We start from the raw sequence: 111,678 nt of genomic DNA, 5'->3' as shown, positions 1-111,678 counted from the left end.
TATCAAAGCCTTCGGTGAAAAGGCCCTCCAAAGGAAAGATATCTGCCATATCAAGAGCGCCCTTCTAATAAGAAACACATTGCTGCACTCCTCCGGACGCCCTGACATGATGCGCAACGAACAAAATATTTTATCTGTAATAGATAAACACCCTGATCATTACTCCATTCGAAATCAGAGAATCATCATCACAGCTTCAGGGCTAAACTCTTTAATAAAGGCTACGGAAAATCTAGTAAAAGATTTAAGCTCAAAACTTTTTCAGGAGTAGCGGATACGAGACACCCTCTTGAATTTAATCCCTCTCCAAAATTACAGAAATCCATATCATCACTATAAAGAAGATGAATGGCCCCATGTAGAAATGAACGTCATCAATTCTTTCGTAATATCTATTTCTTATTGGGCCGTCTATCAAAACAGGCATGAGCATAAAAACAAAAGAAGACAACCCCATAGCCACATAAATTGAAGGTTTTTCTTTCGTAACCCAGCCTCTGCTTTCTAGCCACCAACTCAAGAAAAGGCTACTCACAACAAAAAGCGCAGCAACCAAGATAAAAGCAAAAGGACTATTCATTGTAGCTCCTGATCCCGTAGTCACGAGGGCCAGGTCTTGTCCCGCCCTCTCGAGCTATCCGACTCACACGCGAATAGTGCAACCTGAAGCAACCCCTCTCTCTAGAAGAAATAGCGCGGAAGAAGGGGACACGCATAACTTACCAGAGTGGCACTCCACAGGAACCAGGCTCTTGCGGACCCCGGCTAGTCTTCCTGATTCATACGTGTTCCCCGCCTGCTCCAGCTGCTAAGGTTCGCTCACCACAACAAGCCCACAGAACAAGAATGCCACCAGCCCCGCGCCTCACCACCCGCTCCCGTGCATGGCTGGCCAGGAGAAAACATCACCTGGCCTTTCGCCTGATCTTGCTATATGTCGCCCTGCGTCTGCGCTGGCTGGCATGGCGCGACCCGGCTTTTCGCAAGGAGCTGCAAAAGCGCAACATCATGATGGTGTGGCGCACCCACGACGGGCGTATCGCTCGCTGGTTCCATTTCGGCCCCAATCGCGTTCGCAGCGGCTCCGGCCTGCGTGACCGCTGCCATATTTCCGTGAGTTTCAAGGATGCCGACTATGGGGTAGCCACCCTGATCCAGCTGCTGGACGATCAGCGCTTGTTTTTTGTCGGCATGCGCCAGGGAAAGATCAGGCTCAACGGCAATATCAAGGGACTACTCTGGTTCAAAACCGTCTCTGAATACCTGGTCCCGGGCGGCGTACAGATATGGCGACCGCGAGCCAAGGCTCGACGGGAAGACAAGGCGCGCAGTAACTAGACAATCACAACGGGGGAAGTGGGAGTATCGCGCGATAGCCGGGAAGCTATCGCGCACCAAAACTCAGTGGCAGTGGTATGGTTTTTTGCCTGCATGGCACCCGTTGGCGTCAGTACCACCGGAGTGGGCCAGTGCGGCACCAGAAACCATCATTACAAGAGCAATTGCAGCCATTACCTTCTTCATAGTCATTCCCTTCCCTTGGTTTTTGTTGTCCAACCATACTGCATCGCACAACCATCAAGGGCAATAACTGACCAGAATGCCAGCCTTTAACCATTTACTAGCGAGAAATCGGCGCCGTCCCACCCTTGTCCAGCCAGACCTTACCCATTCCTCTTTCGTTGCCTCTGCCTGCCAACTAGCAACCGTCAGTGTGTACCACAGGGTCTCGTTTTACTCTCCACCTCCCCCGGCACCACCACCATCGCATCCACCGTCTCCTGCAAAACCATCAATACCAAAAAGGCTGGCCAACGGCCCAACGCCCGCACCGGGCATTGACGCGGCGTCGATATCCTGTGACATATTCGCCACAGCCTGGTCAGTAAATATTTCCGGGTCCAACGCCGCCTTTTCGCAGTACATCAGGTAAGCGTAGTAAATACAGGTTCGATCCAGTCGAAGATGCTCCATGGTTCGTTCGACTTGCGCCATAGTGTATGGCCCCGAACCGCCATAACGCTGAGAAAGGGAAGCAGGCAATAACCGCTGATATTGGTCGATCAATTTCATTTGATTCTTCGCCATGGCGCATCTCCCATGCCGACACTTGAACCTACAGACCGTCTCTTAAAAGAGTCTTGCATAAGGCGCCAAGAAGCAATGAGAACTATTTTTCACACCAGAATAGCGAATAAGGGGCACGCATTAATTACGTCGGGCGGCGTACAGATATGGCGATCGCGAGCCAAGGCTCGACGGGAAGACAGGGGCGGGCAGTAATTAGGCTCTCACAGAGAGAAACCATGGAGGGGACAGAATTGGTTTATCCAGTTATCCATTCTATTTTCCATTGGCGACACAGCATCTGATAGCGTAAGACCAACATCAGGACCCACAAACGTAAATCGCCACGTAAAGATTACCGACAGCAAACAAAACCAGCCATACAACCCATGGCTCATGGCTTCTTCCTGCCACAATCATCCAAGTATAGGAATACATCTTTGCGAACATAGCAGCGAGAAGCACAACAGCAGAAAAAATCTCATAGATAGTGCACAGCATCCCTGCCCCCACGAAAAATCATCAGTGTCAAATAAGCGGACAGCAACCGGAGTCAGACCTTGCCCTGCTCTTCTTATTGTTCTTCCTGCCCCGCCAACAAACTCCCAAGCAACTCATCAATTTCCGATTTGAGCTGCTTATCCTCAATCTTGTTCGCACTCACTTGTGCACTCTCAAGGCTCTTGATTGCAGCCTCTTTCTGCCCCAGGTCTACTTGCAATTTGGCCATGGAAAGACCGATTGATGAGAGATGGTCTTTGGCATTGATAGCAAGCGCCTTCTCCCGGGCTTTTTCGTATACCGTCAGCGCTGCCTCCAGGTCTTCGGTGAAATCCGCCAGTGTTTCCCACTGCTCGGGATGATCTTTATCAGTGTTTTCGTTATCGGTGCAAATGGCCTTCAGTTGCCCATAGAAGGAATCAAACTCCGCTTGATCGTCTTTTCTGGCAGCTTCCATCAGCTTTTCAGCCAAGCTATAAACGGCCTTGTAGATTTTGGTGTTAATCATTTTTTCAACTCAAAATTAAAAACGATAACTCGGGGACACGCATAAACCCTCGGCACTCTCATGGCAAACCCGCCACCGGTATGGTCTGCGCATGACACTCACTCAAGGGAAGACCCGTCATTGTAGCCTTACGCAAGTGCCATTCAGACCTGCCCCCGGGTTTTCGACACCCAAGCTGGTTCAGCCACAATCTCTCCATTCGTCATATTTTACATAAGACCTGCCCAGAACAATTGACCGCCACCTTTACAAACTTTACGTTTTGAAACCTAAACATCGGCCAATGTAACAATATTGGATGATCGTGCCAGTTCATCGGAGAGGGAATTCTCATGAAGGTGTATTTGATTGGCTGGGGGTTAATTGTCGTTGCGGTAGCGCTTTCCCTAGGCACACTGGAAGGTAAAGAGGTGGAAATCGAGACCTATGCAAGCTGGATTCTTTATACCGTCGGACTGGTACTAGTGTCTGCTCCGCGCAAGCACAAGATGTTCGAGAACATCCGCTGAGCACAGCCCTGATAGGGCAAAGAGACCAACTCTGGGAGCTTGCCTGCAAGCGATGCCTGTATAGACAAAGGCTTATCGCCAGCAGGCTGGCTTCTACAAGGAGCACCCCTACTGCCCGTAACGCTCCCGTACCGGCCCCGACAGTTTGCCAGGGTGCCTCGGCGTAGCGCTGGCGAAGTGGGTATAGATCTGCTGCAGGTCGGCGTCCATATCATCGCTGGGGTAAATCACCACCGGGAAGGAAAAGGTTTTCGCCTTGTAGTCCGCCAGCGCCAGGATGATCGGCACGTTGGCCTGTTTGGCGATGTGGTAGAAGCCCAGTTTCCATTGCTCCGCATTGCTACGGGTGCCTTCCGGGGTGACGGCGATGAGCAGTTTGTCGCGCTGGCGGAATTGCGCCACGGTCTGCTCGACCATGCCGCCGGCTTTGCCGCGCTCAATGGGCATGGCGCCAAGCTTGCGCAGCAGCCAGCCCAGCGGGCCCTTGAACAGGCTGTGCTTGATCATCACGTTCACGTCTTGCTGCAAGGCCGAGCGGCTGACCAGGGCCAACACCCCGTCCCAGTTAGAGGTATGCGGGCCGCCGGCGATCACCGCCCGCTGGATATCCGGAAACGGTCCTGCCTGCCAGCCGGTGAGGCGCAGCATGGCCCGGGCGATCCGTTGGCCCAGGGGTGCCCGACGCTTACCGCCTTCCGTTTGCTCACTCATTACTGTGCTCCGCTATGACAAAGCGGGAGTATATCGGATTCCTCCCTTGCCCTGGCGGCTGTGATCCAGACCGAACTGACTGCCGGTAGCAATATTTAGCTGGACAGAGGCGGGCAACCTCTGTAACGTTGCCCATAGCTAAAAAATCACGCTTGAATCAAGTACTACATTTCGCTGTTTTATTCGTATAACTCGTCCTGCAGTCCACAAGTCCAAGTTCCGTTTTTCAGCTACACACGCCCTAACCGGCGATTTACATCATTATTTTCAGGATTAGTATTATGTCTACAGTGAAAGGTACCGTTAAGTGGTTCAACGAAGCTAAAGGTTTTGGTTTTATCGAGCAGGAAGGTGGTCCGGATGTGTTCGCACATTTCAGCGCCATCACCGGCTCTGGCTTCAAGACCCTGGCTGAAGGCCAGCAAGTTGAGTTCACCATGACTCAAGGTCAGAAAGGTCCTCAGGCTGAGAACATCGTCGCTCTGTAAGCGATCGTTCCAGTTATAAAAAAGGGCGCCTCCTTCGGGAGGCGCCCTTTTTTTATGTAACACCCAGTCAGATCAGCCCCCGCCCACCATCATCGCACCTGCCTTACCCCGCCCCGCGCTTTCTCAGAAACTCCTGCAGCATGCTGTAGCTCAAACCCCAAATGCAGTAGCCCTGATAACGGCAACAGGGGAACGTCATTCTTCCCAGTGGCGTACGAATTTGCAGCGTGGAACGGTGTGCCGGATTGCCCAGATACTCCAGCGGAATCCAGATCCCCCTTTGTGCTTCATGGTTCAGCGACATGGCGTTATCGCCCCGCCAGGCGAACACGTGAGGCGTCACCACCATGGGGCTCCAGCGGCTGTGATGGCGGGTGAGCAGATCCGACAGGCGCGCCTGATACTCCCCCTGACGAAACAGATCCAGCCCGGTTTCTTCCAGGGTTTCGCGCATGGCGGTGTGGCGGCTGGAGGTATCACCTGGCTCCAGACGCCCGCCGGGAAACGCCATGTCCCCGGACCAGGGATCCCCATCGCGACGGGCCCGCTGGATAAACAACAGTTCTCCATCGCGCTCACGGGGCCCACGATAAATCAGCGCCACCGACGCGCGGGTGACATGGCGCCGGAACGGTAACTTGTGGGGGCGATATTTCTGTAGCCAGCTCAGGGATGGCATGGCGACTCCCGGTAGTCATACCCCCAAAGAATAACATCAGGAACCCAGGCTTGTTGTAGGAGCGTCGCTGGCGGCGCGATTGCCAACGTCTCGCATCGCGCCGCCAGCGACGCTCCTACCGTTTACCGCACCCCAATGAGAAACCGGGGGATGGCCGTCTTTTCCTGACAAGCAGACACAAAAAAACGGTGCGCTGTTTCCAGCGCACCGTTTTTGGACTGACAGTGATGGATTACTTCTTCAGATCAAAGCGATCCAGCTCCATCACCTTGGTCCAGGCGGCCACGAAATCGTTGACCAGCTTTTCCTGACCATCGGCACAGGCATAGACCTCTGCCAGGGCACGCAGCACCGAGTTGGAACCGAAAACCAGGTCCACCCGGGTACCGGTCCATTTCACCTGGCCGCTGTCGCGATCACGGCCTTCGAACGCTTCTTCATCACTGGAAGTGGCTTTCCATTCCGTGCCCATGTCGAGCAGGTTGACGAAGAAATCGTTGCTCAATGTGCCGGGCTTGTCGGTGAACACACCGTGTTGGCTACCATCGTGATTGGCGCCCAGTACACGCAGGCCACCCACCAGTGCGGTCATCTCCGGCGCCGTCAGCGTGAGCAGTTGCGCCCGGTCCACCAACAGGTGTTCGGCACCGATGCTGAACTTGCCTTTCTGGTAGTTGCGGAAACCATCCGCCGCCGGCTCCAGTGGCTCGAAGGAAGCCACGTCGGTCTGCGCTTCGGTGGCATCGGTCCGTCCCGGATGGAAGGGCACGGTCACATCGTGGCCGGCATCCTTCGCCGCCTTTTCGATACCGACACCACCAGCCAGCACGATCAGGTCCGCCAGCGACACCTTCTTGTTGCCGCTGTTGAAGTCGCTCTGGATGCCTTCCAGGGTCTTCAGCACTTTTGCCAGTTGCTGCGGCTGGTTTACTTCCCAGTCCTTCTGCGGTGCCAGGCGAATGCGGGCACCGTTGGCGCCGCCACGCTTGTCGCCACCACGGAAGGTGGAGGCGGAGGCCCAGGCGGTGGACACCAGCTCGGACACGGACAATCCGCTTTCCAGGATCTTGCTCTTCAGTGCCGCGATGTCCTGGTCGTTGACCAGCTCGTGATCCACCGGCGGCACCGGGTCCTGCCAGATCAGCTCTTCTTTGGGCACTTCCGGGCCCAGGTAACGGACACGGGGGCCCATGTCACGGTGAGTGAGCTTGAACCAGGCGCGGGCAAAGGCGTCGGCGAACTGGTCCGGGTTCTCGTAGAAGCGCCGGGAAATCTTTTCGTAGTCCGGATCAAAGCGCAGGGACAGATCCGTGGTCAGCATCATCGGCTTGCGCTTTTTGCTCTTGTCCTGGGCGTAGGGGATGATTTCGTCCGCGTCCTTGGCCACCCACTGCTTGGCGCCTGCCGGGCTGGTGGTAAGCTCCCACTCGTAGCCAAACAGGTTTTCAAAGAAGTAGTTGCTCCACTGGGTGGGCGTCTGGGTCCAGGTCACTTCCGGGCCGCCGCCCATGGTGTCATCACCTTTACCGGTACCCACCGGGTTGTGCCAGCCCAGACCCTGTTCGGCCAGGCTCGCTGCCTCCGGTTCAGGGCCCACTTTTTCCGGATCACCGGCGCCATGGGCCTTGCCGAAGGTGTGGCCACCGGCGATCAGCGCCACGGTTTCCTCATCATCCATGGCCATGCGCGCAAAGGTTTCGCGGATATCGTGCGCCGCGGCCTTCGGGTCCGGGTTGCCGTCCGGGCCTTCCGGGTTCACATAGATCAGGCCCATCTGTACTGCCGCCAGCGGGTTTTCCAGGTCGCGCTTCCCAGAATAGCGCTTGTCGCCATCCAGCCAGCCTTGCTCGGCACCCCAGTACACATCCAGGTCCGGCTCCCAGGTGTCTTCCCGGCCACCGGCAAAGCCGAAAGTCTTGAAGCCCATGGATTCCAGCGCCACGTTACCGGCGAGAATCATCAGGTCCGCCCAGGAAATATTGCGGCCATACTTTTGCTTGATCGGCCACAGCAGACGGCGGGCCTTGTCCAGGTTCACGTTGTCCGGCCAGCTGTTCAGTGGCGCAAAACGCTGCTGGCCACGACCACCGCCGCCCCGGCCATCACCGATACGGTAGGTGCCGGCACTATGCCAGGCCATGCGAATAAACAGACCGCCATAGTGACCGAAATCCGCCGGCCACCAGTCCTGGGAATCGGTCATCAGTGCATCCAGATCTTTTTTCACTGCATCAAGATCAAGACGGCTGAAAGCTTTGGCGTAATCGAAGTCCTCATCCATGGGATTGGACTTGGAGGAATGCTGATTGAGGAGATCCAGGCGTAGCTGGTTGGGCCACCAGTCCTGGTTCGTGGTGCCGCCACCTGCCGCGTGATTAATCGGGCATTTACTGTCTGTCATAGCGCTCTCCTTCCTTGTGGGTGGGTTCGGCGTCGTTGTTACCTAGTTGTAGTCCTTTAGAGGCTGCCTTGGCCAGTTTAGTTTGCCAACGGCGGCGATAGTTTTTATTAAACACCACCAAAATTTTCACGGGATATTCACTTTCAAAACCCGCCACTTCACTCTGTCCGTGCTTCACCGGGGTATACAAAGATATACCAGCATTTTCTGATTACTGACACAGGGCCCTGGCACCTTTGCTATGCTGCCAATATCGCATTGGCAAGGGATCCCCATGGAATCGACCACGCCCGACCAGCCCCAGACTCTCGGCGAGACCACTCGCATGCTGTGGAACGCCCGTGGCCGCTACAAGCGGGTGCTGGCCACCGCCGCCAGCCTGCAGAAGGTGGTATGGAAACATCGCAAGATACTGGGCAGTAGCGACGAGCAGGCCCTGCAGCCCCTCCACCAGGAAGTGGCCGCCAGCCTCGCCACCCTGTTCCGTGATAACGGCGGCGCCTGGATCAAGTTTGCCCAGTTTCTCAGCTGCCGGCCGGATCTGCTGCCCGCGCCCTATATCGACGCCTTTGCCCATCTGCGAGAGAACGCCCCCAAGGCCCATTTTGATGACATTCAGCCCTGGCTGAAGGCCCAGCTGGGCCACGACTGGGCGGATTCCTTCAGTGCCTTCAACATCATCCCCATGGCCGCCGCTTCCATCGCCCAGGTCCATAACGCCACCCTGAAATCCGGCGCAGAGGTAGCAGTGAAGCTGCAGCAGCCCCGGGTCAGCCAGGAGTTCTCTGAAGATGCCGCCGCCCTGCGATTGCTGGCCAAGGCGCTGAAACCGCTGCTACGCGAAGTGGATGTGGAGCAGATCATCAACCAGTTGATCACCACCACCGAACGGGAGCTGGACTTCCGCCTGGAAATGGCCCACATGCAGGAGTTCAGTGAGCTGCCACACCTGCCGGGCATCAAGGTGCCGCGGGTCTACCCGACCCTGTGCAGTGCACAGATGCTGGTAACGGAGTGGATTGAGGGGAAAAGCCTGTCCACCTTGTTGCGTGAGGATGAAGCGCAGGCCATTCCCCTGCTGGAGCGGTTGCAGGCCAGCATGATGCAACAGGTGCTGGAGTTCGGTCTGTTCCATGCGGACCCGCACCCGGGCAACTTTATCGTTACCCCGGACGGTGATCTGGCGGTGCTGGATTTCGGTGCCGTGGAGCATGTAGCCGCGGAGGATCGCCAGCATTACACCGCGCTGCTGATGCGATTGCTGGGCATGGGCGACGGACCGCTGCTACCGCTGTTCGAAGCCGCCGGTTTTGGCGGGCTCACCGAAGAGCGACTGGAAAAACTGTCCGCGGCACTGGTCTCCGCCCGCCAGGATACCGATACCACCCTGGCGGATAACCTGCGCACCCTGCTGGATGAATTCCGCCGCCTGCGGCTGGTGATGCCGGACTCCTTCGTAGCCATGGTGCGGGTGCTGATCACCGTGGGCGGACTGATGACCCGCTATCAGATTCCGTTTTCCTGGGGCGGCGCTGGCGCCCAGCCTCTAAACAACGCGGAAAAATGACCTGGGAAAAACCATCAGAAAGTGGCAAAAAAAATATTTTTTTGCCACTTTAACAAGCAGCATATGCATGCCCGTTGCCATCTATACCGGATGGTTTTTTCAGGCGCCATGCTTGCAACAACACGAAAGACTACCCCAACCAATACACGATACGATCCATGGCGGTGGTGCAGTTACCACAATACTGGCGCAGGAAATCCTCACCCAGTGATTGCTCTGCTGGCACCGATGCCGCGCCATCGAGAGCGGCCTGACCATCAAAGTCCACAAAGGCCTGCCGCAAGGTCAGCTCCCCAGAAGGACGACCAAAGGCTTCACCGGGCAAAGTGGCCACACCGGTTTCTTCCAGTAGTGCCTCGCACAGGGCGGTGCTGTCGTGAATGCCCCGCTGATGCAAGCGCTCCGTCAGAGGCGTGAAATCCGGGAACAGGTAAAAGCCGCCGTCGGGCATGGCCAGATCCAGCCCGGCCTGTTGGTAGGCATCCACCTGAAACCTGGCCAGCCCCTGGAGAATACGACGGCACTGGAACAGGTAATCGTCCATATCAGCACCACCCTGAAAGGCGCTCACCGCCGCATGCTGAATAGGCGCGGACACCGAGGTGTAGGTTTCACTGGCCACGGTGGCCATGGCATCGCGCAGCCAGGACAGGTTGGGTGGAAAGGCAAAGGCGCCCAGCCGCCAACCACCGGCGCCACACCACTTGCTCATGCCATCGCTGATGATGGTGCCTTCCGGGTAATAGCGGGCAATGGAACGGTGCTGGCCATCGTAGCGGGTGCGTCCGTAGATTTCGTCGCTGAGCAGAATCAGCCGGTGCTTACGGGCCACCTCGGCAATGTCGCGCAGCTCATCGTCAGTGAACGTATAGCCGTGGGGGTTGGCCGGATAGTTGAGAATCACCAGCCGTGGCCGGCCCGGGTCACGCTGGCACAGGGCATCGAGACTGTCCGCACCAAGCTTCCAGTTATTGTGTCGATGGGTCGGTACCCAATGGACACGGCGGCCGATGATGCTGGCCTGGGGCGCATAGGAGACCCAGCTCGGCGTGGGAATCACCAGGTCGCCGTAGTAGACCAGTTGCAGGATAAACATGAGCTCCTTGGAGCCCGGCCCGATCATGATGTCTTCGGCCCGGAAGGGCACATCGTGCTCGCGGTGCAGATGACTGGCGATGGCTTCCTGCAGCGCCGGCAGCCCTTTTACCGGCAGATAATCCTTCTCGCCGGCAAACTCGCGCAATGCACTGACCACGGACGGCGGCACCGGAAAGGGTGACTGCCCCAGCCCCAGCTTGTAGACCTGCCGCCCCTGCTGGCGCAGGGCATTGCTGCGCTCGTTGATGGCCAGGGTAGCGGACACCCCCAGACCACGGACATTGAGGTTGAGGTGGACATCGGGCTGGAACGGCATGGCGATTCTCCCTGCGGATTGGCGCGAGTCTTTTGACCGTGCTGCACGATCATGCTTCGACCATAAAGCACAGCCCGAGGCACAGGCAAAACACACTGTCACACCAGAACGTCAGCCGGTCGCCGCCAGGTCACATCCACAGTACGGCAGTCCTTGTGGTATTTGATTTTGCAGGGCGCCCTGCTGGACGGTGTGCCAGCAAGGCCATCCTTGAGAATCTCAATGGACGAGGGCTATCTGGCACCCGCCGTTGCCCCCACATTGCACCCACGTACCTCATGAAACGCCTTCATGCCGGTTTTTCCACCGTTAAGCAGTCCACCCTGACAAGCGGTTGCTTAATAACCAGTCCATACCTATAACCAAACAAAGCGTCATCTCCGGTTTTCCCGGCTATCCATCGGGCCACGCTTGCGCGCCAATGGAAAGGCCTCGCCCCTGAAGGGACTCCCACACAAAAACAACAGGAACAAGGGGGACACCATGACCACAACCAAACCGCTTGCCGCCCGCCCCGGCGGCGCCGAACGCCATAGCTGGCTATCAAACCCGCTGGACTGGCCGCACATCGATCGCATGGTTCTGCTGGCCTCGCTGGTGATGATCTGCCCGGTGGCGCTGAGCCTGTGGCTAGCCGGTGTTGCCCTGGTTGCTCCGGACTGGGTGAACCCGCCGGTGGTAAAGGCCCTGTTCGGCCTGTTTGCCTTGCACGCTCTACTGCTGGGCAGCTTCCTGCTGGCCGCCCGTTATCGGCGCCAGCGCAAATCCAGCTGGTCACTGATGGAAAGCGTGATCATCTTCTCTTATGCCCTGGTCTGTCTGATCAGTAGCTGGCTTACCGGCACCCAATTCACCGCCGGGCTGCTGCTGTTATTGCTGGGCGTCAACATTGCGTCCCCGCTGGCCAGTATCCACAAGCTCAAGCAGGCCTATGGCCTGGTCTGTATCGCACTGGCCGTGTTTATCTTTTTGTACCTGAACGGCGGCTTTAACCATGCCCCCTTGTTTGCCCGCCCCCCTTACCAGGCAGATGGCAGCCCGGTCATGTTCTGGTTTGTGTTCCAGTCCGTGCTGGCGGTGACTCTGCTACTCATTCTTTACATCGGACTGGTCGCCACCGAGCGCTGGAGCAACCGGGAGGACCTCTATCGGGAAATGTCCACGGTGGACGGCCTGACCCGGCTTACCAACCGACGCTCGTTTATCGAGCGGGGTGAAAGCGAACTCAACCGCACCCGGCGTACACCCACCTCGCAGCTATCGTGCATCATGCTGGATATTGATCACTTCAAGGGTATCAATGACACCCACGGCCACGATGCCGGCGATGCGGTACTGGTTAAGGTGTCGGAAATCATGATGGATAATGCCCGCCAGTATGACGAGGTGGGCCGTTATGGCGGCGAGGAGTTTGCCATTCTGCTACCGGCCACACCGCTGGATAACGCCATCAAGGTAGCCGAGCGCCTGCGTGCCAGAATCGAGGCGCTGGAAATACCCTGCAACGGCACAACCCTGCGTGTCACCGCCAGCTTCGGCGTCGCCTGCTACCCCTACAATGACATCCAGGACATGAACGGCCTGCTCAAGTCTGCCGACACGGCCCTCTATGCCGCCAAGCATGGTGGACGCAACCAGGTGATTGCCGCCCGGGAGCAACGTTTGGCAGCCAACAGCTGACACAGGACATTGCCACGTTCATTGATCGCCAGGGTAGCATCGCGGACATTCAGGTTGAGGTGTACATCGAGCTGGATCGACATAAACGACATTCCCCTGAACGAGACAAGCTTTCTTCGGGCCTGCCGCGGGTTGTCACCGGGCTGCAAAGGGTGCAGGCCCGGTGACGGCAGGAACAACGACAACAAATAAACTGAGGGTCAGACCTTCAGGTATTTCGCCGCCTTGGCATCCGCTTTTTTCGCCAGCGGTTTCAGCTCGGCAATTTTTTCACAGACCGCGTCGCACTCTTCCTTGCTGAGCGCATGGCCATCCACCGCCTTGTGCAGCTGGCGCATGTAGTTATCCAGAATCGTCAGTACCGACAGGTGCACCAGCGGGGCAATGGACGACTTCTTCTGGGTGATGTGCTGTTTGCGGTGGGCCTGCTCCCAACGTTTTTCGAATTCCTTGTGGCTCAATGTCATGACAACCTCCCTGTTCAGAATGTGAGTTTATTAACGCTGATGCTGTTCAGACCCAGCTCACCGCCGCTGATACCTTCCATTGCCACCGGCAGGCTGATGTCATTGAGAGACACCTTGCCCAGAGTGGCACCGAGTTTGGCATCACTGAGCGTCATGCTGCCCACGTTCAGATGCACCGTGGGGGTGACTGCAATGCTCACCTTGAGGATGCCCAGATCCACGCCCAGGGATTTATCCGAGGCAGTGGCGTCCACATTGAACGCCTGGCTGGTGGCCGCCGGCATCGTCACGGACGGGATGCTGATGTTTTCCAGGCTGGCGCCGGGCAGGATGAGCTGTTCGGTGGGAGCCGCCCGATTCACGCGCAGGGCTTCGCCGTTCGCCGCCGGCACCGACAGGGAGCTGAGCGACAACTCACCAATGCCCATGCCGGACACGGACAACCCGGCACTGGGAAGGCCCAACTTGTCCAGGCGCACCCCGGACAGATCCAGGTTGCCCAGGTTGAGCTGGTCGATGGGTTTCATCTGCGCCACCAGGCCGGGAATATCGATGGCCGGAATCTGCAGGTCGATATTGCCCAGGTCCGGCACCGTGATGGTGCCCAGATCCACCGGGATATCCAGGCTGCCCATATCCTCGCTGCCATCCCAGCTGCCGAGCCAGCCCAGGTCAATTTTCCAGTTCAGCCGGAAGCCCAGCTCGACGATGGTGCGCACCTGATTCAGCACCGCTTTGGCGCTATCCACCGAGGCCTGGGTATTTTCCACGTGCAGGTTGCCGATACTGGCGCTACCCAGGGTGACCTTTTCCACGCGCAGATTATTGAGCGTACCGTCTTCTACGGTGACCTGGTCGATGGCGATTTTGCGGGAGACCTGGGCACCGAGTACGCCCAGGCGGGTGAGAAGATCCCGGGAAACCGGGAGAGAATCCAGCAGGTTGTCCGCAGACAACCGTTCTTTTAGTGACATGTTTGCCTCCTGGCAGGGTTGAGTAAGCACACTCCGGTGTGCGCTCACACTCTAACCATTGAGGCATTTATTGCATATGAAGCAAGCGTACCAATTTATCGGCGGCTATCGGCGGCGCACCCCGCAGGGCCCACTCGCGGATCAAAAAAGACTATAATTGCCCCCTTCCTACAACAGAATATGCGTGCGGACTTACCATGCCTTCTTTCGATATCGTCTCTGAAATTGATGAAGTGGCCCTGCGCCACGCGGTGGATAACGCCAACCGCGAACTCGCCAACCGTTTTGACTTCCGTGGCGTCGAGGCCAGCATTGAGCAGAATGGCCTGGACGTGACCCTGAAGACCCAGTCGGACTTTCAGGTGCAGCAGCTGGAAGAGCTGTTTGCCAAGGCAGCAGTCAAACAGGGCATCAGCGTTGCCGGCGCCGACCGCCCGGAAAAGCCCGAGCACAGCGGCAAGACCTTCTCACTGACACTGACCTTCCGCCAGGGCATCGAGCAACCCCTCGGCAAGCAGATCGTCAAGATGATCAAGGACAGCAAACTCAAGGTGCAGGCTTCCATTCAAGGGGACCAGGTGCGCGTGAACGGCAAGAAGCGTGATGACCTGCAAGCGGTGATGGCCCTGCTGCGCGAATCGAAAATCGAAACGCCGCTGCAGTTCAATAATTTCAGAGACTGAAGCAGTGGCGAGCCACTAGCTTCTAGCTGCTAGTTTTAACGCGAGACAGGTCTTGTTCTCTTGAAGCGCCAGAGGCCGCGTCCAAACCTGGGGCGCGGCCTCTGGCGCTTCAGGCCCTAGCGGGCCAGACCCGCGCTTAACTAGAAGCTAGTAGCTCGAAGCTAGTTGTTTAAAATAATAAGGAGACATCATGTCCGTTGCTTCCCACCAGGCAGTGCCACGCCTCAACCTGCTCTGGTTCACCGTGCTCGCCGCCCCCATGATGATCGGTATCGCCATCGCCCTGATGATCTGGTTCGGCCAGTATCAGGCCCCCATGGATCTGCTACCCGAGGATACCTTGCGCATGGGTGCGCTTGGCGCCATGGCACTGATGTTGGTGGTGGCCAGACCGCTCCGCAATCTGCTGCTGGCCCCGACAGCCATCGCGAAGCGCCCCTTGCAAGGCACCACACCGACTAACGCCGATGGGGAGGCCGTCATCAAGGTCCAGACCAGCATGTTCTTGCTGCTGGGTCTTCTCGATGCGGTTGCCATGATCGTGATTGCCTTCTGCCTGATGCAGGCGGATGCGCACCTGGCCATTCTGAACGGCATCTTCAGCCTGGTATTGGCAGTCATCGCCAAACCGGATTTTGCCGCATTGATCGACCAGACCCGGCAACAATTACAGCGATAACGTTGATAAGAAAACAGCGGGCTTGGCCGCTGTTTTCAAAACCCGCCGCAGCGCTGTGTCATCAGGGCTTCTATCTGGCTGTAGGTAAACGCTTTCGGCGCATTGTCATTCAATGTCACCGTGAGCGTTTCAGCACCGGCGTCATAGCTGACCGCTGCCTGGTTGCCGGCATCATCCACCATCGTTAAAGACCCGCTGCTGACTTCGTCTGCTTTATCCAGCAGCCCTTCGTCCTCCGCCACCTGCTTTACGTACAGGTCCTGAACCGTTTCCACATGAAAACTGCCCTGCGGACAGCTCTCCGGCAACACATTGGTGGAGTAGCCATAACGACCTTGATAGCGCTCGATATGCCCTTCCTCAAAGGTCATATCGCCGTCTATGCCATATTCCAGCCAGAACCGCTGTTGTTCACTGTTTCCTAACTGGGTGGTTCCGGTGCCACTGCCGTCACCATCAATAGCCATGGTGCCGACAACGGAATACTGCTCCAGTTCTCCACCTGCACTCCCGTAGTCTTCGTCTGCTGAATCACGGCGCAGATGGATAAAGCCATACCAGTAGCGGGAAAATATCACCGTATCATCATCGAATGATTGCGACACAGAAAAAGGGGAATCCAGTGACATGCCTGAATGCTCAAACCCAATGAAATCGGTTTCAGCAAAAAAATTCCCGCCACCGATTCCGGAAACCGGATAACCAATACGGCGTACACCGTCAGCTCTGCCTGACCCTGCGACTGTGTCGCTGGAAAAACAGTTTCGGTCATCACTTTCGATCACATCATGCAACGCGCCCGAAAAAGGCGAAGCCACATCGTCGTCAGAACGGTCGGTTACCACATGTTCACCACCGCCTTCACAGGCTTGGCTCTGATCATCCCGGTCGGCCCCTGTCATATCCACGTTCAGGGCCTCATTCAGATTGAGAGCCATACGGCTCAGCGGCAAATGGGTTTCATCCATCAAGGACCCGGGGGCCAACAGCACAACATCCTCTTCACTACCAAAACTGGCAGCGGCCACTCTTTCCAGTGCCACTATCTCGTTGTTGCCATTGTCATTGTTGTTATCAGGCGAATTTGACGGGCCTGCCTCACTACTTCCTCCGCCGCCACCACAGGCGGCCATCAGGCTAGTCATCAATACCAGGTAGCTATTCTTTACCGCGCTGCTGCAATCCATCCTTAGTACCCTATCCGTCAATTCATCAGCGGGGGAGGAATGTAGCAGGTTGGCAAAGAACCGCCGTACGTATCCCGGCAATGCCGGGTAAGACAATGACGCCAGTGAACGTAAGACATGGATTACACCGCTATTTACAAAATCCTCACAGGCCTGGCTGCAAGTTACAGATAGCACCGCAATTCCCATCAAAACCACCATCGCCGACACTTTTCATCGCTGCTTTTATAACCACTAATCGGACGATAAACGGTAGCCGTACGTCATACCGGTATCGCATATGCCTGTTTTCATTGCTGAAAACAACTACAAATACAGACTGAACGCCGTTCTATAGAACTCAAAACAAAACCACTCAGTCACTTTGCGCTAGTAAGTGCGGTCAAAAAAGCGCCACCATGAATCATGGAAGGTGTGACGTAGTTCCTTCCGGGAGGAATGATGTTTAAGGCAAAGGCAGCATGGATCGCTGCCCTGATGATGGCAGGAAGTGTCAGTTTCGCTTCCTCGGTCAGTGACTCGGCCAGGGCGACAATCACGCTGATTATCCCGCCGTCGTTCAAGGTAGAAGGCCTGTCACAGTTGCAGGCCACAGAATCACGGCAATACCGGGCAGACCAGCTCTGCCTGCGAGGGCCGCGCAGCATGGATTATTCGTTGCAGGTCCGCGATGGCGCAGGCCGGATCAGCCAGGCACAAGCTGATTTTATCCCCGCCAGCGACACCCCGGATTGTCATGGTGAATCTGCTTCCCTGCTGCTACGCAACGGCAAGCAGGCCGCTCAGGAAGAAGGGGAATTCACCTTGATGATCATTGCGGAATAGCACGGCTCCGGTGATGACCGGAACCGTGCCAGTCGTCATTTCTTCTTGCCTTTACCTCCGCCGTTTCCGCCGCCCTTGCCACCGCCATCATCGACGGCGCACTGACCTGGCTTGTGCAGTTGCAGATTGCCCCGTGACAACAGCCCCGATTCGGCGTATCCACCGGACATGATAGCGAAGTAATCCGCTCTGCCCGGCTCACCCGCGTCGGTAACGGTAACCCGGCACAGACTGTTACCCGTGCCATCGCAGACATAGTCCAGGCGCCGGGTCAGGGCATCCACCAGCACATAATCACTCAACTCGTGAGCACGGATATGCGGGCCGCCGCTGCGATGGTCAACGCCATTGAAATGACCGCTCAGGCCGTTAGCTTTCAGACCACCCACCATACCGAACGACAATCTGCCGCCGGCCACATCCAGCTGACCGCCCCCGGTGACGAAATCCTTCACCGGGCAGACAAACGTATCGCCGCAAGTAATACCGGCGCGAGCGTGGCTGATCACCACATCCGCACTGAGGGCACCGTAAAGCAGATGGTTATCCAGCAAGGTGATATGCAGGGCATTGGTAACAATCGTGTTCTGATCAACGATCTGTTCGTTGATGATCACACTGGCCAGTCCGGGAATCTCCACGGTCTGGTTGGGGTGCCCGGATACCTGAATGTCGTAGCCATTGATGCGTAAGCCCACCAGCCGCGACGACCCGGACGTCACCACGCCCTGATCAGTACAAAGGGTTTGCGCCTGAGCCTCCAGCACCGCGGCCGATACCGTCAACAGCCCAAGTACCGACACATCCAGCCCCACCACCGTGGACTGGGCATGTGTCATGTCACCGCTGCCAACCACTGAAGCAGAAAGAATATCAGCCCCGACATTGACCAGGCCGGTCTCCGCCACCGCACTGATGCCTTTCTCCCGCATGCCGCCACTGGCATCCAGCATGCCGGTATTGTTGAGGACAACCCGGGTCTCCCCGAGCAGAAACGTTTTCAGGGTGATATCCACGGCCGTGGCCTCACCACTGTAGGTGGTGGTGACCGAACCCCCACCACCACCGCCGCCTTTGCCCGGTGGCGGCCCCTTGGCTTCCACGGCGGGTACCAATAGCAAGCAGGCTGTGAGAACAGGAAGAAACCGTCGGCAATAATAGAGCAATAGTGAGCGTCGCATGTTGCACCTCCAGGGACAGGTCAGTTTCCCAAGACGATCGCAACGCGCGAACAAAGCGGACCAGAGTGAGCACAGGGATAAAAGCACCAACGGTCCTGAAGACCCCTATTAAGCGCGCAACATCTGCCGCCTGCATCCCGGTTTTTCACAACCACAACAAATTCGAACCAGACGCAGCAAAGCACACCCTAAAAGCGATAAAACCCTATGAAAAATAGGCCTGTGAAACCGCATCTTGTTGCTGGGCATACCAGGGCACAGGCCAGCATTTCCTATTGAACACCCCGGGACATGAATTGTTAATGAACACCGTTTAACAATTCATGTCCGATGATCTACAACTGTTCCCGTGATCAATAACAAGGAGAACCATCATGGGTTTCAGGAACGGATTCACCCGTTTGTTTGCCGGCCTGGTCCTGCTGCTTGGAAGCATCACCACCCCGGCGTTGGCCGCCGGATTAATGACCCCGGCCAATAGCAGCCTGCCGCCATTACAGATCCGCGAACAGCATGTCACCGTGGATGTGGAAGACGGCTACGCCATCACCGAAGTGGAGCAGGTCTTCCACAATCCCAATGACCAGGACCTGGAAGCCTACTACCGCTTCCCGGTCCCCGAGCGCGGCACCGTGGCCGAGTTCACCGTGTGGATCGACGGCAAGCCAGTGATCGGTGAAGTGCTGGAAAAACAGCAGGCCCGTCAGGTCTACGAAAAGGAAAAGGCCGCCGGCCGCGAGGCGGGCCTCACCGAGAAGGACAGCTACAAGGCCTTTGATGTACTGGTGCAACCGGTACGCGCCGGCCAGGAAACCCGGGTACGGCTGGTCTATATGCAGCCGGCCTTTGTGGACACCGGCATCGGCCGCTATGTGTACCCCCTGGAAGAGGGCGGCGTGGACGAAAAGAAGCTGGCGTTCTGGACCGCCAATGACAGCGTGGAAGAACACTTCAGCTTTACCCTGAACCTGCGCAGTGGCTACCCGGTGGATGCCCTGCGCCTGCCCAAGCACCCCCAGGCACAGATCCAGCAACTGGGCCCACAGCAATGGCAGGTAACACTGGATAACCGCACCGCTACCAGTGAGGAAGACGAAAATAGCGAAAGCGCCAATTTCGCGCCACCGACCACCAATGGCCAGCCGGCCAACGCCTTTACCCTGGACCAGGACATCGTCGTCTACTGGCGCCACCAGCAGGACCTGCCCGGCAGCGTAGACCTGGTGGCCTACAAGGCGCCGGGGAAAGACCGCGGCACCTTCATGCTCAGCATTACCCCCGGTGACGATCTGCCACCGATCACCACCGGCAGCGACTGGGTGTTCGTGCTGGATATTTCCGGCTCCATGAGTGCCAAGCTGGCCACCCTGGCCGACGGCGTCAGCCAGGCCCTGGGCAAACTGCGCGGCGGCGACCGTTTCCGTATCGTGCTGTTTGATGATCGCGCCGAAGAAATCACCAGCGGTTTTGTCGACGCTACCCCGGACAGCATTCGTCACTACACGGAAACACTGATGCAGCTGAAACCCCGCGGCGGCACCAACCTGTTCGGCGGCCTGAGCCTGGCCCTCAATCCCCTTGATGCAGACCGCCCCACCGGCATCGTGCTGGTTACCGATGGCGTGGCCAACGTGGGCAAGACCAAACAGAAGGATTTTATCGATCTGCTGGAAAGCCACGACGTTCGCCTGTTCACCTTTGTCATGGGCAACAGTGCCAACCGCCCCATGCTCAGTGCCATGACCGACGCCAGCAACGGCTTTGCCATCAGCGTTTCCAACAGCGATGACATCGCCGGACAGATTCTCAACGCCACCGCCAAGCTCACCCACCAGGCCATGAACGATGTGGCGATCGATATCGACGGGGTACGCACCGCCGATCTGCAACCGCAGCGCATCGGCAGCATCTACCACGGTCGCCAGATCGTGCTCCTCGGCCATTACTGGGGCGACGGCCCGGCGAAAGTCACCCTGCGCGCCAACGTGGCCGGTCAGGACAAGCAATACAAAACCCGTTTCAACTTTCCCGCCAGTGGCGGCGACAACCCGGAGCTGGAACGACTGTGGGCCTATGCCACCATCCAGGACATGCAGCGGGAAATTAATTATTTCGGTGAGGAAAAGGACCTGCAGCAGGGCATCGTCGACCTGGGCCTGGAATACGGCCTGGTCACCAACTACACCTCCATGGTGGTACTGCGCGATGAAGTCTTCGAGGAATACGGTATCGAACGTCGCAACGCCAAACGCCGGCAAATCGAAAAACTGGCCAAGGAACAACGCCAGGCCAACGCCCCTGCCAGCAACCGCGTGGACACTGCCCAGCCCATGTACACCAGCAACCGGCCGTCTTACAGCGGTGGAGGTGGCGGCGCCTTCAGCATCGGCGCGCTACTGCCCTTCCTGATCCTGCTGGTTGGCGGCGGACTGCGACGCCGCCACTGATTCCCTCAATCACAGCACGCCATCCCGGACGGGAAACGCCTGTCCGGGATTTTTTTATGGCCGCAAATTCCCACGGCTTTCAAAACGTAGGGTGCACTGAGCCTAAGGCGAACTGCACCATCAAACGCCGAATCGGTGCAGTTCGCCTTAGGCTCAGTGCACCCTACGCGGTTGGTGATCGCTTCCGTTCCCTCTAAGCCGCGATGAATCTTTTTACTCCTGCCGCCCTTCAATAGCCGACAACAGCACCCCGGCAGCAATCCCCAGGCGCTTGTCCAGCCGGCCGTCACGGTCGGCGCTGAAATCCACATCCAGTTTCAGGATGAAGGGATTAAACCGCTGACGGTATTCCGCCACCGGCGTGTCGCCCATGGTGACGTGGTAGTGCTGCGGAAAGAAAAACGCCAGCACTTCGATATAACGACGCACCAGCGCCTTGAGCATAGAGTCTTCCTCCAGCGTGCCGATTTCCTGGCCCTCGTTATCCAGAAAGGTCCAGTGGTCGCGTAGAAAAGACGACTTGAATCCCGCCCTGCGCAAGGTGCCCACATGCTCATTATTCTGTGAGTCATGCACGTCATAGGCACCGGCAAAATCGAAAATACTGCGGGTGGAGATACGCAGTAGTTCCTGTTCCTGACTGTCATCCGCATACAGGCGGATATCTTCGCGGATGCGGAAGCGCTTCATGTTGGAATATAACGCCAGCTCGCCGGTATCCGTATAAAGATGAAAGGCATCACCGAAGAGCCGGAAGAATTTTCGTCGAATGGTGTAACGGCGATGCTGAAAACGTATTGCATGAGTCATGGTCTGCCTTCCCTGAGCAAAAGAAGCTACCCTACCAGCGCAAGAAGCGATCACAAGCCTTCCCGCCGTGGAAGGCACAAGTTCACCAACAGGCGGCCCCATGAACCCGGAATTCTGGCATCAGAAATGGCACAACTCGGAGCTGGGCTTTCACCTTCCGCAAGTCCATCCACTACTGCAACGTTACCTCGGCGACCTGCCGTTGAAAGCCGGCCAGACCGTCTTTCTTCCCCTGTGCGGCAAGACGCTGGATATCGGCTATCTGCTGGAACAAGGCTATCGCGTGATCGGTGCGGAGTTATCCGATAAAGCCGTCACCGATCTGTTCGCCTCATTGAATCACCAGCCGATCATCACCGACTGGCAAGGCGGCAAGCGTTACCAGCATGGCGATCTCACCGTCTTTCAAGGCGATATCTTTCTGTTGCAGCCCGATGTTCTGGGAGCAGTGGATGCCATCTACGACCGCGCCGCCCTGATCGCCCTGCCGGATACCATGCGCGAACGTTATGCTCGCCATCTACTGACACTGACCGACAAGGCACCGCAGTTACTTATCACCCTGGAATATGATCAACAGCAGATGGATGGCCCGCCGTTTTCTGTGGGTGAACCGCAGGTAAGAAACCTCTATGAGAACGACTACAGCATAGCGCTACTTTCCAGAAAAATGATTCTCGACCATGAACCGGTCTTCCGGGAACGGGGGCTGACCGCGCTTTATGAGAATACTTTTCTGCTGGGCTGATTTTTTTCCGTAGAACACAGACCACAGAAAAATCCGGTTCTCGAGACCATCAAGCCCGCTCACCCTGTTGGAGCCATGCTTGCATGGCGAACCCTCTCCAACCCTTCGCCATGCGAGCATCGCTCCAACGAAAGCCGGAAACCCTATGCTCTCGTTGATGAAACGTTTTTCTAAATCAAGACGCCAACCGCGATCACCAGGGCAACACGCTGCCATCGGAGTGCCAGAACGTACCGCTGTTTTCCAGGTTCAGTTCATCCATGCGGGCAATCAGGTTGGTAGCCGCTTCGTCCACCGTCAGGTTGCCGCTATGCCCGGTCATGTCGGTCTGCACCCAGCCCGGATGCAGGATGGCCACCGCGATGCCCCGGTCATGCAGGTCCAGCGCCAGGGATTTACCCGCTGCGTTCAAACCGGCCTTACTGATGCGATAACCGTACTTCTTCCCGGAGGTGTTATCCGCGATGGATCCCATCCGCGAGGTCATCAGACCTACCTTGCTGCCCTCATGGAGATTGCCCAGTAATGCCATGGTAACGCGCAGCGGGCCCAGGGTGTTGACCTTGAACTGGTCCAGGAGTTGTTCAAAGTCCATTTCGTCCACCGTCTCACTGAGCATGATGCCAGCGTTGTTGTAGAGAATATCCACGGGCGTATCACCCAGAGCGCTGGTCAGGTTGGTGACCCCGTCAGCGGTGCTCACGTCCACGCCATCAATAATCTCCACACCACTGTCTAGCAATGCGCTGGACGGCTGCCGGCACACCGCCAGCACCCGCTCGCCACGGGCTTTCCAGTGTTTTGCCAGTGCAAGGCCGATGCCCCTATTTGCTCCAGTGATTACAATATTCTGCGTCATTTTGCCTCCTTTTCATTGATATCCCAGCGACTTACCTGCGCACCCATTCAAGCACTCCCAGTGTGCATTACAAAACACTGCAACATCAGATACAAAACGACATTTTTAGCCAACATTGGTTGAGCAATGAGTTTTATATAGTTGCGCGCATGGGTGGATCGCGCTGATACGCCTGTCATACACACTTTTGTGTTCATGGAAGAAAGGGGGAAGTACCCATGCTACATCTTTTGAGAATCCTGCTGATGAGCTCTCTGCTCGTCACTCTGGCCGCCTGCGGTGGCGGCGGCGGCGGTAGCACGCCCGCCAGCAACAACTCCACCAATGAAGAAACCGGCAATAGCGGCGATGACAGCAGCAATACCGGCGATGAGACAGGTGGCGAAACCGATGATGGTGACACCACTGGTGGCGACGACACCCCGCCACTCACCGAAGAAGAGAAGCAGCAGCTTCTGACTCTGGTCGACACCAACAACCACTTCACCGCTTCCGTCTGCCCGCAGGCGCTGCTGGGCACCCAGTTGGGCGGCGTGATTGATGTGTTGGCCTGCGAGAACGAAGCGCTGACCAACATCTCCCTGGGTAACGACAACGTACTCGGCCTGCTCTGCGCCAACACCGTTGCCGCCACCGACACTGACCTGCTTGGCAGCGTCACCGAGCCCACCTTCCTGCCGACCTGTCTGGAAGAGAGCGTCCCCTATCTGGTGGACACCCTGGGTGGAATTCTGGACAACAGCGGTGCCATCGGCCAGCAGCTGTGCCCCAGCTCTGAAAACCCGGTGCAGTGCCTGCTGGAAGTCCTCAACACCGTTCCGGACAGCACCCTGGCCGGCGTGCTGGGCTACCTGGGCTGCGACGACGCGCTCAACCCGCAGGTATGCCTGACCCAGGTGGCTGACAACCTGGCCATGGGCGAACCCCTGATCGGCACCGTGAACAGCCTGTCCATGGCCCTGTGCCCCATTGCCACCGGCGCCGATGCGTTTGACCCGGAGCAGTGCATCACCGAAGTACTGGGCGGCGTGGGTTCCATCCTCAACCTGACCGGCGGTCTCGGCGAACTGTGTCCGGAAGGCTCTGACCCGTTCACCTGCCTGCTGTCTGCCGGCGAGAACCTGGGCCCCATCGGCGAACTGATGGGTGAGAGCCCGCTGGATCCCGCCATCCTGGAAGACCTGCTGGCTGGCCTGGCCAACCCGGGCAACATGGAACTGCTGGGCGAGCTGCCGGCCATGCTGGAACAGATCCCGGTACTGGGCGAGCTGCTGGCCGGCCTGCTGGGTAACGGCGGCGACCTGTTCGGCACCCTCGGCGACCTGCAATCCCTGCCTGAGCTGCTGACACAAATTCCGGTGCTGGGCGACATCCTCAACGGTGTTGCCGGTGGCGACAGCGGTGGCCTGCCCACCGACGCCCTGAGCCTGGAAGCCCTGATGGGCGGCCTGGAAGGCGATCAGCTGACCATGGTCACCGACCTGCTGGCCAACGTGCCGGTACTGGGCGATGTGGTCAACCAGCTGCTGGGCGCGGTGTCCTGTGATGCCGCCAACCCGCTGGACTGCCTGACCGACTCCGCCGGCCAGCTGGAACAGTTCACCGGCCTGCTGGAACAGATCCCGCTGCTGGGTGACCTACTCAATGGCCTGCTGTCCGCTCTCACCGGCGCCGGCACCGGCGGCGAGCTGCTGCCCGGCACTGACATGCTCAACGAGATCCCGGTACTGGGCGACCTGCTCAACCAGATCCTCACCACCCTGCAAGGTGGCGCCGGTGGCGACATCCTCACCCCGGACCTGGCCATGCTGGAACAGCTTCCGGTCCTCGGCGACCTGCTGAGCAGCCTGCTGGGCGGCCTGCTGAGCGGCGACCCCTCCGGTCTGCTGGACGGCATCATGGACCAGGACGGCAACTTGCTGGATACCGTTTCTGCCCTGGTGGAACAGCTGCCGCTGGTAGGCGACCTGGTCGGCAACCTGTTGGTGGCCCTGCTGGGTGAAAGCGAAGCCAGCAGCCTGCTGGCCCCGCTGAGCGACGCCCTGACCACCATCCCGGTACTGGGTCCGATACTGGATGGCCTGCTGGGTCTGCTCGGCTAATCCGCCATCCTCTGAACCACAGAAAGCGCCCCTCTAACGGGGCGCTTTCTGTTTCTGCTCTCCTGTCATTCTCCCCTTTTCTGTCACTGCGTCTTTGTTACAGTGGACATCCACTTCAGAAAGGATGCCAATCATGACCATTGCAGTCGGCGACACCCTTCCCGCTCTCACCATCAAGACCAACGGCGCCAAAGGCCCCGAAGACCTGGACACCGGTGATTTTTTCAAGGGCCGTAAAGTGGTCCTGTTCGCGGTACCCGGCGCCTTTACCCCGGGCTGCTCCAACACCCACATGCCCGGCTTCGTGATCAACGCCGATGCCATTCTGGAAAAGGCTGACGCCATCGCCTGCATGGCGGTCAACGACGCCTTCGTCATGGATGCCTGGCAGAAAGACCAGAATGCCGAGCACATCACCATGCTGGCGGACGGCAACGCAGAATTCGCCAAGGCCCTGGGCCTGGAACTGGATGCCACCGGTGGCGGCATGGGCATCCGCAGCAAACGCTTCGCCCTGATCGCCAACGATGGCGTGGTGGAATACCTGGGTGTGGATGAAAAAGGCGTGGACAAGAGCAGCGCCGAGACCGTACTCGGCCAGCTCTGAGTCGAACAACGCAAGCAAAAAGCAATTAATAATGGATAATTGATAACACGCGGGGCAGCCCCTCTGTCGTCAAACGCAAGAGGCCGCCCCCAACCTCAGGACGCGGTCTTTGCGTTTTCAAATCTCCAGAGCCAGCCCCAGGGTGACAGTAAAATCATCCTTTTTCGGTGTAATCCCGTCACTGTCCGACTGAGGCCTTTCGATTCGCTTCCAGGTCCCGGCTAAACGCAGATCCAGACGCTGGGTCAGATCCACGTCCAGCGCGGAATAGAAACTATGTTTGGCCCGACCGGCCTTGCTCTCGGTCAAGGTCACCTGGTAATCCAGATGGATGTCGATATTGCTGGTGAGTTCCTGCTCGTAGAACGTCCCCATAAGAAAAGCGGGCGTGGACACAGTTCGATCCTCACCCGGCACCACATCCACATATTCCGTTCGCTGGTAACCCGGCCCGGCAGCCACTGACCAGTCAATCTTGGGCGTATCAAAAATCTGATAACCGGCACCGAAACCCACCGTCCATTCCGCCGCCCGGTTTTGAAATGGATCCCTGTAATACTGGGCCTGGATCGGCCTGACAAACCATTTATGACTAATCCGGTAGTCGTGGGTCACCTCTGCCGTATGGTTATTGGCCAGTTGCTCGGACTCGGACTCCGAGTAATTACCGGTATAACTCATGCGAGTGTTGCTCTTCACCGTGCGCCGCTTGAGAACAGCCTTGGTGTTGAGATCTTTTTGCTCCACGTTGCCACTGCGAAAATTCAGACCCACAGACACATCCGCAGACCACAAATCAAATTCCCTGGGAGAAGCAGAAGCAATACCCACCACCTGCTCGAACGGCACCTGCATGCCACCCACCATAAGCCTGCCGTTTTCCGTGGCCAGCTTGCCGAGGATGATGTTGCCGCCATCCAGCAGCACAGCCATGGTTCGGCCCGTCTGGATATAAACGATGTCCTCCCAATCAATGGAAATCAGGTCAAAATGATCGCTATCGAACTCAACCGACTGATTGTGGAGCGTCTTGATCCGGCCCTTTACCCACTCACCGGAATCCACCTGTATCCAGTCCCACTGCTGAACATCAAACGCCGGTGGCTGCCATCGCTGCGCCTCCCTGTTTGCCGCTTCATAGGTCTGGTCCGCATTAACACCATGGCAACTGAATCCGGCAACCAGACTGGCAATAACCACCCGCCTTCCTGCCCTAATCAACGACCCCAAAAATTGACGCAGCCGCGCTGATGCAGGCTGAAAAAATATTGCGTTCTTCATCATTTTTCGTAAGGCATAACCTGGTAAGGGTTTCCGCCCAAAGCAGCGGAAATATCGGCAATGGCTTTCTGGGCACGCACACTGTTGCCCACTTCATCCAGCGGCGGGGAAATGGCAGCAATACCAAACTTTCCCGGCGACACGGCAATAATGCCACCGCCGACGCCACTCTTTGCCGGCAGCCCGGTTTGGTAAAGCCATTTACCGGCATCGTCATACAGTCCGGCCGTCGCCATTACTGCCAGAATTTCCGGCATGTTTTCGGGTTTCACCAGTGCCTTTCCGGTAACCGGGTTAACACCCGCATTGGCCAGGGTGGATGCCATGATGCCCAGGTCCCTGGCATTGACGCCCACTGAGCATTGGCGGGTATAAATATCCGTGGCTTGCAACGGATCCCCTTCAATATGCCCATAGGCATACATCAGGTGGGCGATGGCCTGATTGCGCTGATTGGTCTCGGCTTCAGAGCGGTAAATGTCTTCAAGTACCGTCAGCTCACGTCCGGCGAAATCACTGTAAAAGCCAAGGATCCTGTTCCAGATATCGTTATAGCCCTTACCCTCTACCATGCTGGTGGTAGTAATCGCACCGGCATTCACCAGCGGATTCATTTCATGGCCTTTATGCTGCTCAATCGCATGAATCGAATTGAAAACCTGCCCGGTGGCATCCACACCCACACTCTTTGGCAGCACATCCACCCCTTTTTCTTCCGTCACCAGGGCCATGGTGAACACCTTGGAGATGGACTGGATCGATACCTCTGACTGCGCATCACCCACACTGAACACCCGGCCATCCACCGTCACCAGCACAATGCCGAAAATGTCCGAATCCACCTTGGCCAGGGCCGGGATATAATCCGCGTTGGCACCGTCATCCAGGCCTTTATAGCGCTCATGGGCCTGTTTCAGCGCGGAACGAATGGCTTCGTCCGACGGCAACTCACCGGCCAGCGACAACCCCGACAGCAACAAGCCACTGACCAGCACCACCCAGCCCAGCGCGTTCTTCCCTACAGCACACACCATGATTTCACTCCCTTGCACAATGCCACCCTGAATAGAGATGCTATACGGGTGGCCAGCAACCTGACCAGTCCCCATTCGCCACGGGTTCACAACGTCGCCACAGGTTTTGTGCTAACAATAAAATTGTCAACGGCAAGGACTGAGCACCATGAGCATTCTGCAACTGCCCCACGCAAAACCCGAGGCCATCCTCATCGACTGGCACGCCACCCTGGTGGACACCCACGATGCCATGTACCACGCCGTGGACGATGTACTGCCCCACCTGAAAGAGCTGGACCTGTGGGACCGGCTGCTGGACCCGGAGGATTCCAAAACCATCGAAGACGCCAAGCTGCTGATCTATGTGAAAGACAACCAGCGCCTGCACCCCAAGATCGTGTCGCAACGAAAGATTTCCCGCACCGATATTTTCGAAGTGCTGTTCGGCAGCGACCAGGACGCCAAGGGGCGTGCTCACCAGGCCTTCGACGAGGCCTACAAGAAATACGTGGACGAAGTGTTTCCGCTGGAGGACGACATCCGCGAACAACTGGAACGCATCCGCGCCATCGGCGTAAAGGTCGGCCTGATTTCCAACCGCAAGCGGGACTTTCTCGAACACGAACTGGCACTGGTGGACGGCACCGGCTGGGAAGACCTGTTCGATGTGGTGGTATGCGGCAGCGACGTGAGCAAGCGCAAGCCGTCTCCGGAAATGCTACTGCTGGCCATGGAAAAACTGGGCATTCCGCCATCGGAAAGCTGCTGGTACGTGGGCGACAGCACCACCGACGTGATCGCCGCCAAGGAAGCGGGCATCACCTCCATCTTCTACAACGGCGCCGGCTGGGGCCAGGCCTGGCTGGACAAGATCTTCCCCAACACCGTCAAACACCCCCACCGCCCGGATGCGGTAGTCGGCAGCATCGCCGAACTCACCAACCTGGCCCGCCACCTGCTGGCCCAGCACAAACGGGTCGAACGCGCACGGTAACGGAAGGAGCAAGTTTCAAGTTGCAAGTTTCAACGCGTGTCAGGGTGGTGCCGGCCAACAGCGTTGTCTCTCGCGCTCTCACCGGAGTGGCACGCGGGCAAGGCCATGTCATTCGCGACGCCCTTTACCGCGCCTTGAAACTTGCAACTTGAAACTTGCCCCTTTCAGGTAAGCACCAGGCAAAACAATTGGCCCACTCGCACCAACCAATAATGGTACGATCGTGCATCTTTTTTAGCCGGGAGAGCCCCATGGCCAGCAAACACCTCCACGCCTTCAGTGACGACGCCCTCGGGCACGACGACGCCACCGAACTGGCCGAGCGGCTGCGCCAGGGCCAGGTCAGCACCCGGGAAGTCACCGAGGCGGCTATCGCACGGCTGCAACGGGTGGAACCCACCCTGCAGGGACTCACCGTGGACACCTTTGAGGCCGCCCGCCAGCGTGCCGACAGCAAACGCTTCAACGGCTTCTTCGCCGGCGTACCCAGCCTGATCAAGGACAACCTGGACCTGCGTGGCCTGCCCACCGGCCACGGCAGTCGCGCCCTGGGCCAGGCGCCACTGAAGAAAACCAGCGGCATCGCCAAGCAGTACCTGGCCCAGGGCTTCAACCTGCTGGGCAAAAGCACCCTGCCCGCCTTCGGCTTCACCGCCAGTACCGAACAGGCCGGCGTGCCCGCCACTCGCAACCCCTGGCACACCGACTACTCCGCCGGCGGATCCTCCGGGGGCAGCGCTGCCCTGGTGGCCGCCGGCGCCGTGCCCATCGCCCATGGCAACGACGGCGGTGGCTCCATCCGCATCCCCGCCGCCTGCTGCGGCCTGGTGGGCCTGAAAGGCACCCGCGGCCGCCTGATCGACCAGGACGCCGCCAAGGTGCTGCCGGTGAATATCGTCAACGATGGGGTGCTCACCCGCAGCGTCCGCGACACAGCCCACTTCTTCATGGAAGCGGAACGCTACTACCGCAACCGCAAACTCAAACCCATCGGCCAGGTCACTGGCCCGGGCAAGCAACGGCTGCGCGTGGGCATGATGATCGACTCCGTCACCGGCGATGCCACCTGCCCGCAGACCCGCCGCGCCGTGCAGGACACTGCCCGCCTGCTGGAAAGCCTGGGCCACACCGTGGAAGAGGCCCGCATCGATCTGCCGGCCCGGTTCGTGGAAGACTTTTTGCTCTACTGGGCCATGCTCGGCTTTCTGGTCAGCAAGGGCGGCAAGGCCCTGTTCCCGCAAGGCTTCGATGCCAAGCAACTGGACCCGCTCACCCGCGGCCTGGCCGAGTATTACCAACAACGTTTCCTGAAAACCCCGGGCATGCTCCGCCAGCTACGCCTGGCCCGGCAACGCTACGCCGACACCTTTGAACAATACGACGTGATCCTCAGCCCGGTACTGGCCCACACCACCCCGGAAATCGGCTACCTGGGCGCCGACCTGCCCTTCGACACCCAACTGGAACGGCTGCTGCGCTACACCACCTTCACCCCCGCCAACAACGCCTCTGGCGGCCCCGGCATCTCCCTGCCCCTGGGCCAGACCGACGATGGCCTGCCCATCGGCGTCCAGCTGTCCGCCGCCAACGGTGAAGACGCCCTGCTGCTGGCCCTGGCCTTCGAACTGGAAGACGCACAGCCCTTCAGGAGACTCACGTCATAGAGGCCGACCACCGCCTTTTGTTATTGTCGGTGCGTTGATCTCACAGGGAAGCCGGATCATGGCAACGCAAACCATCAGCGGCGGCGTGGTTCATCCACTGCCCGACGACCTTCGCCAAACCCTCCAGGCGGACAGCGCCATGCTGGCGCAATGGGAAGACATCACCCCATTGGCCCGCAACGAATGGATCTGCTGGATTGAAGATGCCAAAAAAGAGGCCACCCGTCAGGGACGCATCACCCGCGCCCGGGAAAACCTCACCGCCGGCAAACGCCGCCCCTGCTGCTGGCCCGGCTGCCCCCACCGCGAGCGCACCGGCAAGGCGTGACTCGCTGTTGGAGCTATGCTTGCATGGCGAATCCGGCGTTTATCGCTTGCAGGCACGCGCCTCCAAATCGGCGATGACGAGCCGCATCACCGAAACTGACTCGGCGACACCCCGAACCATTTCTTGAACGCCCGGGAAAACGCACTCACTTCAGAAAACCCCAGCAGAAAGGCCATCTGCGTCACCGTCATCCCCGGTGTGCGCAGGTGGCGCTCCACCAGCATCTTGCGGGTGTCTTCCACCAGCTGCTTCCAGCTCAACCCCTCATCAGCCAGCCGCCGCTGCAGGCTGCGTGAGCTCATGCAGCATTCCGCCGCCGCCTCCGTCAGGGACGGCTCGCCGTCGGGCAGGCGTTGTTCGATCCACAGTGTCAGCTTGCTGGCCAGCGAGCCCCGCTCCGAGTCCGCCAGGCGCTGGGCCAGGGTGGCATCCAGCATGGCGGCGAGCTGGGTATCGCTGGCGGCCAGCATCTGCTGGGCGTTGGCCTTGTCGAACGCCAGCGCATAGTGATCTGACTCCGTTACCGGGCAACGGAAATAGCGCCCCATGGCCTGGCGCAGGCCCGGCTCGATCCAGTCCGGGGCGGACACCGCCACCGGGTTGTGGTCCCGGTGAATGCGGATACGCAGCAAGCGCACGATAGTGGCCATGACAAACACGATGGCCTGGGGGTGGGGCTGGTGATCGGTGTTGGAGGAAAACTGCAGGGCCACGGTGGCGTCATCCACGGTCAGCTCGGTGCGCACCAGGTCGCTGATCAGGCGATGAAAACGGGTAATGCGGTTGAGCACACTGTACAGGTCGCCCCCCGCCGCCACTGCCAACCCCAGAGCCCCGAAGGTGTTGTACTGGGCATGGCGGGCAATCTCGATGCCCATGGCCGGGTCGCCCAGCTGGGCCAGGCAATCATCCAGCAGGGCCGTGGACACCGCCGCCCCCAGCCGGGCCTCCGGGTCCCGCACCATCTGCGGGTCCAGCCCGTGGCGGCGCAGGATGGCCTCGCCGTCCAGGCCCCGCTCGTGGAGCAGGTGCAGCAATGGCGCCATCAGCAAGGCTACCGCCTGTTTTTCTTCTTTCATTGGCGTCCCCGGTCAAACGATTGGCGGGCAAGGGCGAGTTTTCCTTGTCGGCCCTGCCTAAAGTAGTCGCCATCGAGAAATGGAGGTTTCCCATGGCAACAGCACCTGCCCGCGGCAAGTCCGCAACAGACAAGACAATTCAACGCGAGATCATCGCGATCAGTGATGATATACGGCAACGGCACGGCTGGCTCAAGCACCAGAACGCCATCGGCTTCACCATCTTCGCCGTGGCCATTGCCGGCTGCACCCTCAACGCGGTGCTGTACCTGCAAGGTATCATGCCCGCCTGGCTGGTCATTGTCCTTACCGCCTTCTGGACCTCGCTGCTCCACGAATTGGAGCACGACCTGATCCACTGGATGTACTTCAAGAACAACAAGGTCGTGCATCATCTGATGATGCTCGGCGTCTACCTGTGGCGCCCCACCACCATCAACCCCTGGGTACGCCGCCACCTGCATTTCCATCACCACAAGCACTCCGGCAGCGAAACCGATCTGGAAGAGCGCGGTATCACCAACGGGGAAAAGTGGGGCCTCAAGCGCCTGATCATGGTGGGCGACAACATGCTGGCCGTGTACCTGCGTGCGGTGAAATACCTGACCGAACCCCTGAAGCTCTACCGCCGTGGCGTCATCACCCGCAAAGACCTGAAGAACTTCCGCCTGATCGGCCTGGTCAGCTACAACCCCCTGGGCGTGATCGTCCACGCCATCTGGCACTTCTTCGTGCTCTACCACCTGCTCAACGGCGCCGCCTGGCTGGCCGGCAGCAGCATCCCGTGGCCGGAAGTGGTCACCGCCCAGTTCAGCTGGATCACCCCGCTGGTAGTGGTGCTGATCGCCCCCAACATGCTGCGTACCTTCTGCCTGCACTTCATCTCGTCCAACATGCATTACTACGGCGACAACGAACCGGGCAAGATCACCGAGCAATGTCAGGTACTCAACGTCTGGTGGCTGTGGCCTCTGCAGGCCTTCTGCTTCAACTTCGGCAGCACCCACGCCATCCACCACTTCGTGGTCCGCGACCCCTTCTACGTACGGCAGATGACCGCCAAGCGGGCCCATGTGTTGCACTCCGGCAGCGAAACCGACCTGGAAGAGCGCGGCATCACCAACGGCGAAAAGTGGGGCGTCAAGCGCCTGATCATGGTGGGCGACAACATGCTGGCCGTGTACCTGCGTGCGGTGAAATACCTGACCGAACCGGCCAAGCTGTACCGCCGTGGCGTTATCGACCGTAAAGATCTGAAGAACTTTCGCCTGATCGGCCTGGTCAGCTACAACCCGCTGGGCGTTATCGTCCACGCCATCTGGCACTTCTTCGTGCTTTATCACCTGCTCAACGGCGCCGCCTGGCTGGCCGGCAGCAGCATCCCGTGGCCGGAAGTGGTTACCGCCCAGTTCAGCTGGATCACCCCGCTGGTGGTAGTGCTGATCGCCCCCAACATGCTGCGCACCTTCTGCCTGCACTTCATCTCGTCCAACATGCACTACTACGGCGACAACGAACCGGGCAAGATCACCGAACAATGCCAGGTGCTCAACGTCTGGTGGCTGTGGCCCCTGCAAGCCTTCTGCTTCAACTTCGGCAGCACCCACGCCATCCACCACTTCGTGGTCCGCGACCCCTTCTACGTACGGCAGATGACCGCCAAGCGGGCCCATGTGGTGTTGAAGGAGAATGGGGTGAGGTTTAATGATCTGGGTACGTTCCGACGGGCCAACCGGATGCACGAGAACCCGCAAGCTGCCTGATACCAACATGAAGCCCGCTGAGTGCGGGCTTTTTTGTTTTCAGCGGAAAGGCTGTAGCTCAACCCTGGATCACTTTACAAGCTCATGATTATCAAGCACTTTGTTTCTATTGTGTCTGAAAAACTCGATCAGGGGTTCAAAGGAACTTTCTAATTAATACGCTGTTAGATGCACGAGCGAGCCATGAAAAGAAAAGAGTTTTTGCAAGAGTTTCTAGGAGCGCTTGGAGCTGGCAAAGCTCTTACGAAAGCAAGACCTTTTCAGCATTGACCAGATTAGAGTGACAAGATCAGAGCTTAAAGACCGTTATAACAAGATGTATGAGCGTACAACTTCAGATAAAAAGTTAGAAAAAATACTTGTGAAGCTAGAATCAATTGAAGTTCCAATGGTGGATAAGGGTCGTGAAACAGATGCGTATTTCATCCACGAATGAAACAGCTAACAAAGCGCTTCTGCGGAACAAAATTTCCGCTACGCTCCAAATTTTCCGCAGAGCGCGGCGCCATGTGTTCTAGGTTGTAAATATGAGCTGGCAATACATAATTCTTCTGCCGTGGGTTCTGGTATTACCTGCAGGGCTTTTTTTGATGCTCAGGCGTAACTACCGCGTGAACTCAGGCTTGTGTTCGTCTTGTGGCTCCCGGCTACGAAAAGATGAAGCCTGCTCTGTATGCTCTGATACTGCGAAGCCTACGGTGTTACGTTCATCGCTGCTAATAGCATTCGTCGTTTGGATGTTTGTTAGCTTTGCGGTTTTGCGGAGATTTGCACTATCGTGAGACAGCAAGCACGCAACAAGCAGCGGGAGGCGGATCAAATTTCTATTCGTTTCTCAATCCAATTTACCCGCTGCGCTGGGCGCCAGCCCAGCCTCTCACACAAACAGACTCAAACCGGCCCGTTACCATGAACATCATCAATATCGCAGACACCGTCATGAACCGCGCTGCCCGCTATCACGAGCATCGCGTTGAAGGCCTGGAGCACATCCCGGCCAGCGGCCCGGCCCTGATTGTGGTGAACCATTCCCTTGCCACCTATGACAGCGGCCTGCTTGCTGCTGCGATCAAGGCCAGACTGGGGCGGGATGTGTGGCTGCTGGGTGATCGCTATATCTTCAAGGTGCCGGTATTACGCGATATGGCCACAGCCTACGGTTTCGTTGAGGGCTCACAGCACAATGCGGAGAGCCTGCTGCGCGATGGCGAGCTGGTGTTGGTGGCGCCGGGTGGCATGCGTGAAGCACTGCGGCCCAGCAGCCAGAAATACCAGCTGGATATCAGTGACAGAAAGGGGTTTGCAAAGCTGGCCTTGCGTACCGGCGCCCCGGTCATTCTCTCCGCCTGCCCGGCAGCGGATGATATTTATCACGTGGTATCGAACCCGGTAACGGACTGGGTGTACAACCGCTACAGGCTGGCCGCCCCGGTTATCCTTGGCAAGTTCGGCACCCCCATTCCCAGGCCGGCCAAACTGGTTCACTATCTGAATGCACCCATGTCACCGCCTGACAATGGCACAGACGAGGACCCTGAAGCCGTCGATGCCTTTCATGCCGCGCTGGAAAGTCGCCTGCAGGAAATGCTCACGGAACATGCGAGCACCTGAAAGACTCAACGTCAGAACCCGGGATAACCATGCAAAAAAACGTTGCCGTTTTCGGCACCCTCCGCTTCCCGCCTGAATCCATGGGCGCCGTCAGGCCGCACCTCAAAACCTTTGTCGATGCCACGCGCAGCCAGGATGACTGCATTGCCTACGATGTGGCGGAAGATCTGTTTGATCCCGGCCTGATTCGCTTTTCCGAGCTGTGGCCAGACAATGCCTCTCTGGATGCCCATCTGGTAGCGCCGCATATCGCGCCATGGCGGGAGGCCGCGAAGCGGCTGGGGCTGATGGAGAGGGCGTTTACGGCTTACGATATTCATGGCTCCCGGCCTGTATAAGCCGGGGAAGACAGTGAAGCATCGCATTTACAGCAAGGACGCTGAAAGATGAAAAGCGCACAACAATTCTGGGACAAGGCGGCGGCCCGTTATGCCAAAAGCCCGGTCAAGGATGAAGCGAGCTACCAGAAGAAGCTGGCGATCACCCGTGACTACTTTCAACCGGACTGGTCCGTGTTCGAATTCGGTTGTGGTACCGGTAGCACAGCCATTCTTCACGCGCCCTACGTCCGGGACATTCTTGCAACGGATGTGTCGGCAAAGATGCTGGAGATAGCGCAAGCCAAAGCTGCTGATGCCGGCATTGATAATATCCGCTTTCAGCAGGGCACGATGGATAGCCTGTCACTGACCCCGGAAAGTTTTGATGCGGTGCTGGGGCTGAATATTCTGCACCTGGTGGAAGAGCCCGAAGCGGCTATTTCCCGGGTGAGCTCCCTGCTGAAGCCCGGCGGTGTTTTTGTTTCCAGCACGGTGCTGGCTGCGGACATGAAGCTGCACTGGCGCCTGCTGATTCCGCTGATGCAGGCGCTGGGTTTGGCACCCCATGTGAGTCGTTTCGGCAGGGACGGGTTGCTGGCCATGCTGGCGCGGGCCGGTTTTGATGTCGACCATGAATGGCAGCCGGACATCCTGTCTGTCTTTATTGTCGCCAGAAAGCGCGCCTGACTGTTTCGTCAGTTTCCATCTTCGAACCAGAAACCAGCGCGCCACGCCGTTCCCGCGCCAGGAGGCCTGGCGGAGCCCAAAAGGAAAACGGCTATTCGATTTCCTGCAAACCGTTCTCCAGATATTGAAGCAGCCGTTGCAGGTGCGGCATGGTTCTCTGACAGCCGATCAATCCGAACTCAAGATTCTTGTCGTAGCTTGTCAGGGTGATATTCAGGGCCACGCCGTCCATGACGATGGATACCGGATAAATCCCTTCTATCTCAGCACCGTTCCAGTAACGCTTGCCGTTGGCACCCGGCACGTTGGAGACAACCAGATTGAACGCTTGCCAGGCCGGGTTTACCCCCAATGCCATATTCGTCCCATGCACTGTCATCATTGCTGATGTGTAGGCAAGACTTTCGGCTTGGTTCATTCTTGCAAACCGATCCTTGCTGTTTTGTACAGATCGCTGGATACAACCCAGCCTTTCTTTTGGGTCCGGCAGATGGGTTCCCAGATCAGCCAGTATCACCGCCACCTGATTCCCACCCTCCGAATCGTCTGTTCTCAACGACATGGGAACCATGGTGACAAGGGGCTTTTCAGGTAACGCATTCATATCTTGCAAATACTGACGTAGGGCAGAGCTGCACATTGCCAGGACAATATCGTTAACCGTTGCCCCATGTTTTTTGCCAGCGGCACGAATGCGATCCAGTGGCCAGGATTGCGCCGCAAAACGGCGGCTTCCCGAAATTCTCTGATTCAGTATTGTTTTGGGTGCCTGAAATACGGACACATAGTCAGCATCTTTCTTCCGTTTCCGGATAGCGCCGACCACTTCCGATACGACCTTGGTCGCGGAGCCGGCCATCTTGCGCATGCCATTGGCCTGCTCCACGATCTGGCGAACAGGGTCCAGCCGGGTTTCCACATCGTCCTGGCGGCTTTTTGGTTTGCGTGGCAGGGCCCATATGGGTTCTATTTCATCCTCGGCCCGGTGGGTTGTGCCTCTTTCAAGAAGACGCATGGCTGACACACCATCTACTAGCGCATGGTGGATTTTGGAGTAAACCGCAATGCGGCCTCCTTCCACCCCTTCGATGACGTAGAACTCCCAGAGCGGTTTATGCCTGTCCAGCAGGGCACTATGCAGCTTTGATACCAGCGCCAGCAATTCCCGCACTCTCCCTGGCTTCGGCAAAGCGAGGTGATAGACATGGGATTCCAGGTCGAATTCGTCGTCTTCCTTCCAGAACTGCACGCCCGCACGGGAAACCAGCTTCTGATTGAAGGGCGGAGAAGGCTGGTTGTATTCCATCGCCTTGCGAATCAATTCCTGAACATAATCCTCACCGGCCCCTTCGGGGGGAGTTGCCAGGAAAAGCCCGCCGACATGCATTGGCTGATTTCTTCTCTCCAATAGGAGAAATATCAGGTCTGTTGGGCTAACAGGCTTCATCGAACTCTCCTGAAAATTCACTTATTATTCTTCGCCCATGATGACTGGGGTCACCATGCATTTCCCAGAGTGTTTCGTTGGAAGTTTGTAGCTGAGCTATAAAAGAATACAGCCACCAATGTCTCTTGGCGCCATGTCATTGAGGAATGGCAAGCCTGATCTCGCTGTGCCAGACTCCTTCCGGGAAGGCTAATCTGCCAAAATCTTCGGTACCAAACCCTACTCTTCCAATCAGTGGGTTGCCTGCCGCCCCACCGAAATTGGCGCCGGCAGACTGGCCAAGATCGATATGATTTTTTACCGCTACCTCAGGGTTGCCACTCGTGGTGTTCTGGCCTGAAACCAGCGAAACACTCCCCTCCCGCCATGCAATCGAACCTTGCACCTGATCAATGAAGAATTGGGATTGGGGGCTGGAAATTTCACCGAACCGCATAAAGGCATTGCCATCGAAATTCAGCAACCCATTGAAGCCGATCGGGGCATCACCATTGGCACCAACGACAAGGGGGTTCAGGACGAAAATAAACTGGTCGGTAGAGAGATTAATGTCCGCCAGTGACAATTTGGTCAGCGCGGTGTAACTGAGATCACTCATGTCACCGCCGCCGAAAATGCCCCGGAAACGATAGTTCATGCGACTGTCTGACTGCAGCCACAACCCTCCCGGCAAGCCGGGGTAGGCGCTGTCTCCATCTGTGACCCGCAGATAAAGATCTCTTGCTGTCCAGATAATGTCTCCATTGACAAACCCGATGCCTTGATTGGTTGAACTATCCATAATCATGACATGGGTATTGCGCTCCCAGCCGGCTCCTGCCGTTTTCCTTACAGCAGGGTCTGCACTGTTCGCACGCCGCCAGGCATCAGGCGACTGCGCCACCAAAGAGATATCGGCCTGCAATCCCGTGGCACTTCCACCCGGCCCTTCGGGCCTTATGAAGATATCCGCGTCCAGCTTTCCATAGGTAAAGGCAACCCCCCAATCCAGCGGTGTCACAACACCTCCCGCCAGCGGGTCAACCACCTGAACCTGGGTGGGATAAGCCCTGAGGTGCGCATCGCGCAACAGCACGGCAAAGGCTGCATCCCCGTCACCGGGCGGATCACTGTCAATCCACTCTCCCCCCGCCGCCGCACAATTCATTAGAATGCCCGCCGTCGCCGCGCCAACACACAGCCCCTGAGGCCCGCTGCCGCCCTGAGCCACATCAAATATCAGGGGGAAGTTCAGCATCGGCCCGGACCCGGGACCCAGTTTTCTCCACCGGGTAAAACTGGCATGGGTTCGATTACCGCCGCCTTCACCCACAATCAGGGCAAAGTCGGAGTCCAGGTCGTTTTGAAAAAGCAAGTTCAAGCCCTGCGTGCGAGTACCCGTTACACTGCCATCGTAATCCTGGTAACTGTTTGCGCCTGATGAGTAGCTGCCATAACTAAAGCCGCCCCCTCCAATCACAACCTCTGGGTTGACCAGCCCACCGAGCCACCCCATATGGATCAGATGGCTCCGGCTACCGCGATCAAAATCTGACGGATTGCCTTTGTACGCTACATCAAAGCCAAGATTCATATTTGCGTAAGGGCTAGCGAACCTGAGGCCATCACTGGAAATACCTACCGTACCAGTTGACGGGTTATGCCCTCCCGCCGCGCCATTGGTAAAACCGTAATCGAACACCATGTTGGCGAGGCTTAATTCCGGGCTACCCGCTCCGCCTTGGCGATAAATCAGATCCCCTTCGCTTTGCAACTGAAAACTGGCGAAGTTTCCGCCTTGATTAAACAGGCCCCCGCGATTTTCCAGCGACAGACTGCCATTGGACAGCACCGCCAGCTGGCCCAGTGAGTTAGCCGTGGCATTCCAGTTAGCGGTATTGAATGTCATCGCGCCCAGTGTCAGCTTTACCGGAGTCGCTGCCGAGCCCCATGAGCTATATAGGCCAAGATAGGGGTTCCCTGACAGATCAGAGCCCACGTCCCACTGTTGCTCAATGCTCAGGGGGCCGCCCTCCCCAGCCAGTGACAGGTCATTGATAAGGGTGCAGGCGTGCTGATCCTCAATACCGCCGCTGCAACTGCCATTGTTGAGTCCGGCATCGTCAGTGATCCACTGGAGCTGGTTCGCTGAGATACCTGCAGGGCTATCCAGCGTCACCGTCAGTCCATCGGCGCCAGATATGCCGGACAGGCTTGCATCATCCAGCGACTCCATGGCTTGCGCTGAAAAAGACACCAGACAAAATAAGCCTGCATATAGACGCATCACCATTCCCTCAACAGAACATGGCACTGCCATGGCAGTTGCCAACCCTTGGCAGATCCACTTTGGGGGTCTCGATCAGCAGCCGGCCCTCTGGGCCCAACAGGCTAATCACGTCTCCCAGACTCAAATTACCAACGTCAAGTCGATTTGGCGGGTTGATGTTCAGAATCTTGGCTCCCGGCGCATTCAACCACCATCCGGTGTTTGCCGTCGGTGAGTACGCACTGCCACAACGGGATGTGGTTTGCCCGTAGGCGGGATTACAAATATCGAAAGGAATATTGGCAGGTGGTGTTGTCTTGCTGTAATTGGGCCAGGCCACTTTCTCCCGCTGCAACGAGATGAAAAAATTCTCAGTGTTCGGGGTCAGCAGGTAGTGCACCTGTTTGAGATCGACGATCAATTGGCCATAGCCTTCATCAACGATAGCATTGGCAACCAATTGTGCGGGACTGCAGACAAGAAAATTCCAGATCGTACAGCCAAGATCGATATTATCGACTTCCAGTCGCGCAGCCGCCACATGCAACTGCTGCATTCGCGTCCCCCCCGCCTCAACCAGAAAAGGAGTGGTGCTTGGATTACAGCCGTATTGGGAAGGATTCATCCGCCCAAAACAGGTATTCAGATCCGCGTTGATAAAGCCGGCCAGGCGAGCCCTGGCACGCATTGCCGCCGAAAGCTCCAGGGAAAGAAAGCCCGAGACACTGTTAATCCCTGAATGGCAGCCCACCACACCTGAACCGACGGTCGCATTGGGATTACAGGCAGCGCCTGTTTCCTGATTGGTCAGATTGCTCTCCAGGCCGGGGCCCACAAAACCCTCTGTCGGCTTTCCCACACCCGTATAGTCACGCCCGATGGACAGGGCACCGTTAATCTTCTGTCCCCCTATCTTTAGCCCAACCACTTCACGCAGGGTAGGACTGTCATCGTTCTTTATTGCCAACTCAATATAGGGTCGAATCAAATCGAAGGTGCTGTCGGGCCCATCCAGTGACGGAAAGTCACCTTCATTGTTGATTCCCATGAAACTCAAATAATCGATATCGATATCACATGCCGGCGATGTGGTGAGAAGATCATTGACCCCCCCACAGCCTAACTGGAATTTGGCCATGTTCAGATTCATGTCCATTTTCACATCAAGGCCCATTCGATAAAAATCGAAATTAGCTGACCCGTCGCCAGGTGCTCCCGTGAGTTCATTCGGCGCAATATGGTCAGAAATAAACAATCCTCCACTCTGCGCCACAACATCGCCTAATTCATTGTCACTAATAGGCTTAAGTGCACCAAGCGCCAACCCCGACACCAAAACGTTCGCGATAATAAATGCCACTTTGAACGGACTAGAAACCAAAGACATAAGCGTCTCCATCAAAGCGCATTCTGGCCGGCGCATTTAAACCCGTGCTATCCGAAAAACGGTAGCCCAGCACACTTCCTGTGGCGGCATCACGCATGTAACCCGGCGTACCCAGGGAATCGAATTCCAGAGCGACACGACCTACATTCATGAAGATGTTGAAATCGTTGTAAACACCAACATCCTTGTTGAGCGGATAAGACAACTTTAACGCGGCCAAACCCGCGGGATTGCAACCCTCCAGCAAGCAATCCGCATCATTACTGGTATCCGTACCATCCACTGACAAGAATCGTTCCGGATCGAAGTAGGCGGTATTGGCATCGCTCAAAGATCCACTTTCTATGCGGATATCATTAACTTCCATGGTGCCGTAATAATCCTTGAGCATCAGCCATACACCGTCATAGCTGGAAAATTCAATGCCCATTCGACAGGGATTGAGAAGGCCATCGCACGAAATGGGGTTATTGGATTCGTCGGTGTTATTACGCAACTTTAGTGTCAGCTGGACACTGTCCTGGCCTGTAACCGCTGATAATTCGCTATCGTCCATCGGCTTAAGCGTATCGGCGTTAGCCTTAAAACTTGACGAGACCATCAAAGCCATGAAAAGCAACACATGGTTTCCCATCAGCAAATCCCCGGCTGACAACTTTCAAGACGAAGCTGATTTATCATTAAGCCTTCAATGCGGGCAGACCCCAGGTTCGCGGTCCGGGTGCTGTAATAGAGGCTGTTATCCCCCCCCTGATTGGAAACCGGCCCCCCCGGCCCCAGCGGAATAGTGTAATAGCTGGTTCCATAGCTTCTGTTCGTGGTACTGACTGAACAGCTTCCACTGCCATTACAGTTATAATTCTGTGTCTTGTGCATGCTTGCCGTAGTGCCACGTTTATCGATGGTCACGGCACGATTCGCGAAGGCATTGAAGGAGCCGCAAGCGTCGCATGCTCGGAAGAAAATGCCATCTTCCGTTGAGTCGACGGCTTCCCTGGTCGCTCCCACAGGTTCACTCCAGCCTGCTGAAGCTGGGTACCAGTCACCATAACGAACATAACCGTGGGTCTGGCGATATTGTTCGCAACGTGCGTCAGTGCAGGGTTGATTCCAGTTCTGCACGGCCCAGCGCGCCGTTTCATAGCCACGGCTGTCGCCATTCAGGAAGCTGTAATGCGTTTGGTAGACATTTGGCTGATCAGGGATGCGTGTCAGTTCAAGGAAGAAATTGCCATTTGTGCCAACAGGCCCCAGCACAAACGCCTGATAATAGAGTTGTCCCAACGGAAGGAAGGCCTCTACATTTCGAAAATGAAGCCCCTCTCCTTGATCAAAAAAGGGTGGTGTACCAATAGTGTCACCACCAGCGTTTTCCTGAGCGACACTGAAGCGAAAGTCCCCTCGCAGATAGCTGTGGTAAAACATCGCGAAAGTTTCACGTGCCGGGTCCGTGAACTGAAACAGACGAAATACACTGCCGGCGGCATTGCCACGGATCAGCGTCTGGGTTTTTAATAGGCCGCCACCATTAGCGACACCGGTTCCCTGAGATAATGTCTGGGTAGCGGCATTGCGAGTAGCGCCAGCCTCAATCTCACCCCAGAAAGAAAAGGTATAATCTGGCTGCCGGGTCGGCGCGAGAAATTCATAGATAGACTTGTCCGGATTGGCGGAATCCGTGTTAACTGTCTCACCGCTGTAGTCTATGCCTTCAGGCGACCATGCCCGCATTGTGTAAGGGTTGTCGAATGGAGAGAACCATTCAATTTTTCCACCACGAGGACAACCTGACGAACCAGCATCGCAGGCAGTGCCATCCCAATGACTCCCAAGGCCGGACGCGCCACTGATATTGAGCCCATACCAACGCAGGTCGCCCCGACGCCAGCAGTTTGTGTTACCGGACACACTGCCATAACCTGAACAGTTTCCTGATGGCGAGCTACCAACCTGCTCAAAATAGCTGGTCGGTGACATCGAAAACATGAAATTGTCCAGAGCCACGGAAATACCCGCACCGCTGACATCAGACATTTCTTCTTCAGAGAGAGGGTGAAGTCCGGCTGTGGCAAAAGTCTGAAAGCATAGTGCAAGGAAAAAGGAAGCAACCCTTTTGCAAATCGGCATCGGCTTTGCCTACGTAACCATTCATTGTTATTTGTATATCTGCCGTAATTGTTATTTTTTTTAGACCATAGGAACATGGTTGATATCGCCACAGAAGCGGCAAAACTGGCAAAACCTGGCTCTGATAAAAAGGTAAGGCGGGAGGAGAAAGGCTAACGCTTAAAGGATTTTCGATATTCGTTTGGTGACACACCACTCCACTTCCGAAACCGACGCTGGAAAGCCCTGACATCAGAAAAACCAATCCGGTGGGCTATATCAGCAATATTTTCTTCGGATTTAGAGAGATACTCATACGCAAGCTGGCTGCGGATAGCATCTATCAACTCTTGCCAGCTATAGCCAGCGCTAGAGAGGCGCCTATCAAGGGTTCTTGGCGAAATACCCAGCCGCTCAGCAACGACCTCCCTGCGTGGTGATGTAGTACCGATAAGATCACGGATTTGAATTTTTATTCTGTCGATAAACGTTTGCTGTATTTTTTGATCTTCAAGCTGCTGGTCGGCCAGCTTGCTTGCTATTTCCATACTATATTTCCCATAGCCATTCACATAACCGGCCATCTTTTTTGCATCAAATCTTGCCCCATTAAAGCTTGCCCCAAATTGAATAGGGCAGCGAAAATATTCAAGCAATGACTTTTCCATATGTTTCGATGTTGGTGCATGCTCAAAGTAGAGGCATTCGGGCGAGAAAGAGGGAAACATGAATTTTGCGGCCTTGATAATCAAGGCGGCTACGGATTCGATCCAGTGCCGCCTTACCACCGCATTTTTGTGCGCGAGAAGACCGATAAAAAGCTTGTCATTGTCATCTTCTCTGATCTCTACACCCCCAGCGTTTCCCACAACCATAGGCGCGTACCTGGCGGCCATTCTAAACCCATCCTCAAGGCTGTCCGCACTTAGAACAACCATTGATAGCGAGCCATAAAGCGCTGGCATAATCTGTTGTCCGATGTGCAACCCCAACAGTTCATCCCCGGAAACCAGAATCAGCTCAAGCATGAAATTTTCAAACGTCGAAAGCGGTATTTTTCTTCCCAGATCCCCCAGACACAAAGGATCAAGATCGCACCGCTTCATAATATCAAGTGAAGGAAGACCCAGCCTCGCGGCACCATGCGCCCATTGAGATAATGCGATTCCGGTGACAAAAGTCTCTTCGGTCATAGCTTTCAAGCACCGCTCAAAGGTATTCAGGTAGCCATCGACACAATCTTTTCCGAATGGCCGATAAACATTGAGATATTCTTGTTTTCACACAGTATACAATGCCAACTTTGGCTCACAATGACATGGTTGCGGCTTTTTGTGTCCCTATTGCGGCAAATATTGCCACCGCAAGTCATTCCTATTCGATTATTAGACATCAAGAGCTAGAATTTGTGACTATTCCTCGTTAATGCATGACTACGCAGAAAAACAAAAAGACTATTCATAATGAAAAAAGCCTCACTGTTCACTGTCGCACCCATGTTGGCGCTGATTGGTTGCACGTCTCTGCCGCAAAAGAATCCCGCCCCGGACTTTTATCTGGCTTACCCTGGTGCCAGTGATACAAAAGTACTCGAAACCCATGATGGCCTGAAACTCTATGGCCAATGGTGGGAACCTGCCGAGACCCAACCTCGTGCAATTGTCCTTCTCCTCCATGGTACGGCCGCTCACACCGGCGTCTATGCTCCATGGGCCAATCACCTTGTTGATCATGGCTACGCCATGTTCGCTTTCGACATGCGAGGCTGGGGTCAGTCTCAAGGGTTTGGTCGTGCCGGCTATACCAGCGCTCCGGACGATTACCTCGGTGATGTGTCACTGGCCTATGAAGAGGTACGCCGACGCTACCCTGATGTTCCAGTATATCTCCAGGGAGAATCGCTTGGCGCAGCCGTCGCCCTGCAATGGGATATTCGTGGCAACGACAGCACCGATGGGTTGATACTCAATGCACCACCGGTAGTGATTAATCTGAAGATAGCCCCTCTCCCCCAGCCTGACTGGTTAGCCAATGGCTTCGCCTGGCATGCAGGTCTTATTGGTCGCCTGTTCCCCAATGCTCCTATCTACTCCATGGGAGGGAGAACAGGAAAATGGATGTGGCGTCGCGCCATCTTTGATGAATGGTCTCGAGAGTGGGTTGCTAACGAAGTCAACATGACACATTCCGCCATTGCGGCAAGCTACGTTACCAATTTACAGAAAATGTCAGCTGAGATCCGAAGCAATTTTGACAAGATCGACAAACCAATGATTGTTCTTCAAGGCGGTGAAGATAACCTGGTTTCTCACAAAGCGGCGAAGAGATTGATTGAAGAAACGCCATCCAGCGAGATGAAAAAGTGGCATTTTTATGAGGATGCCTCTCATTGCGCACTCCACGATAGCAACAAGGAAGACGTCTGGGATGATATTATTGATTGGTTGGATATTATGACCGAGTCAGAATCATCTCGTTTCGTTGAGCCCCAAAAAGTGAGTGCTCTTTAGATAATAAAAAATATTTCGGAATTAATCATGAGAATCTTTCTTTCATCAATATTGTCGATTATAGCTTTCAGTGGCTGCTCATCGTCAGTTCGGCCGCCATACTCAAACACGGATGATGTTACAAATGAAATGATTGATCAGGCACGCTCTCTGAATCTTGCAATCTCTTCCGAAAGCACGCCGGTCTTGGCTAAAAGCCTTTCTCAAGCAAAATCCTTCTGTCAGATGGGCGATAAAGATCTTAAAGTGGAGGTGCGCAGTATGAAGCGGGATGCGATTGAGGTTCCTGTTATTCACTTACGCTGCAAACCTTGAAATCATTCCACCGCTTATAGGATGAATACCTTTCCTGCCGAAATATAAGACATCATTTAATCTATTATCAGAGCGGCAACATGGTCACGATTTTTACTATCTGGCTACGTCGTTATTACGATAAAACGACGGCGCCACACCGGTCCAGCGCTTGAAGGCACGGCGGAAGTTGGCAGTGTCACAATAACCCAATGTATAGGCCAATTCCTGAATGGTTATCTCCTGGCTTTTCAGATATTCCAAGGCCAGTGATTGGCGCACTTCATCCAGAATTTCCTGAAACGAGGTTCCTTCATCAAGCAACCGGCGGTGCAAGGTTCTTGGGGTCATGTGAAGAATGCGAGCAGTAATGGGGAGAGAGGGAAAGTTCACCTGCTTTGCCAGCATTAACCGGCGCACCCGAGCCGACACAGAGGCATCCGACACCAGGTTCTGCAATTCCCGCTCGCAGAGCTTTTCCGCATGCTCGAAGGCGGCCGGGTCCGCGGTTCTCAGTGGCTGGTCCACCACCTCCAGCGGCAAGGACAGGCCAGTCCAGCCCTGGTTATAACGTACCGGACAGCGGAACTGGGACCGCAGCAGCTCCCGGTCGAAGGCTTCGGCAAAGGTAAAGCTGGCCTGGGCCACTTGGCAGTTGCCCAGGGTAATGAAGTCGAGCACGTTCTTTACCGCAACCACTACGGCGCCCAGCAGGAAGGGCCCCACATCACCCAGCGGCAGCAATTCCCGGATCTGCAGGTTCAGGTAGTTGCCTTCCACCTGATGGCTGACCATGACTAGGTTGATGCGCAGAGGAATGAAACGCTCCAGCAATTCCACCACCTGGCGCACAGAGCCACTGTTCATGGCCGCATAGCCAACCATGCCGTGATTGTTGATGCGTAGCCGATCACCCACCATCAGGCCCAGGGCCGGCTCTCCGGTGATCGCTTCCGCTTCCAGAAACAGGGCACGGACCACTTCCCAGGGAACGCTGGCATCGGCTTGCTCAAGATCGGCCAGCGACAGGTCATGGGCCGCCAGCCAGGGGGCAACGTCGATCCCCATCTCGGTCAGCTGGTCTGCCACCTGGCGGAGATAGTTGATGGAGAGTTCCCATTCCATCGGCTGGTTCATGACCGGCAATACCTGAAAATTCGCATTGTCAAAAAATGACCCCCATCTGTCTACAGACAACCTACCCCAGCACCGGACGCATATCTAGCATCGATCTCCACGGTTCGAACCCCGAGTACTACAAACGAACAGGAAGGCAACAAACCACAAAAAAACCTTACTGATGGGTTGCCTTTCACCAGGGAGAGCGTCATGCCATATGCAAAACAATTAATTATTTTTTTCGTAATTTCCATGTCACTGGTTACCAACAGCGCCCATGCCAGCATCAGCAACAAACGCACGCTTTGTGTGTTCGACCTTGTCGGTGCCAACGGCGATTTCTACGGCATCATGAAGGACTTCAAGACCGCCGCTCTCGGCTGGGGCGTGGACATTGAGCTGAAGCCGTATACCGACGAGAAGATCGCCGCCGAAGATCTGAAAGCGAAGCAATGTGATGGCGCTTTGCTTACTGGCATCCGCGGCCGTCAATTCATCAGCTATACCGGCAGCATGGATTCTATCGGTGCCATCCCCGACTACGATGCCATGCGCATGGTGGTGTCGATCCTGGCTAGCGGTAACCCCAAGGTGAACCCGCACCTGGTGTCCGGCCCCTATGAGTTCGGCGGCCTGGTGCCCATGGGCGCGGCGTATCTGTTCGTGAAAGACAACAGCATCGATACGGTGGAAGAGCTGGCGGGCAAATCCATTGCGGTGCTGGAATACGATGTGGCCGAGGCGAATATGGCCAAGCGTGTGGGCATGTCGCCGGTGATGTCGGATATCACCAATTTCTCCACTCGTTTCAACAACGGTTCCGTGGATACCTGCTTCGCACCCATCTTCGGTTATTCCGCCCTGGAACTGTACAAGGGCATGCAGCCGGACGGCGGCATTATTGACCTGGTGCTCGGCCAGTTGAGCGCACAGTTGATTCTTCGCAAGGATCTTTTTCCCACGGATTTTGCCGATCAGTCCCGCAAGTATCTGGCTGGCCAGTTTGATCGCGCCATGCGCATCATCAACAACGCAGACGGCGAAGTGAATGAAAAGTGGTGGATCAATATTTCTGATGCGGAAACCACCCGTTACGACGAGATGTTTCGTCAGGCCCGTATCGATCTGGCCAACCAGGGCGTTTACAACAAGGACATGATGAGCCTGCTGCGCAAAGTGCGCTGCAAGGGCAATCCGTCCCGTGCCGAATGCGTCAATCCCGTCGAGTGATCTGATCGAATATTTCTTTTCTTTCAACGTCATCTTGCAGTGATCTGCACAGCATTATGAGAGGCATTATCATGTTGGAAAAAATCAATCCCGATACCTTGTTGCGTTTGAAAAAGTGGGGCTACCTGGCCTGCTGGATGCTCTTTCTTCCCATGGTGCCGTTTTCCGCGCTGGTGGGTCGTGAGCAGGGCACCCAGAATATATGGGCCTGGATGATCCTGGCGGTGTTCTTCATTCTGGTGCCGGTAGTGGATTACCTGGTCGGCAAGGACCCGGTGAACCCGGATGAAGAAAAACAGGTTCCCGAACTGTCCCAGGACAAGAGCTACCGCGCCCTGCCCCTGCTACTGGCCGTGGCCTGGCTGGGCCTGCTGTTCTATGCTGGCCATGTGTTCGTCAGCAATGACTATTCCTGGGCCGGCATGCTTGGCTGGATCATGTCCATTGGTTTGCTGGGCGGCATGATTGCCATCAACCTGGGCCACGAGTTGATTCACAAGGACCCGAAAGTGGAAAACTGGATGGGCGGCCTGCTGTTGTCGTCGGTGACCTACGGCGGCTTCAAGGTGGAGCATGTGCGTGGCCACCATGTGCATGTGTCCACCCCGGATGATGCCTCTTCCAGCCGCTATAACCAGTCTCTGTATGATTTTCTGCCCAAGGCGTTCGTGCGTAACTTCAAGAATGCGTGGAAACTGGAAAAGCAGTATCTGGAACGCAAGGGCAAGAATAACATCAGCATCCATAACGAGCTGATCTGGTGGTACGGCATCTCCTTCCTGTTCGCCGTGGCCTTCGGTGTACTGTGGGGCTGGCAGGGTGTGCTGTTCTTTGTCGGCCAGAGTTTCTTTGCGGCGCTGGCGCTGGAGATCGTCAACTACATCGAGCACTACGGCCTGCATCGTCGCCAGCTACAAACCGGTCGCTATGAGCGGGTTACCCCGGCACACAGCTGGAACTCGAATTTCCTGGTGACCAATCTGGTGCTGTTCCAGCTGCAACGCCACAGCGACCATCACGCCTACGCCAAGCGTCGTTACCAGGTACTGCGCCACTATGACGAGAGCCCGCAGCTGCCCGCCGGTTATTCCGCCATGATGCTGCTGGCCATGGTACCTCCACTGTGGAAAAGCGTGATGAACCCGCGGGTGGAAGCCTACTATCAGGGTGAGCTGGACCAGTTGTTCCGCGAAGGTCCGCGCATCAACAATATTGCCTGACCATGACACCGGTGAGCGGCCATGTGCTGCTCACCGGATGCCTTTGCAGGCGTGAGGCATGGATAGCGCGATACTGTCCGACCAGATCACCGCCCGCTCTTGAAAATTCACGCCTAATCCTTATCTTCACCGTCGCCGGCGATTCCGCCGGTCACTTGAATAACGGACCTGACCCGACACACCGACAGCCAGTGGCTCTGCCTCTTGGTCTGACGGCGGCTGTGCGCCTGTCTGGTCCATGACTGGAGATGTGTAACGTAGACGGCTTATTGCAGGCTGTTTCTGAACTGTGGATTAGATCGCGGAGGTGATTTGATGTCAGCGCAGAATCTGACTTGCCCGGCCCCGATGCAGGCCGACCCCTACCCCACCCGGCTGCAGCAGCACCCGGAACAACCCTGGCGCGAGCGCCGGGAGCACACGGTAAAAGGCCGCCACCTGCCCGGCCCACTGACCGAACAACAACTTGATCGTTTTGACAAAAATGGCTTTCTTTTCGAACCCGGTTTTCTGGCGCCTGACGAGGTGGCCACGCTGACCGAGGCAATGAGCGAGCTGCTCAATCGAGAGGACTACCGGGACAAACCCTTCACGATCACCGAACCGGGTAGTCAGGATATAAGGTCTGTGTTTGCCGTACATTTTCTGCACCGGGCATTCCAGCGCCTGGCCCGCGATCCACGCCTTACCCAACGGGTGGAGCAGATCCTCGGTGGTGGGCACTATGTGCACCAGTCCCGTATCAATTACAAGCCGGGCTTCAAGGGCAAGGGATTCAACTGGCATTCCGATTTTGAAACCTGGCATGCGGAAGACGGCATGCCGGCTATGCATGCGGTGAGTGCTTCCATTATTCTGACTGACAATCACCCCTTCAACGGACCGCTGATGCTAATCCCCGGGTCCCACAAACACTTTATTCCCTGTGTGGGGCCCACGCCGGACGAGCATCACAAGCAATCACTGAAAACCCAGCAGATCGGTGTGCCGTCAGAACAAGCGCTGACAAAAATGATAGACCGCTATGGCATCGAGGCCCCCACCGGACCGGCGGGCAGCCTACTGCTGTTTGACTGCAACACCCTTCACGGCTCCAACGCCAACATGTCACCGGACCCGCGCAGCAATGTGTTCTTCGTGTTCAATCGGCGTGACAACGCCTGTGTGGAACCTTTTGCGGCGAAGAAACGGCGCCCGCGGTTTCTTGGGCATGAGCCGGATCGGCTTTGGCAAGAAGATGACAGTTAACAGTGAATAGTGAACAGTTAACAGCGAAAACAAAAAAGGCCGCACCCGGATTTGGGCGCGGCCTTTATCATTTCAACTAGAGTGACGCTCTCGCGCGCGCTGTTAACTGTTAACTCTTAACTGCCCTACTCCTTGTGGCGAAAAAATCGCTGGATACTGGAAAAGTCTTTCTCGGAGTAGCCATGGTTTCCATGGGCTGCATAGAGGGATTTGGCCAGATTGCCCATGGGTGCCCATGGGGATTGGGTGCTGAGGGCGGCTTGCAGGCAGGGCCAGGCCCAGGTCCTTGTTCATCAGCTTCACTGCGAAGCCGCCTTCGTAGTCTTTGGATGACGGGACGTTTTCCATGACGCCGGGCCAGGGGTGGAAAAGCGTGATGAACCCGCGGGTGGAAGCCTACTATCAGGGTGAGCTGGACCAGTTGTTCCGCGAAGGTCCGCGCATCAACAATATTGCCTGACCATGACACCGGTGAGCGGCCATGTGCTGCTCACCGGATGCCTTTGCAGGCGTGAGGCATGGATAGCGCGATACTGTCCGACCAGATCACCGCCCGCTCTTGAAAATTCACGCCTAATCCTTATCTTCACCGTCGCCGGCGATTCCGCCGGTCACTTGAATAACGGACCTGACCCGACACACCGACAGCCAGTGGCTCTGCCTCTTGGTCTGACGGCGGCTGTGCGCCTGTCTGGTCCATGACTGGAGATGTGTAACGTAGACGGCTTATTGCAGGCTGTTTCTGAACTGTGGATTAGATCGCGGAGGTGATTTGATGTCAGCGCAGAATCTGACTTGCCCGGCCCCGATGCAGGCCGACCCCTACCCCACCCGGCTGCAGCAGCACCCGGAACAACCCTGGCGCGAGCGCCGGGAGCACACGGTAAAAGGCCGCCACCTGCCCGGCCCACTGACCGAACAACAACTTGATCGTTTTGACAAAAATGGCTTTCTTTTCGAACCCGGTTTTCTGGCGCCTGACGAGGTGGCCACGCTGACCGAGGCAATGAGCGAGCTGCTCAATCGAGAGGACTACCGGGACAAACCCTTCACGATCACCGAACCGGGTAGTCAGGATATAAGGTCTGTGTTTGCCGTACATTTTCTGCACCGGGCATTCCAGCGCCTGGCCCGCGATCCACGCCTTACCCAACGGGTGGAGCAGATCCTCGGTGGTGGGCACTATGTGCACCAGTCCCGTATCAATTACAAGCCGGGCTTCAAGGGCAAGGGATTCAACTGGCATTCCGATTTTGAAACCTGGCATGCGGAAGACGGCATGCCGGCCATGCATGCGGTGAGTGCCTCCATTATTCTGACTGACAATCACCCCTTCAACGGACCACTGATGCTGATCCCCGGGTCCCACAAACACTTTATTCCCTGTGTGGGGCCCACGCCGGACGAGCACCACAAGCAATCACTGAAAACCCAGCAGATCGGTGTGCCGTCAGAACAAGCGCTGACAGAAATGATAGACCGCTATGGCATCGAGGCCCCCACCGGCCCGGCGGGCAGCCTGCTGCTGTTTGACTGCAACACCCTTCACGGCTCCAACGCCAACATGTCACCGGACCCGCGCAGCAATGTGTTCTTCGTGTTCAACCGACGCGACAACACCTGTGTGGAACCTTTCGCGGCGAAGAAACGGCGCCCGCGGTTTCTGGCGCATGAACCGGATCGGCTTTGGCAAGCGGACGATAGTTAACAGTGAATAGTGAACAGTTAACAGCAAAAACAAAAAAAGGCCGCACCCGGATTTGGGCGCGGCCTTTTTCATTTCAGTTGGAGTGACGCTCTCTCGCGCGCTGTTAACTATTCACTGTTAACTGTTAACTGCTTTACTCCTTGTGGCGAAAAAATCGCTGGATACTGGAAAAGTCTTTCTCGGAGTAGCCATGGTTTCCATGGGCCGCATAGAGGCTTTTTGCCAGATTGCCCATGGGGGTAGCGGATTGGGTGCTGAGGGCGGCTTGCAGGGCCAGGCCCAGGTCCTTGTTCATCAGCTTCACTGCGAAGCCGCCTTCGTAGTCTTTGGAAGACGGGACGTTTTCCATGACGCCGGGCCAGGGGTTGTACTTGTCCAGGGACCAATTGTCGCCGGAGCTGGCTTTCATGATCTCGGAGAGGACTGCCGGGGCCAGGCCGTGGTCGGCGCCCATCTGCAGGGCTTCGGCAGTGCCGATCATGTGGATGGCCAGCAGCATGTTGTTGCAGATTTTTGCCAGTTGGCCGGCGCCGTTGTCACCGGCACGGAACACCTGGGCACCCATGCATTCCAGCACCGGGCGGGCCCGGTCGATGGCCTCTTCCTGGCCGCCACAGATAAAGGTGAGCGTGCCGGCCTTGGCACCGCCGACGCCGCCGGAGACCGGCGCATCGATCATCACCCTGCCCTGCTCACGAGCAATGGCGGCCACGTCGCGGGCGGTGTCTGCATCGATGGTGGAGCAGTCGATGATCAGGGCGCTTTTATCAATGTGTGGCAGTACACCGTTGTCGCCGAGATAAAGGCCGCGCACCGCGCCGGCGGAGGGCAGCATGCTGACAACCACTTCAGCGCCCTGCACCGCTTCGCTGGCACTGGCGGCTTCCTTGGCGCCGTCTTTCACGGCGGCCTGCAGTAGTTCCGGCACCAGATCAAAAGCCACCACCTCATGGCCGGCCTTGACCAGATTGGCCGCCATGGGCCCACCCATATGACCGACACCGAAGAATCCGATTTTCATGGTTGTCTCTCCCTGCCGCTTTCCCGAGCGGATATTCTTTTGCGTTTAGAGATGGGCCTGACGTCTGACGTCGGAAGTCTGACGCTAAACCCATTCAAGATTTTCTTGTCGTTCGACGTCAGACCTCCGACGTCCGACCCTTTACAGAAACGACAAATCTTTCAGCACATTGCGCGCGATAATCACGCGCATGATTTCATTGGTGCCTTCCAGAATCTGGTGCACCCGCGCATCGCGCACGTATCGCTCCAGCGGGTACTCAGTGATATAGCCATAGCCGCCATGCAGTTGCAGCGCCTGGTTGCAGACGTTGAAGCACAGGTCCGTGGCCAGGCGCTTGGCCATGGCGCACAGCATGCTCTTGTCGCCGTGATTCTGATCCAGTTTCCAGGCGGCCAGGCGCACCATCTGCTGGGCGGCCACCAGCTCTGTAGCCATGTCCGCCAGGGTGAATTGCACGGTCTGGAAATCACCGATGGCCTGGCCGAACTGTTTGCGTTCCTGCACGTATTGCTGGGCCTGGCGCAGGGCTGCCTGGGCGGCGCCCAGGGAACAGCTGGCGATATTGATGCGGCCACCATCCAGGCCGGCCATGGCGATACGAAAGCCCTGCCCTTCTTCACCGATCAGGCAGTCGGCGGAAATCCGTGCGTCTTCCAGAATCACCGCCCGGGTGGGTTGGCTTTTCCAGCCCATCTTGGCTTCGTTGCGGCCATAGCTGACGCCAGGGGCATCCGCCGGCACCGCAAAGCAGGAAATGCCACCGGCCCCGGGCCCGCCGGTGCGCGCCATCAACACCAGTACATCGGTATCGCCGGCCCCGGAGATAAACGCCTTGGCACCGTTCAACACATAATCATCGCCGTCTTTTTTGGCGGTGGTGCTCAACGAGGCCGCATCGGAACCGGCGCCCGGTTCGGTGAGGCAGTAGGACGCCAGTTTTTCACCACTCATCAGATCGGCCGCCCAGCGTGCCCGGATAACATCACTGCCAAAACGGGTGAGCATCCAGGTGGCCATGTTGTGGATGGTGATGAAGGCGGTGGTGGAGGTGCAGCCCTGGGAAAGTTGCTCAAAGATCAACGCCGCATCCAGGCGGCTGAGGCCCATGCCGCCGTGTGTTTCATCGCAGTACAGGGAACAAAAACCCAACTCACCGGCTTTGCGAATCGCTTCTTTGGGAAACACACTTTTTGCATCCCACTCGGCAGCAAACGGCGCCAGCTCTTTTTCAGAAAAATGACGCGCGGTTTCGCGGAAGGCGATTTGTTCTTCGCTAAAAGAAAAGTCCACGGATTGATCCTTTCAAGACCTTTTAGTCATTCAATACCCTTGCCGTAGGAGCGTAGCGCAGCGGAGCAACGCCTATAGGGCGGCCCCGAAGGGGTGAGCGCAGCGAATAACGTCGCTTGCGGCGCGATTACCTGACGCTGGAATCGCGCCGCAAGCGACGCTCCTACGGCAAATCCTGTCACCTTAAATTGATACTCATGTTCGGGCCGCCCGCCGGGATGTCTGAATCGAACCAGCGGCTGGTGACGGTTTTGGTTTCTGTGTAGAAACGCACCGCCTGTTTGCCGTAGGCGTGCTGGTCACCGTAGAACGAGCCTTTCCAGCCGGTGAAGCTGAAGAACGGTAGCGGTACCGGAATCGGCACATTGATGCCCACCTGCCCCACTTCCACTTCATGCTGGTATTTGCGCGCCGCGGCGCCACAGGCGGTGAAGATGGAGGTGCCGTTGCCGTAGGGACTGTTGTTGACCAGCTCCAGGGCGTCTTCCAGGGTATCCACGGTGACGCAGCAGAGTACCGGCCCGAAGATTTCTTCCCGGTAGATGGACATGTCCGGCGTCACATCGGAAAACAGGGTGGGCCCCACCCAGTTGCCATCCGGCAGGCCGTCCACGGTGCATTCGGAACCATCCAGCAAGCAGGTGGCACCCTCTTCCTTGCCCTGCTTGATCAGGGTGAGCACGCGCTGTTTCGCCTGGGGACTGATCTGCGGGCCGTAGGCGGCCTCGGGATCGTTCCAGGCGCCGGGGCGAATGTTGGCGAATTCGTCTTTCAGTTCATCGATCCAGGCTTTGGAATCGCCCACGAACACCGCCACGCTGATGGCCATGCAACGCTGGCCCGCCGCGCCACAGGAGGAGCCCACCAGACTGCTGATCACCTGTTCTTTTTTCGCATCCGGCATGATCACCATGTGGTTCTTGGCGCCGGCGAAACACTGGGCCCGTTTCAGATGATCGGTGGCGGTTCGGTACACGTGCTGGCCCACCGGCACCGAGCCCACGAAGGACACGGCCTTGATGTCGGGGTGAGTCAGCAGGGTATCCACCTGCTCCTTGCCACCATGAACCACCTTGCACCATGACAACCATGGACCACCTGCAGCAGCCCCGGCGCAGCACCGGCTTGCTGGAACAGCTCGGCCAGCCGGTTGGGGGTCATCGGGTCCTGCTCGGAGGGCTTGAGTACGAAGGTGTTACCGGCGGCGATGGCCAGCGGGAACATCCACAGCGGAATCATGGCCGGGAAGTTGAACGGGGTAATGCCCGCGCACACGCCCAGGGGCTGGGTCCAGGAGTGGCTGTCGATGTTGCGCGCCACGTTGCCTGCGGTCTCGCCCATCATCAGCGAGGCAATGTTGGCAGCCTGCTCGGCCACTTCGATACCGCGCCAGACATCGCCCTTGGCATCCTCGAAGGTCTTGCCGGTTTCCTGGCTGAGGATTTCGGCGATTTCTTCCTGGTGCTCCTTGAGCAGGGCCTGGTAGCGCAGCATCAGCCGTGCCCGTTCGGACACCGGCACTTCCTTCCAGTCGGCAAAGGCGGCCTTGGCGGTGGCGATGGCCTGCTCCATTTCGCCGGCGGTGGCCGCCGGGGCTTCGCACAGCACCTCCTGGGTGGCCGGGTTGGTTACCGGAATCCACTGGTCGGTCTGGCTGGCGACAAATTCGCCATTGATCAGCAAGGGCAGACGACGGGTCATGACAGCTCTCCACGCAAGTATTGTCGGTATACGTTTAGTTGTAGCACAGCGACTGACGGATAGAGATAGCCACTTTTGAGCAAAGATGGACTATATTGCGGTTTATGAACTCTTCAACGACAACCGATCAGCACCCGGCGGAAACCTCCCGCTGGCCCCTGCCCGCCAGCGGCCAGCGCACCGTGATCCCCCCGGCGGTGCTGGCCAACATGGCGGCCCATCCGCTGTGTCGCGGCTGCCTGCCCCACGGGGTCGGCTACTACCCCCATGCCGGCGGACACCGTATGCGCCGGGCCAGACCGGCGGACGACCTGCTGATTTACTGCGTCGCGGGGCAAGGCCTGTTGCAGGTCAACGGCCAGACATTGTCAGTGACCGCCGGTGACCTGTTGCTGTTGCCGGAGGGCCTGCCCCACCACTATCAGGCCGATGACAGCGATCCCTGGAGCATTTACTGGGTGCATCTGGGCGGCAATGAGGTCACGCAGTATTTTGACGAAATTGCCGGGGACAGCCCCGAGGCGAACCGGGTGACCGTGGGGGTGCATTCGCGTCTGGCGGAGGAATTTCAGGCATTGCTGGCCGCCGCCACCCGGGTGCAACCGGAACACCTGGTCTACGCCGCCAATCTGCTGCGCAGCCTGCTGGCCTTCGCGGCGCTGATGCGCCGCCAGCACACCACCCGCCATGCCTCCCTGGACATCAACCAGGTCAACAGCTACCTGCAGACCGCCCTCACCCGCCGCCTCAATCTGGACGAACTGGTCAGCGCCACCAGTGAATTGTCACGCTACCACTTTATCCGTGAATACAAACGCCAGACCGGGCAAACACCCATGCAGGCGTTTCAACGCATCAAGGTCAGCCATGCCTGCTATCTGCTGGATATCAGCGACGATACCCTGGCCCGGATTGCCGCCCGTCTGGGCTATGACGACCCCTATTATTTTTCGCGATTATTTAAAAAAGTGATGGGCGTTTCGCCCGGGCATTACCGCCGTGAACGGGGCCGTCTGCCTCTTGAAAATTCACCGGTTGACCCTATTTAAAAACTGGAAACCGACGCGGCTCCTTGCGGGCCAGCCCCGCAAGGGTGATGGGCCACACCCTGACGGGTGTCGCCCATTTGCCGAAATCGGCGTGACCATTTCGTATCGCTTTAAGGAGGATGTGTTATGGGTAAAGTCGACCTCTCCCCCCTGTACCGAAGCAGCATCGGGTTCGATCACCTGGGCTCGCTGCTGGATAATGCCCTGCGTGCCGAGCACAGCGAGCGGGAGCACCCGCCCTGCAATATCGAAGTGATCGGCGACAATCACTATCGCATTACCCTGGCAGTGCCCGGTTACCGGCACGACGAGCTGGAGATCCAAACTGCCGAGGGCACGCTGACCGTTCGAGGCAAACGCCAGGAAACCGATAAGGACAAGGGTCGCTATGTGCACCAGGGCATTCATTACTCACCCTTTGAACGGCGTTTCAGTCTGGCGGACTTTGTGGAGGTTCGTGGCGCCAGCCTGGATAACGGCCTGCTGCATATTCAGCTGGTCCGCGAAGTCCCGGACACCCTGAAACCCCGCCGCATCGACATCCATAGCGGGGATCAGGCGCCTGCCGCTGACGCCATTGAGCACAGCAAGGAGGTGTCATCATGAAATGGGACAAGCTCAAACCCTGGAACTGGTTCCGTCACGAAGAGGAGACGGAGCGTGGCTCTGTGCCGCTACCCGTGGAGCAGGGCACGTCATCTTCTGTGCCTGCGCCCACGGACCCCTTTGCCGCCTTCTGGAACAGCTGGCAAAGACAATTCGACCAGATGCTGCAGCACAGCTTCCGGTCCCTGCCCGGTATGCCAACGGCGGGCACGTTCCGCCCCAGCCTGGACCTGGCAGACGAAGGGGATCACTACCGCATCAGCCTGGAAGCCCCGGGCATGGACGCGGAGGACCTTTCTATCCGGGTGGACCGGGACCGGCTGATCATCGAAGGGGAAAAACAGCAGCAACACCCCGCCGGGGACACCGCCTACTATCGTGTGGAGCGCTATTATGGTGCCTTTCAGCGGGTGCTTTCCCTGCCGGAAGATGCAGATCCGGACCGCATTGATGCGTCACTGCGCGATGGCGTCCTGACGTTGACCATAGCACGGCACGAAGACCATCAACCTGCCCGGCAAATCCGCATAGAGCATTAAGGGGCAGACTTTTCTGCCCCTTTTTCTATTCATCAACGGGCTAGCCGACCAACATCCACAACGATAATTTTTTTAATTTAAAAAATATTTTTTCAGAAATTATCCACGGCTTGACCATGTCATGGTCATCACCTCAGGATGATTTTCGCACCGGAAAACATAGGCGCAACCGTAATCACCAAACCAGAAGGGAAGGGTATCTGTGGAATCCAGTTGCAAGACAAAATTCATGTTTTCCTGGCAACACGGGCAGACAGGGTAATCCACATTCTGCACCCAGTGCGGCCAACCCAGCAGTTTGTCGCCGGCCCGTGGGGCAGGGCGATGAGCATGGAGCAGGGCTAGGGTGCCATCGGGAAGGTCATCGTTGATGGCCACAGTTTCCTGCTGATCCGGGAAATCATTGTGCCGGCTCCAGCCGGTCAGGGACTGCTCGGGAAAGGCATCGGGAATGGTCACCGGCAGGGCATCGAAGCCGTGGGTCTGGTCGCGGGGAATCACCCGGCTTAGGGAGGCTTCGGAGAAGGGCAAGTGAGCCTGGCAAAGCACCTCGCACTCTTCTTCCATGTTGGTGCAGTAGAACACCTGCAACACACCATCACCGAACGGCTGGCCGGCGTCTGCCGGCAGGTCACCGGAATCCAGCTGCACGAATAACTGCATGGGTTGATGACAATGCCCGCAACAGGGCCAGGACTCGTCCGGCCGCAGCAACGGCAGCCCCCCAAACTTGGAGCGCGCGCCGGGCACGGCAGGGCCTATCCGGGGTCGCCAGGCGGTCCGGGACAGGGGGGCCAGCTTGAGTTTGATTTCTTCGGGCAGCATGACACGTCCTCGTACGGTCGTTTCAGCTTGCCCAGACTGGGGGTCCAAGGCAATGAACAGCGAATCCAGTTGCAAGACAAAATTCATGTTTTCCTGGCAACACGGGCAGACAGGGTAATCCACTTTCTGCACCCAGTGCGGCCAGCCCAGAAGCTTGTCGCCGGCCCGTGGGGCAGGGCGGTGGGCATGGAGCAGGGCGAGGGTGCCATCGGGAAGGTCATCGTTGATGGCCACGGTTTCCTGCTGATCCGGGAAGTCATTGTGCCGGCTCCAGCCGGTCAGGGACTGCTCGGGAAAGGCATCGGGAATGCTCACCGGCAGGGCGTCAAATCCCTGGGTCTGGTCGCGGGGAATCACCCGGCTCAGGGAGGCTTCGGAGAAGGGCAGATGGGCCTGACAGAGCACCTCGCATTCTTCTTCCATGTTGGTGCAGTAGAACACCTGCAACACACCGTCACCGAACGGCTGGCCGGCGTCTGCCGGCAGGTCACCGGAATCCAGCTGCACGAATAACTGCATGGGCTGATGACAATGCCCGCAACAGGGCCAGGACTCGTCCGGCAGCAAAGCCAGCAGCCGCGTTCACGGCGACAGCGCGGCTCCAGGGGTTTCAGCCCCTGCCACACATTGGCCGCGTCGCTGTTAACTATTCACTATTCACTATTCACTATTCACTGTTCACTGTTAACTGCCTTCAAACTGCGCCATCTGCCATTCCCCAAACGCCTGCTGCGCCTGTTCCAGTTGCTCGATCAGGCGCTGGCGTTTGCCTGGTTCGAATTTTCGGTTGGCGAGGGATTGCAGGGTCTTGTGCAGGCGCTGGCGTTCCTTGCGGTCCATGTGTTCGAGCCAGTGTTCGCCGGCTTCGTTGACCACCAGCACGTCGCGGCCAGCGTGATTGCGCTGGCTCACTTCGTAGCTGTGCACCAAGGCGCGGCCCAGTACCACGTAGGCGAATTGAGGGTCTTTCAGGGGGCCGTAGACCGCTTCGCGGAAGCCGCCGCTAAGGGGGCCCAGTTTCAGGCGGGTGAGTTTGTCGCCGTAGTAGTAGCTGCCGGCAGCGCCGAGCAGGCCACCGATCAGCGCGCCAGTACCCAGGGAATGCCCCAGGGTCACCGCATCCAGCCCGGCGCCACCCACGGCGCCGGCACCGAAACCGGCGGCGGCCAGCTGGGTCTTGCTGATGCCCCACAGCTGGCGGGTACGTTCGCTGAACAGGTCACCATCGTCCGGGGGGAGCAGGTCGCTCTCCTGCCGTTGCAGGCGACGATGCTGGTAGAGATCTTCCACTCCCCGACGCAGCCGCTGCTCCCGCTCGCGCTGCCAGTTCTGCCAGCGTTGACGCAGCTTGGGCAACAGTGGCTTGGCGGGCTCGTGCTCGCCCAGGCGGGTGCTTTCCTGGTGGCCGAGCATGTCGATCAGGGCATCGGCGATATGTTCCAGGGCCTGGCTGTCGCGGCCGAACTTGAGGGCCTGCAGGTATTCCAGCGCCGCATCCAGCGGCTCGCGCCAGTCCGGGGCCAGTTGCCCGAAGCTGCGCAGCAGGTCCAGATGCTTTTCGAAGGGCGCGTGGACCGCATCGAAGCGGCGTACGATCTGGAAATACTGGCCCAGGGCCGCTTCCCAGTCGGCACTGTGATCGTCGCTGCCGATCTGATTGATCAGCGCCAGGCTGGGGCGACCGGTCCAGCGCAGGATGTTCATTTCCGCTTCATGTTCGCGATTGTAGGGCACCGAGCCATCCACCACGTAGATGATGCCGGCGCCCTCCACGATGGGCCGCAGCAACTCGCATTCGTCGTGGTAACGGGAGTCATCCTGGTGCTGGGTGACGAACGCGGCCACGGTTTCCGGGCGGTCGGAGGCGGACAGGCTGTGGCCCTGCAGCCAGGCCAGCACCTTGCGCGGACGCTGGAAGCCGGGGGTATCGATCAGCTCGTAGAGGGTCACGTCATCCACTTTCATGGGATAACGGTGGCTGTCGCGGGTGGTGCCCGGCTCCATGGCGATGGCGATGGAGTCGTTCTGGGCCAGGGTGGCGACCACACTGGACTTGCCCTTGTTGGGGTGGCCGACCACGGCAAAGCGGGGCAGGTGTTGGGCCGTTTCGTTCATGGTTGATCCTGTTCCCGGGGAGCGCACAGCAGCAGATGGCTGTCGCCCTGGCGATCCACAAAGCGTTGCCACTGGGCCAGCAGCCCGGCATCGGTGAGCGCAGCGCCCTGTTCGTCCGCCAGCGGCACCAGGGCCAGCAGGGTGGCGGCGGGCCAGTGGTCGCGGGCATCGACAATGAAATCGCTGAGTTCACCGGTAGGCGGCTCCCAGCCCCGGGTGACCAGGATCACCGGCTGCTGACGAGCGCCGGCCTGCTGGATCACCTGCTGGTCCTCGTCGAGAGTACTGTTGCCGCCGGCGCGCAGTTGCAGCGGGCCGGGGTCACGGCTTAGACGTGTCACCAAATCCGTAGCGGCCTGACCGGCACCGGCCCAGTGAATCAATGTGGCACTGTCCGGCAGGGGGGACAGTACGGTTTGTGCCGCCGCCGGGGCGGGCTGGCTGTCTTCCTGACCTCGGGTTTCCACCCAGGGGGTCTCGAAACGGTAGAACAGCCCCTGCCAGCCCGGATGGGCACGCAGGGCCCGGCCCGCCTGCCAGCGCACCTGCAGGGCCGGAGCGCACAGCAGCAGATGGCTGTCGCCCTGGCGATCCACAAAGCGTTGCCACTGGGCCAGCAGCCCGGCATCGGTGAGCGCGGCGCCCTGTTCGTCCGCCAGCGGCACCAGGGCCAGCAGGGTGGCGGCGGGCCAGTGATCGCGGGCATCGTAGATGAAATCGCTGAGTTCCCCGGTGGGCGGCTCCCAGCCCCGGGTGACCAGGATTACCGGCTGCTGGCGAGCGCCGGCCTGCTGGATCACCTGCTGGTCCTCGTCGAGAGTACTGTTGCCGCCGGCGCGCAGTTGCAGCGGGCTGGCGTCACGGCTTAGACGTGTCACCAAATCCGTAGCGGCCTGACCGGCACCGGCCCAGTGAATCAGGGTGGCGCTGTCCGGCAAGGGGGACAGCACGGTTTGCGCCGCCGCCGGGGCGGGCTGGCTGTCTTCCTGGCCACGGGTTTCCACCCAGGGGGTCTCGAAACGGTAGAACAGCCCCTGCCAGCCCGGATGGGCACGCAGGGCCCGGCCCGCCTGCCAGCGCACCTGCAGGGCCGCCAGCATCAGCAGCACCAGCCGGGGCAGCAGCACATAGACCAGCCACAGCATCAGCACAAAAGGCCACCAGGTGCCCAACAATGCCGGGTTGTCCGCCGGGGCCTCCGTGAGGCGGTAGAACTGGGACGCGTTCACCAGCTCCGCCGAGGGCACCGCCGCCGGCCACAGGGTCTGCCAGGGCTGGGCCAGGGCGGCGACAATCCGGTGATAACCGTCGGCGGAGGTCTGCAGGGTGGTGCTCCAGCCGAAGGCCAGATCCTGCACCACCACCAGCGCCAGCAGGGTGAGCAGGCCGCTGATGGCAAACAGCAGGCCACCGGTGTGGGCGATGCGGGCACACAGGGCCGGGCGCAGGGAGGCCAGCGGGTCGTCGCCCTGGCGCGGGCCCAACAGGCTGCCCCAGGGCTGCCAGCCGAACCAGGCCTGCAGGCTGGTGAACAGGGCCAGCAGCAGTTGCAGCGCCACCAGCCCGATCAGCAGGGTCAGATTGATCTGCCGGCTGCCGTCGTACCAGAGCAGGCCCAGCATGAAGCCCGCCCCCAGCAGCGCTCCCAGACCGGCAAACACCCAGCGGGCCTGGCGCCAGTGGCGCAGGCGCGGGTCGGCGCCGGATTCACGGCGCTGGCCGTTCAGGGCATGCAGGGCCGCCAGCCAGGCGGGCACGGTGAGCGGTTGTTTCTGGTCTTCCTGCTGCTGGGCAAAGCGGCGGTCACGGCGGTGATGATCAGGCAAGGATCGTCGCAGCCAGGCCGGTTGATCAGGCCAGCGCAGGATGGCAAACCACGAAGGTCGAGGCAACCAAACCCGCCCGGCAGCGGCGCAAATATTTTCCCGCTTCGTGTTCGCGGGGCAGTAGGGCACCGGCCATCCACCACGTGTCAGATGGCATGCCATCGCGTGATGCGCAGCCACGTCCTGCTGCTGGATGGCCAGCCAGCAACAGTGGGTCGCATTCGCCACTCGCATGGTCGCGTGGTAACGGGAGTCATCGAAAGCGTCGCTGGTCGTCATTGCTGGTGGCGGCGGCGAGGTTTCCGGGCTGGTCGCGAGGCGGACAGGCTGTGGCGGGCAGCCAGGCCAGCACCTTGCGCGGACGCTGGAACCGGGGTATCGCTGCGAGCTGATCGCAGCGCCGATCACTGGGGCGTAGAGGCCTGAAAGGTCATCCACCTTCATGGGGTAGCCTCGGTGGCTGTCGGGCGGGTGGTGCCCCGGCAGCCCTGCCATGGCGATGGCGATGTGCTGGCTGCGTCAGCACTCGTGGCGCAGGCGGTGGCCAGGGTGGCACCTGTTCAGCGCAACAGCAGCTTGACGAAATGTGGCCACGGTTTCTTGGGAGGGCTTTTTCACCGTCCAGCGCGCACCTGCTGGACCATGCCATTGGAGATTTCCGTGAGCATAGCCGGGCCGTTCAGTCCGCTGACATGGTTGACGCCATGCTCCAAGGGAAAAACCGCACAGTTAGCCAACAGATGGCTGTTGGCGCTGTTCCAGCTGGCAAGGCAGCCCAGTTTCAGGCGGGTGAGTTTGTCGCCGTAGTAATAGCTGCCGGCAGCGCCGAGCAGGCCACCGATCAGCGCGCCGGTACCCAGGGAATGCCCCAGGGTCACCGCATCCAGCCCGGCGCCCCCCACTGCGCCGGCACCGAAACCGGCGGCGGCCAGCTGGGCCTTGCTGATGCCCCACAGCTGGCGGGTACGTTCGCTGAACAGGTCACCATCGTCCGGGGTGAGCAGGTCGCTCTCCTGCCGTTGCAGGCGACGATGCTGGTAGAGATCTTCCACCCCCCGACGTAGCCGCTGCTCCCGCTCGCGCTGCCAGTTCTGCCAGCGTTGACGCAGCTTGGGCAACAGTGGCCTGGCGGGCTCGTGCTCGCCCAGACGCGCGCTTTCCTGGTGGCCAAGCATGTCGATCAGGGCGTCGGCGATATGCTCCAGGGCCTGGCTGTCGCGGCCGAATTTGAGGGCTTGCAGGTATTCCAGGGCCGCATCCAGCGGCTCGCGCCAGTCCGGGGCCAGTTGCCCGAAGCTGCGCAGCAGGTCCAGATGCTTCTCGAAGGGCGCGTGGACCGCGTCGAAGCGGCGCACGATCTGGAAATACTGGCCCAGGGCCGCTTCCCAGTCGGCACTGTGATCGTCGCTGCCGATCTGATTGATCAGCGCCAGGCTGGCGCGACCGGTCCAGCGCAGGATGTTCATTTCCGCTTCGTGTTCGCGGTTGTAGGGCACCGAGCCATCCACCACGTAGATGATGCCGGCGCCTTCCACGATGGGCCGCAGCAACTCGCATTCGTCGTGGTAACGGGAGTCATCCTGGTGCTGGGTGACGAACGCGGCCACGGTTTCCGGGCGGTCGGAGGCGGACAGGCTGTGGCCCTGCAGCCAGGCCAGCACCTTGCGCGGACGCTGGAACCCGGGGGTATCGATCAGCTCGTAGAGGGTCACGTCATCCACCTTCATGGGGTAGCGGTGGCTGTCGCGGGTGGTGCCCGGCTCCATGGCGATGGCGATGGAATCGTTCTGGGCCAGGGTGGCAACCACACTGGACTTGCCCTTGTTGGGGTGGCCGACCACGGCAAAGCGGGGCAGGTGTTGGGCCGTTTCGTTCATGGTTGATCCTGTTCCCGGGGAGCGCACAGCAGCAGATGGCTGTCGCCCTGGCGATCCACAAAGCGTTGCCACTGGGCCAGCAGCCCGGCATCGGTGAGCGCGGCGCCCTGTTCGTCCGCCAGCGGCACCAGGGCCAGCAGGGTGGCGGCGGGCCAGTGATCGCGGGCATCGTAGATGAAATCGCTGAGTTCCCCGGTGGGCGGCTCCCAGCCCCGGGTGACCAGGATTACCGGCTGCTGGCGAGCGCCGGCCTGCTGGATCACCTGCTGGTCCTCGTCGAGAGTACTGTTGCCGCCGGCGCGCAGTTGCAGCGGGCTGGCGTCACGGCTTAGACGTGTCACCAAATCCGTAGCGGCCTGACCGGCACCGGCCCAGTGAATCAGGGTGGCGCTGTCCGGCAAGGGGGACAGCACGGTTTGCGCCGCCGCCGGGGCGGGCTGGCTGTCTTCCTGGCCACGGGTTTCCACCCAGGGGGTCTCGAAACGGTAGAACAGCCCCTGCCAGCCCGGATGGGCACGCAGGGCCCGGCCCGCCTGCCAGCGCACCTGCAGGGCCGCCAGCATCAGCAGTATCAGCCGGGGCAGCAGCACATAGACCAGCCACAGCATCAGCACAAAAGGCCACCAGGTGCCCAACAATGCCGGGTTGTCCGCCGGGGCTTCCGTGAGGCGGTAGAACTGGGACGCGTTCACCAACTCCGCCGAGGGCACCGCCGCTGGCCACAGGGTCTGCCAGGGCTGGGCCAGGGCGGCGACAATCCGGTGATAACCGTCGGCGGAGGTCTGCAGGGTGGTGCTCCAGCCGAAGGCCAGATCCTGTACCACCACCAGCGCCAGCAAGGTGAGCAGGCCGCTGATGGCAAACAACAGGCCACCGGTGTGGGCAATACGGGCACACAGGGCCGGGCGCAGGGCCGCCAGTGGGTCGTCGCCCTGGCGCGGCCCCAGCAGGCTGCCCCAGGGCTGCCAGCCGAACCAAGCCTGCAGGCTGGTAAACAGGGCCAGCAGCAGTTGCAGGGCCACCAGACCGATCAGCAGAGTCAGGTTGATCTGCCGGCTGCCGTCATACCACAGCAGGCCCAGCATGAAGCCCGCCCCAAGCAGCGCTCCCAGACCGGCAAACACCCAGCGGGCCTGGCGCCAGTGGCGCAGGCGCGGGTCGGCGCCGAATTCACGGCGCTGGCCGTTCAGGGCATGCAGGGCCGCCAGCCAGGCGGGCACGGTGAGCGGTTGTTTCTGGTCTTCCTGCTGCTGGGCAAAGCGGCGGTCACGGCGGTGCAGAAAGGCGTGGCTCTGTTGCACATCGCGACGGTACTGGTCGTCAAAATCCAGCAGCAGGGTCAGGGCCTTGGGCAAGGGGCGACCTCGAGGTTATTTGTCGTCCGGGGCAGCGGCCGGTTTCGGAAGCTGTTTGGGCGAGGTGTATTTCACCCCGTCGGTGGCACAGGCACCGCAGGCATTACCGTATTCGCCGAGAATGCCGCCTTGCTCGTCATAGCCGAAGGCAGGCCGGTAATCCATGGTGCAGGCCTCGGGTGGATCTTCCGGGCAGGTGGTGGTGCTTTCCGGCAGCCCTGCCGGGTAGTCAGTGTCGTACTGGGTGGCGCAGGCGGTGGCCAGCAAGGCAAAAGCGGGCACAACCAGGGCAACAGCTTTCATTGACGATCTCCTGAAATAGTCGTCGTGGACCATGCATTGGAGATTCAAGCATAGTGAAAGTTCAGCGACCACGCATGCTCCAGAGGAAAAACTTTTGTTAGACTTTTCACCGTTGGAGCCTTGCTGGCAAGGCGAATCCTTTCAGAACAGCCGCCCCTTTGCCTTGCCAGCAAGGCTCCAACGAAAGACCGGTTTGTCAGGCTCCCTTATCTTGCTGGCGGCGTCATTGCTTTCCCACTCTTTTTCACGAGGTGTCCATGGCGTCCAACATCGATTGGCGAAACATTCCCGCGGCGATCTGGCGGGGGCGATCTGGCACCCTGCGACCGGTGAGCCGGCCGGATCCGGTGCGGCTGGATGATCTGCTCGGTATCGAGACCCAGAAGGCGAAAATCCTGCAGAATACGGAGCGGTTTCTGCGCGGTGAACCCTGCAACCATGTGCTGCTGTGGGGCAGCCGGGGCACCGGCAAGTCGTCCATCGTCAAGGCGCTGCTGAACGAATATGCCCCGCGCGGGCTGCGGGTGATCGAGGTGGACAAGGACGACCTGCAGGACCTGGCGGAGATCGTCGACGATATTCGCGAACGCAGTCAGCGCTTTATCGTGTACTGCGATGATCTGTCGTTCGAGGACGGAGAAAACCAGTACAAACATCTGAAAAGCGTGCTGGAGGGCTCCCTGGAACTGCCGCCGGAAAATGTGCGCCTGTACGCCACCAGCAACCGCCGCCATCTGGTCCCCGAATACATGAAGGACAACGAACAAAGCCAGGTGGTGGGTCGGGAGATTCACCACGGCGATGTGGTGGAGGAAAAGATTTCCCTGTCCGACCGTTTCGGGCTGGCGCTGAGTTTTTACCCGATCAGCGAACCGCAGTATTTCGAGATCGTCGACCATCTATTTGGCGAAGTGAAAGACCGCGATCAATTGCACGTGCGCGCCCGGCGGTTTTCCATGGAGAAAGGCGTACGCTCCGGGCGCACGGCACGACAGTTTTATAATCAGTTCTGCGGAGAATTTTGAGGAGGCAGCTGCAAGCTACAAGCTTCAAGCTGCAACGCGGATCACCACTTTCTGTATCTTCAAGGATAGTAGCCGCGCCCATGCTGTGAGCGCGGCCACTATCGTTCTGGAAATGCAATGTTCCTTGTCGCGTTGCAGCTTGTAGCTTGCGGCTTGCTACTGATTCACAACCGTTGAACGGTAGCGTCGCAGATGGCGTTGACCGCCTTGCGGGCCGCAGGGATAACCCCGCCCATAGTAAGGAAACCGTGGACCAGCTGCGGGTAATCCAGTGAGGTAACATCCACCCCTGCCGCCCGCAGTTTCTCGCCGTATTCCAGCCCTTCGTCGCGCAACGGGTCGGTGGCGGTGATCAGGATGGTCGACGGCAGGCCGCTCAGGTCCGGGTTGCGCAGGGGCGACACGCGGTAGTCCTCCATCAGCGCCGGGTCCTGAATAAACTGGCTGCGGAACCAGGTCAGCAGGGCCAGATCCAGCCCGAAGCCCTGGCCCAGGGTCTGCACTGACGGATGCTTGAGGGCGCCGTCGGTGGTGGGATAGATCAGCACCTGCAGGGCAGGCAGCGCCAGGCCGGCCTGTTTCGCCTGCTGGCAGACCACGGCACTGAGATTGCCACCCGCGCTGTCGCCCATCACTGCCAGACGCTGTGGATCCAGCCCCATGGCAGCGGTGTTATCCAGCAGCCAGCGCCAGGCGGCCATACAGTCATCGGCCGCCACCGGGGACGGATGCTCCGGAGACAATCGGTAATCCACACTCAACACTACCGCATTGGTGCGGTCGGCAATGTAGCGGCACAGGCGGTCGTACTCGTCCACCCCGCCCACGGTAAAACCGCCGCCGTGCATGAACAGGATTGCCGGCGCCACCCGCGGCGCCAGGGCCGGGCGATAACGCCGCACCCGCATCTGACTGCCATCGTCCAGCGGCACCTGGTGATCCACCACCACCGGCAGGGACACCGGCGCCACATCCAGCAGATTGATGACCTCACGGTACAGGCGGCGGGCCTGTTCCACGGTGCCGCTATCCAGCGTAGGCTTGGCGGCGCTAAGCGCCAGCAGGAAACGCAGGCGGGAATCCAGATGGGAGCGACTGTGGGTTTCCAGGCCGGCGGACAACTTGTCCAGCACCGCACCGGGCAGGCTCATCAGGGCACGTACCGCGCCACGCTCGAATACTGCAGGATTCATTGGTTTTCCTCTCTGTACCTGCCGCCTGCCCATGTTGCCTGTAGCGTGCGGCATGAAGCGTTACTAAAAATACCACTCCAGACCGCCTTCAATGCCGGTCACGGTGATGTAATCCTTGTCCACATACTGCATGTATTGCAGGCTCAAACCGATATTGTAGGCGGTACGCACGCCGACAGCGGCACCGAACGCCAGGCTGGTGTCATCGTTACGGTCGGTATCGTCACGACGGCAGGTGGTGGCATTACAACGACGGCGAATATTTTTTATCTTCACATCCGCAACACCGGCAAACCCCTGCACAAAGAAATTGTCCACATGGCGGTCCAGCATGGACAGGCTGACTGGCGACTCGAACGACCATTTGCCGGTGCCCAGCAGGGCAGCCACATGGTCTACGGTATACTCGACCTTGCTGGCATTGTTGTCAGAACGCCAGGTATCTCCGGACGGCCCTGTGCCCGCGCGCAGTTCCACGCCCCAGTGTTCATCCACCATACCTCCCAGACGCACGGCAAGACCGGTCGGTGTTACCTCGCGGGAGTCATAATCCAGATTGAAATGAATCAGGTTACCGGCCACATAGCCGAAACGTTGATCCTGATAGTGCGCCACACCGTCCGCCTGGCTGGTGGCAGAAAACAGCAAACCGAGAAACAGAATCCCGTAACGCATGTCGAGTCGTCCTTTTGTTATTGTTGGAGATGCGTCGTCATTTTCATGACCGCCTGTTATACCATTGCTCGCCCGCAGAGTCCGGTCATCTGCGGCCTTTTTGCCAACAGGGGACACCATGTCCGTTTATACGCCGCTCAGTCACAACCAGCTTGCCACCGTTCTGGACGGTTACGGCTACCGGCTACTGGCATTCCGGGCGGCCAGCCACGGCATCGAGAACAGCACCTTCCTGATCGAAGCCGAGGACCGCCATCAGCAGCCCGCCCCGCTGGTGCTGACCATCTTTGAAACCCTGGACCACGATGCACTGACCCCCTATCTGGTGCTGCTGGCGCATCTGGCAGACCAGGGCCTGCCGGTGCCCGCACCGCTGCAGGATAATGACGACCATGACCAGATCACCGTCGCCGGCAAGCCGGCAGTGCTAATGCCGCGCCTACCCGGGGAACACGATTTTGCCGTGGATCTGGATCGCTGCCGACAGGTGGGCGCGCTACTGGCACGACTGCATCAATGTGATACCCGCGCCCTGCAAGCCCTGCCCGATGAACGTCAGCGGCTGGAGAGGCTGGCCAGCCAGCTGAACCAGCTGCCGGACGACCACCGCGAGGGCGCCAGGGCACTATTGAGCGACTGGCAGGCACGACCTGCCGGCACCACCCTGATCCACGGCGACCTGTTCCGTGACAACCTGCTGTGGCAGCAGGGCCATATCAGCGCCCTGCTGGACTTCTACAACGCCTGCCTGGACTACCCGGAATACGATCTGGCGGTGACGCTCAACGACTGGTGTGTGGACAGCCACGGCAAACCGGTGGCAGAGCGGGAGCAGGCATTGCTGGAGGGCTATCGGGCGCAAGGTGGCCAGGTGGATGACAGCCTGTTACTGGAGGCGCTGGCGGTGGCGGCACTGCGTTTCTGGCTGTCACGGCTGGCCGGGCCGGTTGCCGAACACAGCGAAGGGCAGGGCAGCAAGGACCCGGAAGAATTTGCGCGGATTTTTCAGTGGCGGATTGAGGCGCTGGCGGGGTAAAGAAAGCGGCGAGCTACTAGCTATTAGCTGCGACGCGAAGAAAAATTCTTTGGTGGCGATGTACCTGTTTCCTCCGCGCTGCTGCTCCCGATAAAGCAAAAAAACCGCGCCCGAAGGGTGCGGTTTTTTTGCTCGTAGCTCGTAGCTCGTAGCTCGTAGCTCGTAGCTCGTAGCTCGTAGCTCGTAGCTCGTAGCTCGTAGCTCGTAGCTCGTAGCTCGTAGCTCGTAGCTCGTAGCTCGTAGCTTATTCCGACCCGGACAGAATCAGGTGATTCAGGTGCGCCAGGTACTCTTCTTCCCGCCACAGCCAGTCATAGGCTGGGCAGGCCAGGGAGGTGGGGGTCATGGATTCCACGCCCTGGGTAAGGGCGCTGACCACCATCATCTCGTGCAGATCGGCCCAGCCGGTGGGCAGACGACGCAGATGGCGGGGCTGGCGAACAAAGCCTTCACCGATCACCGGCTGCAGACGCCGCAGACGGGTAAAGGCCATGCGCCGCTGTAACTGGTCTTCCATTCGCCGCTGCCAGTGCATGCCGCCAGCATCCAGCAATAACTGCTTCACCGGGCTGGCAAGGCGCCGGGCCAGCCCGGTCATGGGAACCGCCTCGCCGCTGGCCAGTCGATAGCGCGGATCATCATCCAGCCACAGGCTGAAATCGAGAAAATCCAGCTCACTGGTATCCAGTTGCCGCAACTGCTCGCTGATCTGGGTGGTGGTGCTCAGCCCGATGGGCACGCCGGGAAACAGGGCATGCAGGGCTCGGGGAATATCCAGCAGATACGCTTCGATGCGCTCGGCGGCGCTGGCGGACCAGCGCTGTGGCAAAGGCCGATCCGGGGAACGCTTGAACACACGGCGGGCAACACCATGGGCATAGGGCTGCGCGGGAAAATGATGACAAAAATCCACCCCTGCCACGTCATCCAGGTAACCCCATTCCTGCACCAGGGCCAGGGTATCGCTCCACACTGTGACGAAGTCTTCCGGACGCCGTACGAAGGAACGACGGGCGCGGCTGTCGTCCACAAAGCGGCTGCTGAACCACACCTTCAGACCACGCTCGTGGGCGGATTGCAGCAGTTGCTGCAGACTGTGGCGAATCTTCACTTCCACCGGATCGTGACCCGTTGCCTGCAGCTCGCAACGGTCCAGATGGACGCCGTTTTCCGGGCAGGCAATCAGGTGCGGGCAGGGGTCCAGGCGCAGGGCATTGAAACCGCGTTGCTGGGTTTCATCGAGCACTTTTTCCAGCGACGCAAAGGCGCCGTGACGGGTGTCACGGTCCAGCAGCCAGGACAGATCCCAGCAGGCCATTGCGAGGGGTTGTGCGCTATTTTGCTGTGCCATGCAGGCCCTGCACCCGTTTCAGATTAAGCGCTCCAGCATACCGGTTTCCGTTGTCGCCTCAATGGCTCTGTGCCCTCCGGATAATTTTTGACCCGCCTTGACACTCAATACCGTTCATCAGCCAGTTCCCCCTGGCCTGAGGGAGCGCTATGATCGAGGTATGAAAAAAATAATGATTGCCCTGTTAATGGCTCCTGGCTTGGTCGTGGCGGCAGAACAACTTCCTGACTCCGCACCACCGGACAGTGATGCCCCGCAAACCCGGGATCCGTTGCCCGCGCAGCCACTGGACGGCAGCGAGCTGGAGGCCATGTATCTGGAATCTCCACGGGAACTGGATACCAGTGATGAAAGCCGGGGCATGAATGCGGTCAGCCCGGAGAGTCGTTATCTGGAAGACGAACAGCAGGAATTTCGCCAACGGCAGGCGGAAAACGTGCGCCCTCCGGAGCTTCGCGACAATACCCCACCACCGCCGCCACCCACGTTGATTCCGATTCGGGAGCTGTGAGCAGCTGCGAGTGGCTAGCTATGAGCGTCTAGGCAGGCTGAGCCCTGTCTACTGCCCCGGGGTAGGAGCGTCGCTGGCGGCGCGAACCGAGCCTTCGCGAAGGGGGGGGCTTATGTAGGAGCTATGCTTGTCCCCCAGGGGATCTACGACATGCGACCCGAGCGTAGCGAGGCGGCAAAGATCAAACTAACCGCCATTCTTTTCTGAAACCTGTCGAGCCCTGAGATCCCTGATCGCCCTGCGGTCGATTTCCGCGCAAACGCGGTTCGCACCTCAAGAGGTGCTCCTACAGCGGCTTCGTAAGAAATGCCGAAGCCTTGGGAACTTTCCAACCTTTTCTTATCCAGCGAGCGTAGCTCGTAGCTCGTAGCTCGTAGCTCGTAGCTCGTAGCTCGTAGCTCGTAGCTCGTAGCTCGTAGCTCGTAGCTCGTAGCTCGTAGCTCGTAGCTCGTAGCTTCAGCCCGCCCCCGCCTGCAGACACGCCTTGAACCCTTCCACCAGATGGTCCCGCCAGGTCAGATAATCCAGCTCTGGATGGTCGCGGCCGAGCGGGTCCAGGGGGTGTATCTGGCAGTCCGGGCACAGTCGGGAAACCATGGCGGCGCGGGCTTCTGGTTCAAGAATGGCGCAACGGACCTGCTGGTCGCGAATCTCGCCGGCCAACGCCACAAAACGTCGGCTACCCGGCCCCGCATCCAGTTGCTGTGAGACCACCAGCGGTTCCGCCAGCCCCAGTGTTTCGGTGAGATAACCCCAGGGCTGGTGGTAACTCAGCCAGGGCACCATCTCCAGCCCAGCCAGTGCCTGACGGTGACGGGCATGGCGATCTTTGGCCTGTTGCTGCCAGCGTGCCGGTTCACCGGCTTTCAGCCCCTGCGGGTAACGCTGTGCCAGCGCCCCGGCCAGCAGCATCATGTTGTCCAGCGACAGCCACAGGTGCGGGTCCAGGGTGGCGTCGCCATGATCCGAATCATGATGCTCGTGGTCATGCTCATGGTTGTGATCACCTTCCCGGCGATGAACACCCTCCAGCTCCAGCAGGGTCAGGGTAGCTCCCTGCCGACGGGCCACCAGCGGTGCCAGCGGCGCCTCTACGGTTTCGCCCAGCCACACCAGCAGATCCGCCTGCTGCACCAACATGGCCTGCCGCGGAGACAGGGCCAGCTGATGGGGGTTCTGGTTGGCTTGCAACAGGGTCACCACCTGCACCTGGTCGCCATAGAGGCCGCGCAGCACCTTGGCCAACGGCTCCACACTTGCCACCAGGGTCTGGCTCCAAGCGGGAGAGGCGAGCATAAGCAGCAATGTTAGCCAGAGACGGCGCATGGAATTCCTCAAATTCGAATTACGTTGGGGGAAGCAAGCTTCAAGCTGCAAGGCGCGAGGAAGACTGTGCCGGCTACCTGGTTATCGCCGCGCTTCAGCGCCCAAGGTGTTGCGGCGCGGCAGAAGAGTTGGACGGTTGGCTCCGGATTAATCCCCCGCCTTGCAGCTTGTAGCTAACCCTTCAGTGCAGGCGAAAGGCCGGCAGTATATCATTGCGCCTTTGTTCTTCGGGCGCTTTTGCTATGTCGGATCCTCTGGTCAATGTGCAGGCGGTATCAGTCACCTTGGGTGGCAACAGCGTGCTGTCCGAGGTGAGCCTGGCCCTGGCCCCGGGGCGGATCACCACCCTGATCGGCCCCAACGGCGCCGGTAAAAGCACCCTGGCGCGGGTGGTGCTGGGGCTGGTCAACCCGTCCAGCGGCTCGGTAAACCGGCGTAAGGGGCTGCGGGTGGGCTACATGCCCCAGCACATCAAGATCGACGACAGCCTGCCGCTCACCGTGGACCGGTTCCTGTGGCTGGCGGCGTCCGGCCCCACCGCCGCCCGCCGGGCGGCGCTGGAGCAGGCCGGCGTAGCCCACCTGCGCCGTCGTGCGGTGCAGCAGCTGTCCGGCGGCGAGATGCAGCGGGTGCTGCTGGCCCGGGCCCTGCTGCGCAAGCCGGACCTGCTGGTGCTGGACGAACCGGCCCAGGGGGTGGATGTGGCAGGCCAGAATGCCCTCTACGGGCTGCTCAAGTCGGTCCGCGATGACCTGGGCTGTGCCATCCTGCTGATTTCCCACGACCTGCATCTGGTGATGGCGGCCACCGACGAGGTGATCTGCCTGCAACGCCATGTGTGCTGTTCCGGCAGCCCGGAATCGGTGAGCCGGGACCCGGCCTACCACGAGCTGTTCGGCCCCGGTGCCGGCACCCCCAACCTGGCGCTCTACACCCACGATCATGACCACGACCATGATCTGCATGGCGACGCCCAGCCGGGCCATCAACACGACGGGAATTGCCACCATGATTGAGCTGTTGCTGCCGCCGCTGTTCGCCGGCCTGGCCGTGGCCCTGGTGTCCGGCCCGATGGGCGCCTTCGTGGTATGGCGGCGGATGGCCTTTTTCGGCGACACCCTGGCCCACGGCGCCCTGCTGGGCGCCGCCCTGGGGCTGGCGCTGGATATCAGCCTGTACCTGGCCGTTGTGGCTGTATGCCTGGGCCTGGCCGGTGCCCTCACCGCGCTGCAGCATCAGCAGCAACTGGCCAGCGACACCCTGCTGGGTATTGTCGCTCATACCACTCTGGCCTTGGGGGTGATTGCCATCAGCCTGCAAGAGGGCATTCAGGTGGACCTGTTTGCCTATCTGTTCGGCGACCTGCTGGCGGTGGGCTGGCAGGATGCCCTGGCCCTGTGGGCCGGGGCCGTCCTGATTCTGCTGCTGATGCTGTGGCAATGGCGCGCCCTGCTGAGTATCACTGTCAGCGAAGAGCTGGCCCAGGTGGAAGGGGTGGCGGTGCAGCGCACCCGGCTGCTGCTGATGCTGTTGCTGGCACTGCTGATTGCCGGGGCTATCCGCACCGTGGGCGTGCTGCTGATTACCTCCCTGCTGGTGATTCCCGCTGCCAGTGCCCGTCGGCTGACCCATACCCCGGCGCAGATGGCCGCCGTAGCCAGTGTGCTGGGTACTCTGGCGGTACTGGCCGGGCTGGCGGTGAGCTGGTTTGCCAACACCCCGGTGGGGCCGTCCATCGTGGTGGCCGCCAGCAGTTTGTTTGTGCTGACGTTGCTGCGGCGCAGTTCGTGAAAGCGCTTGCCGTAGGAGCGTCGCTGGCGGCGCGAACCGGAACGTAGTGCAGGTAACGCCCGACAGGGCGGCCCGCAGGGTGCACGCAGTGCATAAACCCAAATCAAAAGCGCTTTCACCACAGAGGACGCAGAGGCACAGAGAAAACCCCATTCTTTTCCTCGGTGAACTCTGTGCCCTCTGTGGTAATACGTGTTTTCGGTTTTTGGGTTATCGCGCCGCCAGCGACGCTCCTACGGCAAGGCAGGTTCTCCCGGAGTTTGAATGAGTTTGTCCCTTAACCGCCGCATCTGGATGCTGGCCTGGCCGCTGTTGCTGTCCAATCTGACCGCTCCGCTGCTGGGGCTGGTGGACACGGCCGTGGTCGGGCATCTGGACCATCCCCGCTATCTGGCGGCGGTGGCGCTGGGCGGCAACGTCTTCATGTTCCTGTACTTCTCGTTCAACTTCCTGCGCATGGGCACCACCGGCTTTGCCTCTCAGGCGCGGGGCGGCGAGAAGGATACCCGGGTGGTGTTGCTCCGTGCCCTGTTGCTGTCCACCGGGTTGGGGCTGGCGCTGATTGCCCTGTCGCCGCTGCTGCGCGAAACCGGTCTGTGGCTGCTGGGTGGCAGTGACGATGTGCAGACTCTGGCCGCGGACTACATCAATATCCGCATTCTTGGCGCGCCCGCAGCACTGGCCAATTTTGCCCTGATCGGCTTTGCCATCGGCACCCACAACACCCGGGTGCCGCTGAAGATGACGGTGCTGATGCATAGCACCAATGCCCTGCTGGACGTGCTGCTGGTGCAGGTCTGGCATCTGGATGTGCGCGGAGTCGCTATCGCCAGTGCCACGGCGGAATACGTGGGCCTGGCCGGCGGCCTGTTCTGGCTGCGCGCCGCCCTGCGCCCGCCGGCACAACAGGAGCGGCTGTGGCAGCCGGCGGCCATGCTGGCGTTGATGGCGGTAAACCGGGATATCTTTGTGCGCAGCCTGGCCCTGCTCAGCACCTTCTTTTTCTTCGCCGCCCAGGGCGCCCGGCTGGGTGACGCGGTGCTGGCCGCCAACGCGGTACTGATCACCTTCCTGCTGCTACTCAGCAACCTGCTGGACGGCTTTGCCAACGCAGCAGAAGCGCTGGTGGGCGAGGCCCACGGCAGGAACGATCGGCAGGCGCTGGGCCTCGCGATCCGCGCCACCGGGCGCTGGACCGTGGCCTGTGCAGCTCTCGGTCTGCTGGCCTTCAGCCTCGGCGGCGTGCCGCTGATTCACCTGCTCACCGACCTGCCGGCTATCCGCGACACCGCCACGACCTATCTGCCATGGATGCTACTGCTACCCCTCACCGCCAGCGCCGGCTTCTGGCTGGACGGCATCTTCGTGGGCGCCACCTGGGGCGCCGCCATGCGCAACACCATGCTGGTTTCCGTGTTGGTGTTTTTTCTGTTGTGGGGTCTGACACGAGGCTGGGATAACCATGGCCTGTGGATGACCATGAATGGCTTCATGGCCGCCCGCGGCCTGCTGATGGCCTGGGTGCTGAAGCAGCGACTGGCCGCGCCCCACTAGCAACCGAATGATCCTCGCCGAAGTACGCGCTACTGGATGGCCTGGGTAGAACGGGCGCAGTACTGCTTGACCGTCTCGCCCCCGGCACTACGCAACCTGTTCAGGCAGGCGCTGTAACTGTTGCGCGGGGTGACCTGCAAAGACCCATCCCTGACCACCACTTCATAGGTGTGGGTGGGATTGACCTGACCACTCTTGTCCCAGCCACTGAAGTCCTGGCGGCCAAGGGCACAGGTGTAGCTCAGGCTATAGGTGAAGCCGCGCACCGCATTGGTGATATGGGAATAGACCTGCCAGTTGCCATTACGGCCGTACATGATTTCCCGCTTACAGCCTTTCAGATCACTGACGGCATCGTCCTGAAAGAACACCACCTGATTGTAGGTAGTGCCATCAAGATCGAACCGTGCCACCAGGTAAACCTTCTCGTCCTGCTCCGCCAGTACCGGCTGCGCCAACGCGGCCAATCCCGTCACCAGCGCTGCGGCCAGTGCCCCCGCAATTCCCTTTGCCATTATCGTTCCATCTGTTTTTTATTGAGGCACAAACCGTAGCGAATTCCCGCAATGGCCGCCAACGGCACCGATAAACGCAAAACCGCCCCGACTGGCGGAGCGGTTTTTGAAAGCCGGGCGTGTTACGGGCTTGCCGCCGGTCACCATGAATTTCATGGCCCCCCCGCTGCGGCCTAACGCTTCAGCGCCCCGTCATTGTCCAGCTGCGACACGATGCTCTTGGCGTAGCCCTTGGCGCCATTGTTCAGGCTGTCCGGGTTCATGCTGCGGGACTGGGCCTGCCAAACGGGGCGCTTGCGCTCCACGCTGTAGACCTGGGTCTGCAGGTAGTAGTCCTTGGCGTTGTGATAATAACCGGGCTGATAGATGGCACCGTAACTGTGGCCCACATAGGGACCGTAGCCCAGATACATCGGTGCCGAGGGCACCGGCACATAGTCCACCTGGGGCGGCACATACTCGGAGCGTTCTTCCACCTTCAGCAGCGACACCACCATGACTCCGTCGGCGCCGCTGGCCTTGACTGCCGATTCGACCTGGGCACGGAACGCCTCCCGATCGGTGTCTCGCTCACCCAGGGTCTCACTGGCCAGAGTGGCCTCCACGGCCCGGCGATTCAGGCTCTTGCGCACCTGTTTTTCTGCCGTGGCGGCAACCGCAGGGTCTTCCGCCAGCACCAGCACATACATATGCCGGAAGGTGGGATGAGATTCACCGGTTTTGGTTTGCCAGGTGGAATGGGTTTCGGTGGTGGTGGCACAGGCAGTCAGTAGCAAGACAATACTGGCGATAGCCAACAGGGCAATGCGGCGCATATCAGGTCCTTTTGAAGAGGGGCACTTCCTTCGGGCGTACGAATCCATGCCCACAAGATCGGGTTCAAGGATTTTTATAACAGACCGGCAAGCAACAAGCGATACCTGGCTACTTTTGCTTGGACGCCCAGATAGCCAGCTTGTGCTGAATGGACGGCTGGGACACCTGATCTTCCGGCAACGGCTGAATTACCTTGTCATGCACCAGCAGCCGATAGATGTACTCCAGTTTTTCCGACGCAGAATCGGTGGGCTCGAACTCCACCACGCCCCGCTTTTCGGCATAGTCCACGCCCAGGGCAATGGCCTTCTTGACCAGCTCTTTCTCGTTTTTCAGTTTCTTCATCCGCTGCACACATCCGTTTTGTCGGGCCCCGCTTTATGGTGACCATTCTTGTTACTGTTTTTTTGCGAATACATACAGGTATCTGCATGTCGCAACAGCGTATCAGCGTCTTCGTACTGATGGGGGCCTGTCTGGGTCACTCCCATACTGATAGTCACATCAGGGTAGCGTTCCGACAGCAAGCTCTTCACTCGCTGGCAGTAGGTCCGTATGGTTTCCTCTTCCGTTGCATTAGCCAGAACCACACAGAATTCATCGCCCCCGAAACGCACACAGGAATCTTCCCCGCGGGCCGTTTCCAGCAGGATACGTCCCAGCTCCTGCAGCACCTTGTCGCCATGGGCGTGGCCTTTGCGGTCGTTGATCTTCTTGAAATTGTCCACATCCACGAACACCATCGATACCGGTTCACTGCGGCGCTGGGCTGACTGCAAGGTTCGGTACAGTTCTTCGTGAAGATAGCGCCGGGAAGTCAACCCGGTCAGAGAGTCCGTCCGTAATTCCCCATTGCGCCTGGCCACCGTGTCTTCCAGGCTGCGGGCATATTCTTCGGTACGATTTCTGGCTGCCTCGATCTCCGCCAGCATGCTCTGGATATAGGTCTCGAAGACCAGGGTGACATCGAAATAGATCAGCTTGTCCAGCGACCGGATCACTTCCGGCGTGGCCCCTTCTTCCTTGCCTTCACGGTCGATGCAATCCAGCAGCAGAGAGCGCAGCAAGTGCACGGCGGACAAATACAGCTTGGGCTCCACACCGATGCGCTTGTGGACCAGTCCTATGCGCAAGCGGTTGTTGATGTACTCCATGCCATAGACCCCGGAGAAAAGATCCATGATGTAGCGACGCTGGGCACATTGCAGGCGCTCCAGGGTGTCGGCGTCGCCAATCAGATTGGCAATATCCGGGTTGCTGGTCTGAATCCGGTAGAAGTCATCAACGATATGGTCAATATGAGCGCTGATCAACGGCCTGCAGCCCACCAGCACCTCGATATCCCTGTTGGTAAAATCCAGCAGTTGCTTGCGGTAATCCACCTCCAGCTCGGTGATACGCATCTGCTCAAGCAACGTTTTCAGTGCGGCTTGCATGAGTCATTTCCCCCCTATCCTTGGCATAGGGAAAAGCGGACGACATCAAATCCTGTTGGCAATCAGAGACATTGCACAAGTCCGCTTTGGACTTCTCCCCTCACTAATTGATATTACGCTTCGCTGCCGGGCACACCCAGCAAAACGGGGACTGCGGGGACATATGGTTAAAATGGGGCACAAGCGGTAGGCAAGAAATGGCAAATTCGCCGTTTTCCATTGCGGGGAGCAGACACAACAATGCCCCGGAGGTGGGGCATTGTGTGGAAGGCAGAGCCGTTTACTTCTTTTTCTTTCCCGGCATGATGAATTTCATCAGGGTCATGAACCACATCAGCTGGCCGGGATCACCTTCGATCTTGATATCGCCGGCCTGCATGCCTTCCATGAACGCCATCTGATTCTTGCCAGCCACCTGCAGGGTGCGGAAGGCGTAGCTGGCATCCTTGAAGTTCAGGGTGACGGTGGGCTGATCGTGCAGGCCGCCTTTGGATACCACCTTGCCCGGGGTGAAATGAAAGCTGCGCGCCGGCTTGCCGTTAAAGGTACGCCACTGCATCACCACATTGCGGTTTTCCAGCTGCTTGCGAAAACCCGCATTACGCCAGGCCAGCCAGCGCAGACGCCAGCCGAGGACCAGCAGAACCAGTGCAAATTTCATGGACGTTCCTTTTCTGTCAGGGGCGAGCTTCAAGCCTCAAGCTACAAGCTGCAACACGAAGACATGCCATGCAAACCGATGACCGCTATCGCCGCGCCCATAGTGTAGCGCGGGGAAAGAGGATTTGTTCGCTACCCATTCAGCCCGCGCCTTGTAGCTTGCAGCTCGAAGCTTGTGGCTGTTACGGCATTAACGGCGGCAGTTCCTTGTTCAGCTTCATTTTCTCTTTCACCGCGTCGCCGGTGAGGGCGTAGCCCTGCAGGCTGCCGTCCTTGCCACGGAACAGGGCCTGGACGTTGTTGCCGTCTTCCTGGATTTCCCATTCGCCGTTTTCCGGATCCGCGGGCGGGCACACCACCACCGGGCAGGCCGGGGTCTTGATGGTGACCGGCATCACGCCGTAGCTCACCGCGGTGGTGTCGCCGGCCAGGGTCTTGGCCAGGGCACGGGCGGAGGCCATCAGCGGCAGTACATAGGGCAGCACATGGCCCTGTACCTCGGCGCAGTCGCCCAGGGCGTAGATGTCGTCGGCACTGGTCTGCAGGGTCTTGTCGGTGATGATGCCACGATTGGTGGCCAGGCCGGCTTCCTTGGCCAGGGCAATGCGCGGGCGCAGACCGATGGCGGACAGCACCACGTCGGATTCGATGCGGGTGCCGTCGGACAGCACGGTGACCAGCTGGTTATTGTCACTGTGGTGGTTCACCGCCTGGGCCAGGGGACCAAAGTGGAAGGTCACGCCCAGATCCGCCAGACCACGGCCCACGGCGGCAGAAGCCGGCTCCGGCAGCAGCAGCGGCAGGCAGCGACCCTGGGGCTCCACCAGGGTCACCTCATAGCCACCGTTGGACAGGTCATTGGCAAACTCACAGCCGATCAGGCCCCCACCCAGGATGGTGACCTTCTTGGCGCCCTTCAGGGCGGTGCGGAATTTGCCGTAGTCCATCAGGTCGTTGACGGAGAACACATCGCCCACGGCGTCGCCTTCCAGCGGCGGGGTCCAGGTGTCGGCGCCCAGGGCCAGCACCAGCTTGCTGTAGTCCAGATGGTCGTCCGGCAGCAACACGCGCTTGCCGGAAGGGTCGATTTCCGCCACGTGCACGTCGGTGCGCACTTCCACATTGAACTGCTCGGCAACCTTCTCCGGCGTGGCCATGCACAGGTCATCAGCGGTCTTTTCCTTGGTGAAACCGGCGGACAGCATGGGTTTGGAATAGTTACGGCCGTCGTCGCTGGTGAGCATGACGATGGGCGTTTCCTTGTCCAGCTTGCGAAATTCCTTGACGGTATTGAAGCCGGCAAGGCCGGAACCGATGATGACGATAGGTTGCATGAACAGTCCTTAATTAATCAGTGAACGGGCAGGGTGACCGTGCCAGTGGCTCAGATTTCCACCATTTCGAAGTCGTCCTTGCCCACGCCGCAATCCGGGCAGACCCAGTCTTCCGGCACATCATCCCAGGCGGTACCGGGGGCAATACCCTCATCGGGCAGACCTTCGGCTTCGTCATAGATGAAACCGCACACTACGCATTCCCACTTCTTCATCGTGAACCTCGTCGAGTTGGAGTAAGTGCTCGCTTACTCTGCTACATACAGGGTGTTTCTCGGGGGGCGATAACCTATCGGCGCACGCCCGAAAAATCAATGACATTGGGCACTGGCACGCATTGGCGCCGGGGTCCATTTACCGGGCCCAAGGCCATTATCGCTTGCCGACAAGCGCTCGCAGACCGGCGCACCGCTGACTTGCCCTGAGTCACCGCTTGCGCCATAGTCCTGCGGCCTGCGATGTTGAGAGACCCATGCTGCCTGCCGCCCTGCATCCTGACAGCCTTTGGCGCCCGCTGGAACAGCTGGTGCTGCCGCCCCGTATCCGTGACTGGATGGCGGATCCGGCGTCCCTGACCCTGCGCCTGAAGCGCCATGGTCAGTTCCGGGTGGAGCCCGGCTACCACGCCATCAGCTTTCCCCGAGCCGACGAACGGCAATTGCTGAACCTGCCCCCCCGCCGGGCCGCGCTGATCCGCGAAGTCACGTTACTGCTGGATGACACTCCGGTGGTCGCCGCCCGCAGCGTGCTGCCCCTGACCAGCCTGAGCGGCGCCAACCGCTCCCTGGGCCACATGGGCAGCCGCTCGCTGGGCCTGGAACTCTACAAACGCCCCACCTGCCTGCGAGACCAGGTCTGGGCCCGCCTCGGAGCCCCTGCAGAAGGCATGCCAGTATGCTGGGGCCGCCAGTCGCGCTTTATCAAACGCGGCGAGCCGTTGCTGGTAGCAGAATACTTCCTGCCGGCGTTGTGGGAGAAGACGCAAGCTTCAAGCTGCAAGCTACAAGGCGCGGGCAAGAGCCTTGGTTAAACGACAAGGTTATCGCCGCGCTTCCATTTTGGGTGCACTAAGGGCGGCGGCGCGGCTCCGGCGATTGCGGTTGACTACACGCCTGACTCGCGCCTTGAAACTTGTAGCTTGTAGCTTGAAACTCAACCCCGCCCCTGACAACCGGATGTCCCATGTTTGCCTTCGTTGAACAACGTTACCCGTCTTTCTGGCCCTATATCCAGCTAATGCGGCTGGATCGCCCCATCGGCACCCTGCTGCTGCTGTGGCCCACCCTGTGGGCGGTGTGGATTGCCGGGAACGGCACCCCCAGCCTGAAGACCGTGGTGATCTTCATTCTCGGGGTGATCATCATGCGTGCCGCCGGCTGTGTGATTAACGATTATGCCGACCGGGATTTCGATGGCGATGTGGAGCGCACCAAGGGGCGTCCGCTGGCCACCGGTGCCATCAGCGCCAAAAAGGCGCTGGCGCTGTTCTGTGGGCTGGGGCTACTGGCCTTTGTGCTGGTGCTGTTCCTCAACGAGCTGACCTTCTGGCTGTCGTTCGGCGGCCTGGGGCTGGCGGTGCTGTATCCCTTCACCAAACGCTTCACCTTTATGCCGCAATTGTTCCTGGGCGCCGCCTTCAGCTGGGCCATCCCCATGGCGTTTGCCGCGGAAACCGGCGCGGTGCCGGAAATTGCCTGGCTGCTGTATGTGGCCAACCTGGTGTGGACCGTGGCCTACGATACCGAATACGCCATGTGTGACCGGGAAGACGACCTGAAACTGGGCATCAAGAGCACCGCCATCCTGTTCGGCGACGCGGACCGGCTGATGATCGCCATCCTCCAGGGCCTCACCCTGCTGGCCCTCATCATGGTGGGGCAGCGACTGGAATTCTCCTGGCCCTGGTATGCCGGCCTGGCTGGCATGTCCCTGAGCTTCCTGTTCCAGCACAGCCTTATCCGTTACCGGGAACGCTGGCCCAGCTTCCATGCGTTCCTCAATAATCACTGGGCCGGGGCGTGCGTGTTTATCGGGTTGTATTTTCAGTACTTCTGAGTGGCGAGCTCCTAGCTGCTAGCTACGACGCGAGTCCCAGGTGTACAACTGCTGCTCGCCATGGACTTCGCGCTGCCAAGGAAAAAACAAACAGCCCTTTAAGCGCGGGCAACCAAAACGCAAAGGGTTGCACTGTCCCATGTCGCGTTGCAGCTAGCAGCTAGTAGCTCGCCGCTTTCCTTCCTTGCTTTTCCCCCAATTTCCGACCAATTTGTCATACACATGTCACAAAAAAGCAATCTAATAGGGCAACATAGATAATCACCTGAATCCGTGACTTCAGCATGGATGCATGGTGTAAGAATTTGTTGTCACAGGGAATTTTCTGAAGAAGCGTCGCATCTGGGAATGCGATCGACTGAAGAAAATTTTCTGTGGCGGCAAAGGCTTGCATCAGGCGCCGTGATGAAGTCACGGATTCAGGTGTCAGGCAAGGAAGGAAAGCCATGTCCCGTAACCGTATTTTGATTGTTGACGACGAGCCCGCCATTCGGGAAATGGTGGCCGTTGCTCTGGAGCTGGCCGATTTTGATGTGCTGGAGGCGGAAAATGCCCAGCGTGGCCACGAAATTATTGTCGATGAGCGCCCGGATCTGGTGTTGCTGGACTGGATGCTGCCGTCTGTCACCGGTATCGAGCTGGCCCGCCGCCTCAAGCGTGATGAGACCACCAACGAAATTCCCATCATCATGCTCACCGCCAAGAGCGAAGAGGACAACAAGATCCAGGGCCTAGATGTGGGTGCCGACGACTACATTACCAAGCCGTTTTCCACCCGCGAGCTGATCTCGCGCATCAAGGCGGTGTTGCGCCGAGCCTCCAGTACGGCGGCGGACAAGGCCATCGAGGTGGAAGGGCTGTGCCTGGATCCGGTGAGCCACCGTATCAGCGCCGACGATGAGCCGGTGGACATGGGGCCCACGGAATACCGTCTGCTGGAATTCTTCATGAGCCACCAGGAACGGGCCTACTCGCGGACGCAGTTGCTGGATCAGGTATGGGGCGCCAACGTGTATGTGGAAGATCGCACCATCGATGTGCATATTCGCCGCCTGCGCAAGGCCCTGGCCCCCTTCGGCTACGATCGCTTTATCCAGACGGTCCGCGGCACCGGCTACCGTTTTTCGGTAAAATCCGCCAAGGCAGGCTGAGCCGACCCGTTCTGCATAGCGCATTGCGCGCAATCCGGAGAGGTGGTGCAATGCGGGTCGGTTACGGTTAATGCACCTATGTAGCCACAACGGAGCGGCGGAAGCGAGATCATGAAAGCCAGTCTGGCCAAGGAAGTAAATCGCATAGTCGGCCTGATTCTGCTGTCCGTTGTGGCAGCGCTGGCGGTGGGCCACATCTGGCCACTGATAGTGGGCCTGCTGGGCTATATCATCTGGAGCACCCGGCAACTGTTTGGCCTGTACAGCTGGCTGGTCCGCGATGACCATACCGAGCCCCCGGACAGCATCGGCCTGTGGGGGGAGTTCTACACCCGCCTGGAACACCTTTTTCAGAAAGAACGCCGCGCCCAGGAAAATCTGCAGGGCATCATTCACCGTGCCCAGCAATCCGTGAACGCCCTGGAAGATGTGGTCATCCTGATCGACCAGCACGGCTACCTAGAATACTGGAACCAGGCTGCGGAACGCTACATGGGGTTCAACGCCCGCCAGGATCTGGGCCAACCGCTAACCAATCTGGTCCGCCATCCGAAATTCACCGAATACCTGGGCAAGGGGGATTTCCGCGACGCCCTGGAGATTCCCTCACCGGTGGACGACAACCGTATCCTGCAATTTCGCATTACCGAGTTTGGCGTGGGCGAGCAGTTGATGATGGCCCGCGATGTGACCCGGCTCCATCATCTGGAACAGATGCGCAAGGATTTCGTGGCCAATGTGAGCCACGAACTGAAAACCCCGCTGACCGTGCTCAAGGGCTACCTGGAAACCCTGCTGGACACCGTCCCGGAGGAACAGTCCCGACTGCGCCGGGCCCTCGCCCAGATGGACAACCAATCCAACCGCATGGAGGCCCTGGTGTCGGATCTGCTGTTGCTGGCCCGGCTGGAAGGCACCGATGCGGACAACCTGAGCCAGGCGGTGCCGGTGCACGGCATGCTCAAGCGCATGCGCGAGAATGCCCTGGCGATCAGCGCCGACAAGGGTCACAGCATCGAGCTGGAGGTGCCCGAAGAAGCCCGCCTGATCGCCAACCCGGCGGAACTGGAAAGCGCCTTCGGCAACCTGATCACCAATGCGGTGAAATACACTCCTGCCGGTGGCCAGATCCGCATTCGCTGGTGGCAGGATGAGCGTGGCGCGCATCTGGCGGTGAGCGACAACGGTGTCGGTATCGACCCGGCCCATATCCCGCGCCTCACCGAACGCTTCTACCGCCCGGACAATAGCCGCGTCACCGAAACCGGCGGCACCGGCCTGGGCCTGGCCATCGTCAAACATGTAATGATCCGCCACAACGGCAAGCTGGAAATCAAGAGCGAGCTGGGCAAAGGCAGCGTCTTTACCTGCCATTTCCCGGCGGATCGGTTGGTGAGTAAACCTACGGCGGTGGCGGGGTGAGTGGTACTTTTAAATACCCCGCCGTAGGAGCGTCGCTGGCGGCGCGAACCTGAACGCAGTGCATAAAACCAAAATCTGAAAAGCGCTATTTACCACAGAGGACACAGAATTCACCGAGGAAAAGATGGGTTTCTTCTCTGCGTGCTCTGTGCCCTCTGTGGTGAAAATGCTTTTGATCCAGGTCTGCCATCGCGCCGCCAGCGACGCTCCTACGGCGCAGGGATTAGGTGAATATCCATGAAAAAAATCTGCGTCTATTGCGGCTCCAGCCCCGGTGAGGGAAACGACTACATTGAAGCCGCCGAAGGACTCGCCCAGGAACTGGTTCAGCGTAATCTGGGATTGGTCTATGGCGGAGCCAGCGTGGGAGTCATGGGCGCCATCGCCAATGCGGTGATGCAGCGGGGCGGTGAAGTGATCGGCATTATTCCCGATGCGCTGATGCGCAAGGAAATCGGTAACGACCATCTCACCGAACTGCGGGTGGTGGGCTCCATGCACGAACGCAAGGCGGCCATGGCCGATTGCTCCGATGGCTTTATCGCCTTGCCCGGTGGCATGGGTACGCTGGAAGAAATTTTCGAAATTCTTACCTGGGCGCAACTGGGTTTTCACCACAAACCCTGCGCCCTGTTAAACGTGAACGGCTATTACGACCACCTGATCACTTTTCTCGATCATGCCGTTGACCAGGGCTTTCTCAGACAGGCACACAGGGATCTGCTGCAGGTTCACGACACTCCGGCGGCACTACTGGAAAGCTTCGCGAATTATCAGGCGCCGGATGTCACCAAATGGATTCGTCGCGAAGAGCAGCTTTGAATTTGCCCTGCAAGGCCTGCAATGGTGCAGTTCGCCCGAGGCTCAATGGCACCCTACGCTCAATGCGAACTGCACCGTTTATTTCAGAGTGTCCGCCCAGGCCTGTAAGGCGGCCAGTTGCTTGCCGATCATGTCCTTGGTGGCCTGGTCCTGCAGGTCGCCCTTGTCATCGCATTTTTCGTGGGCGGCGGAGACGAACACTTCCGGCTTGTTGAGCGGATGCACATCCAGGAACACCAGCACCTGGCGCAGGTGGTACTGGCTGCGGCTGGTGCCCATGCCTCCCATGGAGGCGCCCATGATGGCGGCAGGCTTGCCGGCGAAGATACCGCCCGGTACCCGGGATAACCAGTCGATGGCATTCTTCAATACACCGGGGATGGAATAATTATATTCTGGGGTGGCAAACAACAGGGCATCCGCAGCTTTTACCTGTTCTGCCAGGGCGGTCACCGGGGCAGGGCGATTGTCTCCGTCGTCATCACCGTTATAGAGCGGAATATCACTGATGTCGGCAGCGATGATTTCCATCCCTGCCGGCGCCAATGCCTGGGCAGCACGGACCAGGCCGCGGTTGAAGGATTGCTCGCGCAGACTGCCCGCTATGGCCAGAACTTTCATGGTTTTTCTCCTTTCCCTGATCAATGACAACGCCCAGCTTCCCGGAAAATCACGGTGCAGGCAATCCAATCTGTGCAAGGCTTTGTATTTTTTTAACAGACGTAATGAGGTAAAGAATTTACAGTGGGGTTTTCGGACTGAAGGAGAACCGCATGGACCTGCTACGCATTCTCATTGCCATCCTGCTTCCGCCACTGGGAGTGTTTCTCCAGGAAGGGATCGGCAAGCATTTCTGGATCAATATCGTGTTGACCATCCTCGGCTACATTCCCGGTATCGTGCATGCGGTATGGGTGATCGCCTCACGCTAGCGACAAGACTCTCCGCCACAAAAAAGCCCCGGCGAGTGCCGGGGCAAGTTGGGGGTTGAACTTGACCGTCACAGCGAGGACGGTTCGGCGGTCAGGGTACCATCGCGATAATCACTCAGGGCCTGGTTGATCTCGTCCTGGGTGTTCATCACGAACGGGCCGTACTGGGCAATGGGTTCGCCGATGGGCTTGCCCGCCAGCAGCAACAATCTGGCACCATTATCACCGGCCACCAGGGTGATCTGATCACCGTCAGTGAAGGTCGCCAGGTGATCGGTTTTCACCGTTTCGCCAGCAACACCGACCTGACCTTCGAACAGGTACAGGAAGGCGTTATAGCCCTGGGTCAGTGGCACCGTCACCGTTTCACCGGCGCGCAATTTCACGTCCAGATAAAGCGGATCGGTACTGCCGCCTTTTACCGGTGCGCTGATCACCTGGTTACCAATCGTGACCTCACCGGCAATGGCCTTGATCTGGCCACCACTGGCCAGGTCCAGACGCGGTATCTCACTGTCGGTAATATCCCGGTATCCGGCCGCCTTCATTTTTTCTGCCGCCGGCAGGTTGATCCACAGCTGAAAGCCGCGCAGCAAGCCATCCTGTTGCTGCGGCATTTCCTCATGAATGATGCCTCGACCGGCTGTCATCCACTGCACACCGCCCTGCTGCAGATCCCCTTCGTTACCCAGATGATCGCGATGCTTCATGTGGCCTTCCATCAGGTAGGTCACGGTTTCAAAGCCCCGGTGCGGATGCGGCGGGAAACCGGCAATATAATCATCCGGGTTGTCGGAGGAGAACGCATCCAGCATCAGGAAAGGGTCCAGGCGCACCATGGGGTTGTAACCCAGTGCTCGCTTCAGGCGAACGCCAGCACCATCGGATGTATCCAGTGCGCGAATAGTGTTGAGAATTGTGCGTTCCATGGGAACCTCCTGTGAAAGCAGCTACGAGCTTCGAGCTACTAGCTGCCAGTTAAAAAGAAAACCGGTTTGGCTTTTCTCGCAGCTAGTCGCTCGTAGCTAGCCGCTGATCTCTCTTTCACCCAACCGCTCTCGCCCGTGAGGTGAATCCCAATCCAGCTCTGGCCCGATGGAAATAATCCCGTGGGGATTGATCGTCGGGTGGCTGCGAAAATAGTGGTGGCGGATATGCGCCATATTCACTGTCTCCGCCACGCCGGGCAGTTGGTAAATCTCTTTCAGAAACCCGTTCAGGTTCGGGTAATCCGCGATGCGCTTGCGGTCACACTTGAAGTGGGTGACGTACACCGGATCGAACCGCACCAGGGTGGTCCACAAACGCAGGTCCGCCTCGGTCAATGTGTTACCCACCAGATAGCGCTGCTCGCCAAGCCGTTGCTCAAGGGCATCCAGCTGCTCGAACAGGGCCGCCACCGCTTCATCGTAGGCGTCCTGGCTGGTGGCGAAGCCGGCCTTGTAGACACCATTGTTCACGTCGTTGTAGACATGCTCGTTGATGGCATCAATCTCCGCCTGCAGAGCCTCGGGATAGAAATTACCCGGTGCCGCACCCAGCCCGTCAAAGCTGGTGTTGAGCATGCGGATGATTTCCGCGGACTCATTACTGACGATGGTTTCGCGCTGCTTGTCCCACAGCACCGGAACGGTAACGCGGCCGGTGTAGTTGTCATCCGCCTTCAGGTACAGCTCATAGAGCTTGCTGAAGCCATACAGCCCATCACCGGTGGCGCCGTCAAAGTCATCGCGCAGTTCCCAGCCGTTTCCCAGCATGTGCGGATGCACCACGGACACGCCGATATGCTGTTGGAGACCTTTCAGCGCCCGCACGATCAGGGTGCGATGGGCCCAGGGGCAAGCGTAGGACACATACAGGTGATAGCGGCCGCTTTCTGCCTGAAAGCCACTATCACCACTGGGACCCGCGCTGCCGTCGGCGGTAACCCAGTTGCGGAACTGGCTTTCGGAACGCTTGAAACGTCCACCGGTGCTCTTGGTGTCGTACCACTTGTCCTGCCATTTACCGTCGACCAGCAGTCCCATGGGGAAATCTCCTGTTGTGTTCGTTGCTATTCTTTAGGGTCGGATGTCTGACCTCCGACGTCCGACCCATCCCTCAACTCGCCTGCAATGCCTCGCGGGCTTCGTTCAAGGCCTTTTCCTTTGCCTCGTCACCCATGTTCAGGCCTTCGGCAAACACGAAAGACACGTCGGTGATGCCGACAAAGCCGAAGAACAGCTTGATGTACGGGGTTACCGTATCGTTCTCGGTGCCGGCGTACAGTCCGCCACGGGCGGCAACCACGGTGACCGGCTTGTCCTCCAGCAACCCCTGCGGGCCATTTTCCGTGTAGCGGAAGGTAATGCCGGCGCGGGCCACATGGTCAATCCAGCTCTTCAACTGGCTGGGGATGCCGAAGTTGTACATGGGCAGGCCAAGTACCACCTGATCCGCCTCTTTCAGCTCGGCGATCAGTGTCTGGGAAAAGGCCTCCACAGCCTGCTGATCGTCAGTGCGCTGATCCGCCGGGGTAAAAAAGGCACCGACACGCTCGCCGTCCAGATGCGGAATCGGCTCGGCGGACAGGTCACGCACTACCACGTTAGCCTCGGGATGCTGTGCCTTCAGGCGCTCTACCTGCTCGTTGACCAGGGTGGAAGAATTACCGTTATCGCCGAAAACGCTGCTTTTGATGACCAGAATATTCATGACCCCAACTCCTTGTTTGTCACCGGCGGTTGCCGGCTTTGCGACTTTGTTGGGGCTATGATGACCTCAGATAGGATGATGAAAAACCCAATAGAATTGGGCCATTCAATCTAATCATTCGATGCTTTTGCCGCGCCGATGACACCGGCCAGGGCGGCGGAAGGGCCGGCAACCGGTTCACCTTTCCAGGACAGGCCCAGATCATTCATGGGCAACGCCAGGTCCAGGCGGGTCAGGGTGGTTTCCGCTGGCTCCAGCACGGTAGCCAGGGCCTTGAATGGCGGCGGCTCGGGCACATTCAGTACCGAATGCAAGGGCACCGTGGTATTGATGTGGGTATTCAGCGGCACGGAAAGCGTCTGGTCCAGTGCCACCCGGGCAGGCTGGCTAAATGCCAGGGGCAGGCTCTGGCGCACCGGCACTACCGTATTTACGGGCACGTTAAGGCGAATCGGCAGCACGCCCCGGATGGGAAGCTTGGTCCACACCCCCATGATCTTCACATCCAGCACCGCTTCCAGCGGCATCATCTCGTCCACCCGCACCATGGTCTGGAATGGCACATCCAGGTTCACGTCCACCGCGCCATCGAAGTCCACGGTCACGTCCAGGGTTTCCTGCAGGGGCACCTGGACCACCTGATTAACCGGCACGCGGGTTTCGACGTTGCCATCCACCAGCAACTGCAGGCCTTCCTGCAGTTGCACGTCGATGGGCAGGGCCTGGGTTATGGCCACCTGGGCAATCTGGTCACGCAGCGCCAGTTCCGCCCCCAGATGACGCCACACCCAACCGGCCAGCACCACCGTCAGGGCAAAGGTCACCAGCAGCAGGGCAAGAATGGCAATCAGCAGGGATTTGCGAATAACGATTTGCATGACAGAACAGTGCTCCACTGGCTCTGTGGCAGCACAGAACCTGTTGTTATTGGGTATGGCAACGAGGGCAGCAGAGAACAGCCCGGGCCAGAAGCGCGAGCGCATTTTAGTCGGGCGGCGCAGGAAACACAGTGTTGATCGCGCTTTTTTACCGCCTCAGACTTCTAATTAAACCTGAACTGATATATGAATGGGGAAATACTCACTTTCAGGTCAGGAAATTCGATATGTCAGCCAAAATCAGCCTGGACCAGTGGCAAGCCCTGATTGCCGTGGTGGACGAGGGCGGTTACGCCAGCGCCGCCGAGGCACTGGACAAGAGCCAGTCCGCCATCAGCTACGCGGTACAGAAGATCGAGACTGAACTGGGGGTACGCGCCTTTGCCCTGGAAGGCCGTCGGGCCAAGCTCACCGAGACCGGGCAGATGCTCTATCGCCAGGCCAAGGTACTGGTGGAGGAGGCCAACCGCATTGAGAGCGCCGCCATCCAGCTCAGCCAGGGCTGGGAACCGCTGGTGCGGGTAGCCGCCGACGCCCTGTTTCCCCAACACTGCATGCTGTCGGCCCTGGATGCGTTTGCCCAGCACAGCCCGCTGACCCGGGTGGAGTACACCGAAACGGTGTTGTCCGGCTCGGACGAGGCCCTGCTGCGCAAGGAGGCCGATGTGGTGATCGGCGGGCGAGTACCGCCCGGGTTCTTCGGTGATCCACTGATGCGGGTACGTTTTGTGGCGGTGGCGGCGGCGGACCATCCGCTCAACCAGATGGACAGCCTGACCCATGATGACCTGCGCCAGCACCGGCAGATCGTGATTCGCGATTCCGGTAGCCGTCGCATTGACTCGGGCTGGCTGGGGGCTGAGCAACGCTGGACCGTGTCGCATCCTTCCACACGCATTGCTGCCATTCGCCGCGGACTGGGCTTTGCCTGGGTGCCTGAATCAGAGATCGGAGATGGCCTGGAGAGCGGCGCGCTGAAGGTGCTGCCACTGGAAGAGGGGGTGGAGCGACTGATGGACCTGCATCTGATCTACGCGGACGGGCAGTATGCCGGCCAGGCCGCCCGCTACCTGGGCGAACGGATCCGCGAAGCCGCCGCGATACCGTGCCCAGGAGTGACGGTGTCTTGATGGTTTCACCACAGAGAACACTGCGTTCTCTGTGGTCAATCAATTCCGTTATTTTTCCTGCACCCGCGACGCCATGGGCCGCACCTTCAGGTCCTGCAGAGGCAGGGTCAGGCGGGTGTCGGTGAGGATGATGGGCAGCTCCCGGTTATCGGGAATGACCCGGGCATCGAACACATTGGTGATCGGTGCACTGACTTCCTTGTCCAGATCGATGGCGGTGTGCAGGATGGTATCCACCGGCGGATGAATGGTCTGATTGAAACCCACCTGCACCGGGCCGTCATAAACAAAGCGAATCCGGGTATCCACCGGGACCTTCAGCGACACCGGCACATCCAGCTTCAGGGGGAGCTCCCCTTCTATGGGCATGCGCGGCAGCCATTTGGAAATCAGTTTGGTGTCCCCCTCGATGGCTACCGTGGTCTCGATGGGAATCACATCCTCGTACTCGATGGTCATGCGCAGGGGCACCATGGTATCCAGGGCCAGGTTGGCCTTGTAGGTGCCTTTCAATGGCAGCGGCAGGGCATTGTGCTTGAAGGGGACATCCACCTCCACACGACCTCGCAGGGTGATGGCCGCCTCTTCCTCGGCGCGAGTCTGCACAATCAGGGTTTCCGGAAGATGCAGCAGCGCATACTGGTCTTGCAAACCGATGCCAATAACAATGCGAGTGTAGAGCACAAATCCCAACACCAGCCCCACTACGATCACAGCCAGGGCTACCCAGCCCCACAGAACCCAGCGCCCCATCAGGGCTGCTCCCCATCCGGTGCCGTTATCTCAGCCTCTTCGCTCACCTTTGCGTCATCACTATTCCTGAATGACAGCCCCACTTCCCGCAGAGGCAGCTTCAAATCCATTTCCGCGATCAGTGCATCCGCCGGTTCCAGAATGGTGGCGCTGGCACGTAGCCTGGAGCGCACCGGCACCTGCATGGCGCTCTTCAGGGGAATCGATGTTTTTATATTCGCCTTCAGCGGTACCGACAGGTCTTCGAGAATGTCCACTTTCGCGGGAGCGTTGAACTGCAGTTTGACAAGCTGATCCACCGGCACATTCACATCGATGGGCACATCCGCTTTCACGGGTAGCTCGCCCTTGATCGGCACAGTGATCCACTTACCCAGCACCCGGGCACGGACTTCACCATCCACGGGAATAATCTGATCCAGCTTGATGGTGTCTTTCAACGGCACATTCATCTTGATCGGCACCGCATTATCGAAGCCCACCTGCACATCCAGGGTCTCCTTGACGGGCAGGGTCAGGGTCTGGTCGATCGGCACCGTGGTGTCGATGACGGTATCAATCATGATGTCCAGATCATCAAGAATGTCGATACCCACCGACATGGGCTTAGGCACCACCACGCTGGCCTGCTGATCGCGCAACAATAATTCCGCGCCCAGATTTTTCCATATCCACCAGGCCAGATAGGCACCAATGGCCAGGGCGATGATCAACAGTACACCGGCACCGACTACAAACGATTTGCGAATGGTAATTTGCATAAATCAGCGCTCCGCCTTGCCGATATCGGGGGCAGCCCCTTCATGCAAATGGCGCAACACCTCCTGGGCGATCTGCTGACGAATTTCCTCATCTACCGCCTGCTCCATGCGGGCCCGCAAACGTCGCCGCGCCCGTCGCCATGACCACACCAGACCTGCGGCAAAACACAGCGCACATAACAGGATCCAGATCACCATCAGCGTAGACATACATCACTCCCGGACAGCATCAAGAGAACATCACCAGTAACTGGAACACACCGACCAGGAAGCCAAGAAACGCCCCCACTGCAATCAGAATCCATTCATCCTGTTCAAACGCCGGGCGCAGCATGCCTTCAAACTCTTCCGGTTTGAGACTCTGCAAACGGGTGGACAGGGTGTTTTCCAGATCCAGCGCGTCGTTGGCATAGTTTTCAATATGCTTGAGAGTGTCCGGCAAACGACTGACCAGCTCTGCGACCGCTGACTCCTTCATTTCCCGGTAGTTCTGGGTGCCCACCGCAAAGGTGACAAAAGGCTTGGCAAAGCTGGTCTGCTCATCCACCGCTTTTTGTACATGCTTGCCGATCATGGCAAACACCTTGTCGGAGTAAGGCCCCTTGAGAATCCCTTCGATAATGTTGGCCGGCGTCAGCACATAGGACGACACCAGGCGACCATAATCCCTTGCCACTTCATCCTGCCGCTTCATGAACAGGCCCTGCACATTGAACGGACCCAGACGCATCAACTCCTTGGGATTGAAGATCATCTGCAGGGCAATCCAGTTGGTGGCATAGCCCACCGCCAGACCGAAAACCGGCAGCAGCCAGGAGCCCTTGTAGAAGATCCAGGTGATCATCTGGAAGGTGCCAAAAATACCGCCAAAATAAAGGCCGGAACGGCCGATAAACTTAAACTCCGCCGCCCCCACTTCCTGAAAAATACGGTTAAGCAGGGCCTTGTCCTTGGTCAGATTGGTGATCACCATGTCTTTGAGATCGTACATCTGTGCGATGTTGATCTTGATCTGTTTCATGATGTCGGAAATCAGACCCGGCGCTTCTTTCTTTACCCTTTTATAAACCTGCTTTTTCACCATCTCTGGCATGGATTCCCACAGACCCGGCTCGTGCTGGACCATGATGGAATCCACCACATCCTCAATCATGCCGTTAAGGGGTGGCTCCAGTTCACTGGCCACCCGCTCCGGATCAAGGCGAGCAAAGATTTCTTCCTGGGTAATCAGGTAGGTGGTAATGGTGTCCACGGAGATTGCCGCCATCTTGGCGGCCCGTCGGGGAATGATGCCCTGCCAGCCAAGCAGCGGCGGTTTGCCGAAAAATTCCACCGGATAGAACATCATCTTGATCGCAATCACGTTAGTGGCATAACCCACCACCGCGCTGATCAATGGCATGGATAAATACAGCCAGATGTTATCGGCAAACTCGTTGATATACGCTTCCATGTTGCCTCGCTTTTCGTTCTTTTTGAGGAGTCTCTAAACAACCCCTTACTTTATTTCAGCGCACAGGTTGCTATCCGGAGCAGGCCGCCCAGAATGCCTTGCCAAAAGCTGAAAGGTGTGCGGTTTCACGAATAAAGACCGGCTTAAGCCGGGAATCTTTACGCATCTGCTCGCAGGCGGCGCGCACCTCCGAACCGTTCTCGATGGCTTCGTATTTTGCTGTCTGTTTATTGTCTTCGGGGCCGCCATCGAGCAAACCCAACGCAAATAAATGCGCGAGATAATGCGGCACCGCATCGGCAAGCATGACACCACTTTCATTGCCTACACGGCTCAGAAATGACATCACCCGGTTGTCGCTGTTCTTGAAACGACCACCCCGTGCCACCAGATGACTGATAGCAATATCGGAGCCGTCCGACAGGGCGGTGAGGATTCTCACTTCGTCGGGAAGCAGCTGGTTAACGATGCGTCCGTAAACTCTTGCCGTGGCGCTTTCCGGTGTCTGCTCCAGTGACTGGTCTGCAAGCGCCGCAAACCGGGCCTGCAAGGATTTGTCTCGCCCCTCCCCATCACCGGATGATGTCTGCGCCGGCTCCGGCAGATAATGATGGCTGTTCATCCCGCCCAGCCGCGACTGCAGGTCCTCGAACAACACATCCTCGACGGCACGCGCCTGATCCAGCACATAGTGACCGCCTGGCGCTCGCGCCATAGCCTGTCGCATTTGCCGGACAAGCCGCCCGGCCCAGGGTGTTGTGGCGGGCCTTATTTTCTTTACTTTTTCTTCAGCCAACATTGCCTCCGTGGCAGCCCCGTTTCCAAAAGGCTATTGGTTCCATCAGTTACACCGTCATTAAGTATCACTGTTTCGGGGGGTCAACAATGCTGGCAAGAATGTCGATACAAAAATCCCACAGTCGCTTAATGTTATGTGTACTTTCTGTTTGCTCTCGTTTGATACAGTGCAATGACGGTGTTTTCCCGAATCGATTTTTCGCAGCGATTTTACGATTACGGACACCCCATAACGGCACACCAAAAACAGGATCGATCATGAATAACAAGGACGCCATCGAACGCATGCATCAGCGAGTCGGGTTTCTTTCCTATCTGCCCGAACCGGTCACTCAGGATATCGACCGGGCAGTGGATGAGTATCTGGAAAGCGAAAAGAGTCGCCTGGAAAAAGCCATCGAAACCGGCATTCAGGCCTTGCCTCTCTGGCTGCGCAGCATTGCCCGCAGCGCCCTTCGCTAATCCCCGCACCAAGGATGCCCACATGAACGACCTGACCTCGAACCTGGAAATACAGATTGAACTGGAAAAACTCGACCAGTACCTGACCCTCGACCACTCGACCTGGCAGGCATTGGCGGACGCGGGTACCAGCAACCTGCGTGAGCTGCGCGAACATATCGAACAGGAGATGTACGATCAGCACCGCAAGGGCTTTCAGCATCTGGCCAGCTGGACCCGCTGGCTCTCCATCAAGCAATTGGCAAAACTGGCTTATGCCATCGGCGCCAAGATGGCCGCCCGCCTGGTCGGCGAAATGGATCCCTACTTCGCTGTAAAAGTTGCCCGACGGCTGACCCCGGATTTTCTCGGCGAGATTGCCGCCCAGGCAGACCCGCGCAAGATTCGTGAAATCATTCGACGGCTCCCCGCGGAAATAATCCGCGAAGTGGCACTGAAACAAATTCAGGAAAAACAATTCCTGCTACTGGGCCGTTTTGCCGACGCCCTTTCCGCCCCCTCGATTCGTGAAGTGGTCAACGCGGTGAAAGATGATGGTGCGCTACTGACCATCGCCTTCTACATGGAAAACACCGCCCAGCTCAGCAACGTGATCCGCATGATTGATAACAGTCGGCTAGCCAGCATCGTTCGCTCCGGCACCGAAAATGTGGAGCTATGGCCCAAGGCCATCTGGGTCATTGATCATGTGGAAGGCGAACTGAAAAGCCGGCTGGGCAATATCATGGCCGAGCAAGACGAACGCACCCTGGACTCCCTGGTGGATGTGGCTCACCGCCAGCAATTGTGGGGGCCGGTACTGCGTGCTCTTTCTGTGATCAATCCTCGTTACCACCGCAAGATCGTCAATCTTCCCTCGCTGCGCAACAGCACCGTAATCACCGAGCTGGTGAATGCCGCAGTCAGCAAGAATCTGCTGGAAGAAACCTTGCCTTTGGTGAAGGCCATGCAACGCGATTATCAGGAAGTGGTCGCCCACACCGCCCTGCGCCAGGGCGAGGAGGTCGCTGACGCCGTGGTGCAAGCTGCCCACCAGGCCGGCCACTGGGATCTGATTCTGGATCTGGCCCAATACCTGGGTGACGATGAACGCAACATGCTGGCACGCCTGCCCAGCACGCATAACCCGTCGATCATCGAGGCGCTGATGCGCAACGCCGCCAAATCCGGCAAGACTGGCCTGCTTCTGGATTTTGCCCGCCGCTTTCACCGCGACGGCCTGCAAACCGTGGTGGAAATCAGCCTGCGCGACGGCGGCGACCTGTTGCAGGCATTCCTGGATGCGGCACGGGATACGCGTAACGGCTGGCAAGCCATTGCCTCCGCCGTCAGCGTGGTGGACGCCCCGGACATGCTGCGCGACATTGGCCGCATCTATCAGCGCCAGAACCCCGAGGATCAGCAGGCTTTCCGCGAGGCCGCCAACGAAACCGGCTTCTGGTCACGGCTGGAACAGGCCCTTCCAGCCTGACCGCCTGAACCCTTCGCCCGCGCAATGGTCATACCTGTTGGCCCCGGCAACACTCTGTCGGGGCTGATCTTTCACGGTATCGTGCCATTCCCCTGTGATACTGGGGGTACTCATTGCAACCGGGAGAAGAATCATGCGCTGGTTTTTCCTTTCAATCAGTCTGCTCCTTGGCGCCTGCGTCAGCCCGGTGGTCATCGACAGCCAGGAAGGCGCCAGCCTGAACCAGTACCGCAGCTATGCCTTCGTGGAACAGAACGAGGATCAACCGCGAGCGCTGGATGATCAACGCGCCCGCTCTGCCCTGAAAACCGCCCTTGCGGAAAAGGGCCTGACCCCCGTTACTTCCGGGCCGGCCGACGTGCACGTCAGACATTTCTTCAAGCGCGAACAACGCTACGACGGCTCGGTATTCCAGTTCGGTTTCGGCTTCAGCCGCAACAATGTAGGCGTGGGCACCACCACCCCGGTGGAAGGTGATATCACCGAAGAATACAAGCTGGTGGTACAGATGGTGGATCCGGCCAGCAACAATGTGGTCTGGCAGGCCACCAGCCGTGACCGCCTGTATGACGAAATGAGCAGTGAACGTCGCAGCGAACGAATTCGCAAAGCCGTTGATGAAATGTTCCAGCGCTATCCAGGCTGACCGGACGACGCACCGTAGGTAGAAGGACCACCCCTTGGACGCCATCCTGATCGGCCCGCTGGCATTGCCGGCGGGTACTGTTGTTGCTCTCATCACCTTTTCCACCGCCGTGCTGGCCAGCCTCTGGTGGCAGTGGCGTGGCAAGCCGGTGGAAAAGTGGCTGTGGCTGATCACCCTGTCAGCTTTAATGAGTGCTCGCCTGGCCTTTGTACTGCGCTACCCGGATCAATATGCCGGCCTGCTGGCCATGGCGGATATTCGTGATGGCGGTTGGTGGTGGCCCGGAGCACTGGCAGCGTTACCGGTGATCGCACTGTGCCTGTGGCGGCGGCCGGAATTGCGCCTGGCATTACTCTCCAGCACCGCTGCGGCAATCATGGCCCTGGGCATTTCCCTGATTACCCTGCACAGCATGAGCCCCGCCGCTGCTCCACTGCCGGATATCACCCTGGAAAACCTGCAGGGCACCCCTGTTCCCCTCAAACAGCTGACCCAGGGGCCCACCCTGATCAATCTCTGGGCTACCTGGTGCCCACCCTGCCGACGGGAAATGCCGGTGCTGGCCAACGCCCAGGCTCGCTATCCCAACGTCCGCTTCGTGCTCGCCAATCAGGGAGAAACCGCCCAGGCCGTGCGCGACTATCTGATCCAGGCCGAGCTGCATTTTGACCTGCCCCTGCTGGACCCGCAGATGGCACTGGGTCACCATGCCGGCAACGGCGGCTTGCCACTGACACTGCTGTTTGATGGCGACGGCAACGAACTGGCCCGCCACTTCGGCCCGCTGTCCCGGGCCAGCCTGCATCACTTTCTTACCAGCCACCTGGATGATCCTCGCCCATGAAAATGCTAATTCTGCTGCTGTCCTTGCTGCTACCACTGTCCGCCGTGGGCGAACCCGCCGACATGGACAGCCTGCTGGCACGTCTGGAAAGCAGCAGCTGGGTTGCCGAAGGTGCCGAATCGCCACAGCGGGTAGCCTATGTGTTCACCGACATGGCCTGCCCCTACTGCGCCCGGCTATGGGAGAACATGCAGCCACTGGTCAACCACCCGGACAATACCCTGCAGGTGCGCCATATCATCGTCGGCCTGATCCACCCCAAACGCAGCTTCACCCAGGGCGGCGCCATCCTCGCCGCCCCAGACCCGGCGGCGGCCCTGGCGGAACACGAAGGCCACTATGACGACGGCGGCATCCGCCCGCTGGCACGGGTCCCCGACGCCATCCGCAGCCAGATCCACAACAACACCGCCCTGATGATCGGCCTGGGCCTGCAGGGCACCCCGGCACTGGTATTCGAAGATTCACAGGGACGCTGGCGGCTGGCGCCGGGAGTGGTTGGGGTGGAGGCGTTGCGGGCGGAGGTGTTTCAAATCAGTGAACAGTGAAGAGTTAACAGTGAATAGCTCGCGCCCACAGGCATCTGGGCACTGAAACGCAAGAGGCCGCGCCCGGAGTTCAGGCGCGGCCTCTTGCGTTAAGGAACAAAGAACCCATCCCGCGAACTGTTAACTATTCACTGTTAACTGTTCACTGAATCAGTCCGTCAGCCAACTCACCTTGCCCTGACACACCGTCAGCTTTACGTTGCCCTTGAGCACCGCGCGGCGCCAGGGGGAGTTGTTGCCGGCGGACAGCCAGTTTTCGGCGTAATCCTTCTCGGCGCTGGCATCCAGCACGCACAGGCTGGCCGGGCGGCCGGTTTCCAATTGGCCGGCCAGGATGCCCAGGCAGCGCGCCGGCGCGGCAGTGATGGCATCCAGGGCGCGGGGCAGTTCCAGCTTGCCGTCTTCCACCAGTTGCAACACCAGACCCAGCAGGGTATCCAGCCCGGCCATGCCCGGCTTGGTGGCCGGGAAGGGCGCCGCCTTGCTGGAGGAGCCGATGGGGGTGTGCTGGGAGCAGATGGCATCGATGGTGCCGTCGGCCACTGCTTCCAGCAGGGCCTCGCGATCCGCCGCACTGCGCAGCGGTGGAATCACGTGGCAGTGGCTGTTGAAGCCTTCCAGGGCCGACTCATCCAGCAGCAGGTGCTGGATGCTCACGTCCGCCGTCACCGGCAGGCCGCGGCGCTTGGCGGCACGCAGCAGGCGCAGGGAGTCGCCACTGGATATCTGCTGGAAATGGGCACGCACGCCGGTGGCTTCCACCAGCAGCAGATCCCGGGACAGATCCACACTTTCCGCTACTGCCGGAATTCCCGGCAGCCCCAGACGGGTGGCCACCGGTCCCTCATGGGCACAGCCACCGGCGCTCAGCGCCGAATCCTGGGGCCGGAACATGACCGGCAAATCAAAGGTCGAGGCGTACTCCAGGGAACGTTTGAGCACCAGGGCACTGGCCACCTTGCGGCCCGCATTACCCACCGCAATACAGCCGGCCTTGGCCAGGGTGGCCATTTCCGCCAGCTGATCGCCGGCCAGACCCTGGGTCATGGCAGCAATGGGCATGATCCGCGCAAACCCGGCCTGGCCGGCCTGTTCGCGAATCAGCCGTACCACGGCGGTGGAGTCCACCGGCCCGCAGTCAGGCTGAGCCACCAGATGGGTAATGCCACCGGCGGCGGCGGCACGGGTTTCGCTGGCGATATCACCGCTGCGGCCACTGCCGGGCAGGGACAGGTGCACACAGGCATCCACCAGGCCGGGCAGCACCCAGTGGCCTTCGGCGTCCACAATGTCCGCGCCGGGCGCATCCAGGCTGGCGCCGATGCGCACCAGTCGGCCGTTTTCGATCAGCAGGTCCGCCACTTCGTCACGGCCGCTGGCCGGGTCGATGACCCGGCCCTTGCGAATCAGGATATTGGCTTTCTTACTGGCCACGCTCACCTCCTGTGCGGCCATGGGCGCTGCTTTCCTGGCCGCTGATGGCCATGGACATGACCGCCATGCGCACCGCGATACCGAAGGTCACCTGGTTGAGAATCACCGAGCGGGGGCCGTCCGCCACTTCCGAAGCGATTTCCACGCCGCGGTTGATGGGCCCGGGATGCATGACGATGGCATCCGGTTTGGCCAGCTGGAGCTTTTCGTTGTTGAGCCCGTAGAGACGGAAAAACTCACCCTCGCTAGGCAGCAGGGCAGAATCCATGCGCTCTTTCTGCAGGCGCAGCATGATCACCACATCCACATCCTTCAGGCCCTGGGCCATGTCGGTGAACACGTTGGCACCAAGGGCTTCGGCATCCACCGGCAACAGGGTTTTCGGGCCAATGAGACGCACTTCATCGGCACCAAGGATATTCAGGGCATGGACCTGGGAACGGGCCACCCGGGAGTGCAGGATGTCACCGACGATGGCCACCTTGAGCCCCTCGAAACCGCCCTTGTAATGTCGAATGGTGTACATGTCGAGCATGGCCTGGGTGGGGTGGGCATGGCGCCCGTCCCCGGCGTTGATCACCGCCACATTGGGGGTCACTTCGTTGGCGATGAAGAAGGGTGCACCAGAATCCTGATGGCGCACCACGAACATGTCCGCCGCCATGGCTTCCAGGTTACGCAGGGTATCGAGCAGGGTTTCGCCCTTGCTGGTGGCGGATTTGGCGATGTCCAGGTTGAGCACGTCGGCGCTGAGGCGCTGGGCCGCCAGCTCGAAGGTGCTGCGGGTACGGGTGCTGGATTCGAAGAACAGATTGACCACTGTCTTGCCGCGCAGCAGTGGCACCTTCTTGATGGACCGGCCACCCACGTCCACAAAACTGGCGGCGGTATCAAGAATATCTTCTAGCAAAGAGCGGGGCAGGTGCTCGGTAGTCAGGAAATGGCGTAGCTTACCGTCGTCGGTCAGTTGTACGCGGGAGGATGGCGCAAGCGTCATTCTTCAGGCCTTGTGTCTCGTATCTCCGCCACAAGGGGGGCGGGCCCGCGTAATTCTACCCGCTGATGGGGGGGCAATGCCAAAGTTTCGCCGCAAATATCGGCACGGATCGGCAATTCCCGGTGGCCGATATCGAACAGCACCACCAGGCCGATGGATGCCGGACGACCGAAATCGAACAGTTCGTTCATGGCGGCACGGATGGTGCGGCCGGTCATCAACACGTCGTCCACCAGCAGAATATGCTGCCCGTCCACCTCGAAAGGCAATTTTGACGGCGACACGGTACGTTTGAGCCCGCGGGTATCAAAGTCATCCCGGTAGAAGGCCGGGTTCAGGGTCCCCAGCGGTAACGGCTTGGCCAGCTTCGCGTTCAGTGCCCGGGCCACCCAGGCCCCGCCGGACTCGATCCCCACCAGCAGCGGAGCCCGCTCACCGTATTGTTCGGTGATGGCTCTGGCCATGGTGTCCAGGTGTGTCTGCAGTTGTTGTTCGTCCCAGCTCAAGGGGCTCTCCAGAAGATTCTCTTAACTGTAGGAGCCATGCTTGCATGGCGAAAGACCAAGCATGGCGCCTGTTTCCTCAAGAATAAAGCCTCAACCGCAATGTTAGGCTGGTGCTTATGCGCGAATGAGCCCCTTTGGCGTGCAAGCAAAGGCAGATGACCACCAATGATCCGATCAAACCGTTCAGTTTTTTGGGATGGCAGTCACCGCCGGCGAGCTGGAAGATGTAAAAACGCTGCGCGTCGGCGGTAAGTTTTGTAAAGAGTGGAACCCGTCTGGCGGGCAACGCTCCAACCATCAGGAAGAACGGGTAGGGTACAGGGATGCATCTGCGCAACGACTCACAACGGTTCGGCCTTATCACCATCGCGCTGCACTGGCTGGTGGCCATTACGGTGGTGAGCCTGTTTGCCCTGGGCCTGTACATGGTCGATCTCACTTACTACGACGATTGGTACCGTAGCGCCCCACATCTCCATCGCAGCGTGGGTATCCTGCTGTTTCTGGTAATGACTTTCCGGTTGCTGTGGCGGCTGGTATCTCCGCCCCCGCAAGCCCTGCCCACTCACCAGCGCTGGGAAAGAATCAGCGCTCACCTGACCCACTGGGCCCTGTACCTGCTGCTGTTTACCGCCATGATCAGTGGCTATCTGATCACCAGCGCCGACGGCTCCGCCATTGATGTGTTCAACTGGTTCGCGGTGCCCTCCATTACCGGCGACCAGAAAGGCCTGGAAGATATCGCCGGGGACATCCACGAGATCGCCACCTGGGCAATCATCATCCTCGCCGGCGTGCATGCCCTGGCCGCGCTCAAACACCACCTGCTTGATCGAGACGACACCCTGCGCCGCATGCTGGGCATGGCGCCCCGTGACCCTGACAACCTTTCCTGACAACCTTTAATCCAAACGGAGTTCGATGCTTATGTTGACGTTAGCAAAGAAAATCACCATCCCCGCCCTGGCCTTACTGCTCAGCAGCATGGCGTTTGCCGACAAACCCGGCGGCACCTATCAGTTTGATAAAAAAGGCGCCCACCAGTTTGTCATGTTCAAGATTTCCCACCTGGGCTACAGCTGGCTGTACGGTCGCTTCAACGACTTCGACGGCAGCTTCACCGTGGACGCAGACAACCCGGAAAACAGCAGTGTGGAAGCCACCATCCAGGTCGCCAGCCTGGACAGCAACCACGCCGAGCGCGACAAACACCTGCGCGGCGATGACTTCCTGGACGTGGACGAATACCCCACCGCCACTTTCAAGAGCACAAAGATTGAAAAGACCGGCGAAAAAACCGCCAAGATCACCGGCGATTTCACCCTGCACGGCGTCACCAAGCCGGTCACCCTGGATGCCAAACTGCTTGGCTACGGCGATGATCCGTGGGGCGGTTACCGCATGGGCCTGGAAGCGTCCACCACCCTGAAACTGGCGGACTTCGGCATTACCTATGACCTGGGTCCGGCATCGGAAACCGTGGATATCATTATTTCCGTGGAAGGCATAAAGCAATAAGCCCCCGAAGCAAGAACCCTGAGAACTGCGGGAGCCATGCTCGCATGAGCTCCTGCAGATTCAGAAAGGACGACCAAGACGCATGATTGTGTCTTTATCCTGAGGGATAAGTGGATCCAGGAAATGTCCTTCCTTGTCTCTCGGGAAGCGACGATCGGGAATAAACGCCACGACACCCGGGATGTCATCACGAAAGAGAACCTTCTGCTCAACCTCCACCCTTTCAACATTACGAGAGAACAGATTTATTCTGGCAAGCTTTCCATTTGTATAATGGTATTCCCGTCTTTTCCGATCCGAGACATGAATGGCTTTTATTTTATCTCCTTCATGGGTGAACTCGCGCCCCGGATCTCCCTGTGGGTCAAGCATCGACTGAAGCTGGCCGTTTTCGTCGTAAACAAAATCCGGAAACCCATAGATCGTGTCATCACTGCTAAACCAGATTTCATCATCACCAGCACCAAGGAAAATTTCCCCGGCAGGCCTTCCCTCTCCATCAAAGTCATAGACTTTCATGAGCTGATTTGAAGCAGGCGGATTCTGGCTGGCATCACCATCCTGCAACTCGCCTTTTTCTGGAAGCCAGGTCAATGTCCGGTAACGGGTATCAACAAAGCTGTCATTGTCACCATAGCGATCAATGATCACCCGACTTTCCAGATCCCCAGGCAACCACTTGGCCACTTTTTTCTGGTAGCCATTGCCGGCATAGACGGCGATATTCGGCACACTGACGGAATCCGAATATTCAGGAGATGGATCTACCGTGACAACAAACTCAAAGCCGGCCTGCGAGCCCCCCGATAACTCCGTGGTTTGAATGTGAGAAAGAAAAGGAGGAGCCGTTGTTATCTGGTCATTCTCTCCATAGAAAACCACATGCTGGGATTGCCTCCAGCCACCGCCCTCAAGCGCCCGCTGGCTAATCGTCATCCTGTAACCAAGTTGGTACCTGGCTGGGCAAAACTCTCCCTTGCAAAGCACTTCTTCCCTGACGAGTTGCTTTCCTTTCCAGCGCGGACAGACTGAAAGTCGGCCATCGCTTTCAATATCGAGCTGTTGGAGGGCAAAATTTCCATCACCATTCGTACCCATGTTTTGCACTACGGACAGAAGCGCAGGAGGAAGCGGGTTTTCAGATTGCTGATATTGGCAGGTCAGCCCTCCCGCACGCACATCATCGCCCGTTCCCCACTTACCATCATTACCGGGGTCCACAACAAACCGGGAACGAATGACATTACTTGCACCGTAGTCGAAAACCTGCATTCCTTTAACCACGCCGCCCTCCCGGTAGGTCACGGTATCGGGAACCGGCGCATATGATCCGGTAGCAGATTGACCATCACCGCTTCCGCCGCCACCGCAGCCTGCTGCCAGAATTGAAAGAACAACCACAAGGGTCAACGACTTAGCTTTCGTTTTTTCTCTCAAACCCGTCTTCCCCCACATAATTTCCATTAAAAAATCTGTGCATCGCCCGCAAAGAATCCTTCGGCAATAATCACCGCTGCCATGGAATCCACTCGCGAGTCGGCTTTCTGAATCCCGGTACGTTCCCGCGCTTCACGAGTGCTTAATCGTTCATCCACCAGCCACACCTTCATACCAAACCGGCCCTTCAATCGACCCGCAAATTTCTTGGCCCGTGCTGTAGATTCGCTTTCACTGCCATCCATGTTCAACGGCAGGCCAACCACCAACGCTTCCGGCTCCCATTCCTTGAGCAGGGCCGCGATGTCTTCCCAGTTGGGTTGTGTATTTTTGCAGGGCAGGGCCTTTAACGGCGTGGCGGTGCCCAGCAGGCTGTTACCGCTGGCCACGCCGATTTTTTGGGTGCCGTAATCGAAGGCGAGAATCATGAGGGGCAGTGAACAGTGAAGAGTGAAGAGTTAACAGTTGCGCGGTCTTGCACTTCTGTTTCTGCAAGGCCGGCAGCCGCGCACAGGCGATGGGCGCGGTGCACGTCATTGAAGAAGCTCAAAATCCATTCCGCGTAACTGTTCACTGTTAACTATTCACTATTAACTGGTTTCAACTGTGCCCCGCCTGCGTCGCAATCAAACTCATATCCACACCGATACGCGCAGCGGCGGCTTGCCAGGTTTGTTCGAAGGGGGTGTCCAGGACCAGTTCGCGGCTGGCCGGAGTGCTGAGCCAGGCGTTTTCCACCAGCTCCTGCTCCAGCTGGCCGGGTTCCCAGCCGGCGTAGCCCAGGCAGATCAGCGACTGCTCCGGCCCTTCACCAATGGCGATGGCTTCCAGAATATCGCGGCTGGTGGTGAGCATCAGACCGTCGCTGAGCGGCACACTGGACTGCCAGTGGGTCGATGCCGCGTGCAAGACAAAACCGGCCTCCTGCTGCACCGGCCCGCCAGCGACCACCCGGTGGCGCTCCGAGGGCGGCACCTCGATCTCGATGTCCATATCGCTGAGGATATCGCCCAGACTGATCTGCACCGGGCGGTTGAGAGTCAGCCCCATGGCCCCCTCGCTGCCATACTCAACGATATAGGTGACGGAATGTTCGAAGTTGGGGTCGGCCATCTGCGGCATGGCCACCAGCAACTGGTGTTTGAGGCTTGTGTTGTCCATAGGGACAGTATCCGGGGCAGGGGGGAGAGCTGCAAGCGTCGGGCGGCTTGATCGGCGCCTTTTCCCCCTGTAGGAGCACCTCTCGAGGTGCGAATCCGAGCCACAGCGAAGGAAACGTGCAACGGTAACCACCGGATCCTTCTAATGAGACCTGTCGAATGCTGACAGGCCTGATCGCCCTGCGGGCGATTTCCGCGCAAACGCGGTTCGCCATGCAAGCATGGGCTCCTACAGCGGCTTCGTAGAAATGACGAAGTCCTGCGTAGCTAGTAGCTATTACTTCGACGACACCCGCTGGTTCTTGTCGAACTTCCAGGTGCGGATGATTTCCAGCACATCCATGTTCTTGCGCATCTCAGCCGTAAAGGCATCGAAAGGGGCGGCGAGGCGCACGCTCTGGATGGCGGCCTGGTCCAGGAACTTGTGGCCGGAGGACTTCAGCAGACGCACTTCCTTGAGCTTGCCATCCTTCTGGATCGCCACCATCAGCCGCACGGCACCGAAGGTGTTGCTGTTCAGCGCCTGGGACGGGAAGTTGCGGGTACCCATGGCTTCCACCTCACGGCGGAAGCTGTCGATGTACTGGGCTTCGTAGTGGGCCTTGGCGGATACCGAGGTCAGGCGACGGATGCGCGGGCGCTTGGCATAGGCCTGCTTCTGGGCGTCCAGCCGGGCCTGCAGGCTGGCGATCTCCCGGCTCAGGTCTTGCAGGTTTTCCTGTTTGGCCACCTTGAGGGGCTTGGGATCTGTTTTTTCCTGCTGGTCCGCTTTCACCTTGTGGTCGCTGGTGCGGGCGGTGGTAATGACCAGCAACTGGGACTGACGGTCGCGGCGTTCGCGGGTGGTCTTTTCTTTGAGCTGCACGTTATCGAGCTTGTTGTCGGCGAAATCCACCTGCTCAGTGGTGGTCAGCTCCTGCTTCTCAGCCAGGTCGCCGGAGCCCTGCTGGTTACTCTGCGCGATAAAGTCCGCCTCGTCCGGTTCTTCATCGCTGCGATGCTGGGACAGGGTGACTTCCAGGGTATGCGGGGCGGCGCGTTGCTTTTCGGGGGCAAAGCTGACCCCGAAGATGAGAATGCCGTGGAACGCCAGCGCCAGGAACACCGTAAAGGTGAGGCGATCTGAGGCACTGACGGGTGAATTGGCTGCCATGGTTTCTTCTTTTTGTTACTGCCTTTAAACGGCCGGAGAGTGTGCCCCGGACCGTACTCATCGTCTATGACGGCTGCCGCAACTCCAGCAACATGTCGAACAGCTGGCCGGCAATGTTGATGTCGAAAATCGCGTCCAGCTCGCGAATGCAGGTGGGGCTGGTCACGTTAATCTCAGTGAGGTAATCACCGATCACGTCCAGGCCCACGAAATACAGTCCCTTGCGCTTGAGCGTGGGCCCCACCTGCTCACAGATCCAGCGATCGCGGTCGCTCAGCTCGCGGCCCTGACCGGTGCCGCCGGCGGCCAGATTGCCACGCAGCTCGCCTTCCTTGGGGATCCGCGCCAGCGCATAGGGCACAGGCTCGCCATTGATCATCAGGATGCGCTTGTCGCCCTCGGTGATCTCCGGCACGAAGCGCTGGGCCATGATCGGCGTCTTGCCGTGCTGGGTCAGCACCTCGATCACCACAGAGATATTGGGGCTGTCCTTGCGCACCCGGAAGATATTGCTGCCACCCATGCCGTCCAGCGGCTTCATCACAGTGTCACCAAACTCCCGTACAAAGTCGCGCAGCAGCCCGGACTGGCTGGATACCAGCGTCGGCGCACAGCACTGCGGGAAGTCGGTGGCGAACAGCTTTTCGTTGCTGTCGCGGACACTGCCGGGCCGGTTTACCACCAGCACGCCTTCCCGTTCCACCTTTTCCAGCAGATAGGTGGCGTAGATGTACTCCGCGTTGAACGGCGGGTCCTGGCGCATCAGGATAATATCCAGATCGGCCAGATCGTAATTCACGGCGTCGGCCAGACGGTACCAATCGTCGTTATTGTCGGTGACGGACAGTGCCCGAGTGGCCGCAAAGGTGCGACCATCGCGCACATACAGATCCGCCGGCTCCATATAGAGCAATGACCAGCCACGTCGTTGCGCTTCCAGCAGCATGGCGAAGGTGCTGTCTTTCCAGGGTTTGATTTTGGCGATGGGGTCCATCACCACACCAATACGCAGGCTCATGGGGTCTCCACAGACAATAAAGCAGGCCGGGGAATGTTAGCAGCGCTGAACGCCTACCGCTATGCAGGGATGCGCGGGGCATTTTCCCAAGTTTCATAGGGTCTTATAGATTGATTGTAGAATCTGTGTTAAAAACTTCGCTTGGGCTCGCATCGCTACAGACCCCGCCCATCGAATTACTAGAAAGGCCAAAAATTACAATAAGTTGCGGCCAACAACGGTTCACGGTTAAAGGCAGTTTCCATGACTGACAATTTCCAAGACCTCAAGGTAATGGTGATCGACGATTCCAAAACCATCCGTCGTACCGCTGAAACCTTGTTGAAGAAAGCAGGTTGTGAAGTGATCACCGCCACCGATGGCTTCGATGCCTTGGCCAAAATCGCCGACAGCAAACCCAACATTATTTTCGTCGACATCATGATGCCGCGTCTTGACGGGTATCAGACCTGCGCCCTGATCAAGAACAACAGTGCCTTCAAGGCCACCCCGGTGATCATGCTGTCGTCCAAGGACGGCCTTTTCGACAAGGCCAAGGGGCGGATAGT

113 protein-coding genes and 1 pseudogene (2 of these 114 cut by a window edge) are annotated in these 111,678 nt (G+C 58.7%); 51 read left to right on the top strand and 63 right to left on the bottom strand.

All coding sequences use genetic code 11. The features are described from left to right. On the top strand, positions 1–271 hold the end of the coding sequence (locus KZ772_RS13930) for a hypothetical protein (protein WP_290537129.1). 287 nt of this gene lie to the left of the window's left edge; 271 of the gene's 558 nt are visible here — the last part of the coding sequence; its start codon lies beyond the left edge, outside the window; its stop codon occupies positions 269–271. 24 nt (positions 272–295) lie between these two features. Here the strand turns inward: KZ772_RS13930 and KZ772_RS13925 are convergent, their stop codons facing one another. Continuing rightward, entirely contained in the window at positions 296–580 is a 285-nt protein-coding gene (locus KZ772_RS13925; protein ID WP_290537128.1) for a hypothetical protein, read from the bottom strand. Positions 581–846: 266 nt separating this feature from the next. Here KZ772_RS13925 and KZ772_RS13920 point away from each other — a divergent pair, with 266 nt between their 5' ends. Then, the gene (locus KZ772_RS13920) at positions 847–1,338 is read left to right on the top strand and encodes a hypothetical protein (protein WP_290537127.1); all 492 of its coding nucleotides are present in this window, start codon (positions 847–849) and stop codon (positions 1,336–1,338) included. Positions 1,339–1,401: 63 nt separating this feature from the next. Here the strand turns inward: KZ772_RS13920 and KZ772_RS13915 are convergent, their stop codons facing one another. The 3 genes from KZ772_RS13915 to KZ772_RS13905 all read right to left on the bottom strand — a co-directional run bounded on the left by KZ772_RS13915 (position 1,402) and on the right by KZ772_RS13905 (position 3,076). Then, complete coding sequence (locus KZ772_RS13915; protein WP_231483447.1) at positions 1,402–1,488, bottom strand: YHYH domain-containing protein; 87 nt, start codon at positions 1,486–1,488, stop codon at positions 1,402–1,404. 246 nt (positions 1,489–1,734) lie between these two features. Continuing rightward, entirely contained in the window at positions 1,735–2,088 is a 354-nt protein-coding gene (locus KZ772_RS13910) for a DUF6559 family protein (RefSeq protein WP_290537126.1), read from the bottom strand. Between the two features lie 553 nt (positions 2,089–2,641). Then, the gene (locus KZ772_RS13905) at positions 2,642–3,076 is read right to left on the bottom strand and encodes a tetratricopeptide repeat protein (RefSeq protein WP_290537125.1); all 435 of its coding nucleotides are present in this window, start codon (positions 3,074–3,076) and stop codon (positions 2,642–2,644) included. Between the two features lie 332 nt (positions 3,077–3,408). Between KZ772_RS13905 and KZ772_RS13900 the strand changes: the two genes are divergently transcribed. Continuing rightward, positions 3,409–3,585: a hypothetical protein gene (locus KZ772_RS13900; RefSeq protein WP_290537124.1), complete on the top strand. Its 177-nt coding sequence runs from the start codon at positions 3,409–3,411 to the stop codon at positions 3,583–3,585. A 108-nt stretch (positions 3,586–3,693) separates the two neighbouring features. Here the strand turns inward: KZ772_RS13900 and KZ772_RS13895 are convergent, their stop codons facing one another. Beyond that, positions 3,694–4,296, bottom strand: coding sequence for a lysophospholipid acyltransferase family protein (locus KZ772_RS13895; RefSeq protein ID WP_290537123.1), 603 nt, complete (start codon positions 4,294–4,296; stop codon positions 3,694–3,696). A gap of 281 nt (positions 4,297–4,577) precedes the next feature. Here KZ772_RS13895 and KZ772_RS13890 point away from each other — a divergent pair, with 281 nt between their 5' ends. Beyond that, positions 4,578–4,784 (top strand): cold-shock protein, encoded by a 207-nt coding sequence (locus KZ772_RS13890; RefSeq protein WP_035245969.1) that lies wholly within the window; start codon positions 4,578–4,580, stop codon positions 4,782–4,784. A 103-nt stretch (positions 4,785–4,887) separates the two neighbouring features. Here KZ772_RS13890 and KZ772_RS13885 read toward each other — a convergent pair whose 3' ends face one another. The 3 genes from KZ772_RS13885 to KZ772_RS13875 all read right to left on the bottom strand — a co-directional run bounded on the left by KZ772_RS13885 (position 4,888) and on the right by KZ772_RS13875 (position 8,054). Then, the gene (locus KZ772_RS13885; protein ID WP_290537122.1) at positions 4,888–5,463 is read right to left on the bottom strand and encodes a CoA pyrophosphatase; all 576 of its coding nucleotides are present in this window, start codon (positions 5,461–5,463) and stop codon (positions 4,888–4,890) included. A gap of 232 nt (positions 5,464–5,695) precedes the next feature. Continuing rightward, entirely contained in the window at positions 5,696–7,864 is a 2,169-nt protein-coding gene (katG, locus tag KZ772_RS13880; RefSeq protein ID WP_290537121.1) for a catalase/peroxidase HPI, read from the bottom strand. Next, a complete protein-coding gene (locus KZ772_RS13875) occupies positions 7,851–8,054 on the bottom strand; it encodes a hypothetical protein (RefSeq protein WP_290537120.1) in 204 nt (67 codons plus the stop codon). The genes katG and KZ772_RS13875 overlap by 14 nt, the downstream gene beginning before the upstream one ends. Positions 8,055–8,138: 84 nt before the next feature. On the opposite strand from KZ772_RS13875, the gene KZ772_RS13870 reads away from it, so the two are divergent. Further along, on the top strand, positions 8,139–9,431 hold the full coding sequence (locus tag KZ772_RS13870; protein ID WP_290537119.1) for an AarF/ABC1/UbiB kinase family protein: 1,293 nt from the start codon (positions 8,139–8,141) through the stop codon (positions 9,429–9,431). A gap of 130 nt (positions 9,432–9,561) precedes the next feature. Here the strand turns inward: KZ772_RS13870 and KZ772_RS13865 are convergent, their stop codons facing one another. Next, a complete protein-coding gene (locus KZ772_RS13865; RefSeq protein WP_290537118.1) occupies positions 9,562–10,845 on the bottom strand; it encodes an aminotransferase class I/II-fold pyridoxal phosphate-dependent enzyme in 1,284 nt (427 codons plus the stop codon). 483 nt (positions 10,846–11,328) lie between these two features. Here KZ772_RS13865 and KZ772_RS13860 point away from each other — a divergent pair, with 483 nt between their 5' ends. Then, positions 11,329–12,525: a GGDEF domain-containing protein gene (locus KZ772_RS13860; protein WP_290537117.1), complete on the top strand. Its 1,197-nt coding sequence runs from the start codon at positions 11,329–11,331 to the stop codon at positions 12,523–12,525. Between the two features lie 200 nt (positions 12,526–12,725). On the opposite strand, the gene KZ772_RS13855 is transcribed toward KZ772_RS13860, so the two are convergent. Both KZ772_RS13855 and KZ772_RS13850 read right to left on the bottom strand, forming a co-directional pair. Beyond that, entirely contained in the window at positions 12,726–12,992 is a 267-nt protein-coding gene (locus KZ772_RS13855; RefSeq protein ID WP_290508889.1) for a hypothetical protein, read from the bottom strand. 14 nt (positions 12,993–13,006) lie between these two features. Then, positions 13,007–13,966, bottom strand: a complete 960-nt coding sequence (locus KZ772_RS13850) for a hypothetical protein (RefSeq protein ID WP_290537116.1) — start codon at positions 13,964–13,966, stop codon at positions 13,007–13,009. Between the two features lie 197 nt (positions 13,967–14,163). On the opposite strand from KZ772_RS13850, the gene KZ772_RS13845 reads away from it, so the two are divergent. Together KZ772_RS13845 and KZ772_RS13840 are read left to right on the top strand one after the other, a co-directional pair. Then, entirely contained in the window at positions 14,164–14,649 is a 486-nt protein-coding gene (locus KZ772_RS13845) for a YajQ family cyclic di-GMP-binding protein (protein ID WP_290508887.1), read from the top strand. A gap of 190 nt (positions 14,650–14,839) precedes the next feature. Beyond that, a complete protein-coding gene (locus KZ772_RS13840) occupies positions 14,840–15,328 on the top strand; it encodes a hypothetical protein (protein ID WP_290537115.1) in 489 nt (162 codons plus the stop codon). Positions 15,329–15,363: 35 nt separating this feature from the next. Here the strand turns inward: KZ772_RS13840 and KZ772_RS13835 are convergent, their stop codons facing one another. After that, positions 15,364–16,716: a hypothetical protein gene (locus KZ772_RS13835; protein WP_290537114.1), complete on the bottom strand. Its 1,353-nt coding sequence runs from the start codon at positions 16,714–16,716 to the stop codon at positions 15,364–15,366. 240 nt (positions 16,717–16,956) lie between these two features. Between KZ772_RS13835 and KZ772_RS13830 the strand changes: the two genes are divergently transcribed. Beyond that, positions 16,957–17,340, top strand: coding sequence for a hypothetical protein (locus KZ772_RS13830; RefSeq protein ID WP_290537113.1), 384 nt, complete (start codon positions 16,957–16,959; stop codon positions 17,338–17,340). A 35-nt stretch (positions 17,341–17,375) separates the two neighbouring features. Here the strand turns inward: KZ772_RS13830 and KZ772_RS13825 are convergent, their stop codons facing one another. Next, positions 17,376–18,521: a choice-of-anchor P family protein gene (locus KZ772_RS13825; protein WP_290537112.1), complete on the bottom strand. Its 1,146-nt coding sequence runs from the start codon at positions 18,519–18,521 to the stop codon at positions 17,376–17,378. A 374-nt stretch (positions 18,522–18,895) separates the two neighbouring features. Here KZ772_RS13825 and KZ772_RS13820 point away from each other — a divergent pair, with 374 nt between their 5' ends. Next, positions 18,896–20,968: a VIT and VWA domain-containing protein gene (locus tag KZ772_RS13820; RefSeq protein ID WP_290537111.1), complete on the top strand. Its 2,073-nt coding sequence runs from the start codon at positions 18,896–18,898 to the stop codon at positions 20,966–20,968. Between the two features lie 213 nt (positions 20,969–21,181). Here the strand turns inward: KZ772_RS13820 and KZ772_RS13815 are convergent, their stop codons facing one another. Beyond that, entirely contained in the window at positions 21,182–21,778 is a 597-nt protein-coding gene (locus KZ772_RS13815; protein WP_290537110.1) for a hypothetical protein, read from the bottom strand. A 100-nt stretch (positions 21,779–21,878) separates the two neighbouring features. On the opposite strand from KZ772_RS13815, the gene tmpT reads away from it, so the two are divergent. Continuing rightward, entirely contained in the window at positions 21,879–22,526 is a 648-nt protein-coding gene (gene tmpT, locus KZ772_RS13810; RefSeq protein WP_290537109.1) for a thiopurine S-methyltransferase, read from the top strand. Positions 22,527–22,719: 193 nt separating this feature from the next. Here tmpT and KZ772_RS13805 read toward each other — a convergent pair whose 3' ends face one another. After that, a complete protein-coding gene (locus tag KZ772_RS13805; RefSeq protein ID WP_290537108.1) occupies positions 22,720–23,385 on the bottom strand; it encodes an SDR family oxidoreductase in 666 nt (221 codons plus the stop codon). Between the two features lie 245 nt (positions 23,386–23,630). Here KZ772_RS13805 and KZ772_RS13800 point away from each other — a divergent pair, with 245 nt between their 5' ends. Beyond that, entirely contained in the window at positions 23,631–25,487 is a 1,857-nt protein-coding gene (locus tag KZ772_RS13800; RefSeq protein WP_290537107.1) for a hypothetical protein, read from the top strand. A 133-nt stretch (positions 25,488–25,620) separates the two neighbouring features. Beyond that, positions 25,621–26,094 carry a peroxiredoxin gene (locus tag KZ772_RS13795; RefSeq protein ID WP_290537106.1) on the top strand — a complete coding sequence of 158 codons (474 nt, stop codon included), beginning with the start codon at positions 25,621–25,623 and terminating at the stop codon, positions 26,092–26,094. 117 nt (positions 26,095–26,211) lie between these two features. On the opposite strand, the gene KZ772_RS13790 is transcribed toward KZ772_RS13795, so the two are convergent. Together KZ772_RS13790 and glsA are read right to left on the bottom strand one after the other, a co-directional pair. After that, positions 26,212–27,294 (bottom strand): DUF481 domain-containing protein, encoded by a 1,083-nt coding sequence (locus tag KZ772_RS13790; protein ID WP_290537105.1) that lies wholly within the window; start codon positions 27,292–27,294, stop codon positions 26,212–26,214. Positions 27,295–27,374: 80 nt separating this feature from the next. Further along, entirely contained in the window at positions 27,375–28,409 is a 1,035-nt protein-coding gene (gene glsA, locus KZ772_RS13785; protein WP_290537104.1) for a glutaminase A, read from the bottom strand. Positions 28,410–28,557: 148 nt separating this feature from the next. Between glsA and KZ772_RS13780 the strand changes: the two genes are divergently transcribed. From KZ772_RS13780 to KZ772_RS13770, 3 genes are all read left to right on the top strand, one after another. After that, positions 28,558–29,385 (top strand): HAD-IA family hydrolase, encoded by an 828-nt coding sequence (locus tag KZ772_RS13780; protein ID WP_290537103.1) that lies wholly within the window; start codon positions 28,558–28,560, stop codon positions 29,383–29,385. A 251-nt stretch (positions 29,386–29,636) separates the two neighbouring features. Further along, the gene (locus KZ772_RS13775) at positions 29,637–31,049 is read left to right on the top strand and encodes an amidase (RefSeq protein WP_290537102.1); all 1,413 of its coding nucleotides are present in this window, start codon (positions 29,637–29,639) and stop codon (positions 31,047–31,049) included. A gap of 58 nt (positions 31,050–31,107) precedes the next feature. Then, on the top strand, positions 31,108–31,377 hold the full coding sequence (locus KZ772_RS13770) for a YdeI/OmpD-associated family protein (RefSeq protein WP_290537101.1): 270 nt from the start codon (positions 31,108–31,110) through the stop codon (positions 31,375–31,377). Positions 31,378–31,463: 86 nt separating this feature from the next. Here KZ772_RS13770 and KZ772_RS13765 read toward each other — a convergent pair whose 3' ends face one another. Beyond that, the gene (locus KZ772_RS13765) at positions 31,464–32,456 is read right to left on the bottom strand and encodes an AraC family transcriptional regulator (RefSeq protein WP_290537100.1); all 993 of its coding nucleotides are present in this window, start codon (positions 32,454–32,456) and stop codon (positions 31,464–31,466) included. A gap of 92 nt (positions 32,457–32,548) precedes the next feature. On the opposite strand from KZ772_RS13765, the gene KZ772_RS13760 reads away from it, so the two are divergent. From KZ772_RS13760 to KZ772_RS13740, 5 genes are all read left to right on the top strand, one after another. Continuing rightward, positions 32,549–34,219, top strand: a complete 1,671-nt coding sequence (locus tag KZ772_RS13760; protein ID WP_290537099.1) for a fatty acid desaturase — start codon at positions 32,549–32,551, stop codon at positions 34,217–34,219. Between the two features lie 223 nt (positions 34,220–34,442). Beyond that, positions 34,443–34,655 carry a hypothetical protein gene (locus KZ772_RS13755; protein WP_290537098.1) on the top strand — a complete coding sequence of 71 codons (213 nt, stop codon included), beginning with the start codon at positions 34,443–34,445 and terminating at the stop codon, positions 34,653–34,655. A 473-nt stretch (positions 34,656–35,128) separates the two neighbouring features. Further along, positions 35,129–35,830 (top strand): lysophospholipid acyltransferase family protein, encoded by a 702-nt coding sequence (locus tag KZ772_RS13750; protein ID WP_290537097.1) that lies wholly within the window; start codon positions 35,129–35,131, stop codon positions 35,828–35,830. 29 nt (positions 35,831–35,859) lie between these two features. Beyond that, positions 35,860–36,168 (top strand): putative quinol monooxygenase, encoded by a 309-nt coding sequence (locus tag KZ772_RS13745; RefSeq protein WP_290537096.1) that lies wholly within the window; start codon positions 35,860–35,862, stop codon positions 36,166–36,168. A 48-nt stretch (positions 36,169–36,216) separates the two neighbouring features. Beyond that, the gene (locus KZ772_RS13740; protein ID WP_290537095.1) at positions 36,217–36,837 is read left to right on the top strand and encodes a class I SAM-dependent methyltransferase; all 621 of its coding nucleotides are present in this window, start codon (positions 36,217–36,219) and stop codon (positions 36,835–36,837) included. 91 nt (positions 36,838–36,928) lie between these two features. Here KZ772_RS13740 and KZ772_RS13735 read toward each other — a convergent pair whose 3' ends face one another. From KZ772_RS13735 to KZ772_RS13710, 6 genes are all read right to left on the bottom strand, one after another. Further along, positions 36,929–38,284, bottom strand: a complete 1,356-nt coding sequence (locus KZ772_RS13735) for a wax ester/triacylglycerol synthase family O-acyltransferase (RefSeq protein ID WP_290537094.1) — start codon at positions 38,282–38,284, stop codon at positions 36,929–36,931. 136 nt (positions 38,285–38,420) lie between these two features. After that, complete coding sequence (locus KZ772_RS13730; RefSeq protein WP_290537093.1) at positions 38,421–40,550, bottom strand: hypothetical protein; 2,130 nt, start codon at positions 40,548–40,550, stop codon at positions 38,421–38,423. Between the two features lie 10 nt (positions 40,551–40,560). Beyond that, positions 40,561–41,919 carry a hypothetical protein gene (locus KZ772_RS13725; RefSeq protein WP_290537092.1) on the bottom strand — a complete coding sequence of 453 codons (1,359 nt, stop codon included), beginning with the start codon at positions 41,917–41,919 and terminating at the stop codon, positions 40,561–40,563. Continuing rightward, the gene (locus KZ772_RS13720; RefSeq protein ID WP_290537091.1) at positions 41,903–42,553 is read right to left on the bottom strand and encodes a DUF6160 family protein; all 651 of its coding nucleotides are present in this window, start codon (positions 42,551–42,553) and stop codon (positions 41,903–41,905) included. Before KZ772_RS13720 ends, KZ772_RS13725 begins: the two co-directional genes overlap by 17 nt. Continuing rightward, positions 42,553–43,953 (bottom strand): hypothetical protein, encoded by a 1,401-nt coding sequence (locus KZ772_RS13715; protein ID WP_290537090.1) that lies wholly within the window; start codon positions 43,951–43,953, stop codon positions 42,553–42,555. Before KZ772_RS13715 ends, KZ772_RS13720 begins: the two co-directional genes overlap by 1 nt. A gap of 245 nt (positions 43,954–44,198) precedes the next feature. Beyond that, a complete protein-coding gene (locus KZ772_RS13710; protein ID WP_290537089.1) occupies positions 44,199–45,218 on the bottom strand; it encodes an AraC family transcriptional regulator in 1,020 nt (339 codons plus the stop codon). A 270-nt stretch (positions 45,219–45,488) separates the two neighbouring features. On the opposite strand from KZ772_RS13710, the gene KZ772_RS13705 reads away from it, so the two are divergent. Together KZ772_RS13705 and KZ772_RS13700 are read left to right on the top strand one after the other, a co-directional pair. Further along, entirely contained in the window at positions 45,489–46,535 is a 1,047-nt protein-coding gene (locus KZ772_RS13705) for an alpha/beta fold hydrolase (RefSeq protein WP_290537088.1), read from the top strand. Positions 46,536–46,562: 27 nt separating this feature from the next. Then, positions 46,563–46,850 (top strand): hypothetical protein, encoded by a 288-nt coding sequence (locus KZ772_RS13700; protein WP_290537087.1) that lies wholly within the window; start codon positions 46,563–46,565, stop codon positions 46,848–46,850. Positions 46,851–46,946: 96 nt separating this feature from the next. On the opposite strand, the gene KZ772_RS13695 is transcribed toward KZ772_RS13700, so the two are convergent. Then, complete coding sequence (locus KZ772_RS13695) at positions 46,947–47,966, bottom strand: AraC family transcriptional regulator (RefSeq protein ID WP_290537086.1); 1,020 nt, start codon at positions 47,964–47,966, stop codon at positions 46,947–46,949. Positions 47,967–48,158: 192 nt separating this feature from the next. Here KZ772_RS13695 and KZ772_RS13690 point away from each other — a divergent pair, with 192 nt between their 5' ends. The 4 genes from KZ772_RS13690 to thpD (KZ772_RS13675) all read left to right on the top strand — a co-directional run bounded on the left by KZ772_RS13690 (position 48,159) and on the right by thpD (KZ772_RS13675) (position 53,354). Then, positions 48,159–49,178: a putative solute-binding protein gene (locus tag KZ772_RS13690; RefSeq protein WP_290537085.1), complete on the top strand. Its 1,020-nt coding sequence runs from the start codon at positions 48,159–48,161 to the stop codon at positions 49,176–49,178. Positions 49,179–49,249: 71 nt separating this feature from the next. Next, complete coding sequence (locus KZ772_RS13685) at positions 49,250–50,398, top strand: alkane 1-monooxygenase (protein WP_290537084.1); 1,149 nt, start codon at positions 49,250–49,252, stop codon at positions 50,396–50,398. 315 nt (positions 50,399–50,713) lie between these two features. Further along, positions 50,714–51,646: an ectoine hydroxylase gene (gene thpD / locus KZ772_RS13680; RefSeq protein ID WP_290537083.1), complete on the top strand. Its 933-nt coding sequence runs from the start codon at positions 50,714–50,716 to the stop codon at positions 51,644–51,646. A 775-nt stretch (positions 51,647–52,421) separates the two neighbouring features. After that, positions 52,422–53,354 (top strand): ectoine hydroxylase, encoded by a 933-nt coding sequence (thpD, locus tag KZ772_RS13675; protein WP_290537082.1) that lies wholly within the window; start codon positions 52,422–52,424, stop codon positions 53,352–53,354. A 133-nt stretch (positions 53,355–53,487) separates the two neighbouring features. Here thpD (KZ772_RS13675) and mmsB read toward each other — a convergent pair whose 3' ends face one another. The 3 genes and pseudogenes from mmsB to KZ772_RS13660 all read right to left on the bottom strand — a co-directional run bounded on the left by mmsB (position 53,488) and on the right by KZ772_RS13660 (position 57,369). Beyond that, complete coding sequence (gene mmsB, locus KZ772_RS13670) at positions 53,488–54,375, bottom strand: 3-hydroxyisobutyrate dehydrogenase (protein ID WP_290537081.1); 888 nt, start codon at positions 54,373–54,375, stop codon at positions 53,488–53,490. Positions 54,376–54,516: 141 nt separating this feature from the next. Continuing rightward, positions 54,517–55,668: an acyl-CoA dehydrogenase family protein gene (locus tag KZ772_RS13665; protein ID WP_290537080.1), complete on the bottom strand. Its 1,152-nt coding sequence runs from the start codon at positions 55,666–55,668 to the stop codon at positions 54,517–54,519. Between the two features lie 178 nt (positions 55,669–55,846). Beyond that, positions 55,847–57,369 (bottom strand): annotated as a pseudogene (locus KZ772_RS13660) (CoA-acylating methylmalonate-semialdehyde dehydrogenase). Between the two features lie 104 nt (positions 57,370–57,473). Between KZ772_RS13660 and KZ772_RS13655 the strand changes: the two are divergent. The 3 genes from KZ772_RS13655 to KZ772_RS13645 all read left to right on the top strand — a co-directional run bounded on the left by KZ772_RS13655 (position 57,474) and on the right by KZ772_RS13645 (position 59,563). After that, positions 57,474–58,418 carry an AraC family ligand binding domain-containing protein gene (locus tag KZ772_RS13655; protein WP_290537079.1) on the top strand — a complete coding sequence of 315 codons (945 nt, stop codon included), beginning with the start codon at positions 57,474–57,476 and terminating at the stop codon, positions 58,416–58,418. A gap of 126 nt (positions 58,419–58,544) precedes the next feature. Further along, complete coding sequence (locus KZ772_RS13650) at positions 58,545–59,024, top strand: Hsp20 family protein (protein ID WP_290537078.1); 480 nt, start codon at positions 58,545–58,547, stop codon at positions 59,022–59,024. Beyond that, a complete protein-coding gene (locus tag KZ772_RS13645; RefSeq protein ID WP_290537077.1) occupies positions 59,021–59,563 on the top strand; it encodes an Hsp20/alpha crystallin family protein in 543 nt (180 codons plus the stop codon). The genes KZ772_RS13650 and KZ772_RS13645 overlap by 4 nt, the downstream gene beginning before the upstream one ends. Before the next feature lie 99 nt (positions 59,564–59,662). Here KZ772_RS13645 and KZ772_RS13640 read toward each other — a convergent pair whose 3' ends face one another. The 6 genes from KZ772_RS13640 to KZ772_RS13615 form a co-directional block, all read right to left on the bottom strand. Next, positions 59,663–60,955: a DUF1963 domain-containing protein gene (locus tag KZ772_RS13640; RefSeq protein WP_290537076.1), complete on the bottom strand. Its 1,293-nt coding sequence runs from the start codon at positions 60,953–60,955 to the stop codon at positions 59,663–59,665. A gap of 117 nt (positions 60,956–61,072) precedes the next feature. Further along, complete coding sequence (locus tag KZ772_RS13635; protein ID WP_290537075.1) at positions 61,073–62,503, bottom strand: GTPase/DUF3482 domain-containing protein; 1,431 nt, start codon at positions 62,501–62,503, stop codon at positions 61,073–61,075. Beyond that, entirely contained in the window at positions 62,500–64,395 is a 1,896-nt protein-coding gene (locus tag KZ772_RS13630; protein WP_290537074.1) for a DUF2868 domain-containing protein, read from the bottom strand. The genes KZ772_RS13635 and KZ772_RS13630 overlap by 4 nt, the downstream gene beginning before the upstream one ends. A 548-nt stretch (positions 64,396–64,943) precedes the next feature. After that, entirely contained in the window at positions 64,944–66,206 is a 1,263-nt protein-coding gene (locus KZ772_RS13625) for a GTPase/DUF3482 domain-containing protein (RefSeq protein ID WP_290537073.1), read from the bottom strand. Next, complete coding sequence (locus KZ772_RS13620; RefSeq protein ID WP_290537072.1) at positions 66,203–67,561, bottom strand: DUF2868 domain-containing protein; 1,359 nt, start codon at positions 67,559–67,561, stop codon at positions 66,203–66,205. Before KZ772_RS13620 ends, KZ772_RS13625 begins: the two co-directional genes overlap by 4 nt. Before the next feature lie 15 nt (positions 67,562–67,576). Further along, on the bottom strand, positions 67,577–67,864 hold the full coding sequence (locus tag KZ772_RS13615; RefSeq protein ID WP_290537071.1) for a hypothetical protein: 288 nt from the start codon (positions 67,862–67,864) through the stop codon (positions 67,577–67,579). Positions 67,865–68,121: 257 nt separating this feature from the next. On the opposite strand from KZ772_RS13615, the gene KZ772_RS13610 reads away from it, so the two are divergent. Then, positions 68,122–68,889 carry an ATP-binding protein gene (locus KZ772_RS13610; protein ID WP_290537070.1) on the top strand — a complete coding sequence of 256 codons (768 nt, stop codon included), beginning with the start codon at positions 68,122–68,124 and terminating at the stop codon, positions 68,887–68,889. 164 nt (positions 68,890–69,053) lie between these two features. On the opposite strand, the gene KZ772_RS13605 is transcribed toward KZ772_RS13610, so the two are convergent. Continuing rightward, a complete protein-coding gene (locus tag KZ772_RS13605; protein ID WP_290537069.1) occupies positions 69,054–70,082 on the bottom strand; it encodes an alpha/beta hydrolase in 1,029 nt (342 codons plus the stop codon). A 63-nt stretch (positions 70,083–70,145) separates the two neighbouring features. Continuing rightward, entirely contained in the window at positions 70,146–70,757 is a 612-nt protein-coding gene (locus KZ772_RS13600; RefSeq protein ID WP_290537068.1) for an outer membrane beta-barrel protein, read from the bottom strand. 118 nt (positions 70,758–70,875) lie between these two features. On the opposite strand from KZ772_RS13600, the gene KZ772_RS13595 reads away from it, so the two are divergent. After that, positions 70,876–71,793 carry a homoserine kinase gene (locus tag KZ772_RS13595; RefSeq protein WP_290537067.1) on the top strand — a complete coding sequence of 306 codons (918 nt, stop codon included), beginning with the start codon at positions 70,876–70,878 and terminating at the stop codon, positions 71,791–71,793. 244 nt (positions 71,794–72,037) lie between these two features. Here the strand turns inward: KZ772_RS13595 and KZ772_RS13590 are convergent, their stop codons facing one another. Further along, positions 72,038–73,144, bottom strand: a complete 1,107-nt coding sequence (locus KZ772_RS13590; RefSeq protein ID WP_290537066.1) for a cellulase-like family protein — start codon at positions 73,142–73,144, stop codon at positions 72,038–72,040. Between the two features lie 160 nt (positions 73,145–73,304). Between KZ772_RS13590 and KZ772_RS13585 the strand changes: the two genes are divergently transcribed. After that, complete coding sequence (locus KZ772_RS13585; RefSeq protein WP_290537065.1) at positions 73,305–73,655, top strand: hypothetical protein; 351 nt, start codon at positions 73,305–73,307, stop codon at positions 73,653–73,655. Positions 73,656–74,111: 456 nt separating this feature from the next. Here KZ772_RS13585 and KZ772_RS13580 read toward each other — a convergent pair whose 3' ends face one another. Further along, the gene (locus KZ772_RS13580; RefSeq protein ID WP_290537064.1) at positions 74,112–74,981 is read right to left on the bottom strand and encodes a metal ABC transporter substrate-binding protein; all 870 of its coding nucleotides are present in this window, start codon (positions 74,979–74,981) and stop codon (positions 74,112–74,114) included. 242 nt (positions 74,982–75,223) lie between these two features. Here KZ772_RS13580 and znuC point away from each other — a divergent pair, with 242 nt between their 5' ends. From znuC to KZ772_RS13565, 3 genes are all read left to right on the top strand, one after another. After that, a complete protein-coding gene (gene znuC, locus KZ772_RS13575; protein WP_290537063.1) occupies positions 75,224–75,997 on the top strand; it encodes a zinc ABC transporter ATP-binding protein ZnuC in 774 nt (257 codons plus the stop codon). Beyond that, entirely contained in the window at positions 75,990–76,772 is a 783-nt protein-coding gene (znuB, locus tag KZ772_RS13570; RefSeq protein WP_290537062.1) for a zinc ABC transporter permease subunit ZnuB, read from the top strand. Before znuC ends, znuB begins: the two co-directional genes overlap by 8 nt. A gap of 264 nt (positions 76,773–77,036) precedes the next feature. Beyond that, positions 77,037–78,326, top strand: coding sequence for an MATE family efflux transporter (locus tag KZ772_RS13565; RefSeq protein WP_290537061.1), 1,290 nt, complete (start codon positions 77,037–77,039; stop codon positions 78,324–78,326). Between the two features lie 29 nt (positions 78,327–78,355). Here KZ772_RS13565 and KZ772_RS13560 read toward each other — a convergent pair whose 3' ends face one another. From KZ772_RS13560 to rd, 7 genes are all read right to left on the bottom strand, one after another. Continuing rightward, positions 78,356–78,841 (bottom strand): hypothetical protein, encoded by a 486-nt coding sequence (locus KZ772_RS13560; RefSeq protein ID WP_290537060.1) that lies wholly within the window; start codon positions 78,839–78,841, stop codon positions 78,356–78,358. 173 nt (positions 78,842–79,014) lie between these two features. Next, complete coding sequence (locus KZ772_RS13555; RefSeq protein ID WP_290537059.1) at positions 79,015–79,656, bottom strand: hypothetical protein; 642 nt, start codon at positions 79,654–79,656, stop codon at positions 79,015–79,017. Positions 79,657–79,765: 109 nt separating this feature from the next. Next, complete coding sequence (locus KZ772_RS13550; protein WP_290537058.1) at positions 79,766–80,002, bottom strand: DUF5062 family protein; 237 nt, start codon at positions 80,000–80,002, stop codon at positions 79,766–79,768. Beyond that, entirely contained in the window at positions 79,999–81,093 is a 1,095-nt protein-coding gene (locus KZ772_RS13545) for a GGDEF domain-containing protein (protein WP_290537057.1), read from the bottom strand. The genes KZ772_RS13550 and KZ772_RS13545 overlap by 4 nt, the downstream gene beginning before the upstream one ends. 280 nt (positions 81,094–81,373) lie before the next feature. Further along, positions 81,374–81,754 (bottom strand): hypothetical protein, encoded by a 381-nt coding sequence (locus KZ772_RS13540; protein ID WP_290537056.1) that lies wholly within the window; start codon positions 81,752–81,754, stop codon positions 81,374–81,376. 181 nt (positions 81,755–81,935) lie between these two features. Continuing rightward, positions 81,936–83,087: an FAD-dependent oxidoreductase gene (locus tag KZ772_RS13535; protein ID WP_290537055.1), complete on the bottom strand. Its 1,152-nt coding sequence runs from the start codon at positions 83,085–83,087 to the stop codon at positions 81,936–81,938. Between the two features lie 50 nt (positions 83,088–83,137). Next, positions 83,138–83,302 carry a rubredoxin gene (gene rd / locus KZ772_RS13530; RefSeq protein ID WP_035245853.1) on the bottom strand — a complete coding sequence of 55 codons (165 nt, stop codon included), beginning with the start codon at positions 83,300–83,302 and terminating at the stop codon, positions 83,138–83,140. A gap of 257 nt (positions 83,303–83,559) precedes the next feature. Here rd and KZ772_RS13525 point away from each other — a divergent pair, with 257 nt between their 5' ends. The 5 genes from KZ772_RS13525 to KZ772_RS13505 all read left to right on the top strand — a co-directional run bounded on the left by KZ772_RS13525 (position 83,560) and on the right by KZ772_RS13505 (position 88,537). Continuing rightward, the gene (locus KZ772_RS13525; protein ID WP_290537054.1) at positions 83,560–84,117 is read left to right on the top strand and encodes a chorismate lyase; all 558 of its coding nucleotides are present in this window, start codon (positions 83,560–83,562) and stop codon (positions 84,115–84,117) included. A gap of 152 nt (positions 84,118–84,269) precedes the next feature. After that, complete coding sequence (gene ubiA, locus KZ772_RS13520; protein WP_290537053.1) at positions 84,270–85,142, top strand: 4-hydroxybenzoate octaprenyltransferase; 873 nt, start codon at positions 84,270–84,272, stop codon at positions 85,140–85,142. A gap of 446 nt (positions 85,143–85,588) precedes the next feature. Next, positions 85,589–86,293 carry a phosphate regulon transcriptional regulator PhoB gene (gene phoB, locus KZ772_RS13515; RefSeq protein ID WP_290511767.1) on the top strand — a complete coding sequence of 235 codons (705 nt, stop codon included), beginning with the start codon at positions 85,589–85,591 and terminating at the stop codon, positions 86,291–86,293. 111 nt (positions 86,294–86,404) lie between these two features. Beyond that, the gene (phoR, locus tag KZ772_RS13510) at positions 86,405–87,715 is read left to right on the top strand and encodes a phosphate regulon sensor histidine kinase PhoR (protein WP_290537052.1); all 1,311 of its coding nucleotides are present in this window, start codon (positions 86,405–86,407) and stop codon (positions 87,713–87,715) included. A gap of 237 nt (positions 87,716–87,952) precedes the next feature. Beyond that, on the top strand, positions 87,953–88,537 hold the full coding sequence (locus tag KZ772_RS13505; RefSeq protein WP_290537051.1) for a TIGR00730 family Rossman fold protein: 585 nt from the start codon (positions 87,953–87,955) through the stop codon (positions 88,535–88,537). A 78-nt stretch (positions 88,538–88,615) separates the two neighbouring features. Here KZ772_RS13505 and KZ772_RS13500 read toward each other — a convergent pair whose 3' ends face one another. Then, positions 88,616–89,158, bottom strand: a complete 543-nt coding sequence (locus tag KZ772_RS13500; protein ID WP_290537050.1) for an NADPH-dependent FMN reductase — start codon at positions 89,156–89,158, stop codon at positions 88,616–88,618. 152 nt (positions 89,159–89,310) lie between these two features. On the opposite strand from KZ772_RS13500, the gene KZ772_RS13495 reads away from it, so the two are divergent. Beyond that, positions 89,311–89,469: a YqaE/Pmp3 family membrane protein gene (locus tag KZ772_RS13495; RefSeq protein ID WP_035245841.1), complete on the top strand. Its 159-nt coding sequence runs from the start codon at positions 89,311–89,313 to the stop codon at positions 89,467–89,469. Between the two features lie 68 nt (positions 89,470–89,537). Here the strand turns inward: KZ772_RS13495 and KZ772_RS13490 are convergent, their stop codons facing one another. The 4 genes from KZ772_RS13490 to KZ772_RS13475 all read right to left on the bottom strand — a co-directional run bounded on the left by KZ772_RS13490 (position 89,538) and on the right by KZ772_RS13475 (position 93,041). Continuing rightward, positions 89,538–90,398, bottom strand: coding sequence for a pirin family protein (locus tag KZ772_RS13490; protein WP_290537049.1), 861 nt, complete (start codon positions 90,396–90,398; stop codon positions 89,538–89,540). Positions 90,399–90,494: 96 nt separating this feature from the next. Next, positions 90,495–91,496, bottom strand: a complete 1,002-nt coding sequence (locus tag KZ772_RS13485) for a glutathione S-transferase family protein (RefSeq protein ID WP_290537048.1) — start codon at positions 91,494–91,496, stop codon at positions 90,495–90,497. A 73-nt stretch (positions 91,497–91,569) separates the two neighbouring features. Next, positions 91,570–92,163, bottom strand: coding sequence for an FMN-dependent NADH-azoreductase (locus tag KZ772_RS13480; RefSeq protein WP_290537047.1), 594 nt, complete (start codon positions 92,161–92,163; stop codon positions 91,570–91,572). Positions 92,164–92,273: 110 nt separating this feature from the next. Further along, the gene (locus tag KZ772_RS13475; RefSeq protein ID WP_290537046.1) at positions 92,274–93,041 is read right to left on the bottom strand and encodes a hypothetical protein; all 768 of its coding nucleotides are present in this window, start codon (positions 93,039–93,041) and stop codon (positions 92,274–92,276) included. A 227-nt stretch (positions 93,042–93,268) separates the two neighbouring features. On the opposite strand from KZ772_RS13475, the gene KZ772_RS13470 reads away from it, so the two are divergent. Next, a complete protein-coding gene (locus KZ772_RS13470) occupies positions 93,269–94,171 on the top strand; it encodes a LysR family transcriptional regulator (protein ID WP_290537045.1) in 903 nt (300 codons plus the stop codon). 48 nt (positions 94,172–94,219) lie between these two features. Here KZ772_RS13470 and KZ772_RS13465 read toward each other — a convergent pair whose 3' ends face one another. The 5 genes from KZ772_RS13465 to KZ772_RS13445 all read right to left on the bottom strand — a co-directional run bounded on the left by KZ772_RS13465 (position 94,220) and on the right by KZ772_RS13445 (position 97,937). Further along, positions 94,220–94,924 carry a hypothetical protein gene (locus KZ772_RS13465; protein ID WP_290537044.1) on the bottom strand — a complete coding sequence of 235 codons (705 nt, stop codon included), beginning with the start codon at positions 94,922–94,924 and terminating at the stop codon, positions 94,220–94,222. Beyond that, positions 94,924–95,685, bottom strand: a complete 762-nt coding sequence (locus KZ772_RS13460) for a hypothetical protein (RefSeq protein WP_290537043.1) — start codon at positions 95,683–95,685, stop codon at positions 94,924–94,926. The genes KZ772_RS13465 and KZ772_RS13460 overlap by 1 nt, the downstream gene beginning before the upstream one ends. Before the next feature lie 3 nt (positions 95,686–95,688). Further along, a complete protein-coding gene (locus KZ772_RS13455; RefSeq protein ID WP_290537042.1) occupies positions 95,689–95,895 on the bottom strand; it encodes a hypothetical protein in 207 nt (68 codons plus the stop codon). Between the two features lie 19 nt (positions 95,896–95,914). After that, positions 95,915–97,138 (bottom strand): DUF445 family protein, encoded by a 1,224-nt coding sequence (locus KZ772_RS13450; protein ID WP_290537041.1) that lies wholly within the window; start codon positions 97,136–97,138, stop codon positions 95,915–95,917. A 70-nt stretch (positions 97,139–97,208) separates the two neighbouring features. After that, positions 97,209–97,937, bottom strand: a complete 729-nt coding sequence (locus KZ772_RS13445) for an Abi-alpha family protein (RefSeq protein ID WP_290537040.1) — start codon at positions 97,935–97,937, stop codon at positions 97,209–97,211. Positions 97,938–98,194: 257 nt separating this feature from the next. Between KZ772_RS13445 and KZ772_RS13440 the strand changes: the two genes are divergently transcribed. The 5 genes from KZ772_RS13440 to dsbG all read left to right on the top strand — a co-directional run bounded on the left by KZ772_RS13440 (position 98,195) and on the right by dsbG (position 101,907). Further along, positions 98,195–98,398 carry a hypothetical protein gene (locus tag KZ772_RS13440; protein WP_290537039.1) on the top strand — a complete coding sequence of 68 codons (204 nt, stop codon included), beginning with the start codon at positions 98,195–98,197 and terminating at the stop codon, positions 98,396–98,398. Positions 98,399–98,420: 22 nt separating this feature from the next. Continuing rightward, complete coding sequence (locus KZ772_RS13435; RefSeq protein ID WP_290537038.1) at positions 98,421–99,869, top strand: hypothetical protein; 1,449 nt, start codon at positions 98,421–98,423, stop codon at positions 99,867–99,869. A gap of 133 nt (positions 99,870–100,002) precedes the next feature. Then, positions 100,003–100,515: a DUF4136 domain-containing protein gene (locus KZ772_RS13430; RefSeq protein WP_290537037.1), complete on the top strand. Its 513-nt coding sequence runs from the start codon at positions 100,003–100,005 to the stop codon at positions 100,513–100,515. A gap of 34 nt (positions 100,516–100,549) precedes the next feature. Next, positions 100,550–101,359 (top strand): TlpA disulfide reductase family protein, encoded by an 810-nt coding sequence (locus tag KZ772_RS13425; RefSeq protein ID WP_290537036.1) that lies wholly within the window; start codon positions 100,550–100,552, stop codon positions 101,357–101,359. Continuing rightward, positions 101,356–101,907, top strand: a complete 552-nt coding sequence (gene dsbG / locus KZ772_RS13420; RefSeq protein WP_290537035.1) for a thiol:disulfide interchange protein DsbG — start codon at positions 101,356–101,358, stop codon at positions 101,905–101,907. The genes KZ772_RS13425 and dsbG overlap by 4 nt, the downstream gene beginning before the upstream one ends. A 150-nt stretch (positions 101,908–102,057) precedes the next feature. Here the strand turns inward: dsbG and KZ772_RS13415 are convergent, their stop codons facing one another. The 3 genes from KZ772_RS13415 to pyrR are packed head-to-tail and all read right to left on the bottom strand — an operon-like array spanning position 102,058 to position 104,844. Continuing rightward, positions 102,058–103,362, bottom strand: coding sequence for a dihydroorotase (locus tag KZ772_RS13415; protein WP_290537034.1), 1,305 nt, complete (start codon positions 103,360–103,362; stop codon positions 102,058–102,060). Next, positions 103,331–104,338 carry an aspartate carbamoyltransferase catalytic subunit gene (locus KZ772_RS13410; protein ID WP_290537033.1) on the bottom strand — a complete coding sequence of 336 codons (1,008 nt, stop codon included), beginning with the start codon at positions 104,336–104,338 and terminating at the stop codon, positions 103,331–103,333. The genes KZ772_RS13415 and KZ772_RS13410 overlap by 32 nt, the downstream gene beginning before the upstream one ends. Further along, positions 104,335–104,844, bottom strand: coding sequence for a bifunctional pyr operon transcriptional regulator/uracil phosphoribosyltransferase PyrR (pyrR, locus tag KZ772_RS13405; protein ID WP_290537032.1), 510 nt, complete (start codon positions 104,842–104,844; stop codon positions 104,335–104,337). The genes KZ772_RS13410 and pyrR overlap by 4 nt, the downstream gene beginning before the upstream one ends. Positions 104,845–105,167: 323 nt before the next feature. Here pyrR and KZ772_RS13400 point away from each other — a divergent pair, with 323 nt between their 5' ends. Both KZ772_RS13400 and KZ772_RS13395 read left to right on the top strand, forming a co-directional pair. Next, positions 105,168–105,740 carry a cytochrome b gene (locus KZ772_RS13400; RefSeq protein WP_290537031.1) on the top strand — a complete coding sequence of 191 codons (573 nt, stop codon included), beginning with the start codon at positions 105,168–105,170 and terminating at the stop codon, positions 105,738–105,740. A gap of 31 nt (positions 105,741–105,771) precedes the next feature. Next, on the top strand, positions 105,772–106,362 hold the full coding sequence (locus KZ772_RS13395) for a YceI family protein (protein ID WP_290537030.1): 591 nt from the start codon (positions 105,772–105,774) through the stop codon (positions 106,360–106,362). A 60-nt stretch (positions 106,363–106,422) separates the two neighbouring features. Here the strand turns inward: KZ772_RS13395 and KZ772_RS13390 are convergent, their stop codons facing one another. From KZ772_RS13390 to gshB, 5 genes are all read right to left on the bottom strand, one after another. Further along, the gene (locus tag KZ772_RS13390; protein ID WP_290537029.1) at positions 106,423–107,826 is read right to left on the bottom strand and encodes a hypothetical protein; all 1,404 of its coding nucleotides are present in this window, start codon (positions 107,824–107,826) and stop codon (positions 106,423–106,425) included. After that, on the bottom strand, positions 107,826–108,227 hold the full coding sequence (gene ruvX / locus KZ772_RS13385) for a Holliday junction resolvase RuvX (protein ID WP_365870275.1): 402 nt from the start codon (positions 108,225–108,227) through the stop codon (positions 107,826–107,828). The genes KZ772_RS13390 and ruvX overlap by 1 nt, the downstream gene beginning before the upstream one ends. Before the next feature lie 172 nt (positions 108,228–108,399). After that, positions 108,400–108,960 (bottom strand): YqgE/AlgH family protein, encoded by a 561-nt coding sequence (locus tag KZ772_RS13380; protein ID WP_290511744.1) that lies wholly within the window; start codon positions 108,958–108,960, stop codon positions 108,400–108,402. Between the two features lie 276 nt (positions 108,961–109,236). Then, positions 109,237–110,112, bottom strand: a complete 876-nt coding sequence (locus tag KZ772_RS13375; RefSeq protein ID WP_290537028.1) for a TonB family protein — start codon at positions 110,110–110,112, stop codon at positions 109,237–109,239. A gap of 64 nt (positions 110,113–110,176) precedes the next feature. Continuing rightward, on the bottom strand, positions 110,177–111,130 hold the full coding sequence (gene gshB, locus KZ772_RS13370) for a glutathione synthase (protein WP_290537027.1): 954 nt from the start codon (positions 111,128–111,130) through the stop codon (positions 110,177–110,179). A 243-nt stretch (positions 111,131–111,373) separates the two neighbouring features. Between gshB and pilG the strand changes: the two genes are divergently transcribed. Beyond that, positions 111,374–111,678, top strand: the 5' portion of a protein-coding gene (gene pilG, locus KZ772_RS13365) for a twitching motility response regulator PilG (protein WP_007148837.1). The gene runs 79 nt beyond the window's last position; only the first 305 of its 384 coding nucleotides appear in the window; the start codon lies at positions 111,374–111,376; its stop codon lies beyond the right edge, outside the window.

The organism is Alcanivorax sp. (assembly GCF_019431375.1).
GTDB classification, from domain to species: Bacteria; Pseudomonadota; Gammaproteobacteria; order Pseudomonadales; family Alcanivoracaceae; genus Alcanivorax; species Alcanivorax jadensis_A.
This window is presented reverse-complemented; position numbering and strand designations above follow the sequence as displayed.

What these genes read in the sequence shown, in the direction of transcription:
- glsA (WP_290537104.1), bottom strand. Translation starts at nt 28,409, where the DNA reads ATGGTGTGTGCTGTAGGGAAGAACGCGCTGGGCTGGGTGGTGCTGGTC.
- KZ772_RS13450 (WP_290537041.1), bottom strand. Translation starts at nt 97,138, where the DNA reads ATGGAAGCGTATATCAACGAGTTTGCCGATAACATCTGGCTGTATTTA.
- thpD (WP_290537082.1), top strand. Translation starts at nt 52,422, where the DNA reads ATGTCAGCGCAGAATCTGACTTGCCCGGCCCCGATGCAGGCCGACCCC.
- KZ772_RS13770 (WP_290537101.1), top strand. Translation starts at nt 31,108, where the DNA reads ATGGCAACGCAAACCATCAGCGGCGGCGTGGTTCATCCACTGCCCGAC.
- KZ772_RS13775 (WP_290537102.1), top strand. Translation starts at nt 29,637, where the DNA reads ATGGCCAGCAAACACCTCCACGCCTTCAGTGACGACGCCCTCGGGCAC.
- KZ772_RS13805 (WP_290537108.1), bottom strand. Translation starts at nt 23,385, where the DNA reads ATGACGCAGAATATTGTAATCACTGGAGCAAATAGGGGCATCGGCCTT.
- KZ772_RS13710 (WP_290537089.1), bottom strand. Translation starts at nt 45,218, where the DNA reads ATGACCGAAGAGACTTTTGTCACCGGAATCGCATTATCTCAATGGGCG.
- KZ772_RS13555 (WP_290537059.1), bottom strand. Translation starts at nt 79,656, where the DNA reads ATGCGCCGCATTGCCCTGTTGGCTATCGCCAGTATTGTCTTGCTACTG.
- ubiA (WP_290537053.1), top strand. Translation starts at nt 84,270, where the DNA reads ATGTTTGCCTTCGTTGAACAACGTTACCCGTCTTTCTGGCCCTATATC.
- KZ772_RS13730 (WP_290537093.1), bottom strand. Translation starts at nt 40,550, where the DNA reads ATGCGTCTATATGCAGGCTTATTTTGTCTGGTGTCTTTTTCAGCGCAA.
- KZ772_RS13720 (WP_290537091.1), bottom strand. Translation starts at nt 42,553, where the DNA reads ATGGGAAACCATGTGTTGCTTTTCATGGCTTTGATGGTCTCGTCAAGT.
- KZ772_RS13485 (WP_290537048.1), bottom strand. Translation starts at nt 91,496, where the DNA reads ATGGGACTGCTGGTCGACGGTAAATGGCAGGACAAGTGGTACGACACC.
- KZ772_RS13900 (WP_290537124.1), top strand. Translation starts at nt 3,409, where the DNA reads ATGAAGGTGTATTTGATTGGCTGGGGGTTAATTGTCGTTGCGGTAGCG.
- KZ772_RS13865 (WP_290537118.1), bottom strand. Translation starts at nt 10,845, where the DNA reads ATGCCGTTCCAGCCCGATGTCCACCTCAACCTCAATGTCCGTGGTCTG.
- rd (WP_035245853.1), bottom strand. Translation starts at nt 83,302, where the DNA reads ATGAAGAAGTGGGAATGCGTAGTGTGCGGTTTCATCTATGACGAAGCC.
- KZ772_RS13715 (WP_290537090.1), bottom strand. Translation starts at nt 43,953, where the DNA reads ATGTCTGATGTCAGCGGTGCGGGTATTTCCGTGGCTCTGGACAATTTC.
- KZ772_RS13550 (WP_290537058.1), bottom strand. Translation starts at nt 80,002, where the DNA reads ATGAAGAAACTGAAAAACGAGAAAGAGCTGGTCAAGAAGGCCATTGCC.
- phoB (WP_290511767.1), top strand. Translation starts at nt 85,589, where the DNA reads ATGTCCCGTAACCGTATTTTGATTGTTGACGACGAGCCCGCCATTCGG.
- KZ772_RS13760 (WP_290537099.1), top strand. Translation starts at nt 32,549, where the DNA reads ATGGCAACAGCACCTGCCCGCGGCAAGTCCGCAACAGACAAGACAATT.
- KZ772_RS13750 (WP_290537097.1), top strand. Translation starts at nt 35,129, where the DNA reads ATGAACATCATCAATATCGCAGACACCGTCATGAACCGCGCTGCCCGC.
- KZ772_RS13540 (WP_290537056.1), bottom strand. Translation starts at nt 81,754, where the DNA reads ATGAAATTTGCACTGGTTCTGCTGGTCCTCGGCTGGCGTCTGCGCTGG.
- KZ772_RS13415 (WP_290537034.1), bottom strand. Translation starts at nt 103,362, where the DNA reads ATGGCCGCACAGGAGGTGAGCGTGGCCAGTAAGAAAGCCAATATCCTG.
- KZ772_RS13525 (WP_290537054.1), top strand. Translation starts at nt 83,560, where the DNA reads ATGCTGCCTGCCGCCCTGCATCCTGACAGCCTTTGGCGCCCGCTGGAA.
- KZ772_RS13690 (WP_290537085.1), top strand. Translation starts at nt 48,159, where the DNA reads ATGCCATATGCAAAACAATTAATTATTTTTTTCGTAATTTCCATGTCA.
- thpD (WP_290537083.1), top strand. Translation starts at nt 50,714, where the DNA reads ATGTCAGCGCAGAATCTGACTTGCCCGGCCCCGATGCAGGCCGACCCC.
- KZ772_RS13400 (WP_290537031.1), top strand. Translation starts at nt 105,168, where the DNA reads ATGCATCTGCGCAACGACTCACAACGGTTCGGCCTTATCACCATCGCG.
- znuC (WP_290537063.1), top strand. Translation starts at nt 75,224, where the DNA reads ATGTCGGATCCTCTGGTCAATGTGCAGGCGGTATCAGTCACCTTGGGT.
- KZ772_RS13545 (WP_290537057.1), bottom strand. Translation starts at nt 81,093, where the DNA reads ATGCAAGCCGCACTGAAAACGTTGCTTGAGCAGATGCGTATCACCGAG.
- KZ772_RS13455 (WP_290537042.1), bottom strand. Translation starts at nt 95,895, where the DNA reads ATGTCTACGCTGATGGTGATCTGGATCCTGTTATGTGCGCTGTGTTTT.
- KZ772_RS13725 (WP_290537092.1), bottom strand. Translation starts at nt 41,919, where the DNA reads ATGTCTTTGGTTTCTAGTCCGTTCAAAGTGGCATTTATTATCGCGAAC.
- KZ772_RS13870 (WP_290537119.1), top strand. Translation starts at nt 8,139, where the DNA reads ATGGAATCGACCACGCCCGACCAGCCCCAGACTCTCGGCGAGACCACT.
- gshB (WP_290537027.1), bottom strand. Translation starts at nt 111,130, where the DNA reads ATGAGCCTGCGTATTGGTGTGGTGATGGACCCCATCGCCAAAATCAAA.
- KZ772_RS13695 (WP_290537086.1), bottom strand. Translation starts at nt 47,966, where the DNA reads ATGAACCAGCCGATGGAATGGGAACTCTCCATCAACTATCTCCGCCAG.
- KZ772_RS13635 (WP_290537075.1), bottom strand. Translation starts at nt 62,503, where the DNA reads ATGAACGAAACGGCCCAACACCTGCCCCGCTTTGCCGTGGTCGGCCAC.
- KZ772_RS13410 (WP_290537033.1), bottom strand. Translation starts at nt 104,338, where the DNA reads ATGACGCTTGCGCCATCCTCCCGCGTACAACTGACCGACGACGGTAAG.
- mmsB (WP_290537081.1), bottom strand. Translation starts at nt 54,375, where the DNA reads ATGAAAATCGGATTCTTCGGTGTCGGTCATATGGGTGGGCCCATGGCG.
- KZ772_RS13375 (WP_290537028.1), bottom strand. Translation starts at nt 110,112, where the DNA reads ATGGCAGCCAATTCACCCGTCAGTGCCTCAGATCGCCTCACCTTTACG.
- KZ772_RS13890 (WP_035245969.1), top strand. Translation starts at nt 4,578, where the DNA reads ATGTCTACAGTGAAAGGTACCGTTAAGTGGTTCAACGAAGCTAAAGGT.
- KZ772_RS13850 (WP_290537116.1), bottom strand. Translation starts at nt 13,966, where the DNA reads ATGTCACTAAAAGAACGGTTGTCTGCGGACAACCTGCTGGATTCTCTC.
- KZ772_RS13500 (WP_290537050.1), bottom strand. Translation starts at nt 89,158, where the DNA reads ATGAAAGTTCTGGCCATAGCGGGCAGTCTGCGCGAGCAATCCTTCAAC.
- KZ772_RS13735 (WP_290537094.1), bottom strand. Translation starts at nt 38,284, where the DNA reads ATGAAGCCTGTTAGCCCAACAGACCTGATATTTCTCCTATTGGAGAGA.
- KZ772_RS13495 (WP_035245841.1), top strand. Translation starts at nt 89,311, where the DNA reads ATGGACCTGCTACGCATTCTCATTGCCATCCTGCTTCCGCCACTGGGA.
- KZ772_RS13625 (WP_290537073.1), bottom strand. Translation starts at nt 66,206, where the DNA reads ATGAACGAAACGGCCCAACACCTGCCCCGCTTTGCCGTGGTCGGCCAC.
- KZ772_RS13430 (WP_290537037.1), top strand. Translation starts at nt 100,003, where the DNA reads ATGCGCTGGTTTTTCCTTTCAATCAGTCTGCTCCTTGGCGCCTGCGTC.
- KZ772_RS13840 (WP_290537115.1), top strand. Translation starts at nt 14,840, where the DNA reads ATGTCCGTTGCTTCCCACCAGGCAGTGCCACGCCTCAACCTGCTCTGG.
- KZ772_RS13860 (WP_290537117.1), top strand. Translation starts at nt 11,329, where the DNA reads ATGACCACAACCAAACCGCTTGCCGCCCGCCCCGGCGGCGCCGAACGC.
- KZ772_RS13595 (WP_290537067.1), top strand. Translation starts at nt 70,876, where the DNA reads ATGTCCGTTTATACGCCGCTCAGTCACAACCAGCTTGCCACCGTTCTG.
- KZ772_RS13560 (WP_290537060.1), bottom strand. Translation starts at nt 78,841, where the DNA reads ATGGCAAAGGGAATTGCGGGGGCACTGGCCGCAGCGCTGGTGACGGGA.
- KZ772_RS13685 (WP_290537084.1), top strand. Translation starts at nt 49,250, where the DNA reads ATGTTGGAAAAAATCAATCCCGATACCTTGTTGCGTTTGAAAAAGTGG.
- KZ772_RS13490 (WP_290537049.1), bottom strand. Translation starts at nt 90,398, where the DNA reads ATGGAACGCACAATTCTCAACACTATTCGCGCACTGGATACATCCGAT.
- KZ772_RS13910 (WP_290537126.1), bottom strand. Translation starts at nt 2,088, where the DNA reads ATGGCGAAGAATCAAATGAAATTGATCGACCAATATCAGCGGTTATTG.
- KZ772_RS13820 (WP_290537111.1), top strand. Translation starts at nt 18,896, where the DNA reads ATGGGTTTCAGGAACGGATTCACCCGTTTGTTTGCCGGCCTGGTCCTG.
- KZ772_RS13705 (WP_290537088.1), top strand. Translation starts at nt 45,489, where the DNA reads ATGAAAAAAGCCTCACTGTTCACTGTCGCACCCATGTTGGCGCTGATT.
- KZ772_RS13460 (WP_290537043.1), bottom strand. Translation starts at nt 95,685, where the DNA reads ATGCAAATTACCATTCGCAAATCGTTTGTAGTCGGTGCCGGTGTACTG.
- phoR (WP_290537052.1), top strand. Translation starts at nt 86,405, where the DNA reads ATGAAAGCCAGTCTGGCCAAGGAAGTAAATCGCATAGTCGGCCTGATT.
- KZ772_RS13470 (WP_290537045.1), top strand. Translation starts at nt 93,269, where the DNA reads ATGTCAGCCAAAATCAGCCTGGACCAGTGGCAAGCCCTGATTGCCGTG.
- KZ772_RS13905 (WP_290537125.1), bottom strand. Translation starts at nt 3,076, where the DNA reads ATGATTAACACCAAAATCTACAAGGCCGTTTATAGCTTGGCTGAAAAG.
- KZ772_RS13855 (WP_290508889.1), bottom strand. Translation starts at nt 12,992, where the DNA reads ATGACATTGAGCCACAAGGAATTCGAAAAACGTTGGGAGCAGGCCCAC.
- KZ772_RS13830 (WP_290537113.1), top strand. Translation starts at nt 16,957, where the DNA reads ATGTTTAAGGCAAAGGCAGCATGGATCGCTGCCCTGATGATGGCAGGA.
- katG (WP_290537121.1), bottom strand. Translation starts at nt 7,864, where the DNA reads ATGACAGACAGTAAATGCCCGATTAATCACGCGGCAGGTGGCGGCACC.
- KZ772_RS13610 (WP_290537070.1), top strand. Translation starts at nt 68,122, where the DNA reads ATGGCGTCCAACATCGATTGGCGAAACATTCCCGCGGCGATCTGGCGG.
- znuB (WP_290537062.1), top strand. Translation starts at nt 75,990, where the DNA reads ATGATTGAGCTGTTGCTGCCGCCGCTGTTCGCCGGCCTGGCCGTGGCC.
- KZ772_RS13800 (WP_290537107.1), top strand. Translation starts at nt 23,631, where the DNA reads ATGAGCTCTCTGCTCGTCACTCTGGCCGCCTGCGGTGGCGGCGGCGGC.
- KZ772_RS13845 (WP_290508887.1), top strand. Translation starts at nt 14,164, where the DNA reads ATGCCTTCTTTCGATATCGTCTCTGAAATTGATGAAGTGGCCCTGCGC.
- tmpT (WP_290537109.1), top strand. Translation starts at nt 21,879, where the DNA reads ATGAACCCGGAATTCTGGCATCAGAAATGGCACAACTCGGAGCTGGGC.
- ruvX (WP_365870275.1), bottom strand. Translation starts at nt 108,227, where the DNA reads ATGATTCTCGCCTTCGATTACGGCACCCAAAAAATCGGCGTGGCCAGC.
- KZ772_RS13600 (WP_290537068.1), bottom strand. Translation starts at nt 70,757, where the DNA reads ATGCGTTACGGGATTCTGTTTCTCGGTTTGCTGTTTTCTGCCACCAGC.
- KZ772_RS13915 (WP_231483447.1), bottom strand. Translation starts at nt 1,488, where the DNA reads ATGGTTTCTGGTGCCGCACTGGCCCACTCCGGTGGTACTGACGCCAAC.
- KZ772_RS13435 (WP_290537038.1), top strand. Translation starts at nt 98,421, where the DNA reads ATGAACGACCTGACCTCGAACCTGGAAATACAGATTGAACTGGAAAAA.
- KZ772_RS13585 (WP_290537065.1), top strand. Translation starts at nt 73,305, where the DNA reads ATGAAAAAAATAATGATTGCCCTGTTAATGGCTCCTGGCTTGGTCGTG.
- KZ772_RS13815 (WP_290537110.1), bottom strand. Translation starts at nt 21,778, where the DNA reads ATGACTCATGCAATACGTTTTCAGCATCGCCGTTACACCATTCGACGA.
- KZ772_RS13505 (WP_290537051.1), top strand. Translation starts at nt 87,953, where the DNA reads ATGAAAAAAATCTGCGTCTATTGCGGCTCCAGCCCCGGTGAGGGAAAC.
- KZ772_RS13925 (WP_290537128.1), bottom strand. Translation starts at nt 580, where the DNA reads ATGAATAGTCCTTTTGCTTTTATCTTGGTTGCTGCGCTTTTTGTTGTG.
- KZ772_RS13445 (WP_290537040.1), bottom strand. Translation starts at nt 97,937, where the DNA reads ATGTTGGCTGAAGAAAAAGTAAAGAAAATAAGGCCCGCCACAACACCC.
- KZ772_RS13395 (WP_290537030.1), top strand. Translation starts at nt 105,772, where the DNA reads ATGTTGACGTTAGCAAAGAAAATCACCATCCCCGCCCTGGCCTTACTG.
- KZ772_RS13825 (WP_290537112.1), bottom strand. Translation starts at nt 18,521, where the DNA reads ATGCGACGCTCACTATTGCTCTATTATTGCCGACGGTTTCTTCCTGTT.
- KZ772_RS13615 (WP_290537071.1), bottom strand. Translation starts at nt 67,864, where the DNA reads ATGAAAGCTGTTGCCCTGGTTGTGCCCGCTTTTGCCTTGCTGGCCACC.
- KZ772_RS13920 (WP_290537127.1), top strand. Translation starts at nt 847, where the DNA reads ATGCCACCAGCCCCGCGCCTCACCACCCGCTCCCGTGCATGGCTGGCC.
- KZ772_RS13390 (WP_290537029.1), bottom strand. Translation starts at nt 107,826, where the DNA reads ATGGAAATTATGTGGGGGAAGACGGGTTTGAGAGAAAAAACGAAAGCT.
- KZ772_RS13535 (WP_290537055.1), bottom strand. Translation starts at nt 83,087, where the DNA reads ATGCAACCTATCGTCATCATCGGTTCCGGCCTTGCCGGCTTCAATACC.
- KZ772_RS13465 (WP_290537044.1), bottom strand. Translation starts at nt 94,924, where the DNA reads ATGGGGCGCTGGGTTCTGTGGGGCTGGGTAGCCCTGGCTGTGATCGTA.
- KZ772_RS13780 (WP_290537103.1), top strand. Translation starts at nt 28,558, where the DNA reads ATGAGCATTCTGCAACTGCCCCACGCAAAACCCGAGGCCATCCTCATC.
- KZ772_RS13380 (WP_290511744.1), bottom strand. Translation starts at nt 108,960, where the DNA reads ATGGACAACACAAGCCTCAAACACCAGTTGCTGGTGGCCATGCCGCAG.
- KZ772_RS13440 (WP_290537039.1), top strand. Translation starts at nt 98,195, where the DNA reads ATGAATAACAAGGACGCCATCGAACGCATGCATCAGCGAGTCGGGTTT.
- KZ772_RS13645 (WP_290537077.1), top strand. Translation starts at nt 59,021, where the DNA reads ATGAAATGGGACAAGCTCAAACCCTGGAACTGGTTCCGTCACGAAGAG.
- KZ772_RS13480 (WP_290537047.1), bottom strand. Translation starts at nt 92,163, where the DNA reads ATGAATATTCTGGTCATCAAAAGCAGCGTTTTCGGCGATAACGGTAAT.
- KZ772_RS13740 (WP_290537095.1), top strand. Translation starts at nt 36,217, where the DNA reads ATGAAAAGCGCACAACAATTCTGGGACAAGGCGGCGGCCCGTTATGCC.
- KZ772_RS13580 (WP_290537064.1), bottom strand. Translation starts at nt 74,981, where the DNA reads ATGCGCCGTCTCTGGCTAACATTGCTGCTTATGCTCGCCTCTCCCGCT.
- KZ772_RS13885 (WP_290537122.1), bottom strand. Translation starts at nt 5,463, where the DNA reads ATGCCATCCCTGAGCTGGCTACAGAAATATCGCCCCCACAAGTTACCG.
- KZ772_RS13745 (WP_290537096.1), top strand. Translation starts at nt 35,860, where the DNA reads ATGCAAAAAAACGTTGCCGTTTTCGGCACCCTCCGCTTCCCGCCTGAA.
- KZ772_RS13895 (WP_290537123.1), bottom strand. Translation starts at nt 4,296, where the DNA reads ATGAGTGAGCAAACGGAAGGCGGTAAGCGTCGGGCACCCCTGGGCCAA.
- KZ772_RS13835 (WP_290537114.1), bottom strand. Translation starts at nt 16,716, where the DNA reads ATGGTGGTTTTGATGGGAATTGCGGTGCTATCTGTAACTTGCAGCCAG.
- dsbG (WP_290537035.1), top strand. Translation starts at nt 101,356, where the DNA reads ATGAAAATGCTAATTCTGCTGCTGTCCTTGCTGCTACCACTGTCCGCC.
- KZ772_RS13700 (WP_290537087.1), top strand. Translation starts at nt 46,563, where the DNA reads ATGAGAATCTTTCTTTCATCAATATTGTCGATTATAGCTTTCAGTGGC.
- KZ772_RS13475 (WP_290537046.1), bottom strand. Translation starts at nt 93,041, where the DNA reads ATGCAAATCGTTATTCGCAAATCCCTGCTGATTGCCATTCTTGCCCTG.
- KZ772_RS13565 (WP_290537061.1), top strand. Translation starts at nt 77,037, where the DNA reads ATGAGTTTGTCCCTTAACCGCCGCATCTGGATGCTGGCCTGGCCGCTG.
- KZ772_RS13655 (WP_290537079.1), top strand. Translation starts at nt 57,474, where the DNA reads ATGAACTCTTCAACGACAACCGATCAGCACCCGGCGGAAACCTCCCGC.
- KZ772_RS13765 (WP_290537100.1), bottom strand. Translation starts at nt 32,456, where the DNA reads ATGAAAGAAGAAAAACAGGCGGTAGCCTTGCTGATGGCGCCATTGCTG.
- KZ772_RS13795 (WP_290537106.1), top strand. Translation starts at nt 25,621, where the DNA reads ATGACCATTGCAGTCGGCGACACCCTTCCCGCTCTCACCATCAAGACC.
- KZ772_RS13605 (WP_290537069.1), bottom strand. Translation starts at nt 70,082, where the DNA reads ATGAATCCTGCAGTATTCGAGCGTGGCGCGGTACGTGCCCTGATGAGC.
- KZ772_RS13590 (WP_290537066.1), bottom strand. Translation starts at nt 73,144, where the DNA reads ATGGCACAGCAAAATAGCGCACAACCCCTCGCAATGGCCTGCTGGGAT.
- KZ772_RS13650 (WP_290537078.1), top strand. Translation starts at nt 58,545, where the DNA reads ATGGGTAAAGTCGACCTCTCCCCCCTGTACCGAAGCAGCATCGGGTTC.